The 85,563-nt window shown below is 64.4% G+C and carries 76 protein-coding genes, 1 tRNA gene and 1 pseudogene (1 of these 78 only partly in view); 36 read left to right on the forward strand and 42 right to left on the reverse strand.

From position 1 onward, the window contains the following. Positions 1-1,036, reverse strand: partial view of an amidase gene (locus tag CT676_RS21685; protein ID WP_085403630.1) — the 5' portion only. It extends 374 nt beyond the left edge of the window; the window shows 1,036 of its 1,410 coding nt (coding positions 1-1,036); its start codon is at positions 1,034-1,036; the stop codon falls past the left edge of the window. A 100-nt stretch (positions 1,037-1,136) separates the two neighbouring features. On the opposite strand from CT676_RS21685, the gene CT676_RS21690 reads away from it, so the two are divergent. After that, entirely contained in the window at positions 1,137-1,697 is a 561-nt protein-coding gene (locus tag CT676_RS21690; RefSeq protein WP_135215348.1) for a TetR/AcrR family transcriptional regulator, read from the forward strand. Here the strand turns inward: CT676_RS21690 and CT676_RS21695 are convergent. The 7 genes from CT676_RS21695 to CT676_RS21720 all read right to left on the reverse strand — a co-directional run bounded on the left by CT676_RS21695 (position 1,677) and on the right by CT676_RS21720 (position 7,042). After that, on the reverse strand, positions 1,677-2,120 hold the full coding sequence (locus tag CT676_RS21695) for a hypothetical protein (protein ID WP_244623226.1): 444 nt from the start codon (positions 2,118-2,120) through the stop codon (positions 1,677-1,679). The genes CT676_RS21690 and CT676_RS21695 overlap by 21 nt on opposite strands. Then, on the reverse strand, positions 2,053-3,786 hold the full coding sequence (locus CT676_RS21700) for a long-chain-fatty-acid--CoA ligase (RefSeq protein ID WP_135215349.1): 1,734 nt from the start codon (positions 3,784-3,786) through the stop codon (positions 2,053-2,055). Before CT676_RS21700 ends, CT676_RS21695 begins: the two co-directional genes overlap by 68 nt. A gap of 347 nt (positions 3,787-4,133) precedes the next feature. Continuing rightward, positions 4,134-4,295, reverse strand: coding sequence for a hypothetical protein (locus CT676_RS44145; protein ID WP_161495887.1), 162 nt, complete (start codon positions 4,293-4,295; stop codon positions 4,134-4,136). 126 nt (positions 4,296-4,421) lie between these two features. After that, entirely contained in the window at positions 4,422-4,742 is a 321-nt protein-coding gene (locus tag CT676_RS21705; RefSeq protein WP_085403633.1) for a hypothetical protein, read from the reverse strand. 184 nt (positions 4,743-4,926) lie between these two features. Next, the gene (locus CT676_RS21710; RefSeq protein WP_085403634.1) at positions 4,927-5,349 is read right to left on the reverse strand and encodes a tautomerase family protein; all 423 of its coding nucleotides are present in this window, start codon (positions 5,347-5,349) and stop codon (positions 4,927-4,929) included. Positions 5,350-5,490: 141 nt separating this feature from the next. Next, positions 5,491-6,351, reverse strand: coding sequence for an SDR family oxidoreductase (locus CT676_RS21715; RefSeq protein WP_085403635.1), 861 nt, complete (start codon positions 6,349-6,351; stop codon positions 5,491-5,493). 157 nt (positions 6,352-6,508) lie between these two features. Next, positions 6,509-7,042 carry a PaaI family thioesterase gene (locus CT676_RS21720; protein WP_085403636.1) on the reverse strand — a complete coding sequence of 178 codons (534 nt, stop codon included), beginning with the start codon at positions 7,040-7,042 and terminating at the stop codon, positions 6,509-6,511. A 300-nt stretch (positions 7,043-7,342) separates the two neighbouring features. Between CT676_RS21720 and CT676_RS21725 the strand changes: the two genes are divergently transcribed. Further along, positions 7,343-8,305, forward strand: coding sequence for a helix-turn-helix domain-containing protein (locus CT676_RS21725; RefSeq protein WP_161495888.1), 963 nt, complete (start codon positions 7,343-7,345; stop codon positions 8,303-8,305). 146 nt (positions 8,306-8,451) lie between these two features. Here the strand turns inward: CT676_RS21725 and CT676_RS21730 are convergent. Beyond that, positions 8,452-8,541: transfer RNA gene (locus CT676_RS21730), tRNA-Ser, on the reverse strand. Between the two features lie 196 nt (positions 8,542-8,737). Between CT676_RS21730 and CT676_RS21735 the strand changes: the two genes are divergently transcribed. Beyond that, positions 8,738-9,079 carry a hypothetical protein gene (locus CT676_RS21735; protein ID WP_063980509.1) on the forward strand — a complete coding sequence of 114 codons (342 nt, stop codon included), beginning with the start codon at positions 8,738-8,740 and terminating at the stop codon, positions 9,077-9,079. A gap of 37 nt (positions 9,080-9,116) precedes the next feature. Here the strand turns inward: CT676_RS21735 and CT676_RS21740 are convergent, their stop codons facing one another. The 5 genes from CT676_RS21740 to CT676_RS21760 form a co-directional block, all read right to left on the reverse strand. Next, the gene (locus CT676_RS21740) at positions 9,117-10,580 is read right to left on the reverse strand and encodes a trehalose-6-phosphate synthase (protein ID WP_085403638.1); all 1,464 of its coding nucleotides are present in this window, start codon (positions 10,578-10,580) and stop codon (positions 9,117-9,119) included. A 235-nt stretch (positions 10,581-10,815) separates the two neighbouring features. After that, the gene (gene otsB / locus CT676_RS21745; RefSeq protein ID WP_135215350.1) at positions 10,816-11,637 is read right to left on the reverse strand and encodes a trehalose-phosphatase; all 822 of its coding nucleotides are present in this window, start codon (positions 11,635-11,637) and stop codon (positions 10,816-10,818) included. Between the two features lie 3 nt (positions 11,638-11,640). Beyond that, positions 11,641-13,128, reverse strand: coding sequence for an MFS transporter (locus CT676_RS21750; RefSeq protein WP_085403639.1), 1,488 nt, complete (start codon positions 13,126-13,128; stop codon positions 11,641-11,643). Between the two features lie 502 nt (positions 13,129-13,630). Beyond that, a complete protein-coding gene (locus CT676_RS21755) occupies positions 13,631-15,664 on the reverse strand; it encodes a HAMP domain-containing methyl-accepting chemotaxis protein (RefSeq protein WP_085403640.1) in 2,034 nt (677 codons plus the stop codon). Positions 15,665-15,877: 213 nt separating this feature from the next. Then, positions 15,878-17,917: a HAMP domain-containing methyl-accepting chemotaxis protein gene (locus CT676_RS21760; protein ID WP_135215351.1), complete on the reverse strand. Its 2,040-nt coding sequence runs from the start codon at positions 17,915-17,917 to the stop codon at positions 15,878-15,880. Between the two features lie 341 nt (positions 17,918-18,258). On the opposite strand from CT676_RS21760, the gene CT676_RS21765 reads away from it, so the two are divergent. The 4 genes from CT676_RS21765 (at position 18,259) to CT676_RS21780 (ending at position 23,336) form a co-directional block, all read left to right on the forward strand. Then, positions 18,259-18,744: a (2Fe-2S)-binding protein gene (locus CT676_RS21765; RefSeq protein ID WP_085403642.1), complete on the forward strand. Its 486-nt coding sequence runs from the start codon at positions 18,259-18,261 to the stop codon at positions 18,742-18,744. 85 nt (positions 18,745-18,829) lie between these two features. After that, positions 18,830-21,172, forward strand: coding sequence for a xanthine dehydrogenase family protein molybdopterin-binding subunit (locus CT676_RS21770; protein ID WP_085403643.1), 2,343 nt, complete (start codon positions 18,830-18,832; stop codon positions 21,170-21,172). Positions 21,173-21,185: 13 nt separating this feature from the next. Beyond that, complete coding sequence (locus CT676_RS21775; protein ID WP_085403644.1) at positions 21,186-21,986, forward strand: xanthine dehydrogenase family protein subunit M; 801 nt, start codon at positions 21,186-21,188, stop codon at positions 21,984-21,986. Between the two features lie 231 nt (positions 21,987-22,217). After that, positions 22,218-23,336, forward strand: a complete 1,119-nt coding sequence (locus tag CT676_RS21780) for a CaiB/BaiF CoA-transferase family protein (RefSeq protein ID WP_085403705.1) — start codon at positions 22,218-22,220, stop codon at positions 23,334-23,336. 138 nt (positions 23,337-23,474) lie between these two features. Here the strand turns inward: CT676_RS21780 and hppD are convergent, their stop codons facing one another. Next, positions 23,475-24,593, reverse strand: a complete 1,119-nt coding sequence (gene hppD, locus CT676_RS21785) for a 4-hydroxyphenylpyruvate dioxygenase (protein WP_085403706.1) — start codon at positions 24,591-24,593, stop codon at positions 23,475-23,477. A 119-nt stretch (positions 24,594-24,712) separates the two neighbouring features. On the opposite strand from hppD, the gene CT676_RS21790 reads away from it, so the two are divergent. Beyond that, positions 24,713-25,192 (forward strand): Lrp/AsnC family transcriptional regulator, encoded by a 480-nt coding sequence (locus tag CT676_RS21790; protein ID WP_038959069.1) that lies wholly within the window; start codon positions 24,713-24,715, stop codon positions 25,190-25,192. A 73-nt stretch (positions 25,193-25,265) separates the two neighbouring features. Then, positions 25,266-25,577 carry a DUF1272 domain-containing protein gene (locus CT676_RS21795; RefSeq protein ID WP_085403645.1) on the forward strand — a complete coding sequence of 104 codons (312 nt, stop codon included), beginning with the start codon at positions 25,266-25,268 and terminating at the stop codon, positions 25,575-25,577. 114 nt (positions 25,578-25,691) lie between these two features. On the opposite strand, the gene fahA is transcribed toward CT676_RS21795, so the two are convergent. The 5 genes from fahA to CT676_RS21820 form a co-directional block, all read right to left on the reverse strand. Next, positions 25,692-26,966, reverse strand: coding sequence for a fumarylacetoacetase (gene fahA, locus CT676_RS21800; RefSeq protein WP_135215352.1), 1,275 nt, complete (start codon positions 26,964-26,966; stop codon positions 25,692-25,694). Positions 26,967-27,193: 227 nt separating this feature from the next. Then, complete coding sequence (gene hmgA, locus CT676_RS21805; RefSeq protein ID WP_085403647.1) at positions 27,194-28,540, reverse strand: homogentisate 1,2-dioxygenase; 1,347 nt, start codon at positions 28,538-28,540, stop codon at positions 27,194-27,196. 2 nt (positions 28,541-28,542) lie between these two features. Next, the gene (locus CT676_RS21810) at positions 28,543-29,499 is read right to left on the reverse strand and encodes an MBL fold metallo-hydrolase (RefSeq protein WP_085403648.1); all 957 of its coding nucleotides are present in this window, start codon (positions 29,497-29,499) and stop codon (positions 28,543-28,545) included. A gap of 23 nt (positions 29,500-29,522) precedes the next feature. Further along, positions 29,523-29,747, reverse strand: coding sequence for a DUF2783 domain-containing protein (locus tag CT676_RS21815; RefSeq protein WP_014490505.1), 225 nt, complete (start codon positions 29,745-29,747; stop codon positions 29,523-29,525). A gap of 8 nt (positions 29,748-29,755) precedes the next feature. Next, the gene (locus CT676_RS21820; protein ID WP_085403649.1) at positions 29,756-31,372 is read right to left on the reverse strand and encodes an FAD-dependent oxidoreductase; all 1,617 of its coding nucleotides are present in this window, start codon (positions 31,370-31,372) and stop codon (positions 29,756-29,758) included. Between the two features lie 110 nt (positions 31,373-31,482). Between CT676_RS21820 and CT676_RS21825 the strand changes: the two genes are divergently transcribed. Continuing rightward, positions 31,483-32,025 carry a MarR family transcriptional regulator gene (locus CT676_RS21825; protein ID WP_085403650.1) on the forward strand — a complete coding sequence of 181 codons (543 nt, stop codon included), beginning with the start codon at positions 31,483-31,485 and terminating at the stop codon, positions 32,023-32,025. Between the two features lie 45 nt (positions 32,026-32,070). Next, the gene (locus CT676_RS21830; protein ID WP_244623222.1) at positions 32,071-32,835 is read left to right on the forward strand and encodes a methyltransferase domain-containing protein; all 765 of its coding nucleotides are present in this window, start codon (positions 32,071-32,073) and stop codon (positions 32,833-32,835) included. A gap of 19 nt (positions 32,836-32,854) precedes the next feature. Here the strand turns inward: CT676_RS21830 and CT676_RS21835 are convergent, their stop codons facing one another. Continuing rightward, positions 32,855-33,661, reverse strand: coding sequence for an N-acyl homoserine lactonase family protein (locus tag CT676_RS21835; RefSeq protein WP_085403652.1), 807 nt, complete (start codon positions 33,659-33,661; stop codon positions 32,855-32,857). 367 nt (positions 33,662-34,028) lie between these two features. Between CT676_RS21835 and CT676_RS21840 the strand changes: the two genes are divergently transcribed. From CT676_RS21840 to CT676_RS21855, 4 genes are all read left to right on the forward strand, one after another. After that, a complete protein-coding gene (locus CT676_RS21840) occupies positions 34,029-35,537 on the forward strand; it encodes a caspase family protein (protein WP_085403653.1) in 1,509 nt (502 codons plus the stop codon). Positions 35,538-35,683: 146 nt separating this feature from the next. Further along, positions 35,684-36,355: an OmpA family protein gene (locus CT676_RS21845; protein ID WP_085403654.1), complete on the forward strand. Its 672-nt coding sequence runs from the start codon at positions 35,684-35,686 to the stop codon at positions 36,353-36,355. 177 nt (positions 36,356-36,532) lie between these two features. Then, positions 36,533-37,462: an efflux RND transporter periplasmic adaptor subunit gene (locus CT676_RS21850; protein WP_085403655.1), complete on the forward strand. Its 930-nt coding sequence runs from the start codon at positions 36,533-36,535 to the stop codon at positions 37,460-37,462. After that, on the forward strand, positions 37,462-40,596 hold the full coding sequence (locus tag CT676_RS21855; protein WP_063980494.1) for an efflux RND transporter permease subunit: 3,135 nt from the start codon (positions 37,462-37,464) through the stop codon (positions 40,594-40,596). Before CT676_RS21850 ends, CT676_RS21855 begins: the two co-directional genes overlap by 1 nt. A gap of 136 nt (positions 40,597-40,732) precedes the next feature. On the opposite strand, the gene CT676_RS21860 is transcribed toward CT676_RS21855, so the two are convergent. Then, entirely contained in the window at positions 40,733-41,407 is a 675-nt protein-coding gene (locus tag CT676_RS21860; RefSeq protein WP_135215353.1) for a Crp/Fnr family transcriptional regulator, read from the reverse strand. Between the two features lie 247 nt (positions 41,408-41,654). Here CT676_RS21860 and CT676_RS21865 point away from each other — a divergent pair, with 247 nt between their 5' ends. The 3 genes from CT676_RS21865 to CT676_RS21875 all read left to right on the forward strand — a co-directional run bounded on the left by CT676_RS21865 (position 41,655) and on the right by CT676_RS21875 (position 47,469). Beyond that, positions 41,655-43,697: an AsmA family protein gene (locus CT676_RS21865; protein WP_085403657.1), complete on the forward strand. Its 2,043-nt coding sequence runs from the start codon at positions 41,655-41,657 to the stop codon at positions 43,695-43,697. Positions 43,698-43,944: 247 nt separating this feature from the next. After that, the gene (locus tag CT676_RS21870) at positions 43,945-46,392 is read left to right on the forward strand and encodes an adenylate/guanylate cyclase domain-containing protein (protein WP_135215354.1); all 2,448 of its coding nucleotides are present in this window, start codon (positions 43,945-43,947) and stop codon (positions 46,390-46,392) included. A gap of 210 nt (positions 46,393-46,602) precedes the next feature. After that, positions 46,603-47,469, forward strand: a complete 867-nt coding sequence (locus CT676_RS21875; protein ID WP_085403707.1) for a hypothetical protein — start codon at positions 46,603-46,605, stop codon at positions 47,467-47,469. Here CT676_RS21875 and CT676_RS21880 read toward each other — a convergent pair whose 3' ends face one another. Then, positions 47,470-48,738: a Spy/CpxP family protein refolding chaperone gene (locus tag CT676_RS21880; RefSeq protein WP_085403659.1), complete on the reverse strand. Its 1,269-nt coding sequence runs from the start codon at positions 48,736-48,738 to the stop codon at positions 47,470-47,472. It abuts the gene before it with no gap. A 142-nt stretch (positions 48,739-48,880) separates the two neighbouring features. Further along, entirely contained in the window at positions 48,881-49,894 is a 1,014-nt protein-coding gene (locus tag CT676_RS21885) for a LysM peptidoglycan-binding domain-containing protein (RefSeq protein ID WP_085403660.1), read from the reverse strand. 187 nt (positions 49,895-50,081) lie between these two features. Here CT676_RS21885 and CT676_RS21890 point away from each other — a divergent pair, with 187 nt between their 5' ends. Together CT676_RS21890 and CT676_RS21895 are read left to right on the forward strand one after the other, a co-directional pair. Next, positions 50,082-50,777, forward strand: coding sequence for a hypothetical protein (locus CT676_RS21890; RefSeq protein ID WP_135215355.1), 696 nt, complete (start codon positions 50,082-50,084; stop codon positions 50,775-50,777). 158 nt (positions 50,778-50,935) lie between these two features. Continuing rightward, entirely contained in the window at positions 50,936-53,599 is a 2,664-nt protein-coding gene (locus CT676_RS21895) for an EAL domain-containing protein (RefSeq protein ID WP_085403662.1), read from the forward strand. 35 nt (positions 53,600-53,634) lie between these two features. Here the strand turns inward: CT676_RS21895 and CT676_RS44765 are convergent, their stop codons facing one another. Further along, complete coding sequence (locus CT676_RS44765) at positions 53,635-53,958, reverse strand: hypothetical protein (RefSeq protein ID WP_085403663.1); 324 nt, start codon at positions 53,956-53,958, stop codon at positions 53,635-53,637. Between the two features lie 370 nt (positions 53,959-54,328). On the opposite strand from CT676_RS44765, the gene CT676_RS21905 reads away from it, so the two are divergent. The 3 genes from CT676_RS21905 (at position 54,329) to CT676_RS21915 (ending at position 55,280) form a co-directional block, all read left to right on the forward strand. Continuing rightward, entirely contained in the window at positions 54,329-54,595 is a 267-nt protein-coding gene (locus CT676_RS21905; protein ID WP_085403708.1) for a hypothetical protein, read from the forward strand. Continuing rightward, a complete protein-coding gene (locus CT676_RS21910) occupies positions 54,588-54,884 on the forward strand; it encodes a hypothetical protein (protein WP_028149307.1) in 297 nt (98 codons plus the stop codon). The genes CT676_RS21905 and CT676_RS21910 overlap by 8 nt, the downstream gene beginning before the upstream one ends. 117 nt (positions 54,885-55,001) lie before the next feature. Then, the gene (locus CT676_RS21915; RefSeq protein WP_028149308.1) at positions 55,002-55,280 is read left to right on the forward strand and encodes a DUF1488 domain-containing protein; all 279 of its coding nucleotides are present in this window, start codon (positions 55,002-55,004) and stop codon (positions 55,278-55,280) included. Here the strand turns inward: CT676_RS21915 and rpsU are convergent. Continuing rightward, entirely contained in the window at positions 55,270-55,551 is a 282-nt protein-coding gene (rpsU, locus tag CT676_RS21920) for a 30S ribosomal protein S21 (protein WP_063980487.1), read from the reverse strand. The two genes, CT676_RS21915 and rpsU, sit on opposite strands and share 11 nt — an antisense overlap. A 472-nt stretch (positions 55,552-56,023) precedes the next feature. Between rpsU and CT676_RS45300 the strand changes: the two genes are divergently transcribed. Then, the gene (locus CT676_RS45300; RefSeq protein WP_085403665.1) at positions 56,024-56,320 is read left to right on the forward strand and encodes a transcriptional regulator; all 297 of its coding nucleotides are present in this window, start codon (positions 56,024-56,026) and stop codon (positions 56,318-56,320) included. 30 nt (positions 56,321-56,350) lie between these two features. On the opposite strand, the gene CT676_RS46090 is transcribed toward CT676_RS45300, so the two are convergent. Beyond that, on the reverse strand, positions 56,351-56,473 hold the full coding sequence (locus CT676_RS46090) for a hypothetical protein (protein ID WP_256376446.1): 123 nt from the start codon (positions 56,471-56,473) through the stop codon (positions 56,351-56,353). Between the two features lie 62 nt (positions 56,474-56,535). Between CT676_RS46090 and CT676_RS44860 the strand changes: the two genes are divergently transcribed. The 4 genes from CT676_RS44860 (at position 56,536) to CT676_RS21940 (ending at position 59,417) form a co-directional block, all read left to right on the forward strand. Then, entirely contained in the window at positions 56,536-56,796 is a 261-nt protein-coding gene (locus tag CT676_RS44860) for a hypothetical protein (protein ID WP_205124607.1), read from the forward strand. A gap of 83 nt (positions 56,797-56,879) precedes the next feature. After that, positions 56,880-57,017 carry a hypothetical protein gene (locus tag CT676_RS44770; protein WP_175627410.1) on the forward strand — a complete coding sequence of 46 codons (138 nt, stop codon included), beginning with the start codon at positions 56,880-56,882 and terminating at the stop codon, positions 57,015-57,017. 123 nt (positions 57,018-57,140) lie between these two features. Further along, positions 57,141-58,256, forward strand: a complete 1,116-nt coding sequence (locus CT676_RS21935; protein ID WP_085403667.1) for a beta-propeller fold lactonase family protein — start codon at positions 57,141-57,143, stop codon at positions 58,254-58,256. Positions 58,257-58,529: 273 nt separating this feature from the next. Next, complete coding sequence (locus CT676_RS21940) at positions 58,530-59,417, forward strand: HlyD family efflux transporter periplasmic adaptor subunit (RefSeq protein WP_085403668.1); 888 nt, start codon at positions 58,530-58,532, stop codon at positions 59,415-59,417. Positions 59,418-59,677: 260 nt separating this feature from the next. Here CT676_RS21940 and CT676_RS21945 read toward each other — a convergent pair whose 3' ends face one another. Then, on the reverse strand, positions 59,678-60,529 hold the full coding sequence (locus CT676_RS21945; RefSeq protein WP_063980483.1) for a caspase family protein: 852 nt from the start codon (positions 60,527-60,529) through the stop codon (positions 59,678-59,680). 421 nt (positions 60,530-60,950) lie between these two features. Here CT676_RS21945 and CT676_RS21950 point away from each other — a divergent pair, with 421 nt between their 5' ends. From CT676_RS21950 to CT676_RS21960, 3 genes are all read left to right on the forward strand, one after another. Continuing rightward, positions 60,951-62,678, forward strand: a complete 1,728-nt coding sequence (locus tag CT676_RS21950) for a hypothetical protein (RefSeq protein WP_085403670.1) — start codon at positions 60,951-60,953, stop codon at positions 62,676-62,678. Positions 62,679-62,929: 251 nt separating this feature from the next. Beyond that, on the forward strand, positions 62,930-63,655 hold the full coding sequence (locus CT676_RS21955) for a thermonuclease family protein (RefSeq protein WP_085403671.1): 726 nt from the start codon (positions 62,930-62,932) through the stop codon (positions 63,653-63,655). A gap of 164 nt (positions 63,656-63,819) precedes the next feature. Next, entirely contained in the window at positions 63,820-65,007 is a 1,188-nt protein-coding gene (locus CT676_RS21960) for an aminotransferase class V-fold PLP-dependent enzyme (RefSeq protein WP_063980480.1), read from the forward strand. A 258-nt stretch (positions 65,008-65,265) separates the two neighbouring features. Here CT676_RS21960 and CT676_RS21965 read toward each other — a convergent pair whose 3' ends face one another. Beyond that, entirely contained in the window at positions 65,266-66,366 is a 1,101-nt protein-coding gene (locus tag CT676_RS21965) for a hypothetical protein (RefSeq protein WP_085403690.1), read from the reverse strand. Further along, positions 66,366-67,802, reverse strand: a complete 1,437-nt coding sequence (locus tag CT676_RS21970; protein ID WP_085403691.1) for an MBOAT family protein — start codon at positions 67,800-67,802, stop codon at positions 66,366-66,368. The genes CT676_RS21965 and CT676_RS21970 overlap by 1 nt, the downstream gene beginning before the upstream one ends. A gap of 230 nt (positions 67,803-68,032) precedes the next feature. Here CT676_RS21970 and CT676_RS21975 point away from each other — a divergent pair, with 230 nt between their 5' ends. Then, positions 68,033-70,132 (forward strand): S9 family peptidase, encoded by a 2,100-nt coding sequence (locus tag CT676_RS21975; RefSeq protein WP_135215356.1) that lies wholly within the window; start codon positions 68,033-68,035, stop codon positions 70,130-70,132. A 285-nt stretch (positions 70,133-70,417) separates the two neighbouring features. Here the strand turns inward: CT676_RS21975 and CT676_RS21985 are convergent, their stop codons facing one another. The 6 genes from CT676_RS21985 to CT676_RS22010 form a co-directional block, all read right to left on the reverse strand. Beyond that, the gene (locus tag CT676_RS21985; RefSeq protein ID WP_085403693.1) at positions 70,418-71,509 is read right to left on the reverse strand and encodes an SMP-30/gluconolactonase/LRE family protein; all 1,092 of its coding nucleotides are present in this window, start codon (positions 71,507-71,509) and stop codon (positions 70,418-70,420) included. 74 nt (positions 71,510-71,583) lie between these two features. Next, positions 71,584-72,303, reverse strand: coding sequence for a ribonuclease activity regulator RraA (locus tag CT676_RS21990; protein ID WP_085403709.1), 720 nt, complete (start codon positions 72,301-72,303; stop codon positions 71,584-71,586). Between the two features lie 125 nt (positions 72,304-72,428). After that, complete coding sequence (gene araD, locus CT676_RS21995) at positions 72,429-74,168, reverse strand: L-arabinonate dehydratase (protein ID WP_085403694.1); 1,740 nt, start codon at positions 74,166-74,168, stop codon at positions 72,429-72,431. Then, a complete protein-coding gene (locus CT676_RS22000; RefSeq protein WP_063980472.1) occupies positions 74,165-75,028 on the reverse strand; it encodes an ABC transporter permease in 864 nt (287 codons plus the stop codon). Before CT676_RS22000 ends, araD begins: the two co-directional genes overlap by 4 nt. Positions 75,029-75,039: 11 nt before the next feature. Further along, complete coding sequence (locus CT676_RS22005) at positions 75,040-75,801, reverse strand: ABC transporter ATP-binding protein (protein WP_085403695.1); 762 nt, start codon at positions 75,799-75,801, stop codon at positions 75,040-75,042. After that, the gene (locus CT676_RS22010; RefSeq protein ID WP_135215358.1) at positions 75,801-76,820 is read right to left on the reverse strand and encodes an ABC transporter substrate-binding protein; all 1,020 of its coding nucleotides are present in this window, start codon (positions 76,818-76,820) and stop codon (positions 75,801-75,803) included. Before CT676_RS22010 ends, CT676_RS22005 begins: the two co-directional genes overlap by 1 nt. Positions 76,821-76,914: 94 nt before the next feature. On the opposite strand from CT676_RS22010, the gene CT676_RS22015 reads away from it, so the two are divergent. The 3 genes from CT676_RS22015 to CT676_RS22025 all read left to right on the forward strand — a co-directional run bounded on the left by CT676_RS22015 (position 76,915) and on the right by CT676_RS22025 (position 81,812). Continuing rightward, a complete protein-coding gene (locus CT676_RS22015; protein ID WP_085403697.1) occupies positions 76,915-77,625 on the forward strand; it encodes a GntR family transcriptional regulator in 711 nt (236 codons plus the stop codon). A 205-nt stretch (positions 77,626-77,830) separates the two neighbouring features. Then, positions 77,831-78,244, forward strand: coding sequence for a response regulator (locus tag CT676_RS22020; protein ID WP_085403698.1), 414 nt, complete (start codon positions 77,831-77,833; stop codon positions 78,242-78,244). A 67-nt stretch (positions 78,245-78,311) separates the two neighbouring features. Then, positions 78,312-81,812 (forward strand): PAS domain S-box protein, encoded by a 3,501-nt coding sequence (locus tag CT676_RS22025; RefSeq protein ID WP_135215359.1) that lies wholly within the window; start codon positions 78,312-78,314, stop codon positions 81,810-81,812. Between the two features lie 155 nt (positions 81,813-81,967). Here the strand turns inward: CT676_RS22025 and CT676_RS22030 are convergent, their stop codons facing one another. Then, positions 81,968-82,603, reverse strand: a complete 636-nt coding sequence (locus tag CT676_RS22030; RefSeq protein WP_071916993.1) for a response regulator — start codon at positions 82,601-82,603, stop codon at positions 81,968-81,970. 149 nt (positions 82,604-82,752) lie between these two features. Between CT676_RS22030 and CT676_RS22035 the strand changes: the two genes are divergently transcribed. After that, entirely contained in the window at positions 82,753-83,043 is a 291-nt protein-coding gene (locus CT676_RS22035; protein ID WP_085398200.1) for a hypothetical protein, read from the forward strand. 54 nt (positions 83,044-83,097) lie between these two features. Here the strand turns inward: CT676_RS22035 and CT676_RS22040 are convergent, their stop codons facing one another. The 5 genes and pseudogenes from CT676_RS22040 to CT676_RS45305 all read right to left on the reverse strand — a co-directional run. Beyond that, positions 83,098-83,601: a response regulator gene (locus CT676_RS22040; RefSeq protein ID WP_085398201.1), complete on the reverse strand. Its 504-nt coding sequence runs from the start codon at positions 83,599-83,601 to the stop codon at positions 83,098-83,100. A 155-nt stretch (positions 83,602-83,756) separates the two neighbouring features. Beyond that, the gene (locus tag CT676_RS22045) at positions 83,757-84,074 is read right to left on the reverse strand and encodes a hypothetical protein (protein WP_014490546.1); all 318 of its coding nucleotides are present in this window, start codon (positions 84,072-84,074) and stop codon (positions 83,757-83,759) included. 2 nt (positions 84,075-84,076) lie between these two features. After that, positions 84,077-84,958, reverse strand: a complete 882-nt coding sequence (locus CT676_RS22050) for a protein-glutamate O-methyltransferase CheR (RefSeq protein ID WP_085398203.1) — start codon at positions 84,956-84,958, stop codon at positions 84,077-84,079. Positions 84,959-85,017: 59 nt separating this feature from the next. Then, entirely contained in the window at positions 85,018-85,404 is a 387-nt protein-coding gene (locus CT676_RS22055) for a response regulator (RefSeq protein ID WP_018321619.1), read from the reverse strand. A gap of 32 nt (positions 85,405-85,436) precedes the next feature. After that, positions 85,437-85,563: pseudogene (locus tag CT676_RS45305) on the reverse strand (chemotaxis protein CheW); the annotation flags it as partial.

The raw sequence follows: 85,563 nt of genomic DNA on the forward strand, positions 1-85,563 counted from the left end.
CATCAAGGACCAGTTTGGCGTGCCTGAAGATCTCGGCCTCATGGCCGGCGGTGACCTTCTCGAACTCGCGCCGGGATTCCATCTGCTGGAGCTGCCAGAGGACGCTGTTGGCATCGGTCTGCTCCAGCACCGGCAACCGGACCTCCTCAACGTGGCAGCCTGCATTCCTCAGTGCATGCGCCGCTGCCTTCACGGTCGCGACCACCTCCGGATCGGTTGGTCCGAAGAAGCCCGGGGAGGCCAGCCAGCCCACACGAAGCTCACGGGTCGATTTCGTACCTACCCCTGTATCGAGGCTGGGCGAGCTGACCGAGAAGCCGTCGGCACCGTCAGGTCCTGCCATCAAGGAATAAGCGAGCGCCACATCGCGAACCGAACGCGCCATCGGACCGATGTGCCAGAAACGGCGCGGCACCCGGGGCCAGTGGCCCGTCATCGGCATTCGACCGTGAGTGGCCTTGAATCCGACGACACCGGTATGCGCTGCCGGGCCGCGCAAAGAGATCGAGAGATCGCTGCCCACACCGAGTGGCGACATGCCCGCTGCGATGGCAGCGGATTCACCGCCGCTCGATCCGCCCGGCGTGTAGTCGAGGTTCCAGGGGTTGTTGGTTTGGCCCGTCAGGAGATTGTCGGTTTCGATCGAATAGGAAAATTCGGGCGGGTTCGTCTTTGCGATAAGAATGGCGCCGGCGGCCTTCAGCCTGGCCACGACGGTGGCATCAGTGTCAGGCACGCGCCCCCTGAAAATCGGCGAGCCGCGCTGTGTCAGCACACCCGCCGTGTCGATCCCATCCTTGACCGTGAACGGAACGCCATGGAGAGGGCCGAGCTGGGCGCCCGATATCACCGCCGCTTCGGCCGTCCTGGCGCCTTCCATCGCGCCGTCGGCCAGCGTCACGATCGCATTCAGCTTGGGATTGACCGCCGCGATGCGGTCGAGATGCGCCTGCATGACCTTGACCGGCGAAAGCTCCCGTTGAGCGATCAGCTGGGCGATGCGCGTGGCGTCCATTCCAACGATGTTATCCATCATATCTGTCCTACCTGCCATTTGGTAGGCTGGACATGTCTCTCGCATTTATGGACTTCAATCCCTACCTGTCATTTGGTAGGGACACGTTGAGGTGATCACGATGAGCGAAAATGCGAGGGAAGCAATCCTGGCCGCGGCGCGCAGGACAGCGCAGGCCCACGGGTATGGCGGGTTGAACTTCCGCGACATCGGGGCTGAAGTCGGCGTCAAGGCTGCGAGCATCTATCATCATTTCCCCGGCAAGGCTGAGCTCGGGGCCGCGGTTGCGAGACGCTACTGGGAGGATACGGCGGCGAACCTCGAAGCTCTTTCAAAAGCGAACGGAGATCCAAGAAAAGCGCTCCGGGCCTATCCGGGACTTTTTCGTCGATCGCTCGAGCAGGACAATCGCATGTGCCTCTACAGCTTCATGGCGGCCGAATATGATGATCTGCCGGACGCCGTGAAAACCGAGGTGCAGGCGTTCGTCGATGTCAACGTGGCGTGGCTGACCAGGATGCTCGCCGCAGCTTCAGTTCCCGCCAGCAAGCGTGAAGCAAGGGCGCGCGCGATCTACGCGGCCGTTGCCGGCGCGCAGCTGATGGCGCGGAGCCGCGCCGACCTGAAACTGTTCGATGTGCTGATCGAAAGCTATCGCGGATCAGGCTTGATCCCGACTTGAAAGCCGATCCTGCCTGCGCCGTCCAAATAGCTGGCGGAGATGAATCGCGGACATCTTTGGCTCCTTCACGTCGGCGCTTGCGTGCCAATTGACAGTCAATTGGAGAACGTGCTCGCCCTGCGGACGAGCAGTTCGTCGCCCTTTTCGGCTGATTTCGAGCGCGGGTGCCTGGTATGGCGTTGAGACAACAACGCGCTGACCGGGCGCCAGTACTGTCACAAAGCGGATCGGCGTTCCCGCTGCACCCTGTGCAAGAGTCGTGACGACGCGGAATCCATCGGGCTCGACCGTGCAGTAGGCGACGCCGGATACATCGCCGAGATTGATGCTCAGGCCCTCGATCGGCCGCAGGCCGTTAGCGTGTGCGGCTCCGAGTGAGGCGAAGGTGACGGCGGCTGCGAGAAGCGAGCTGCGGACTGACATAGGAACCTCCGTTGGCTTCGGCGGCGGGCGGGTTGCCCGTCTGGCTGATCGCGGCGAAATCGCGGTTTCCGTAAAGCTCGCGCAATTTGGTCTTCAGGACTTTTCCGGTCGCCCCGTGCGGAAGCTCGTCGACGAACAGAACATCGTCCGGCATCCACCACTTCGCGATCTTGCCCTCGTAAAAGGTCAGGAGATCTTGCGCCTTGAGCCTCGATCCCTGGCGCCGGACCGCAAGCACGAGCGGGCGTTCGTCCCATTTTGGATGCGCAATACCAATCACCGCCGCTTCGACGATTTCGGGGTGGGTCATCGCCAGGTTTTCGAGTTCGATAGACGATATCCATTCGCCTCCGGACTTGATGACGTCCTTCGAGCGATCCGTAACCTGCATATAACCGTCGCTGTCGATCGTGACGACATCACCCGTGAAAAACCAGCCATCGGCACGCTCGCTTTCCGGCATCTTGTAATAAGCGCGGGCAATCCAGGGCCCCCGAACCACGAGGTCGCCAACGGCCTTGCCATCGTGGGGGAGTTTTCTGTTGTTGCCATCGCGAATGCCGATTTCGACCCCGAAAAGCGCACGTCCTTGTTTGACCTGGCGAGACCGCCGTTCAGCTCTCGACGAGGTCATGTGCTTGCGCAGTGGCTTCGAGATCGTCGCGAGCGGGCTGGTTTCCGTCATGCCCCAGCCATGCAGAACTTCTACTCCGTATTCGTCCTGCAGCGTTTCCATCAGGGCGGCCGGACATGCCGTGCCACCGATCAGCGCGCGATTGAGCGTCGTCGGCTTCACGCCGGCGCTTTGCAGGTATCGAACATAGCCCAGCCAGACCGTCGGCACGCCGCCGGCGAAAGTCACCCCGTGGTCCTCGAACAACCTGTGCAGGCTCTCACCGTCGACGTTTTGGCCGGCCATCACCAGCTTCGAACCCCTCGCCGTTGCACAATACGGCATTCCCCAAGACATTGCGTGGAACATCGGCGAGACAAGCGCGACCGTGTCATCCAGAGAAATGCGACAAGCGTCTGGGAGCGCTGCGGCGCAGGAATGCAGCACGGCGCTGCGATGGCTATACAGCACACCCTTTGGGTTTCCTGTCGTTCCCGACGTGTAGCACAGTCCGCATGCCGTGTTCTCGTCGAACTCCGGCCATGCATAGGCTTCCGAGCACCCGGAGAGAAATCCTTCATAGGATGGGAAGCCTTTGGCTCCCACGAGCTTTGCGTCGCCAGCCTCGCCCAGATATATCCACGCTTCAACAGTCGGACATTGCGGCATTAAAGAGTGTACGAGATCGATAAAAGCCAGATCGAAGAATACAATCGCATCTTCGGCGTGGTTGATGATGTATATGATCTGGTCCGCGAACAGCCTTGGATTGATCGTGTGGCAAACAGCTCCCATTCCGGAAATGCCGAAGTATAGCTCCAGATGCCGATAGCTAATCCAGGCTAAGGTCGCCACGCGATCGCCTGGCTTAATGCCGATCGAATCCAATGCATTTGCGAGCCGAGAGCTGCGCTCGAGAAGGCCGCTGTAGTTCGTGATGTGATCGGGCCTGTCGGGAGTTCGGGAGACGATCTCGACATCGGGAAAGGAGCGCGCCGCGTGCATGAGAATGGACGACAGGAGCAACGGAGTTTGCATCATTAAGCCAAGCATGGCGAATGTTCCCTCGGTTTCAACGCTTTCACTTCAGCCGCAAGCGACTGTTCGTGCGGGCAGGAGATGGTCCGCACGGGTATCCATTTGGCGGGAGGTTTTCATCAGCCAGGACGACGTCTCGCCCGCTCTCTCGCCCTTGGGCGCCCGGCCCCCGAAAACGCGCCTTCGCGCGAGACCTGAGAAGGATGGCGAGCTTGAAGTGAACGACTAGCAGCCTGATCGCAAAGGACGTGACGAGCCATATGACTGACAGGGGCATTTGTCTTCCAAACACGATTTAGATTCGATGCTGTGAATGAAGCTAAGACTCTGGAAGCTGGATGTCGTGAGCCGCCGGCGCCCTTTCACCGGTACTGGCACGCACCGCTCACTGCCACGTCGCGCCGCGAAGCGGTCAGGGCCGACGCGGAGACGGATAACGGCGGCGCGGATAGGGCTGGAAGCAACGCCAACGTCATGAGCAGGGTACGACGGTCGATGCCGGAGCGCAGAATGGCTTCCTTCATGTTCGGCTACTCCTAATTCAAATAGATCGGGTGGAGCAGGTTCGGCGAAAATGCGATGGACCGCTCTGCCGCTGATCACGCTCATCGCCCTTCCCGTTCGCTGGGAAGGCGCCATTTCGCCGGAAATTAGTTCGAGACCGATTTCACCTTGCGGACGAGCACGCTGTCGCCGTTCCGGCTGATTTCGAGCGCATTTACCTGGTGCGGTGTTGAGAACGCCACGCTCTGACCCGGGGCAAGAACACACACAACACGGATCGGCGTTCCCGTCATGCCCTGTGCAAGGGTCGTTACGACATGGAATCCGTCGCGCTCTACGGTGTAGTAGGCGACACCGGACAGTTCGCCAACGTCGACGCTCATGGCATCAATCGGACGCAGGCCATCGGCGTGGGCGGGCTGCAGAGAGGCGAATGCTGCGGCAACAAGCAGGCTACGGATCGACATAGCGATCTCCTTTGGGTTGCGACATAAAACCTGTAAAGCGTCGAGGCTGAAGAACACTGCGACGAGCCGGCCGGGCGGTATTACGTCCGCCCGGCGCCTTTCGGCATTTTGGCGTTCGCGCCGCCGAAGCTTGGCGGATTGATACCCATCGCCGCGATCAGCTCGCTGAAGGTTGCGCCCACACTCAGGTATATGCTGACGGGCGGTCCTCTTTGACCCAGTGCTTTTCAGCCTCAGAATCGGGGTCAGGCGGCTTCATTCCTTGGATGGTCCAGAAATCGATTGGCGTTTCGTCAATGTGGACCTCCCAGCCATAACCCCGCTCTCGTGTGAAGGGATTGAGCGTAGTGTTGACGCGCTCCAGCCACCACGCTCGCCGCTCGGGAGCAGTTGCGCGAGCAATCTGATCAATCCAAATCCTGACAAAATCGTTCGCTGCCTTTCCACCGATAAAGAACGAGTTCCTTGGCAATTCGTGAAAGACAACGCTTGCATAGAACCGGGGCAAGCCGACATCCGCGTAGAGGTCCGTGATACGCGTCGCAAGCGCGCACTTGTCCTCGGCTGAGTACGCATTTTCCGGACAGTAAATATGCCACAGAGGCATTTGAGCTCTCCTTGTTAAGCTTTGGCGATATTCGTCCTGGCTTCTTCATTCTTTCGAGGGCCTATTCCTGGCAGGGCGCGCCCGCCAGCGTGCTGCCGCGTGAGGACGGGTCGACGGCAGGCGCCGACCCGGAACGCTCCATCACGCGAGTTTTTCGAGATGCCCGAGGCCCAGACCGTCGACGACGGCCCTCTGGACGGGCGCGATGTCGGCATTGATCTTGTCAGCACCGAACGACGTGCCCACCACCGTCCGAGCGGCGCGACTGCCCTTCGCCTGGCCGACGAGCTTGGCGACGGCCTCGGCAATGTCATGAGGCTTCGGAGCGTCCTTTCCCTGCAACATTGACGTGAAGGTCTTGTAAATGGCGTCGGGAATCTGGCCGACCTCGCCGTAGGACTTCGTGATGTCGCCGTCGGCAGGCCTCTGGATGCTCGAGTACAGGCTTGTCGGGTAAGCGCCAGGCTGAACTTCCACCACGTCTACGCCGAGTTGGGAGACCTCCAGCCGAATGCTGTCGGTCAAAGCTTCGATCGCCATCTTGCTCGCGCCGTAGATGCCGACGAAGGGGAACGTCACCCGGCCGAGGACCGAGCCCATGTTGATAATGAGGCCTTCGCGCTCCCGACGCATCGAAGGCAGCACTGCCCGCGTAACGCGGAGGAACCCGATGACGTTGGTGTCGAAGATCGCCTTCGCCTGATCCGCCGTGAAGGCTTCGGTTACGCCGACCGACGCAATGCCGGCGTTGTTGACCAGCACGTTGATCTTGCCGGCCTCGGCGAGGATAGAAGCAATGGCGCGATCGACCGAGCCGTCATCGGTAACGTCGAGTTCCACGACGCCTATTTTCTGGCTCCGCAGCGCGTCGGCGTGGCTGCGATTGCGGCCGGCGATGTCGCGCATCGCGGCAAACACGCGATAGCCGTCGCGCGCCAGCTTTTCCGCGGTTTCGCGGCCGAAGCCGCTCGATGTGCCGGTAATGAGAATAGTCCTGGTCATGGTTTGACTCCGGTGATGAGGGTTGCGGGTCAATGCGAGATGATCAGCCGGTATGGCTGGTCAGGAACTGGCGGGGTACCGCGACCGGGATGTCCGAGAACGAGCTTGAACAGACGTCGGGAGCGGCGGGCTGGAGTGATGAAGCCTTGGATGCGAGTCAGAAGGCGAATTCCAGGCTGGCGTGCGCAACCAACTTTCCCGTCGACGCAAACGAAACGCGGGTTTCCGTGAAGGCCGACGCTTTGCCAAAGCGCAATACTTCTGCTCTTACATGATAGTCATCGTTGACGGCTGGACGCAGGAAGTGAGTGTGCTGATACACGGTGCCTTTAGTGATGAGCCCCGTCGTGCCCACAGACAGTGATGCAACCGAGTCAATGGCCGCCATAATTGCCTGGCCACATACCGCGCAGCTTGACAATTTGAGCGCATCATTTTGTGGAAGCATCGCGGACACGATGCCCGGGCAGACCTTGAACTCGCGAAGGCCGAGCATTTTCACCCAAGGCGCGAAAACATATTCGTACAACTCAAGAACGGTGGCATCCGTCACTGGCAAACAATGAAGCGGAACCGGAATTCCAGGCCGCCCAACTGCCGAGGCAGGATCGGACTCGTTTTGCGTTGCCTGCTCGGTCACAAGAGCCCGGTTTCCCGTTAGCGTCATTGTATTCTGAACTTCTGCAATCATTGTTGTCTCCGATTCTCGTCAAAGCGTGACTACGATGATCGGAATCTAGGCGGCTGGACCGCAGGTGTCGTGAGACGATCGCGCCCAATCGTCCGTACGAACGCGCACCGCCTGGCGCGCCTCGCGGCCATGCTGACACGATCTCGGGGGCGTGATTTGGCGTGACGCAGAGTTGAGTGGGACCCGTCCCGGGCCACGCTAGCTTGATCAAACGTCTACCCGTGGTTTCGGCGCGGGCCATTACAAACCGTGCGATTAGGCTTGCCAAGACTCGCTTTACCAAGACCCGCGGAGGCGATGATGCACCCGAGCGACGATTTTCTCAGCGCTCCAGAATTGGACTATGACGGTTTCCGAGCTGCAATGCGCGAGGATTGGGGATGGTTTACTCCTGCTCGCGAAACCAACATCTTCGCCAGCAAGGTGCGCACGCGGCGCCTCTTCGGATTCGCTGCAGTGGATCTCACCTGCAGCGCTACCCGCCTTGAGCGGACGGAACAGGACATTCGCCGTGATAATATGGAGTACTATTTCGTCACAGTTCAGGATACCGGCGAATCGATTATCATTCACAACGACCGAGTCGTAAATATCACTGCTGGCGATGTCGTCCTGCTCGATTCCACAAAGCCCGTGACATTCATCTCGCGGGCCCAAGACAGCGCGCGATGGCTTGGTGTGCAAGTGCCGCGCCAGAAGCTGGCGTCGCATCTCGGCTTCGAACCGCAAGGTGGCGTGTGCGGTCCTCGGCAGGCGCAAGCGTCACGTCTGCTTTGTCAACTCGCTCTTGACCCGATCAGCGATGCAGAACCGGCGTTCGCGTCGACTGATAACTTTATGCATCTGGTGGTCTACGATCTCCTCGGCGCACTGTTTGCACCTCCCGCCCCGCTTGGCTCGCGTCACAACGACAAGCTGTTCATGCGCGTCTGCGGCATCATAAAGGACCGCTTTGCCGATCCGGACATCTCTCCGCGGGAGGTGGCTGCCGAGGCGGGAATTTCACTGCGCTATTTGCAGAAACTGTTCACGGTCCGTGGGTCGACATGCGGTCACTACATATGTTCGGCCCGTCTGGATCATGCGGCGCGTCTGATCGAACGCCGCGCGTTGATGAAGACAGGTCAGCCGCTCAGCGATATTGCCTACGCCTGCGGCTTTCGCGACTACACGCATTTTGCGCGCGGCTTCCGCCGGCGTTTCGGCACCGCGCCGGGCGCCGTCGGAGCAGGCACCACCGATAACGACAGCGCACGGGTGTGAAGGCTGCAGAAACAGAGGCAAGCGCAGTTAAGCTCGGCTCTCGACCGAATTCAGAAAGGATCTCGCTTTCCAACCCCTGCCGCGCCCAGAAGCAAGCCGGGGGTCGACCGTCGAAAACAGAGATCTACCTAACATTCGATAGGAGCTGGCGGAGAGAGTGGGATTCGAACCCACGGTACGGTTTCCCGCACACACGCTTTCCAAGCGTGCGCCTTAAGCCACTCGGCCATCTCTCCGGAGCGCCCTCTCTTGAAGGGGAGCCGATGATTTTGCAAGAGATCGCGGGTAAATCGGGTGAATTTTCCGTAAGACATTGTATTTGAAAGACAATATCTGGCGCCAGCTGGCGCTTCGGAACCGCTCAAAGGCTGAACCGGAAGCGGGTTTGGCGCGACGATTCACTCAAGACCGCCAAACACGACCGGGGACGCCATGACCATCCAAAAGACCATCGTCGCGCTGGGCCTGATTTCGGCCCTTGGCTCCGCCTTTGCCGCGTCGGCCGCCGCGCAGGTCTGCACCCGGCAGGGCGTCGACGTGAGTTGCGACGACGGGCGGCGCGGGGTGCTTTCGGGCGATGCCATCATCTGGCCGGACGGGACGCGCTCGAACGCCTCGCCGCATCCGAGCGTGATCATCGGCAACAAGAGCTCGGTGCATGTCGGACCCGGCGTGTTCGTCGGCCAGGGCAAGGGCATGGTGCCGCTGGACGATCCCAACGCGCCGAACAAGCGGCAATGCGCGATTCTGGACGGGGTGTCGTATTGCTATTGAGCACCTCTCCCCGCGAGAACGGGGAGAGCAAGAGAGCTTAAATCAACCTTACACCTGATATCGCCGACTTCAGCCAGCGTAGCGCCTGCGGCGGCTGGGTCTCGAGCGGCGCGACGACGGCCTTCTCGGTCCGGCACTTCTCCAGCTCGGCAACGAAGTCGGCGGACCATTGCTGGATGGTGTGGCCGCGCAGCGTCTTCATCATCGCGTCCCAGCGCATCTTGCGCTCGGTGAGCGACATCGCGGCCGCGACCGCGATCGCGCGGGCCATGCCGTCGATATCGTGCGGATTGACCAGCAGCGCCGTTTCGAGCTCGTTGGCGGCGCCGGCGAACTTCGACAGCACCAGCACGCCGGGATCGGCCGGGTTCTGCGCGGCGACATATTCCTTGGCGACGAGGTTCATGCCGTCATGCAGCGGCGTCACCACGCCGATCTGCGCGGTGCGGTAGAGACCCGCAAGCACGGCCTGGCTGAAACCCTTGTTCAGGTAGCGGATCGGCGTCCAGTCGACCTCGCCGTGGCGGCCGTTGACGTCGCTGACGAGACGCGCGACCTCGTTCTGGAGATTGCCATAGGCCTCGATCGCACCGCGCGAGGGGTTGGCGATCTGGAGCAGCGAGATGCTGCGCGCAAACTGCGGATGCTCGGTCCAGAGCCGGTCGAACGCGCTGATGCGATTGACGAGACCCTTGGAATAGTCGAGCCGGTCGACGCCGATCGCGAGCCGCTCGCCGTTGAGACTGCGGCGCAGCCGCGACACGTCGGGATGCGAGGCCGATTTCGCCGCGTAAGCCGCGAACTTTTCCGCATCGATGCCGATCGGAAAGACCTCGCAACGCGTACGGCCATGCTGCGAGATCGCGACGCCGTCTTCGACGGCGAGACCGAGTTCACTCGCGACATAGCCAAGGAAATTCTGGCAATCCTCATTGGTCTGGAAGCCGAGCAGATCGTAGGCCAGCATCGCCGTGATCAGTTCGCGATGATTGGGCACGCCCTGCATCACCGCGACGACCGGCCACGGCGTGTGCAGGAAGAAGCCGATCGGATCATCGACGCCGAGATCGCGCAGCTCCGCGCCGAGCGCGAGGAAATGATAATCCTGCACCCAGAACGCCGTTTTCGCTTTCCGGAAGCGCATCAAGGCGCGCGCCATGAAGGCGTTGACCTCGCGATAGCTGACATAGTCGTCGCGCGAGACGCGGATCAGATCGCTGCGCGAATGCAGCGCCGGCCACAGCGCCGAATTGGCAAAACCTTCGTAATAGCCGCCGTAATGCGCCGCCGGCAGATCCAGCGTCGCTATCGCACCCGACCCAAGCGCTTCGATCTCGGCGAACGGTTCCTTCTGATGGCCGTCGCGCACACGGCCCGACGAACCCACCCAGATAGCACCCGAATGTTCCACCACGGGAAGCAATGCCGCAGCCAAGCCGCCCGTCATCGGCTCGTTGGGTTTACCGCGCGCAACTCGATTTGAAACGACGACTAAATTCACAGGTCGTCCCCTCCTTCATTCCAACCCGTTTAACTGCTGTTCATCAATATGGTTCCTGTCCATCATTTGTACGAAATGAAACCAAAATCAGGCACATGCGTTGGAACCAGTTTTTCTGCTGGGAACCCGGCGGTTTCGCTCAACAAAGTCAGTTTTCGTGACTGTGTTGCCCAGCATGAATTGCGCGCGCAAGCGAACGACGCGAGCGACAATGTGGCCCCGAGGTGTCGGTGCCTTATTCCAACCTTGTGTCGTCGAGCAGACGCGCGAGGAACGCGCGCACATCCTTCGGCTCATCGAAATGGCCGTTGACGCCGATGGCGCGGCGACCGACCGAGAAGGACAGCCCGTTCATGTCGGGCATGATCGCGAACACGGTCTCATCGGTAACGTCGTCGCCAATGAAGATCGGACGGCGCCCTTTGAAGGGCTCATGCTTCATCAATTCGCGCACGCCGGTGGCCTTGGTGAAGCCGGAATGCTTGATCTCGCAAACGAACTTGCCGGGCAGCACCTCGATCGGCGCATTGGGCAGATCGGCGCGGATCAGCGAGACGGCTTCGAAGATCGCCTTCTCCGCATGCGGCGCGAGACGATAATGCAGCGCCAGCGAATAGCCCTTGTCCTCGAGCAGAATGCCGGGGCTGAGCTTGGCGATCGCAGCCAGGCGCCGCTTCAGTTCCTTGTCCATCGGCGGCGCGTGCACGTCGTCGGCCTCATTGCCCACCGACAGGCGCATTTCCGCGCCGTGACCGGCGACCGCGCGAAACACGTCGGGTGCGAAGATCAGGTCGATGTCGTTGAGCGAACGGCCGCTGACCATCGCCAGCGCGCCGGACGTGCGCTCGGTCAACAGGTTCAGCGTTTCCGACAGGCCCGGCGGCACCCACACCTCGCGCGGCGTCGGCATCAGGTCGAGCAGCGTGCCGTCGATGTCGAGCAGGATCGCGGTCTCGCCGAGATGCGGCACGAGCGCATGCGGCACCGGCACCGCGTCGGGCGCTTCTTCGTCAACCATGTGGCGCTTCTGATCCAATTCCGCGAGTTCCGATTTCATAGTCTACTCCATAAAGGCAAGCGGCCGCGCGATTTGTTCGAGCGATTTGCGTTCCGCGGCGACGGCGTAGCGCCACGCCACGATCGCAGCCACGATCATCAGGAAGGCCCCCAGCAAATAGCCCGCGAACACGCTGGTGCGTGATCCCGTGTCGATCAGCGCGCCGAACAGCGCGGGCCCGATCACGCCGCCGATGCCGGTGCCGATTGCGTAGAACACCGCAATCGCCAGCGCGCGCACTTCCAGAGGGAACGTCTCGCTGACGGTCAGGTAAGCCGCGCTCGCGGCGGGCGAGGCAAAGAAGAAGATCACCATCCAGGCAATGGTCTGCCCCTGCGCGCTCAGCGCGCCGATCGAGAACAGATAGCCCGAGAGCGCCAGCAGCACGCCCGACACGCCGTAGGTAAACGTAATCATGACGCGGCGGCCGAGCGTGTCGAACAGGCGCCCGAGCAGCAGCGGACCGAGGAAGTTGCCCGCGGCGAACGGCAGGAGATACCAACCGACATGCTCGGCGCTGATGCCGTAGAAGTCGGTCAGCACCAGCGCGAAGGTGAAGAAGATCGCATTATAGAAGAATGCCTGCGCAACCATCAGCACGAGGCCGACCAGGGAGCGCTGGCGATAGACGGAGAACAACGTGTGCACGACCTCCCTGATCGGCGTGTGGTCGCGCATCTTCAGTCGGATTTTCGTGAAGCGGCCGTCGCTCGCATGCTGGTCGTGCCCGATCACCGAGCGCTCGATCTCGTCCACGATGGCGTGGGCCTGGTCGGGCCGGCCGTGGATCATCAGCCAGCGCGGGCTCTCCGGAATCCACATCCGCATCAACAGCACGACGAGGCCGAGGATCGCGCCGATGAGATAGGCGAGGCGCCAGCCGAGATCGGGACCGATCAATGCGGGATCGAGCAGCACAATGGCCGCCACCGCGCCCATCGCCGCGCCGATCCAGAAACTGCCGTTGATGACGAGATCGGTCCAGCCGCGATAACGCGCCGGCACCAGTTCCTGGATCGTCGAGTTGATCGCAGTGTACTCGCCGCCGATGCCGGCGCCGGTGAGAAAACGAAACAGCGCGTAGCTCGCGACATTCCACGACAAGGCGGTCGCGGCAGTCGCGGAGAGATAAAGCGCCAGTGTGATGAAGAACAGTTTCTTGCGGCCGATGCGATCGGTGAGCCAGCCGAAGCCGAGCGCGCCGAGCACCGCACCGGCGAGATACGCGGAATTGGCGATACCGAGATCGAGATTGGAGAATTGCAGCGACGGACTCTGCTTCAACGCGCCGGAGAGCGCGCCGGCCAGCGTCACCTCGAGCCCGTCGAGGATCCAGGTGATCCCGAGCGCCAGCACGACGCGGGTATGAAAGCCGCTCCACGGCAGCGCATCGAGCCGCGCGGGAATGCTGGTCTCGATGATGCGGTCAGCCGCGACCGCCGCAGAGACTGCAGGTCCATAATTCAGCGCTGGGCTTTGCTGCAATTCCATCGCGTTGCTGGGTCTAACCAATGGAAGCGGCCCCGGTTCACATGGTGTGGACGGGGGCGTTCCGATCATGGAGGTGCGGCATTCCGCCTGCCACCTGCGACAACGCCTGCGGCAAAGGCGGGTTCCCGCGGGAACAGCCGCTGGGATCGTCCGTTTCCGATGGAGCCGCAGGGAGTTGACGCATGGCTCACGTCAGAAAGACGACACATTCGCGCAAAACCTGGAGCGCGCGAAGGTGGAGTTGAAGCGGACGTTCGGGAGGGAGTGAGACTCGCTCTTTACCCCGCTGTCGTCCCGGACAAGCGAAGCGCAGATCCGGGACCCCTAACCACAGAAAGTGGTTTGGCGAAGACTTGGAGTTACCACCGTCCGTCTCAACTATCCGTTGGGAGTATGGATCCCGTATCGGCGCGCGCCTAAGGGCGCGCTTGTCCGGGACGACAGCGGAGTATGAGGCGATAGCGAGGTCTTCAGGCGCCAAGCGCCTGACGCGCGGCGAGCCTTACGCGGCCCTGATATTGCCCATAAAGCGATCGAGCTCGGCGCGCAGGCGCGTGCTTTCGGATGACAACGTCTTGGCCGAGTTCAGCACCTCTTCCGAGGCCGAACCGGTTTCGGCGGCGCCGCGGTTGACCTGGCCGATGTCGGTGGCGGCGGTCTGGGTGCCCTGCGCAACGGTCTGGACGCTGCGCGCGATTTCCTGCGTCGCGGCGCCCTGCTGCTCCACTGCGCTCGCAATCGACGTCGAGATCGACGAGATCTGGCCGATGGTCGCACCGATTTCCTTGATCGCGGCGACCGACTCGGCGGTCGCACCCTGCATCCCCGTAATGTGGGAGGAGATTTCGTCGGTTGCCTTCGCGGTCTGACTAGCCAGCGACTTCACTTCGCTGGCGACCACTGCGAAGCCGCGGCCGGCCTCGCCCGCGCGCGCCGCCTCGATGGTGGCGTTGAGCGCAAGAAGATTGGTCTGCTCGGCGATCGCCGTGATCAGCTTGACCACTTCGCCGATCTGCTGGGCGGCGTGCGAGAGCTTGCCGATGCGGCCGTCGGTTTCCTTCGCCTGCACCACGGCAGCTTCCGCAATACGGCTGGAGTCGCGCACCTGGCGGCCGATCTCCTCGACCGAGGCCGAGAGCTCTTCGGTGGCGGTTGCGACCGACTGCATGTTGCTGGAGGCCTGCTCGGACACGCCGGCGACCTGGCTCGACAGGCTCTGCGTGGTCTCGGCGGTGCGGGTCAGCGTGGAGGCCGCCGATTCGAGCTGCACGGCCGAGGCCGAGACGTTGGAGACGATGGCGCCGACGGCGCTCTCGAAATCGTCGGCAAAGCGAATCAGCTCGGAGCGGCGGCTTGCGGCCTGCTCGCGATTTTGGGCTTCGCTGGCGGCGGCGTCGCGCTCGGCTTTCGCGACAGCCTGAACCTTGAATTCCTCGACTGCACCGGCCATCTCGCCGATCTCGTCCTTGCGTCCCAGGCCCGGCAACACGACGTCGAAATTGCCGGACGCAAGCTCGCGCATCGCCTTGCACATCGCGATCATCGGACGCGAGATGCCGTTGCCGAGCATCAAGGCCAGCACGGCGCCAATGGCGAGGCCGCCGAGTGCCATCATCAGCATCAGCCGTTCGGTCTCGGTGATGGTGGAGTTGGCGCTCGCTTCGATGCGCTGCTGATCCGAGGTCAGATCGGACCGCAGCTCGGCCGAGAGCTTGAGAATGCCCGCCGCCGTCTTGGTCATCTCGCCGTTCAACTTGACGATGACCTTCACGTTCTCGGTCAGCTTCGAGAATGAGGTGCGGTACTGCTTCAGCAGATTGCCGATCTCGGTGACGCGGTCGGTGATCTTCTGGTCATTGGCATAGATCGAGACCAGCAGGGTCTCCAAAAACTTGATGCGGGCGATCACGCCGTCGGCGGTCTTCGGCTCCGGCTTGGCGACGAAGGCACTGACCGAGGTCGAGACCGCGAGATATTGCGAGGTGACGTCCTTGGCCGTGGTCTGAACCGAGTTCAGCCCTGCCAGCGCGGCCGTATCGGCGAGATCGTCGAACTTGAAGCGGATCTTGTTGCCGACGCTGTTGAGCTCGTCGGCGGCGATCTTGTTGTTCTCGCGCGTCAGCGTGATGATCTCACCGAACACCTTGGTGAAGCGCTGGAATTCGGCCCCGAGCTTGCCGACCTGCTCGCGGCGCGCCGCGCCGGTCGTGGCCGCCACCGACTTGGCGATCGCGCCCTTCAGATTCTCTTCGGCGGCCTTGGCCGCGGTCTCGTCATCGGTCGCGCCCGTCAGCGTATAGGCCCGCGCCAGTCCCTGATAGGCGATCAGCTCGCGGTCCACGGTCCGCGCGAGGTCCGCTTCCGACACGCTGGCCCGGTAGGAGGCCACGGCGGCCTGGATCCGCTCGAAGCCGAAATAGGCGAAAGCCATGCTGACGGCGAGGATGGCGAGCACCGCCACGAAGCCGAGGATGATTTTTGCACGAAAACGCAGGGTGAAGAGCTTCGATGTGTTCGGCGTCGACTTGACGGGCATTCCCCACCCCATTCCATTCGCGGAAAACCAGGCGCAGCCCGGAAGCAGCCCGCTTCCTGACTCGTGAGCACGGTAGAGTGCAAAGGATAAGCGGCGGTAAATTTATGGCGTCGCAACTTGCGGTTAGGTGACGCGGCCGAGCCTGTCGTCCCCGCGAACGCGGGGACGACAGCCGAGAGTGGAGCGACAACGAGGGCTTCAGGCGTCGCAAACCTACGCCGCCCGGATATTCCCCATGAAGCGATCGAGCTCGGCGCGCAGGCGGGTGCTTTCGCTGGACAGGGTTTTGGCCGAATTCAGGACCTCCTCCGAGGCCGAGCCGGTTTCGGCGGCGCCACGGTTGACCTGGCCGATGTCGGTGGCGGCGGTCTGGGTGCCCTGCGCGACGGTCTGGACGCTGCGGGCAATCTCCTGCGTCGCGGCGCCCTGCTCTTCCACCGCGCTAGCGATCGAGGTCGAGATCGACGAAATCTTGCCGATGGTGGCGCCGATCTCCTTGATCGCGGCGACCGACTCGGCGGTCGCACCCTGCATTCCCGCGATGTGCGAGGAAATCTCGTCGGTGGCCTTCGCGGTCTGGCTGGCCAGGGACTTCACTTCGCTGGCGACCACGGCAAAGCCGCGGCCGGCCTCGCCCGCGCGCGCCGCCTCGATGGTGGCGTTGAGCGCCAGAAGGTTGGTCTGCTCGGCGATCGCGGTGATCAGTTTGACCACCTCGCCGATCTGCTGGGCGGCGTGCGACAGCTTGCCGATCCGGCCGTCGGTTTCCTTGGCCTGGACCACCGCAGCTTCCGCGATGCGGCTGGAATCGCGGACTTGGCGGCCGATCTCCTCGACGGAGGCGGAAAGCTCTTCGGTCGCGGTTGCGACCGACTGCATGTTGCTCGAGGCCTGCTCGGAGACACCGGCGACCTGGCTCGACAGGGTCTGCGTGGTTTCGGCGGTTCGGGTCAGCGTGGAAGCCGCCGATTCGAGCTGCACGGCGGAAGCCGACACGTTCGACACGATGGCACCGACCGCGCTTTCAAAATCATCGGCGAAGCGAATCAGCTCCGAACGGCGTGCGGTGGCCAATTCCTTGTTCTGGGCTTCGCTGGCGGCGGCGTCGCGCTCGGCCTTGGCCACGGCCTGAACCTTGAATTCCTCGACCGCGCCGGCCATCTCGCCGATCTCGTCCTTGCGGCCGAGGCCCGGCAGCACGACGTCGAAATTGCCCGACGCAAGCTCGCCCATCGCCTTGCACATCGCGATCATCGGACGCGAGATGCCGGTGCCGAGCAGGAAGGCGAGGATCGCGCCGAGCAGCGTGCCGCCGACGGCCAGCATCAGCACCAGTTGCTCGGTCCGTCCGATGGTCGCTTCCGACTCCGAATCCAGCCGCTGCTGCTCGGCGACGAGGTCCGCTTTCATCGCGGTCGCGCCTTGCAGGATCGCACCGGCAGAACCGCTCATCTCGGTGACGAGCTCATCCACCATCTTGGCGTTGGCGATCAGCTTCTCCAGCGCTTCGCGATAGGCCACGAGGATGGTCTTGGCGTCCTTCAGGCCGGCGACGATCTTGTCGTCCATGGAATAGACCGCGCCGAGCGAATTCTCGACGAATTTCAGCCGCGCCAGCGCGCTGGTCGCGATCGCCTGGTCGGACGTCAGCACGAAATTGGTCGCCGCCGCGCTCGCGGTCTGGAACTGGGCGTTGACCTGCTTGGTGCCGAACTCGATCGACTGCGCCTCGGAATCGGAGGCATTGTTGCCGATATCGTCAAGCTTGTATTTCAGGAGATTGGCTTGGCGCGTCAGCTGGTTCTGCACCAGCAGCGCGCTGTCGCGCTTGGCCTTGAGGACCTTGGCGAAGGTCGCGGAGAAGTTGGAGAATTCCTTGGCGAGCTTGTTGAGGCCGTCCTGCCGCGCCGGCTTCTGGGCACTCTTGACGGCCTGGTCGATGGCGCTCTTCAGGCCGGTCTCGGCGTCCAGCGCTGCCTTGGCATCGTCCTCCTTGCCGGTGACGACGAAATAACGGACGGCCGAGCGGTAGGCGAGCAGCTCGCGGTCGATGTTGCGGGCGAGATCGGCCTCGGTGACGCTGCTGCGGTAGGACCCGACCCCGGCCGAGACCCGCTCGAAGCCGAAATAGGAGAAAGCCATGCTGCCGGCGGAGATCACCAGCACCGCGGCGAAGCCGAGGATGATCTTGGCGCGGAACCGGAGGGTCGGAAATATTGTACGCTTCGACGGCGACGCGATACGCCCGGACATTCCAACCCCCATTTTCTATTCAGCCGTGATCCGGAGGCGGCTCGCCTCCAGACCCGGATGCGCAAAACTAGGGCAGAATGGATAAAGGGCGGTAAATTCGCCGCACCTGCGCAATTTCCGGCTTTGTCGGCCAAAAGCCGACCGGATGGGATGACGGCTGGCATCCCACATGGGCCGGCCATTTTGCGGCGGTCGACCCGCTTCGCCCACCCAAGTCATTGCCCGATCGTCGGGATCGATGACTTTTCCATGACCGGCGTGACCAAAATCCTAGTTGCAATGTCCGTGGGCGGCGGTCTCTAATTAGAAACAATCAAAATCAATCCGGGGAGGTATGTTCCGTGTCTACAGTCAAACTGACGGTGAACGGCAAGGCCGTTGCCGTCGACGTCGAGGACCGCACGCTGCTGGTCCAGCTCCTGCGGGATCACCTCAACCTCACCGGGACCCATGTCGGCTGCGATACCAGCCAGTGCGGCGCCTGCGTCGTACACGTGGACGGCAAGGCGGTGAAATCCTGCACCATGCTGGCTGGTCAGGCCGACGGCGCCAGCGTCACCACCATCGAAGGCATCGCCAAGGGCGATGAGCTGCACCCGATGCAGGCCGCCTTCCGCGACAATCACGGCCTGCAATGCGGCTATTGCACGCCGGGCATGATCATGTCGGCGATCGACATCGTGCACCGCCATGGTGGTGAGCTCGACGAGCCCACGGTCCGCCACGAGCTCGAAGGCAATATCTGCCGCTGCACCGGCTACCACAACATCGTCAAGGCCGTGCTGGATGCAGCCGGGCGCATGAAGGTCTCGCAGGCGGCCGAGTAAAGCGGCGCGCCTCGAATAAAGAACCACCGCTGCTGCTTTCGAGGGAAAGCGCAGTCAAAGAAACTTCCGGTCGGGAGGACCAGACATGGGTGTTGAAGGCATCGGCGCGCGCGTCGTGCGCAAGGAAGACAAGCGTTTCATTACCGGCAAAGGCCGTTACGTCGACGACATCAAATTGCAGGGCATGACCCATGCCCATTTCATCAGAAGCCCGCATGCGCATGCCAAGGTGAAGAAGATCGATTCATCCGCCGCGCTCGACATGCCGGGCGTGGTCGCCGTGCTCACGGGACAGCAGATCGTCGACGACAAGGTCGGCAATCTCATCTGCGGCTGGGCCATCACCTCCAAGGACGGCAGCCCGATGAAGATGGGCGCATGGCCGGCGATGGCGCCGGAAACCGTGCGCTTCGTCGGTCAGGCCGTCGCGGTCGTGATCGCCGACAGCAAGAACCTCGCGCGCGACGCGGCCGAAGCCGTGGTCGTGGATTATGAAGAGCTGCCGGCAGTCGCCGATATCCATGCCGCGATCAAGGCCGGCGCAGCCCAGCTTCACCCCGAAGCCCCCGGCAACCAGGTCTATGACTGGGTGATCGGCGACGAGGGCGCGACGGATGCCGCCTTCGCCAAGGCCGCCAATGTGGTCAAGCTCGACGTCACCAACAACCGCCTCGCCCCGAACGCGATGGAGCCGCGCGCGGCGATCGCCGACTATGACGCGGCGGAAGAGCACTTCACGCTCTATACGACCTCGCAGAACCCGCACGTCGCCCGCCTCGTGCTGTCGGCGTTCTACAACATCGCCCCCGAGCACAAGCTGCGCGTGATCGCCCCCGACGTCGGCGGCGGCTTCGGCTCAAAAATCTTCATCTATCCCGAGGAGATGGTGGCGCTGTGGGCCTCGAAGAAGGTCGGCCGTCCGGTAAAATGGACCGGCGACCGCACCGAGGCCTTCCTCACCGATGCGCATGGCCGCGACCACGTCACCCATGCTGAGATGGCGTTCGATGCCAACAACAAGATCACCGGCTTGAAGGTGAAGACCTACGCCAATTTCGGCGCCTACATGTCGCTGTTCTCCTCGTCGGTCCCGACCTATCTCTACGCCACGCTGCTGTCGGGCCAGTACAACATCCCGGCGATCCATGCCGAGGTGGTCGGGGTCTACACCAACACCACGCCGGTCGACGCCTATCGCGGCGCAGGCCGCCCCGAGGCGAGCTATTTGATCGAACGGTTGATGGAGACGGCGGCGCGGCAGCTCAAGGTCGATCCGGCAGCACTGCGCCGGAGCAACTTCATCACCCAGTTCCCGCACCAGACGCCTGTCATCATGGCCTATGACACCGGCGACTTTAACGCCTCGCTCGACGCCGCGATGAAGGCGATCGACTATGCCGGCTTCGCAGCCCGCAAGGCCAAGGCGAAGGCGGACGGCAAGCTGCGCGGCATCGGCGTGTCCTGCTACATCGAGGCCTGCGGCATCGCGCCGTCGAAGGCCGTCGGCAGCCTCGGCGCCGGCGTCGGCTTATGGGAATCCGCCGAAGTGCGGGTCAACCCGGTCGGCACCATCGAGATCCTGACGGGCTCGCACAGCCACGGCCAGGGTCACGAGACCACGTTCTGCCAGCTCGTCGCGGAGCGCCTGGGCGTTCCCATCAGCCAGGTCTCGATCGTCCATGGCGACACCGACAAGGTGCAGTTCGGCATGGGCACCTACGGCTCGCGCTCCGCGGCCGTCGGTCTCACCGCGATCCTGAAGGCGATGGAGAAGATGGAGTCCAAGGCCAAGAAGATCGCAGCGCATGCGCTCGAAGCGTCCGAGGGTGACATCGTCATCGAGAACGGCGAGTTCAAGGTGGCCGGTACCGACAAGGCGATCGCCTTCCCGATGGTCGCGCTCGCGGCCTACACTGCGCACAATCTGCCTGACGGGATGGAGCCGGGCCTGAAGGAAAGCGCCTTCTACGATCCGACCAACTTCACCTTCCCGGCCGGCGCCTATATCTGCGAGCTTGAGGTCGATCCCGGCACCGGCAAGACCTCCTTCGTCAACTTCGTCGCGGCCGACGATTTCGGCCGGCTGATCAACCCGATGATCGTCGAGGGACAGGTCCATGGCGGCCTCGCCCAGGGCATCGGGCAGGCGCTGCTCGAGCACGCCATCTACGATGCCAACGGCCAGCCCGTCACGGCCTCGTTCATGGATTACTCCATGCCGCGCGCCGACGACCTGCCCTCGTTCAACCTCTCCCACACCACGACGCTGTGCCCGGGCAATCCCCTGGGCATCAAGGGCTGCGGTGAGGCCGGCGCGATCGGCGCCTCTGCGGCCGTGATCAACGCGATCACGGATGCGATCGGCAAGAACAATCTGGAAATGCCCGCAACCCCGGATCGGGTGTGGCGCACGATCCACGCGGCCTGAGAGGAGCAACAAGATGTACCAGACCACTTATCATCGCCCCTCCTCGGTCGACGAGGCCGTCGCCCTGTTCGGCAAGAGCAGTGAGGCGAAATTCCTCGCCGGCGGCCAGACCTTGCTGCCGGTCATGAAGCAGCGGCTCGCCAGCCCGTCCGACGTGATCGACCTCGGCAAGATCAAGGAGCTGCACGGCGTCGAACTCTCGGGCGACGTGCTGACCATCAAGGCCGGCACGACCTATTTCGACATCATGCAGAATGCCGATGTGAAGAAGGCGATCCCCGCGATCGCCTATCTCACCTCGGTGCTCGGCGATCCCGCCGTGCGTTATCGCGGCACGATCGGCGGCTCGATCGCCAACAACGATCCCGCCGCGGATTATCCGGCCGCGCTGCTGGCGCTCGGTGCCACCGTCAAGACCAACAAGCGGTCGATCTCGGCCGAGGACTTCTTCCAGGGCCTGTTCACGACGGCGCTGGAAGACGGCGAGATCATCACTGCGGTGTCGTTCCCGGTGCCGGCGAAGGCAGGCTACGAAAAGATGCGGCATCCGGCCTCACGCTTCGCGCTGACCGCCGTGTTCGTCGCGCAGACGAAGTCGGGCGAGATCCGTGTTGCCGCCACCGGCGCCTCGCAGAGCGGCGTGATGCGGGTGCCCGCGATCGAAGCCGCGCTGAAGGCGAACTGGTCGCCGTCGGCGCTCGACAATGTCAGCATTCCGGCGAGCGGATTGCTGGCCGATATCCACGGCACGGCGGAATACCGCGCCAACCTCGTCAAGGTGATGGCGCAGCGCGCGGTGGCTGCCGCGGGCTGACCGAGTCGATAAAGCGCGACAGCGCGTCGCGCCTTAGCGCCTCAACACAAATCTTCCGCGGCGCGCAGCAATGCGCGCCGCTTTTATTATGCGCCCATGCATGAAAACCGCTTGCCTCGCGGACATGAAGGCGAGAAAAGTTAATCAGCCAATTAACTCGCCCCAAAAGAGGAACGTCAAAGGCGATTGCCGGACCACCGGCATTCGCCGGCGACCCGAGGAAACAACAACGTGCTCGATAAACCAGCCCAGGAAAAATCAGAAGGCTCCTCCGTCCGCGCCTCCGGCCCGCTCTCGGGTTTCCGTGTCGTCGAATTCGCCGGCATCGGACCCGGCCCATTCGCCTGCATGATGCTGGCCGACATGGGCGCCGAGGTCGTCACGCTCGATCGCGTCGGCGCCAAGAAGAGCATGAAGTCGGTGGCGGGCCGCGGCCGCAAGGTGATCGAGCTCGACCTCAAGGACAAGGCGGCGATCGCAGAGGTGCTCGACCTGCTTGCGAGCGCCGATGCATTGGTCGAGGGCTTTCGTCCCGGCGTGATGGAGCGGCTCGGGCTCGGCCCCGATGTCGTGCTCGCGCGAAATCCCAAACTCGTCTACGGCCGCATGACCGGCTGGGGCCAGGAAGGCCCGCTGGCCAACGCCGCCGGCCATGACATCAACTACATCTCGATCACCGGCGCGCTCGCCGCGATCGGCACCAAGGAAGCCCCGGTGCCCCCGCTCAATTTGGTCGGCGATTTCGGCGGCGGCGCGCTCTATCTCGTCGTCGGCGTGCTCGCCGCCCTCCTCGAAGCGCAAAGGTCCGGCAAGGGCCAAGTCGTGGACGCCGCGATGTGCGACGGCGCGGCATCGCTGATGTCGTTCTTCTTCGACATGAAGACGATCGGCCGCTGGAGCGAGGGGCGCAACCAGAACTTCCTCGACGGCGGCGCACATTTCTACGGCGTCTATGAATGTGCCTGCGGGCACTTCGTCTCGATCGGCTCGATCGAACCGCAGTTCTACGCGCTGCTGCGCGAGCACGCGGGCCTGACCGATGCCGACTTCGACGCGCAGATGAACCCCAAGGCCTGGCCCGCGCTGAAGCAGAAATTGCAGGCCGTGTTCAAGAGCAAGACCCGCGAGGACTGGTGCAGGATCATGGAAGGCACCGACATCTGCTTCGCGCCGGTGCTGACCATGTCGGAAGCGACCGAGCATCCGCACATGGTCGCCCGCAATGTCTTCCTCGAACGCCACGGCGTGAAGCAGCCGGCGCCGGCACCAAGGTTCTCGCGCACGCCGTCGGCGGTGCGGGAGCCGGAGGGCGCGGAGATTGGTGCCGTGACGGCTGCGTGGAAGAGGTAGATCTAGCCCCGGCAAAGATCGCGTAGGGTGGGCAAAGGCGCGAAGCGCCGTGCCCACCATCTCTCCACAATCTTGATAGAAGTGGTGGGCACGCTTGCGCTTTGCCCACCCTACGGCAGTGTGCCCGAACGCAGCGACCTACGCCGCGTTATCCACCTTCAACACGCCGCGCCGGATCTGGTCCTCCTCGATCGATTCGAACAGGGCCTTGAAGTTGCCCTCGCCAAAGCCGTCGTCGCCTTTGCGCTGGATGAACTCGAAGAAGATCGGGCCGATCGCGTTCGCGGAGAAGATCTGCAGCAGCACCTTGGTCTGGCCGCCATCGACCACGCCTTCGCCGTCGATCAGGATGCCGTTGGTCTGGAGCCGCGCGACGTCCTCGCCGTGCTTCGGCAGGCGCGCGTCGATCTTCTCGAAATAGGTGTCGGGCGGTGACGGCATGAAGGGCAGGCCGGCTTCGCGCAGGCCTTCGATGGTGGCGTGGATATCGCGGCAGCCGCAGGCGATGTGCTGGATGCCCTCGCCGCGATAGATATTCAGATATTCCTCGATCTGGCCGGACTCGCCAGCGTCCTCGTTGATCGGAATCCGGATCTTGCCGTCGGGGCTGGTCAGCGCGCGCGAGAACAGGCCGGAGGCGCGACCCTCGATGTCGAAGAAGCGGATCTGGCGGAAGTTGAACAGCTTTTGGTAGAAGCCCGTCCACACATCCATGCGGCCGCGATGGACGTTGTGGGTGAGGTGATCGAGATAGAACAGGCCGGCGCCGACCGGCTTGGGATCGCGGGCGCCCAGCCACTCGAACTCGGCATCATAAGCCGAGCCCTTGGCGCCGTACCGATCGACGAAATAGAGCAGGCTGCCGCCGATGCCCTTGATCGCGGGCACATCGAGCGTCTTCTGCGCCGACGACACATCGGCAGGTTCGGCGCCTAGCGCGATCGCGCGGTCATAGGCCGCCTTCGCATCGACCACGCGAAACGCCATCGACGGTGCGCAGGGACCATGTGCGGCGACGAAGTCGAAGCCGTGGGTGCCGGGCTCCTCGTTGACGAGATAGTTGATGTCGCCCTGGCGATAGACCGTGATCTTCTTGCTCTTGTGACGCGCGACGGGCGCATAACCCATCAGCTTGAACAGCGCGTGCAGCTCTTCCGGATTGGGATGCGCATATTCGACGAACTCGAACCCGTCGGTGCCCATCGGATTGTCGGCGGTGATGGTGGCCGGCGGTGCATCGTGCGGAAACGGACCCATGGTGCTCTCCAATTGCTGCTGCCATGAACTATCCTTCACCGGGCGTGCAATGAGCGTGCAAACGGGACGCGTTTTGGCTATCATATGCACGATCCGTGCATGAAATGGATAAATGACGCATGATCTCCGTAGACGCCTTCGACCTCAAGATCCTGGGCGCGCTCCAGGACGACGGCCGCCTCACCAACCAGGAGCTCGCCGATCTCGCGGGTCTCTCGGCCTCGCAATGCTCGCGGCGGCGGATGCGGCTGGAGGAGGAGAAGGTGATCTCGGGCTATCACGCCGATCTCTCCAGCGAAGCGCTGGGCTTCGGTGTGATCGCCTTTATCCAGGTGGGGCTCGCGACCCACTCGCCGGACAATTCGAAACGCTTCCGCGCCTTGGTCAACCGCATCGACGAGATCCAGGAAGCTTATTCGCTGACGGGCGACGCCGATTACGTGCTCAAAGCCGTGCTGCGCGATCTCAAGGGTCTCTCCAATCTCGTCAACGACGTGCTGATGCCGCACCAGAGCGTGGCGCATGTGCGCTCCTCGATCGTGCTCGACAGGCTCAAGGAAAGCTCGCGGCTGCCGCTGAAGGATTTGAAGGCTGGCTGAAATCGAGGGAACTACGCCATTCGCGCTTCACGCGCCGTCTGCGATGATCAAGCCAATCTGCGGAGATTCAGCCATGGCCCTCCAGCTTCGACCGAACTGCGAATATTGCGACCGCGACCTGCCGCCTGATGCGACGGATGCGCGGATCTGCTCCTATGAATGCACGTTCTGTGCGGATTGCGTGGAGACGAAACTCTCCAACGTCTGCCCGAATTGCGGCGGCGGCTTTGCGCCGCGCCCGATCAGGCCGACGCGGGAATGGCGGCCGGGCGTGTGCGTCACCAAACACGTGCCGTCCGACAAGCGGGTGCATTTGAAATACAGCCCGGAGGATGTCGCCGCGCATTGCGCGCGGGTGCGCGACGTGCCGCCGGAGAGGCGATAGGTCTCGTAGGGTGGGCAAAGGCGCCTTAGCGCCGTGCCCACCATGTCTCCGCAACTATGATCGGAATGGTGGGCACGCTTCGCTTTGCCCACCCTACGACACCGGAACGCGCGGCTACTCCGCCGCCAAAATCGTCCCCTCGACCTCCCCGAACCCGACCCGGTAGCCGTTGCCCTGGCACCAGCCGCGCATGACGAGACTGTCGCCGTCCTCCAGGAACGAGCGCTTGGCGCCGCCGGGCAATTCCACCGGCTCGGTGCCGTTCCAGCTGATCTCCAGCAGGCTGCCGCGCTGGTTCTTCTCCGGGCCGGAGATCGTGCCGGACCCAAGGAGATCGCCAACATTCATCGCGCAACCGCTGGAGGCGTGGTGCATGAGCTGCTGCACCGATGACCAGTACATGTACTTGAAATTGGTGCGGCTGATGCCGGCGGGCGCGTTGGCGCCGGCGGCGCGCAGGGATACGTCGAGCTCCAGATCGTAATTCTGCGGCTTGGCCTGCTTGAGATAATCCAGCGGCACCGGCTCCTGCTCCGGTCCCTTCAGCCGGAATGGCTCCAGCGCCTCGCGCGTCACCACCCACGGGCTGATCGAGGTCGCGAACGCTTTTGCCAGGAACGGCCCGAGCGGCACATATTCCCATTGCTGGATGTCGCGCGCGCTCCAGTCGTTGAGCAGCACGAAACCGAAGATCATCTCCTCGGCCTGTTGCTCGGTCAGCATGCCACCCATGGCTGAGGGCTGGCCGACCACCACACCCATCTCCAGCTCGAAGTCGAGCCGCTTGCACGGTCCGAAGCTCGGCAGCTCGACATTCGGCGGCTTCAGCTGGCCGCGCGGCCGCTTCACCCTCGTTCCGGAGACCACGACGGTCGAGGCGCGGCCGTTATAGGCGATCGGCATGTGCAGCCAGTTCGGCTGCAGCGCGTTGTCCTTGCCGCGGAACATCACGCCGACATTGGTGGCGTGCTCCTTCGACGAATAGAAATCGGTATAGCCGGACACTGCGAACGGCAGATGCAATTTCGCATCGCGCATCGGCACCAGGGCCTGCTTGCGCAGCTCCTCGTTGTCGCGCAGCTCCGGATGATCGTGACGCAGCAGCTCGCTGATCCGCGCGCGTGTCTTCGTCCAGACTTTTGGGCCGAGCGCCATGAACGGATTGAGCGAGGGGCCGGAAAACACGCCGAGCGGCCCGACATCAAGCCGGCAATCCTGCTCGAGCGCCCAGAGATCGAACACGTAGTTGCCGATCGCGACACCGACGCGCGGCGTCGGATTGGCCGAGGTCGAGAACACGCCATATGGCAGGTTCTGGATCGGGAAGTCAGAGGCGGGATCGACGTCGATGAAGGAGCGGAGGCTGGGGTCGTTGGGGTGGGTTGTCACTTTCGGCCTGGTCCTTTCTTCCTTCTCCCCTTGTGGGAGAAGGTGGCGCGAAGCGCCGGATGAGGGGTTCTATCCGCGCGTCCGAATGAGAGAGGTTCAACCGTGGAGACAGACCCCTCACCCGTCTCGCCGCTACGCCGTAGCCGATGCAAAGCATCGGCGTTCTTAAGAGACGGCGGCCAGAGGCCGCCTATGCCACCCTCTCCCACAAGGGGAGAGGAAGACCGTCACGGCTTGTTCGGATCGAACCGCTTCTCAAGTCCCGTCCAGCAGTCCGCGTAATTGTCCTGCAGCGTCGACGACTTCGCGGCATGCGCTGTCACGCGCTGCGGGTAGCGGGTCTCGAACATGAAGGCCATGGTGCCGGTCAGCTTGACCGGTTTCAGCTCGCCGTTGCTGGCGTGCTCGAAGGCATCGCGGTCGGGGCCGTGCGGCAGCATGCAATTGTGCAGGCTGATTCCGCCCGGGACAAAACCCTGCGGCTTGGCGTCGTAGACGCCGTAGATCAGGCCCATGAACTCGCTCATGATGTTCATGTGATACCAGGGCGGGCGGAAGGTGTTGTCGGCCACCATCCAGCGCTCGGGGAAGATCACGAAGTCGATGTTCGCGGTGCCCGCGGTCTCCGACGGCGAGGTCAGCACCGTGAAGATCGAGGGATCGGGATGATCGAAGCCGATCGCACCGACCGGCGAGAAGGTGCGCAGATCGTATTTGTAGGGCGCGTAATTGCCGTGCCAGGCGACGACGTCGATCGGCGAATGTGGCAACGTGGTCTTGAACAGCGATCCGCCCCATTTCACGTAGAGCTCGGTCGGCGTGTCCTTGTCCTCGTAATGCGCGACCGGGGTGAGGAAGTCGCGCGCGTTGGCGAGGCAATTGGCGCCGATCGGCCCGCGCTCCGGCAGCGTGAAGGCGCCGCCGTAGTTTTCGCAGAGATAACCGCGCGCAGGACCGTTCGGAATCTCGACGCGGAATTTGACGCCGCGCGGGATCACCACGATCTCGCCGGGCTCGGCGTCGATACGGCCAAACTCAGTGACGACGCGCAGATTGCCCTGCTGGAGCACGAACATCAGCTCGCCGTCGGCGTTGTAGAAGTGCTGGTCCACCATCGATTTGGTGATGAGGTAGATGTGCGCGGCCATGCCGGCCTGCGTGTTGACGTCGCCGGCGGTCGTCATGGTCTGCACGCCCTGAAGGAAGGTCATGTCCTCCTTCGGGATCGGTGCCGGGTCCCAGCGCAGCTGCGCGATCGGCAAATCGTATTCATGGCAGGGCGCCGAGCGCCACAGGCCGGCATCGGCCTTCTCGAACCGGCCGGAATGCTTCACCGAGGGACGGATGCGATAGAGCCAGGAGCGCTCATTGGTGCCGCGCGGCGCGGTGAATGGCGAGCCGGAAAGCTGCTCGGCATAGAGCCCGTAGGCACAGCGTTGCGGCGAGTTGCGCCCGATCGGCAGCGCGCCCGGCAGCGCCTCGGTCTCGAAGCTGTTGCCGAAGCCGGACATGTAACCCGGCGTGACCTGCGCCGAACTGCGGATGATCTGATCAGGCGAGGTGTTGACGTTCATGACTATCCTCCTCCTTGCAGGGCGGCCCACATTTCCTGGTCGCGCTTGTCGGTCCAGATCACGGGGTCGTCGATCCCCGACGCCTCGTCATAGGCGCGCGACACGTTGAACGGCAGGCAGTGCTCGTAGATGGCGAAGCTGTGGAACTTCGGGTCCATCACTTCGCGCGTCGCCGCCATCGATTCTTTCAGCGTGCGCCCCTTGGCGACGGAGACCTCGGCCGCGCCATAGAGCGAGGTGACGAAGTCGCGCGTCATCGCGATGGCTTCGCGCACCGTGGCTGTGCCCTTCAGCGCATCACCGCGGCCCGGCGCGATCGCCTTGGGATTGAAGTTGCGGATCTCGTTCAGCGTCAGCGGCCATTCGCGCAAATGCGCGTCGCCGCAATAGCAGGCCGAGTGATATTCGATGAGGTCGCCGGAGAACATGACCTCGGCATCCGGCACCCAGGCGACGATGTCGCCGGAGGTGTGGCCCGCGCCAAGCTGCATCAGTCGCACTTCGCGCTTGCCGAGATAGATCGACATCTCGCCTTCGAAGGTCAGCGTCGGCCAGGTCAGGCCGGGAATGCTCGCGGCATCCTGGAACAGCCGCGGGAAGCGGCCGTATTCGGAATCCCAATCCTGCTGGCCGCGCTCCTCGATCAGACGATAGGTTTCCTGCGAGGCCACGATGCCCTGCGCCTTGTAGGCGGACGCACCGAGCACGCGCACGGCGTGGTAGTGCGACAGCACGACATATTTGATCGGCTTGTCGGTGACGGTGCGGACGCGCTCGATCACCTTGTTGGCCATCGCCGGCGTCGACTGCGCGTCGAACACCAGGCAGCCGTCGTCACCGACGATGATCGCGGTGTTCGGATCGCCCTCCGCGGTGAAGGCATAGAGATCGGTGCCGATCTCGGAGAAGGTGATCTTCTTTTCGGAGAGATCGCCGGTGGATGCGAAGTTCTTCGCCATCAGGTCATCCTAAGGTCTTTGGGTTATTGTTGTTGCTGTTGTTGCTGCTGGCCGTCGGTCATGCGCCGCTTCGCGAGCACGATCGCTTCCCGCAACACGTCGATGTCGCCGATATGGTTGGCGAGGATCAGGACCAGTGCCGCGTCGAAATCGGCGCTCTGCTCGTCGGTGAAGCCGCGGTGCGCCTCGACGATGGCACGAAAGGCATCGTCGGGCCGCGCGAAGTTGGAGCTGGTTGAAAGCGGCATGCGAATCCTCAATTCAAGCCTTGGGCCCGCGACAACGCGGCCGCGATCGCCGCACGCGTCGGATGGTGGAAGCGCGCCGCAACGTAGCCGTCGGGCCTGAGCAGATAGGCTGTACCTGGCTCGGCGCCATAGCGCTTTGCGACAAGGCCCGAGGGATCGGCAAGCCCGCCCTCGCCACCGATGCGGATATCCTTGACACCATCGGGCGCATCGACCGCCGCGCCATTGCTGAACGACAGCAAGGTGAAGTCCGCTCCACCCCGGCGGAATGCGTCGGTCAGATAGGCCTGCTCGCCAACGGGGGCGTCGAGCATGGAGCAGCCGGGCAACGGTCCGCCGCGCCACGCATCGGCATCGGGCGATGACAGCGGCGAGTCGTAGCTGCACGGTACCGAGAGCCGCCCACCATTGACCATGCGCTTGCCGAACTCCGTTTCCTTGGCCAGCGACAGCACCGCCTTGCGCAGCCGCGCCTCCTGATGCGAGTTCGGCGCCATGAAATCGGTCGAGCGGGTCGATTCGCGGATGTTCTCGTCGGCAGCCAGGCTGCGCTCGACATGGTAGCTCTCGAGCAGGCTCGCGGGCGAGGTTCCGCGCAGCACGCGGTCGAGTTTCCAGGAGAGGTTCTCCGCGTCCTCTAGCCCGGAATTGGCACCGCGCGCACCGAAGGGCGAGACCTGATGCGCGGAATCGCCCGCAAAAATCACCCGGCCGTGGAGGAAGCGATCCATCCTCCGGCACTGGAATTTGTAGAGCGAGATCCACTCGAACTCGAACTTGTCGTGACCGAGCATGCGCGCGATCCGCGGCCGCACGTTCTCCGGCTTCTTCTCGACGACGGGATCGGCAAAGCGATTGAGCTGGAGATCGATGCGCCAGACATCGTCGGGCTGCCGGTGCAGCAGCGCGGAGCGCCCGGCATGAAACGGCGGATCGAACCAGAACCAGCGCTCGGTCGGGAACTCCGCCGTCATCTTGACGTCGGCGATCAAAAATTGGTCCTCGAACACCTGGCCGGCGAAGTCGGCGCCGACCATCTGCCGCAGCGACGAGCGCGCACCGTCGCAGGCGACGACGTATTGCGCGTGCAGGCGATAGGCGCCCTCCGGCGTCTCGATCGTCAGCGCGACGGAATCGTTGCGCTGTTCAAGCGCCGTCACCTTGTTGCGCCAGCGCAGATCGATCTCAGGGAGATCACCGATGCGATCGACCAGATAGGCCTCGGCGTAATATTGCTGGAGATTGATGAAGGCCGGCCGCTTGTGACCGTCTTCCGGCAGCAGGTTGAACTGGTAGAGCTGGGACTCGCCATGGAAAATGCGACCGACGCTCCACACCACGCCCTTCTCGACCATGCGGTCGCCGACGCCGAGCCGGTCCCAATATTCGAGCGACCGCTTGGAGAAGCAGATCGCGCGCGAGCCTTCGCCGATCCGGTCGGCATCATCCAGCAGCACGACGCGCTGGCCGCGCTGGGCAAGGTCGATCGCGAGCGACAGGCCCACCGGGCCCGCGCCGACGACCACCACGGGATGCTCGGCCGCGCTGTGGCCGGGACGATCCTGGTCGGGGTGGCGGCGATAGCCGAACTGGGTTTTGGCCTGCTGCGTATTGGCCTGCGCCATGCGCTAACCTCGGCTCTGGTCAAGAGAGGACTGATCTGCTAGATAGTCTCACGTGCAACTATTTTGGACCGGAGCCGGCCGGCCGTCAACTGGAAATCGGAGCGCAAGTCTTGGCGAGGACATCCAGCGATGCGGCGCTGAAGAGACAAGAGATGGACGAGGCGTCGCCGCGGCCGAAAGCGCGGCTCGATTTGTTCAAGTTCGTGCCGTTCCGCCTCAACCGGCTTGCAGCGGAGGTGAGTTCCGCGCTTGCGGTCGAATATCAGGAGCGGCACGGCCTCGACATTCCGGCCTGGCGCGTGATCGCCACGCTCGGCTTCCGCAACGATGCCTGTAGCGCGCAGTACATCGCGCAATGCACGCGCACGCACAAATCCACCATCAGCCGCGCTGTGACCACGCTGCTACACCAGGGGCTGATCGAGCGGGTCGAGAACGAAGCCGACCGCCGCGAATTCCGCCTGCAACTGACGAAGAAGGGTCGCGCGCTGTACGAAGAGCTGTTCCCGCAATTGCTGCGACGGGAAGACGAGATCCTCGCCTGCCTCTCCGCGCAGGAGCGGAAGCAGCTCTCGGCCCTGCTCGGCAAGATCGAACAGAGCCTCGACCTAGTCCAGACCAGCGAAGAGGCCGACGCGAAAGAGGCGTATTAGGGCGCGTACTCATAGAGGTGCAGACGTCGGCTTTTGGGAGGCCGATTGAGAAAGCTTGGCAGGTCCGTGACGGCACTGGCTTATATAACGGCGCTACTTGCGGCGTTTGCCGCAACTCGCGCATACGCCGCTGACATAGGTTATCTGGCTTCCCCCGGAGTCGCTGCAAACGAGTTTCCCTCACCACAGCGCCCTGTTGCACGGATCGTCAGCCCGCGCCGCGCCGCCGAAGAGCGCCGAGACGCCCTCAATGAGGCCGGTCAAATCGCACGTGCTCTTGAACTGAAACCAGGTATGACAGTGGGCGACATTGGAGCAGGCAGCGGCTACCACACGGTCAGGCTCTCGCACCTCGTCGGCCCCGCCGGCTCTGTCGTTGCCCAGGACGTCACGCGGGATTACCTCATCGAGCTCGCCACGCGAACAGAACGTCTGAAGTTGACGAACGTGCAATTCGCCCTCGGCGAACCACACGACCCGCGTCTGCCCGCTTCCTCGCTGGATGCTGCAATCCTCGTGCACATGTATCACGAGATAGCCCAACCCTATGCCTTCCTCTACAATCTCGCGGCCGCTCTAAAGCAGGATGCGCGGGTCGGAATTGTCGATCTTGAGCTTCCGACGTCGAAGCATGGCACGCCAATTGAGCTCTTGCGCTGCGAATTGACCGCCGTCGGCTATCGCGAGGTTGCCACATATAAGCTCGCAGGGGACGGAGGATACCTGGCGGTATTCTCTCCGCCGGAGGTAGCGGCTCGAAAATCTCCCCGCGATATCGTTGCTTGTGCGGATCCTGCCGGCACTCGCTGACACCACGCCCCGGATTCCGTCACTTCGCAAACGACCGCGACGGCGGCAAATGCAGCGCCCAGGCATCGACCTTGTCGCTGGCACGCGGATAGATCTCCGTCACGATCGGATCGTGGCCGGGAATGAACCTGTCAGGATGACCGGCGAGGCGTTCGATCGTCTCCCAGCCCTGCGCCATGTCGCCGATATTGTAGACGATGGGGAACGGACTCCTGCGCTGCAGATTGGCGTAGTAGTGTGCGGCATCGGACGCCAGCACCACCGGCCCGCGCGCGGTCTCGACCTTGACCACCTGCAAGCCATCGGAATGGCCGCCGACACGATGCACGGTGACGCCGGGCGCCACCTCGCCGTCGCCGGAATAGAAATTGACGCGCTCGCCATAGACATGACGCACCATCTGCGTGACGTGCTCGACCGAGAACGGATGTCGCAGCAGTCCGTTACACATGCAGCGTCCCGTCGCGTAAGCCATCTCGCGCTCCTGGAGATGGAAGCGCGCGTTCGGGAAGCGATCGAGATTGCCGGCGTGGTCGTAATGCAGATGCGTCACGATAATGTCGCGAACGCTCGACGCCGCGACGCCAAAGCGCTCCAGCGCATCGACCGGATTGAGCGTCAGCTTGCGCGCCCGCGCGCTCGCCTCCTCGGCGTTGAAACCGGTGTCCACCAGGATGTCGCGGCCGCCGCCGCGGATCAGCCAGACGAAATAGTCGAGATCCTGTGCCGCGCTGTCATGCGGGTCGGGCTGAAGGAAGTTCATGTTGGGGGTGCGTGGCGACATCGTCGCATAACGCAGGGCGTAGATTTCGTAGGCGTTTCCCATGGTTTTCTTTTCTGAGTTGGACCTTCGGGGACGATCAAGCGCACCAAGCCATTGTCGGCCGCAAAGGTCAAACACCGGAGGGCTGCGACAGCGTCCAGCCTGCTATGTGAGACCCCTCACATCTTCTTTGTCGCGGCTGCTCCAGCATCCTGCCGCAGAGTCGAACCAGATGGCGCCGAGCACAACCGTGATAGTCCGTTTATTCCCCTCCCGGCGCGCCCATGCATCGCGGTCAATTGTCGCGATAATGCCGAATCTCCAAGCGGTTGACGCCCCCCTTCCGCGGTTTGATAATGCACATTGCGTAAGTTAAGGTCGCCGCGGCGCAAGCTGGGAACGGCGCCTTTTTGGCTGGACCGCGCTGATTATGAAAATTCGCTTCCTTTTTCTTCTGCCCTTGCTCGTTTCGCTCGTCCCGGTTGCGCCATCCCTGGCCGCCGGCGACCGTTATGCGTTGGTCATCGGCAACGCCAAATATCCGGACGCGGACGCCCCGCTGAAGGAACCGCTCAACGACGCGCGCGACGTCGCCGACGAGCTAAAGCGCGACGGCTTTTCCGTTGAAATCGGCGAGAACCTGACCGGCGACGGCATGCGCCGCGCCTTCGACAAGCTCTATGGCAAGATCAAGCCGGGCTCGGTGGCGCTGATCTTCTTCAGCGGTTTCGGCATCCAGTCAGCGCGCCAGAGCTACATGCTGCCGATCGACGCGCAGATCTGGACCGAATCCGACGTGCGCCGCGACGGTTTCAGCCTGGAGACCGTGCTCGGCGAGCTCAATACCCGCGGCGCGGGCGTCAAGATCGCGCTGGTCGACGCCTCCAGGCGCAATCCCTTCGAGCGCCGGTTCCGCAGCTTCTCGGCCGGCCTGACGCCGGTCATCGCGCCGAACGGCACGCTGGTGATGTACTCGGCGGCACTGGCCTCGGTGGTCTCGGACGCGGGCGGCGATCACAGCCTGTTCGTCCAGGAGCTCCTGAAGGAGATCCGCGTCCCCGACCTGATGGCCGAGGAGACGCTGAACCGCACCAAGATGGGCGTCACCCGCGCCTCGCGCGGCGAACAGGTGCCGTGGATCTCCTCTTCCCTCGCCGAGGATTTTTCCTTTATTCCGGGCGCCGGCGGATCGCGTCCGTCGATGACGGCACCACCGCCATCGCCGCCGGTCGTCGCCAACAACCCGCCGCCGGCTCCGCCCGCACCGCCTCCGCCGCCGAAGCCGGCGGACACGGCAGCGGCACCTGCTCCGGCACCAGCACCGGCGCCCTCACCGAAACCGCAGGTCGAGGCCGCCTTGCCGCCGGCGCCACCGCCGGTGAAACCAGCCGAGACCACCCCCGCACCGAGCATGGATAGCGGGCCGAGCGCGGCCGCGCTGGCGGAGGATCCGACCATCAAGGGCCTGACGGCCAAGATCGCCGCCAATCCTGATGACGTGAACGCGCTGTACCGGCGCGGTCAGGTCTATGCCAGCAAGGGCGCCTACAATTTGGCCATCAAGGATTTCGACGAGACGCTTCGGATCAACGCGAAGGACGTCGAGGCGTTGAACAACCGCTGCTGGACCCGCACCGTGGTCGGCGACCTCCAGGGCGCGCTGAAGGATTGCAACGAGGCGCTGCGGCTGAGGCCGAATTTCGTCGATGCGCTGGACAGCCGGGGGCTCGTCAATCTGAAATCGGGAGCGGTCAAGAACGCCATCGCCGATTTCGACGCAGCCCTGAAGATCAACCCGCGCCTGACCTCCTCGCTCTTTGGCCGCGGGATTGCCAAGCAGCGCAACGGCTCGGCGCAGGAAGGCGCGCTCGACATCGCCAATGCCAAGGCGATGGACCCGAACATTGTTCAAGAGTTCGCAAGCTACGGAGTACGCTAGTATTTTTTTGAATTGAGGCGGCAGACGCCTCGAACCCTCGGCGGCCCAGGGAAGACTAACGGACGGATGCCGCAGGCGGCCTTTCCCGGGGGGCCATTGCAGGAATTTTTGGAACCGCGCGGTCAGCTGCGCAGGAGGGACTGGCAATGAGATTGGCTGCAAAGGGATTTACCGCGATCCTGTCCATCATCACGGTCGGCGCCGCTCTGTCGCTGACGACTCCGCTCGCATTCGCGGGCGACGACGGCAACAGCAAGAACGTTACCGAGGACGAGATCGTCCGCGCACTGGCGCCGCCGCCGAAGAAGCCGTTGACCCGCGGCCTCTCGATCGCCCCGCAGGCCGATCCCGCACCCAGTGCGGCGGAAACCAAGCTGATCCAGTCCGTGCGCGGCCGCTCGACGCGCTCGCTTTCGTCGACCGAGCGCGAAGAGATCGCGTCGGTGGCCAAGGACAAGCCGAATATCGATCTTGAAATCACGTTCGACTACAACTCGGCCAATATCAGCGCCAAGTCGCTCGGCTCGGTACAGGCGCTCGGTCGCGCGCTGACCAGCCCCGACCTGAAGGGCTCGACCTTCGTGGTTGCCGGCCACACCGACGCCGCCGGCGGCGAGGGCTATAATCAGGACCTGTCGGAGCGCCGCGCGGATTCGATCAAGCGCTACCTCGTCGACAAGTACGGCATCTCTGCGACCGATCTCGTCACCGTCGGCTACGGCAAGAGCAAGCTGAAGGACCCGGCCCAGCCGATGGCGGAGGTCAATCGTCGCGTCCAGGTCGTCAACATGGAAAACAAGACCACCGCATCGAAGTGAGAGCACGACGTAATCCTTTGAAGTGCCAAATCCTTTGAAGTGCCAAGTCGTGATGTGGTGTAAAGTCTTGCTTCAAAAGCGCGTCCCGCAGCCTTGTGGGACGCCGCTTTATTTCAGGGAAACGCTCTCAGCAGGCCTCGTGCGGATGGCCGTGAGCCAGGCCAGGACAATCCGGCGATGAACGCCTCCGAATATCTCAAGCCTGCCGGAACCGTGGTGTTCGTCGTTGCGCTCGGCGTCGGCTATTATCTGTTCGAGCATCGGCATCGCCCCGAGGCGAAGGAAACGCCGAGCGAGGCGCTCGTCATCGTGACGAAGTCGACCAACGCCTGCTTCTCCGACCTCGTGCGGGTGACCGGCTTCTTCGTGCCGCGCCGCGAGGCCGTGGTCGTCGCCGACCAGGAAGGCTCCAGGGTCACCGACCTCTTTGTCACCGAAGGCGCCATGGTCACCGACAATCAGGAGCTGGCGCGCCTGACGGCGCCGCCGCAGATCCCCGGCCAGCCACAAAGACCCGGCACGCAAGGCCCGATCTCGCTGAAGGCGCCCGCGCCGGGCCTCGTTACCGAAGTACGCACCATCGTCGGCGCGCCCGCCTCGCCGCAGGCCGGCCCGATGTTCCGCATCGCCGTCAACAACGAGATCGAGCTCGACGCCCAGGTCCCGGCGGTGCACATGCCCAAGCTCAATCCCGGCGCGACCGTGCGCATCAGCCGCGATGACGCGCCCGATTTGATCGGCCGGGTCCGGCTGGTCGCGCCCGAAATCGACCGCACCACGCAGCTCGGCCGCGTCCGCATCAGCGTCACCAACAATCCTTCGCTCAAGGTCGGCGTGTTTGCCCGCGCCTCGATCGACGCCAAGCGAAGCTGCGGCGTCTCGATCCCCAAGACCGCGATCGACCATCTCACCATTCAGGTCGTCAAAAACAATATTGTCGAGACGCGCAAGGTACGGGTCGGGCTGTCGTCCGACAGCGCGACGGAAATTCTGGAAGGCCTCGAGGTCGGCGAAATCGTCGTGGCCGACGCCGGCTCTTCGCTCCATGACGGCGACCAGATCAAGACCATGTTCGCCGATGAACTCGATCGCACGCGGGTACGCTGATGGCTCTCAATATCTCGGCTTGGTCGATCCGCAATCCGCTGCCGTCGGTCGTCTTCTCGATCATCCTCCTGGTCCTCGGCTGGGTGTCCTTCACCAAGCTCGCGGTGACGCGGCTGCCTTCGGCCGACATTCCCGTGATCTCGGTCGTGGTGTCGCAGTTCGGCGCAGCACCCGCTGAGCTCGAATCCCAGGTCACCAAGACGGTTGAAGATGCCGTCTCCGGCGTCGAGGGGGTCAGGCACATCACCTCCTCGATCACCGACGGCGTGTCAGTGACCACCATCCAGTTCGCGCTGGAAACCAACACCGACCGCGCGCTCAACGACGTCAAGGACGCGGTGACGCGCGTGCGCTCCAACCTGCCGCAGAACGTCACCGAGCCGCTGATCCAGCGCGTCGACGTCATCGGCCTGCCGATCGTCACCTATGCCGCGATCTCGCCCGGCAAGACGCCCGAGCAGCTCTCCTATTTCGTCGACGACGTCGTCAAGCGCGCGCTGCAGGGCGTGCGCGGCGTTGCCCAGGTCGAGCGCATCGGCGGTGTCGAGCGCGAGATCCTGGTCTCGCTCGATCCGGACCGGATGCAGGCGATGGGGCTGACCGCGGTCAATGTCAGCCAAAGCCTGCGCGGCACCAATGTCGACGTCGCCGGCGGCCGCGCCGAGATCGGCAAGAACGACCAGGCGATCCGCACGCTTGCGGGCGCGAAGACACTGGGCGATCTCGCCGGCACCATGATCCCGCTGTTCGGCGGCGGTGAGGTCCGGCTCGACGATCTCGGCACCGTCACCGACACCATCGCCGACCGCCGCACCTTCGCCCGCTTCAACGGCGAGCCGGTGGTCGCGCTCGGCATCAAGCGATCCAAGGGCGCCAGCGATGTGAAGGTGGCCGAGGCCGTGCAGAAGCGCATCGACGCGCTGAAGGCCGCCTATCCCGACGTCGACCTGAAGGTGATCGACACCTCGGTCGAATATACCAACGGCAATTACCACGCGGCGATCTCGACCCTGTTCGAAGGCGCCATCCTTGCCGTCATCATCGTGCTCCTGTTCCTGCGGGACCTGCGCGCCACCATCATTGCCGCGATCTCGCTCCCGCTGTCGATCTTCCCGGCGTTCTGGGCGATGGACCTTCTCGGCTTCTCGCTGAACCTCGTCAGCTTCCTCGCCATCACGCTGTCGACAGGTATTCTCGTCGACGACGCCATCGTCGAGATCGAGAACATCGTCCGGCACATGAACATGGGCAAATCGCCCTATCGTGCCGCACTTGAAGCCGCAGACGAGATCGGCCTTGCGGTGATCGCGATCTCGCTGACCATCATTGCGATCTTCGCGCCAGCGAGCTTCATGTCGGGCATCGCCGGACAGTTCTTCAAGCAGTTCGGCATCACCGTCTCGGTGCAAGTGTTCTTCTCGCTGCTCGCGGCGCGCTTCGTCACGCCGGTGCTGGCCGCCTACTTCCTCAAGCACCATGCGCACGAAGAGCCGCCGCCCGGCCGCGTGCTGCGGGCCTATCACAGGATCGTGGCCTGGTCGGTGAAGCACCATTTCATCACCGTGCTGATCGGCTTCGGGGTGTTCGCCGCCTCAATCTGGAGCATCACGCTGCTGCCGCAGGGCTTCCTGCCGGCGCAGGACAGCGCGCGCTCGCTGCTGGCGCTCGAGCTGCCGCCGGGCACCCAGCTTGCCTACACCGAGAAGGTCACCGAGGACATCGTCGCACGCCTGCGCAAGCGGCCGGAGGTGAAGAGCATCTTCGTCGATGGCGGGCGCGTCCCGCCGGGCACCCAGGAAGTCCGGCGCGCCTCTCTGATCATCAACTACACGCCCAAGGACAGCCGCGACATCACCCAGCGCGAGCTCGAATTCTCGATCAGCCAGGAGCTGGAGAACGTTCCCGACATCCGCTTCTGGTTCCTCGACGAGAACGGCCTGCGCGCCATCTCGCTGGTCGTGACCGGCGTCGACGCCAACATCGTCAACAACGTCGCCAGCGAGCTCGCGACGCAGATGAAGCGGATTCCGACGATCTCCAACGTGATCTCGGAAACCACGCTCGAGCGGCCCGAGCTGCGCATCGAGCCGCGCGCAGATCTCGCCGCGCGCCTCGGCGTCTCCACGGAAAGCCTGTCGCAGACCATCCGCGTCGCCACCATCGGCGATGTCGGGCCCGCGCTCGCCAAGTTCGACGTCGGCGACCGCCTGGTGCCGATCCGCGTCCAGCTCGAGGACGCCGCGCGCGGTAATCTGAGGACGCTCGAACAGCTGCGCGTGCCGCTCGGCGAGCGCGGCGAGAAGGGCGGCGTGCCGCTCTCGGTCATCGCCGACGTCAAGCTCGACCAGGGTCCGACCAGCATCAACCGCTACGATCGTGAGCGGCAGGCAACCGTCGCCGCCGACCTCGTCGGCTCCGCCGCACTCGGCGACGCGACCAAGAAGATCTACGACCTGCCGGTGATGAAGAGCCGGCCGAAGGGCGTGAAGGTCTCGCCCTCCGGCGACGCCGAAAGCCTGAACGAGCTGTCCGACGGCTTCGCCACTGCGATCACCGCGGGCCTGATGATGGTCTACGCCGTGCTGGTGCTGCTGTTCGGCACCTTCCTGCAGCCGATCACCATCCTGTTCTCGCTGCCGCTCTCGATCGGCGGCGCCATCGCCGCCCTGCTCATCACCGGCAAGCAGCTCACCACGCCGGTCTGGATCGGCATTCTGATGCTGATGGGTATCGTCACCAAGAACGCGATCATGCTGGTGGAATTCGCCATCGAGGCAATCCGCGCCGGCAAGCCGCGCGAGGAAGCGATGATCGACGCCGGCATGAAGCGCGCGCGCCCGATCGTGATGACCACGATCGCGATGGCCGCGGGCATGACGCCGAGCGCGCTCGCGGTCGGCGCCGGCGGCGAGTTCCGCTCGCCGATGGCGCTCGCGGTGATCGGCGGCCTGATCTTCTCGACCATCCTGTCGCTGGTGTTCGTGCCCGCGATGTTCATGGTGATGGACGATCTCGGCGCCCTGATCTGGCGATTCGCAAAGCGCCTGATCGTGCACAGCGAGGATGCCGACACCGCCGATCATCACGGCACGGCGCCGGATAAAAAGGGCATGGTACACCCAGCGGCGGAGTAGCCGTGATACGTCGACAGCTCAAGCTGGTTCAGCGAGCGGTGTCAGCGAACCCGGCGTCGCAGGAGATCGTCTCCGCTACGAAGCGTTCAAGCGCACCGGTCGCGCCGTCCGAACGACGAAGGTTTAGCCGATCTCTCTACTCGTTCCGCGCGATCGCCGTCAGCTTGGTCATGTTCCGCAGCAGGATGCGGCCGCGCTGGAGGTCCAGGATCGCCTCCTTCCGCCAGGCCTGAAGCTGGCGGTTGACGCTCTCGCGGGCCGCGCCGACGAAGATGCCGAGCTGCTCCTGCGAGATGTGGACCTCCGAGCCGAAATCGGCGGCGAGCGCGCAGAGCCGCCGTGCCAGCCGCACCGGCAGGGGTTGCAGCATGGATTCTTCCATGCGCTCGCTCTGCCAGCGGATGCGCTGGCACAGCAGCGCGATGATCTTGATCGCGACCTTCGGCTCGCGTTCGAGGAAGCTGAGAAAATCTTCGCGCCGCAGCACGAACAGTTCACTGGCTTCGCCTGCGGTCGCATCCGCAGTCCGGCTCTGGCCGTCCAGCACCGCGACCTCGCCGAACAGGTCGCCCGGCCCCATGAAGTTCAGGGTCAGACGGCTGCCGTCGGAGACGCCGGTCTCGATACGGACCTGGCCCCGGCGCATGCCGAACAGCGCGTCCCCCGCATCGCCCTTCTGGAACAGCACCTCGCCATTCCCCAGATGCTGGGTGTGGCAGAGATTCGACAGCCGCTGGAGCTCGTCTGCGCCGAGATCGGCGAACATCGCGTTCATCTTCAGGATGACCGCAAATTCGGCCTGCTTGCTCATTTCAATGTCCTTGTGAATTTCCTTAGCCAGTTTCCCTGGCAAATCGCTTGGAACCATCAAATCAGGATCGCGTAATACCGCGCCGGCGAAGTGTGTCATAAGTCACATAACTTTGCAGCACCCCCTGACTATTTTTACGTGCTTGGAGCCGCTTCCCGTCCGGGGATAAACTCAGGTGCAAAGGACGGATGCATAGGACGGTCATCTGCGGGATTCGCCGCCGATTGTCCGTCGTTGGAAAGTTGACATGAGAGCAGTGAAATTCGCCGGCGCGGCGATCGCCGCCGTCATCATCGTGATCGGGCTTCTCCTCGTGGTCGGGATTCCCTCGGGATTCCTGACCACGACGATTGCCTCGCGGGTCGAGAGCGCGACCGGTTATCGCCTGTCCATCGACGGCACCACGAAGATCAGCCTGTGGCCGACGCTGAACGTCACGCTCAACGATCTCACGCTTCAGGACCCGAAGGACCGCAGCGGCATCACGCGCCTGACGGTCGACAGCGTGCAGGCCGACATGTCGCTCTCGAGCGTATGGTCGGGCAGCCCGAAGATCAGCGAACTCGTCGTCACCCATCCCGTGCTCCACCAGCCGCTGCTGCGTGAGCGACTGCCGAATGCCGGCACCGCGTCGAAGCCGCTGGCGCTCGACACCGGTGGTGCGACCATCGACCGCGTCAAGGTCATCGACGGTGAAGTCGCATTCGCGCGCGTGCGCGACCGTGTCGAGGGCCGCATCAGCGCCATCAACGCCGACGCAGTCGTTGGCCGCGACCGCAAGGTCGACATCGCCGGCACCGCGCGGGTCGGCGATCACCCGACCAAGTTCGACATCAAGGCGTCGACGCCGGCGCCGCCGGCCGACCGACCGACCATTCCGGTGGATTTCGCCATCGACATGCCCGATGTGCTGAAATCCCAGCTCACCGGTCATGCCGAGATGCGGCTGAGCGGCGATGTCGTGATGATCAACGGCGTGAACGGCAGGCTCGGCGACGGCGCCTTCAACGGCTGGGCCTCGGTCGATATTGCGAGCAAGCCTCTGGTCAAGGTCGATCTCGACTTCCAGCGGCTCGCGATTCCGGTCGCGAAATCGCCGGAGGGCACGTCGGGACAGCCCTGGAGCAATGCACCGATCGACGTGTCCGGGCTCAATTATGTCGACGCACAAATCAGGATCTCCGCGAACGAGGCCGTGATCGGCGATACGCGCATCGCGCCGCTGGCGCTCGATGCGAAGCTCGCCGGCGGCGTGCTGAAGGCCGGCACCGCCAATCTCGGCGCCTATGACGGCCAGGTCTCGGGCGAGGTGATCCTGGATGCCACAAGCGGCGCACCGAGCTTTGCCATGCATTCCGATCTCGTCGGCGTGCGCGCATTGCCGCTGCTCCAGGGCCTTGCCGAGTTCGACCGGATCGACGGCAAGCTGCAGGCCAAGCTCGCGTTGCGCAGCGCCGGCACCAGCCAGCGCGCGCTGATGGCGAACATGCAGGGCACGGCCTTCGTCAATTTCCAGGACGGCGCCATCCGCGGCATCAATATCGCGCAGATGATCCGCTCGCTGACATCGGGTACGCTGTCGGGCTGGCAGGACAGCGAGGCCCAGAGCACGGATCTGTCGCAGCTCTCGGCGTCCTTCCGCATCGACAAGGGTCAGGCAGTGACGACCGATCTCAACCTGATCGGACCGCTGGTGCGCGTGACCGGCGCCGGCACCATCGCGCTCGACACCAAGATGATGGGTTTTCGCGTCGAGCCGAAGCTCGTGATGACCACCGAAGGCCAGGGCCGCGCGTCGGAGCCGGTCGGCTTCGGCATTCCCGTGATGATCCAAGGCAGTTGGTCGCAGCCGCGGATCTACCCAGACATGGCCGGCATGCTGGACAATCCGGACGCCGCCTATGCCAAGCTGCGCGAGATGGGCAAGGGCCTGTTCGGCCCTGACGGCGCCGGGCTCGGCAATATTCTGGGCAGCCTCGGATTGGGCGGCGCCGCAGCGCCGGGCAGCGGCAACGCGGCCGGCAATGCCAATCCGCAAACCCAGCAACCGGGACAGAACAACCCGCTCGGCGGCCCGCTGGGCGAGGCGATCGGCAATTTGATCCAGCAAGGGCTTTCCGGCGGCGCGGGGACCAGCACTGGCACCGGCCGCAGCCGCGGCCTGCCGGCAACACCGTCCACCCCCGCTCCGCAAGCCTCTCCCGCGCCCCCGGCCCAGGACGACCCGGCGGTGGTGCAGCAGGACAGCCAGCCGATGAACGACGTGCTGCGACAGCTCTTTAATCGATGATTGGCCGACCAACGCACTGGACTCCACGCCAATCCCTACATCGGCCTCCCCGTCCGCCGCTTCATCCGAAGGGATGAGGCCGCGACAATTCACGACCCTTTCGGCCTAGCCCGGCGTCGACAGCGGGTAACCACGCTGGGCGGTCGACCGGTCGCAGGACCGTCTCCTGGCCCGAATTGTGGTAGAAGGGCGCCTGGACCGGTACGGCCCGTAGCGCCGGCGTCGATGACGGCGCGAGAGGATCTGGATGGCGGGAGCGAAAGACAAGACACGGTTTCTGCGCGAGGGCCTGTTCGCCAAATACGTCGTCTCCCTCGTCGGCCTCGTCGTGTTTGTCCTCGCCGTCAACGGCGCGATGGAGACCTGGATCTCCTATCGCGCCACCAAGACCCAGCTGACCGACGGGCTCGACGACAAGGCGCAAGGAGCCGCCCGGCGGATCGAGCAGTCGATCTCCGAGCTCGAGCGCCAGATCAGCTGGGTGACGCGGGCAAGCCAGGACACGCTCGAGAAGCGCCGCGCCGACTACGCATCGCTCCTGCACCAGGTCTCGGTCGTCAATCAGCTGTTCCAGCTCAACGGCGAGGGACGCGAGGTGCTGCGCGTCTCGCGCCAATCGACCACGACCGGTGGCAATGCCGACCTCTCCCGCGACATGCGCTTCACCGACACGGTTGCCCGCGGCGTCAGCTACGCGCCGGCCTGGTTCTCCGACCGGACGCCGATGATGTCGATCTCGGTGGCGCATTCCGGCTTCAATGCCGGCGTCACCGTGGCCGAGATCGATCTCAGCTTCCTCTCCGACTTCCTGTCCGACGCCCAGGTCGGCAAGGCCGCGTTCGCCTATGTGGTCGATCCGCGCGGCCGCGTGCTGGCGACGTCGTCGAAAGGGCCCGATGTCGGCAAGGATCTGTCGAAGCTGCCGCAGGTGGCGGCGGCGATTGCGCCCGGCCGCGAGCCCGACACGTCGGGTACCGACTTCAACGGCCATGCGGTGATGAGCGCCGCCAGCACCGTGCCGAAGCTCGGCTGGAACGTGATGTTCGAGCAGCCGACGACGCAGGCGTTGATGCCGATCCGCGACCAGCTCGTGCGCATCGCGCTGTTGATCGGCATGGGCCTGATGGTCGCGATCCTCGCCGGCACGCTGCTCGCCCGCCGCATGATCATCCCGATCACGGCGCTGCGCGACGGCGCGCACAAGCTCGGCGAAGGCGATTTCAGCCACCGCATCGACGTCCACACTTCCGACGAGCTGGAAGACCTCGCCGGCCAGTTCAACCGCATGGCGGGCCAGCTCCAGGAAACCTATTCGGACCTGGAGACCAAGGTCGAGGAGCGCACCCGCGATCTCGCGCAGTCGATCAACGAGCTCAAGGCGCTGGAAGAGGTCGGCCGCGCGGTCGCCTCCTCGCTCGATCTCAACGCCGTGCTACCGACCATCGCCGCGCGCGCGATCGAGATTACCCATGCCGATGCGGTGCTGATCTACGGCTTCGATGCCGAGACGCGCCGCTTCAACCTGATCGAATCCAACGGCATCGACAAATCGGCCGACGGCGCGCATGTCACGATCCAGCAAGGCGCGAACATCCTGAGCGATGCCGCCGAGAGCGGCGAGCCGATCGCGATTGCCGATCTCGACCGGGCCTCCGAGCAACCGCTGCGCGACGTCGCGATCGATGCCGGCTTCCACTCCGTGCTGGTGGTGCCGCTGGTGGACCAGCAGGGCACGCTCGGCTCGCTCGTGGTGCTGCGCCGGGCCGGCGGCGAGTTCGGCGGAAGCCTCACCGGCCTGATGCGCACCTTTGCCAACCAGGCCGTGCTGGCGATGCGCAACGCGCGGCTGTTCACCGAGGTCGATCACAAGGGCCGCGAGCTCGCCGCGGCACATAACACCGTGCAGCAGCAGGCGGCAAAGCTCCAGGAGCAGACCGAGCAGCTTCGCAACTGGAACCGCTCCCTGGAAGAGCGCGTCGAGAAGCAGCTCGGCGAGATTAGCCGCATCAAGCGGCTCGAACGTTTTCTCGCGCCGCAGGTCGCCCAGCTCATCGCTTCGTCGGATGGTCATGACTCGCTGCTCGACAGCCATCGCCGCGAGGTCACCGTGCTGTTCTGCGATTTGCGCGGCTTCACCGCCTTCACCGAGGCGACCGAGCCGGAAGAGGCGATGAACGTGCTGCGCGAATATCACGCAGCGCTCGGCAAGCTGATCTTCAAATACGAGGGCACGCTCGACAAATATGCCGGCGACGGCGTGATGATCCTGTTCAACGCGCCGATCCAATTCGAGGACCACACGCGGCGCGCGGTGCAGATGGCGGTGGAGATGCGCGACACGATCGGCCCGCTGACCGAGAAGTGGCGCAACCGCGGGCACACGCTCGGCTTCGGCATCGGCATCGCGCTCGGCTATGCCACGCTCGGCCAGGTCGGCTTCGAGCAGCGGCTGGAATATGCCGCGATCGGCAGCGTCACCAACCTCGCCTCGCGGCTCTGCGACGAAGCCAAGGCCAACCAGATCGTGGTCAGCCGCCGCGTCTACGGCATCGTCGAGCCCTGGGTCGAAGCCCGCGCGCTCGACGACCTCGTGCTCAAGGGGTTCAATCACCCGGTGCTGGCGATGGAGATTTTGTCCTGGCGCGAGGAAGTGGAGAACGTAGTGGATGCCGCGGCGGCGCGCCGGCGAGGGTAGCCAACAACAAAAACGCGAAAACAACCCCATGCACAGTAGACGGGGGCTGTCGGATCAATGACTTACGCGGGTGCCGGAGCGGTTTGACACGTCGGGCAAAACACCGGCAGGATGGTATCATCTCCCACACCGCGCCCACGAACCACATCCCTCCTCCCCGCGACTAACCATCGCCTCGATGGCGAGGCGAGAATCCGGATGGAGACGATCGTGGCGTTTGCCTTGCCTTCGCGCGCGTATGATTTGCAGATGCTGGACCGTCCCGCGGATCGTGCGCGCGATCACGGTTGGGTCTTTGGCCTGCCGCCGGGCATCAGCAGCGAGCAATGGCCGCTCGATCCCGTCACCGGCTTTCCGCTGATGCACGGCTTCACCTTGAAGCTGCCGGACGATTATCGCGTGCATGGCGAGGACATCGTCGCGGTCTCGTTCTTCGCCACCGCGCCCGATCACAATGACGGCGGGGCGCCCGATGATCCCGAGATTCGCGAGGCCGTGGCGGCGCGACCCGCGCATCCGCGGCTTTCGCGCATGACCGACATTCTCGACTACGAATATGCCGCGTTGCTGCTGACCAAAGCCGAATATGAGGGCGCATTCGCGGCGCCGCCGGCGCCGCTTCCGCTTGCGACAGCAGATCGGCCGCGCTGGCTCGACGTCGGCGGCGCCAGTGCCTTCTTCGAGGCCGCCGCGCCTTACGCAAAGAAGATGTTTGCCGCGCAGCCGCGCGCCGATCTCAGCGAGACCCGCGCGATCGCGCTTGTGCCGCGCGCGACCGATCCCAATGCCGGCAAGGGCCCGCAGGACGAGCACACAAGACAAAACCCGCCGACCGGTTATCAGCCCTACTATTACTATGTCGGCGGCGTGCCGAGCCGCGACAATTTCCGCCTGCACGACTGGGGCAAGGATCACGCGCACAACCATCTCGGCGGCACCATGCGGCCGTGCCAGGCGGTGCCGGAGATGAGCCCGTTCTACATCGAGTTCGAGGAATATTTCGGCGGCTACAATTTCGGCGGCGGCAACGCGCAGCTCGACTTCAAGGACATGAAGTTCGACTGGGCGTGCGGCTGATCACGCCCCTCGCTTCGGCCCGATCGCCTCGAAGCCGGCCTTCTGCTCGTTGCTCAAGTCTGCCTCGAAATCGTCGAGCGCGTCGCCGACGCCCTTCACCGCCTGCAGCATCGTCTCCAGCCGCGCCTTCACGGCCGTGAGGCGGGCCTGCGGCGTAGGCTCGGCCTTGGACGGGCAGGCGCTGAGTGTCTCCATGGTGCGGAGCGTGGTGTCCTGGAGCACCTCAAGCCGGGCGCGAGCGGTGTCGTCAAGCCTCAGCGTGGACGCGATCTCGCCGGCGGGCCATTGCTGCTGCACGAGCTGCTCGTATTGCCGCTGCGCCTGCACATCATAGCGGGGATCGTAGCCGGCCTCGCAGGCGGCTGGCGCCTGCGCGTCCTTGCGCTGGCCGGCCGCAAGCGCGGCACGGCGCTCATTGGCCAGCGCGTCGAGCTTTGCCTTCTGGCCGGCATCGAGGAGATCGACGAACTTTGCGAGCGGCGGTGCGATAGCGTCCGTCGCCTTGATCATGGCCGCGAGGCGCGTCTGCATCAGGCCGAGGCGCTCCGCGGCGGTCGCGGGGGCCTGCGTCGGGCAGGCCGTGCGGATGGTGTCGCGCGCAACGACCCAGGCGGTCGCGAGCTCATCGAGCGCGGCGCGCTGCAATTCGTTCGGCTGCACCAGGGCGGCGATACGGTCGACCGGCAGGCCGCCGGTGTCGCTGGCATCGCAAACGGCCTCGACCGAAGGGACCTTTCGCGCGCGCCTGCCTTGCGGCGCTGTGTAGGCGGCGAACTCCGTGGCCGCATAGGGCGCGAAGATCGCGGCATAGATGTCGCCATAGCCATAGAGCGAGAGACTGGTCGTATCGCCCAGGATGATTGCGGTGGTGAGGTCGTCATGCGCGAACGGCCAGAACACGGGGCCGGCCCAGCCATAGCTGCCATCGGGGTGGCGCCACCAGCCCTGCGGGCGGCGGCCACCGTGCCAGCCCGACAGCGCAGCTTGCGCCGTGAGCGCCGCACGCAGGATGTAGGGGTTGGCCGGCTGACCGCGTTCGGCGCCGCGAGGATCCTGCGACCTCAGCGCGGCGGAGCGGTATCGGCCGCCCCGTACCGCCATGCGCGCATGGCGCAGGCGTGTCATGCCGATCACGTGGCCGACGGCAAAGCGCGCGACACCGAGCGGGCCGCCGCGCAATCCGAACTGTGCCTCGGCTTTATTCGGCAGCAGCACTGCCGCAATCATGAGAGCAGCGCCCGCCAGCGCCAGTCCCATGCGTCCGGACATGAAAGCGGACCTGACCACCTCGGCCTCCTCCCAGCGCCAAGCGCGCAGTGGGTCGCATCACAATGACGCGCTGGGGAACCGAATGTTCCGGAGAGACGGAGGGCAAAGCGTCGCAACGCGCACCGGCGTTGCCGATGCGACCTCAATCCGCCTTCCGCGGCACCACAAAAGTCTGGCCGGGATAGATCAGGTTGGGGTTGTGGATCTTGCCCCGGTTGGCGTTGTAGATCACCGCGTAGCGGGCGCCGTCACCGTAAGCGAGCCTGCTGAGCGCCCACAGGCTGTCGCCGCGGGAGATCACCCGGTTGCCGCCCGCTTCGGCCGGTGCGCCGCTGATGGCGTCCGCCGGCGACGCCGATGCAACGGTCGTGGCCGCGGGCGCTCGCGCCATCACCCTGGGTTTCGGTGCACCGATAAATCTCGGCTGAACCGTGGGCCTGTCATGCGCCGATGCCTGGCGCGCCGATGCCGACGGCAGGGATGCCACGACATCAGACTTGTCGTCGGACTTCTCGGCCTGCTTCAGCTCCTGCTTCGCGGCCGGTGCCGGGCGCGCGGGCGGCGGCGCGGCTTCGGCGATGGTCACCGGCATGCTGCGGCCCGACTGCGTCACGGTACCGTCAGGCGCTTTCGCCCGCAGGGTCAGCTCATAGGAGCCGGCGGGAAGCTGCGGCGGGGTCATCACGAACTGGCCCGAGGCATCGGCGACAACCGTATCGAGCGGCTTGCCGTCGCGCAGCAGCTCGACCTGTGCACCCGGCGCGGCCCGACCCGCGATCACCGCCGCCTCGCCGTGATCGTCGACGCGCGCGACGTCGAACCGCGGGCCAGCATCGGTCGTGGCCGCCGGCGGCTTGGCCGGCACGAGATCGGCCAGCGCCGTGGCCTGCTTCTGCGTCTCGGCCAGCGCATCGACCTTCGGCGCGGAGGCCGGGGGCGCCGATGGCGCGGCGGCGAGCTTTGGCTCGTCCAGCTTCGGCTCTGGCTTGGTCTCCGCTTTGGCTTCGGGCTTTGCCTCCGGCTTGGCGGCGACGGCGATCTCGGTCTGCGCGCCGCCCGGCAGCAGGCGGCGCAGCTCGGTGGGACCGATCACCAGCAGGGTGCCGCCCACCGCGAGCAGGCAGAATGCAATGAAGGCCTTGGAAGCGGTGATCATCAGACAATGAACCCTTGGGTCGCAAATCAACCGAGGCCGGCAAATTGCGCCGATTTGGCTGCGTCAGCAAGTCGATCATTGGGATGATGCACCTTTCGTTCCGGCACGCCCGGCATGAACCGGCGGGGCACCGACGGCGTCAAATCACCGAGGCCGCATCGCGGTCATTTCTCGAGGATTTTTTTCCGTGACCGCATTTTGCCGTCCCGCACCATGGCTGGCGCTTGTCCTGACACTGGCCGCCTCTCCGGCGCTCGCCGCATCCGGCCCGCCGCCGGACTACATCCTCACCAACAATGCCGGCCTCGCCTTCACCTCGCCCGATGGCGCCACCAGGATCGAGCAGTACATGAAGGACGACGGGGATTGGGAGGTCAAATGGCAGGTCTGGGCTCGCCGCGGCGAGCAGATGACGGAGCTGAAGCCCGAGCAGGGCTACGGGGCCGGCTTCCGCTTCACCGGCGACTCGCAATGGCTGGTGCGGATGCAGAAGACCGGCTCGGGCGAGCAGGACCTCTATCTCTACCATGTCGAGAAGGGCGCCTTCGCGAGCGCGACGAAGAAGCCGCTCAGCGATCTCGCCTGGGCCTATTTCTACGGCCGGCCGGAGACGAAGAGGTTCGCCAAGCTCGACTTCCATATCTCGGCCAATCTCATGGAGGGTACGGAAGAGGCCTATCGCTCGCTCGGCATGGACTGGCCCAACAACCGCTACCTCGTGATCTCGCTGTCGGGCGAATATGACAACCATCCCAAGAACGTCGCCATGAAGGGACTGGGCGGCTGGCGTTGCCGCTATGATCTCGAGACCGGAAAGTTTGACGTGCCCGAGACGTTCGCCAAGAAGAATGCGGAAGCCTTGAAGTGGGAAATCCGCCGGTGATCCCCGGAATCGCGTCAGCGTAAATCCAGCCTGCGGAACTCCCGCCGACCGAGGGAAAACCAACCCTCTGATTCCGTTCCGATTCATGTTTTCCTAACCCTTACTGGTAACGGGCTCTTGTCGGTTTTGCTGCATCTTGCATCCCACGGGAGGGCTGGATGGGCACATCAATCCGATGGACCACGCGCATGCGCGCGTTGCTCCGCCGTTGGCAGGGCGCGCCGCTGACGTGGCTGATCGCCGGCGGCTTCGTGCTGATGGTCGCGATGGCCATCGGCACCGCGCTCACCGTCGATCGTTTCCGGCAAAATGCAATCGAGAGTGGCCGCGACAGCCTGGAAAACTCCGTGCGCATGCTCGCCCGGCATTTCGACCGCGAATTCGCCGACTTTGCGGTGCTCCAGAAGAGCGTCATCGCCGAGCTCGAGAGCCACGGCATCACATCCGCCGATATCTTCCGCAGCGAGATGGCCACGCTGGCCATGCACGAGGTGCTGCGCGCCAAAGCCAGCGGCTGGTCCGACGTTGCCGGCGCCAACGTGTTCGATTCCAACGGCGTGCTGATCAACTCGTCGCGGCGCTGGCCGGTCGCCGATATTTCGGTCGCCGACCGCGGCTATTTCAATCGCCTCAGGAACGATCCGGCCTCGCAGGAAGAGATCGAGGTCGTGCCCGGCCGGTTCGGCAACGGAGCTGCGATCGTGTTCGCGCGGCGCGTCTCCGGTCCCCACGGCGAATTCCTCGGCATGGTGTCGCGGGCCATTTCGCCGGAGCAGCTCGAATCCTTCTTCGCCTCGGCGGGGCTCGGCGAGGAATCCTCGATCGCGATGCACCACCAGAATGGCCAGCTGCTCGCGCGCGTTCCGCATGTCGACGCGATGATCGGACAGAATTTTCGCAACGGCACGCGCGAGCAGATGGCGGTGTTCGAGCGCACCTTCGTCACGACGCAGCTCGCCAGCCCGATCGACGGCAAGGACCGCATCGTCGCCGCGCGCCTCCTGACCGGCGAGCCGCTGGTCGTGGTCGCGACCAAATCGCTGGACGCGACGCTGGCGACCTGGCGGACGCAGACAAAATTCTTCGTCGCCGTCGCCGTGCTGTCGATCGGCCTGCTCGTGCTCACGCTGTTCCTGATCTTCCGCCAGATGACGCGCAGGCTCGCCGCGGAGAAGCAGCAGCTCGACACCGCGATGAACACCATGACGCAAGGCCTGTTGATGTTCGACCAGGACGAGCGGCTGATCGTCTGCAACCGGCGCTACATCGAGATGTACGGGCTGTCGGCCGACGTGGTGAAGCCCGGCGCCTATTTCCGCGACGTGATCCAGCATCGCCATGACACCGGCTCGTTCCACGGTGACGTCGCGTCCTATTGCGACGACATTCTGAGCAATACCGGGCGAACCCAGAGCGCCGTCGTCGAGACCGCGGACGGCCGCCTGATCGAGATCAAGAACCAGCCCGGTGCTGCCGGCGGCTGGCTCGCGACCCACGACGACGTCACCGAACGCATCCGCGCCGACGAGCGCATCGCGCATATGGCGCATTACGACGCGCTGACCGACCTGCCCAACCGCGTGCTGATGCGCGGCCATCTGGAGCGCCGCATCGCGGAGCTTGCCCAGGGCCAGCCGTTCGCGATCCTTTACATCGACGTCGACGAGTTCAAGGGCGTCAACGATTCGCTCGGCCACGAGGTCGGCGACGAGCTGCTCCGCCAGGTCGCCAACCGCCTGCGCGCCTGCGTCAGCGGCAACGACCTCGTTGCGCGGCTCGGCGGCGACGAATTCGCCATCGTCAAGGCCGGCACCAGCGACCGGGCCGAGCTGACGGCGCTGGCGGAAAACATCCTCAAAGCGCTGCGTACGCCCGTGGACTGCAAGGGCCAGGAGATCCCGACCGATGCCAGCATCGGCATCGCGATCGCGCCGGATCACGGCGACAATCTCGACGACCTGCTCAAGCGCGCCGATCTCGCGATGTATGCAGCGAAGTCCGAGGGCCGCCGCACCTTCCGCCTCTTCGTGCCCGAATACGACGCCAAGGCGCGGCTGCGCCGCCAGCTCGAGCTCGACCTGCGCCAGGCCCTCGCCCGCGGCGAGTTCGAGGTGCATTACCAGCCGCTGGTCGATCTCGCGGCCAATGTGGTCAACGGCTGCGAGGCGCTTCTGCGCTGGCGCCATCCCGAGCGCGGCATGATCTCGCCCGCCGACTTCATTCCGGTCGCGGAAGAGACCGGGCTGATCGGCGAGATCGGCGAATGGGTGCTGAAGCAGGCCTGCACCGAGGCGGCGAGCTGGCCCGGCGATATCCATGTCGCGGTCAACGTCTCGCCGGTGCAGTTCCGCGCCAGGACGCTGGCGCTCAAGGTTGCAGCCGCGCTCGCGGAGTCAGGACTTGCGCCCGGACGGCTCGAGCTCGAGGTCACCGAGACCGTGCTCATCCGCGACGACGAGGAGGCGCTGACGATCCTCCAGCAGCTGCGCGAGCTCGGCGTGCGCATCGCGCTCGACGATTTCGGCACCGGCTATTCGTCGCTGAGCTATCTGCACCGCTTCCCGTTCGACAAGATCAAGATCGACCGCAGCTTCATCAGCGACATCGGCCAGTCCGAGGATTCCTCTCCGATCGTGCAGGCGGTGGTGCACATGGCGGCCGCCCGCCACATGGCGACGACGGCCGAAGGCGTCGAGACCGAGGCCCAGCGCGAGGTGCTGCGGCAGCTCGGATGCAGCCAGATGCAGGGCTGGCTGTTCAGCCCCGCCGTGCCGGCGGCGAAGCTGAGGCAGCTGTTGTCGGCGCAGGCGGTGGCCGCTTAGCGCGGCCAGTCACCCCATCCCTCGCCGACGCCTCGCTACTTCTTCTTCGCCGGTCCGAAATCCGGTTGCCAGGCGGCTTCCTTGCGGCTCGGCGCCGCCGCGATCACCTTGGATTTTTCCTTCTTCGGCTTCTTGGTTTCGCGATTACCGCGTTGCTGGCCCTTTGCCATGTCGCTCTCCGTTGGTTCGAGCTCGTCGAGCTCATCCGATTGCAGCAGCCGTCCACGAGGGGTGCAGACCCTGATGTCCATGTAGCCTTCGCGCAGCAGTTTTCGAGCGAGGCGCAGCGCGAACGTCGCCTTGCCGCGACCGAGATTGGAGCTGCCGTATTCGTTGGTCCCGCTGACCAGATACGGCACAATTGTTGCCCTAGCCATTGAAGATGGCGGCCGCGCCGACGAGAAGCAGAAGAAACCGCGGAACCATCACCGGCGGCACGATCCGATCCGCGATGCGAACGCACGCCATCGAACGCTCCTGCGAAGCCTTCGGCGGGAGCACACGTGCCCCTCAGTCACCGGTCGAAGCCGTTGAGACGTGCGGTGATGGCAGCGACCCTACGCCCGCACCGAGCCAATAGCGAGGGTTAAAATGCTGCGGAAACAATGGCTGCTGTGACATCGTCGCTTGCCGGCCCGGCGACGATAGTACTGGCTATTGCTGCGGCGAGCGCGCATGGTCGTGACGGCCGGCACCGGTTGGGGCTTCACTTGCGAAAGGCAGGCGTGCATGACCATCCGCTCGCGGCGTGAAACCGTCACCTTCAGGCATCCGTTCCGCATCCGCGGCGTCGAGCGCATGTTGCCAGCCGGCGCCTATGAGGTCGTCACTGACGAGGAGGCGATCGAGGGCCTGACCTTCGCGGCCTATCGCCGCGTTGCCACGATGATCACCGTGCCCGCCGAAGGCCCCCGCGGAACCATGGAGATGCTGTCGATCGGCTCGGTCGATCTTGCGAACGCGCAGGCCGCAGACGCGAGCGTGGCGAATGACTGACCGCACCGTCGATCTCGACAAGCACCGCGGCATGGCTGCGCAGAAGGCGACCGACCTGCGCCGCGCGCTGGCGGAGGTCGAGGCCAATGTCAGGGAGCTGCGCGAGCGCGAGGCCGATCTCGAGAACCGCATGATGACGGTGCCCGCCACGTCCTGGCCGGAAGCGGCGGTGAAGGCGCGCCATCTGCTCAACCTCTATGCTGCGAGCCTGCCCGCCGAGGACACACGCCACCGCGCGCTGGTGGCGGCGCTGTTGGACGATTTCGTCCGGCTGTCGGGGGATGACTGAGGCAAACGACGACCGCCTGCAGTCTCGACGCGCGCCTTGCTCCGGCCAACCGGGAATCGGGCGGCGATGATTTGAGGGACAATCATGCCAAGAAGCAATCAGGTGACGGAGTAAGCCATGACATTGACCAGCGGCCGCTTTATCGGCCACGAATACGATCGGATGATCGTTCGGTTCTCGATGCATGACGGCGCCAGGGAGATTCCTTGCGCAATCTCGACCTCGGCGATGGACTACCTCGAGCCCAGCCCGCAGGTCAGGCCCGAGCAACGTGAAGCCCAGTTCACGCGCCTGCGGGATCGCATCGAAGCACGCGCGGCAAGCAAATATCGCGCGACGGAGTTCGAAGGCACGCCGCCCGGCATCGTGCTGCGAGGCATCGACTTCAGGCTATAGGGACCCGGGCCTTGACATCCGGCAGGGGCGGCTTGCGCTCAAACGGCTTCTTCTTCGGCGGCGCGGGCAGCAATCCTTCGCGGATTGCCTGCTTTCGCGCGAGCTTGCGGGCGCGTCGAACGGCCTCGGATTTCTCGCGAGTCTTTCTCTCCGAGGGCTTTTCGTAGGAACGCCGCTGTTTCATTTCGCGGAAGACGCCCTCGCGTTGCATCTTCTTCTTGAGAACACGGAGTGCCTGCTCGATATTGTTGTCTCTGACGAGTACCTGCAATCGATCTTCCTCCTCGCTTGGGGCTGCAAATGCGACACGCCCTGCATGGCAGCCAATTGCGCAGGAGCTTCATTGCGAATTTTGAGGATAGCGCTGCGACATTCGTCGCCAGCTTCGGACAAGTCGATGCGCTTGTCACAGCGATGCAACTTCGCGCTGGCACGTGACCACTCCAGTGCAGCCCTGTCAATCGATAAAGCCTTGGCTGCACCTCGACCGGATCGTGTGAAGCCTCTCGATCGAGGCGCCGGAGCTGCCTGGCCGAGCCAAATCGGCCTTGCCGTCCTTGCAGAAAATCGAACGAGACATATATCGAGGGCGTTCGATCAACCGCTGTGCCTTGTTGAATGCGCCCGCGGGCACCTTTTCCAAAGACATCGACCGAGTTGAAGGCGTTCGCGCGATTGTCGCGCGCCAGCCCGTTCGATCCCCGGATCGAGCGGGTTTTGCCGGTTGCACAACGGAGTGAAGCATGAGTGCCAGGAAACCCGCCGAGCTGTCACCCGAAAGCATCGCGCGCTCCAATCGCAGGCGCCTCGCCGCCGAAGAGGGAGCACTTGCACTGGCAGACGTCGAAAGGCAGTCGATCGAGATTCGCAAGAACATGGCGCGGCTTCGAGAGGCGCGCGAAGCCAAACAAGCGGCTGACGCAGCCCTTCAGGCGACCTTGCCGGCGCCCACGGTTAGGAAGCGCGCGAGCAGAGCGGCGCGAAAGCCGTCTTCGACGCCGCCGGCGGACCAGCCATCGCTGCCCGCGAACGGTTCATAGCCCCGGAGGTCGGGCCTCAGGCGCGCGGGCTCACTTCGCCTGCTTTGCCGCCCGGATCTCGGCGAACTCGGCGTCGGGATGGGTGACGATGGTGGTGAACATGATGCCGCTGATGATGAGCGACCAAGCGGTGTTCCAATAGATCCAAAACACGTGCCAGCCTCCGGTTCGACCTCGTCCGCTTGCGGGATCAGCATAACGGCAAGGCGAGGCTGATGTTCCCGGCGCGAAATACAGCGCTATTTTTGTTTGGTCGGCGGCGGCGTGCGATCGGTTTGGCCGGTGTGGCGCTTTGCCACGACGTCCTCATCGCGCGGACCCTCGCGCGGGCGCGGCGGCGGCTTGGGCTGGCCTTTCTGGCCGCCATGCTTGCCGCCCATGTCGGGCTTGCCTTCGAGGTCGTTTTCACGCGGCATATGGGTCAATGCACTCCCGCGGCATTGGTTCGCAATGCCGATGCGATGTTGTGCCTGTGAACGAGTTCATAGGATCGTCGCCGTTTGCAGTGCACGATCATGTGCGGGCCCCGGGGTTTCAAACAACGGATGGACTTGGCTTGATGCGGAAACGATTGGTCGCCTGGACCATTTTGACCTGCGCGCTGCTGGCGGTGGCCGTGTGGGGCCTGCTCGGGGCACCCAACACTGCGTCCGGCCCGCATCTGCCCTCCCGCAGCCAGACGGCCGCAGTGCGGTAGCCACCGCGCGACCGATACAATTTCGGCATCGATCGATCTTCAACCGGAACTTGGTACGGCGGCACGGCTCCCGCTATCCTCCGGACAAAACGACAAGGCCGTAACGCTGTAAGGAGGAGCCCCATGCCGAGACCGACACGCCGCATCGCGCCACGCGCTGCGATCGCCACCACCCTCGCCTTCCTCACCCTCGTTTCAGGAGTCCGCCCCGGCATGGCCGAGACCTTCGCCTATGTCGGCAACGCCGACAGCAACGACATCAGCGTGTTCAAGCTGGCCGAGAGCGGCGAGATGACACCGGTGCAGACCGCCGCCTTCACCGGCGTCGACAAGCCCGGCTCCTCGACACCGCTCGCGATCACGCCCGACCACCGCGTGCTGATTGCCGGCGTGCGCTCGCAGCCATTCCTCGCGGTGAGCTTTGCGATCGATCCCAAAACGGGCCAGCTCAGCCCTATCGGCAACGGGCCGCTCGCCGACAGCATGGCGAACATCGCCGTCGACGGCACTGGCAAATTCCTGTTCAGCGCCTCCTATGGCGGCAACAAGGTCGCGCTGAATCCGCTCAGCCCGAACGGCGTCGCCGGCGAGCCGAAGCAGGTGATTCCGACCGGGCTGAATGCGCACGCCTTCCTGCCCTCGCCCGACAACCGCTTCGTGTTCGCGACCAATCTCGGTTCGGATCAGGTGCTGACCTTCGCGTTCGATGCAGTCGCGGGCACGCTGGCGCCGAGCGATCCGCCGGTGACCAAGGTGCCGGAGAAATCGGGACCGCGGCACTTCGTGTTCCATCCCAACGGCAAGTTCGTCTATCTCATCCATGAACTGAACGGCGACGTCGCGGCGTTCAGCTATGAGGCCAAGAGCGGCGCATGGGACGAGATCCAGCGCACCACCGCGCTGCCAGAAGGCTTTACTGGCAAGCCCTGGGCCGCCGACATCCACATCACCCCGGACGGCCGCTTCCTCTACGCCTCCGAGCGCACCACCCATACGCTCGCCGGCTACAAGGTCGACGCAACAAGCGGCAAGCTGACCTCGATCGGCAGCGTGCCGACGGAGAAGCAGCCGCGCGGCTTCCACATTGATCCGTCGGGGCGTTACCTCGTCGCGGTCGGCGAGCTCTCCGACAGCATGACGGTCTATGCGATCGACCAGAGCAGCGGCGCGCTCGCCAAGCTGAAATCCTATCCCACCGGCAAGAAGCCGAACTGGGTGGAGTTCTTGACGCTGCCGTGAGGGATCCAGTGCCTCCACAGCGTCATGGCCGGGCTTGACCCGGCCATCCACGCCTTGCCCGCGGCGCGAAGAACGTGGATGCCCGGGACAAGCCCGGGCATGACGAGTTTGTCGGGCGGCAACCACCGGCGAACCTCTTCGCTTATGCCACGACTAATCTACCAAGGGGCATCGCGCCGCCTGCGCTGTGGCATTCTCATCCGGCCGGCCCATGGTCCGCCGCGGCTGCTTCTGCTAACGATGAGGCCGTCAAGGCCCCAACCGGAATGACCGATGCGTCCATTGCCTGCGCGTTCCTTTTCCCAAAAACTCGTCGCTCTCGCCGGACTGGTTCTGCTGTCCGCTCAGCCCGCCCGCGCCGCCGATGACGACGCGCCCAAGGGGCCCGCGGTCACGGTGCTGAAGGTCGCAAAATCCTGCTTCTCCGACATCGTCGAGGCCACCGGCACGATCATCGCGCGCGAGGAGACCTCCGTACGGCCGGAACGTCCCGGCCTGAAGGTCACGGACGTGCTGGCGGAAGCCGGCGACACCACCACGGCCGGCCAGGTGCTGGCGCGGCTGGCGCTGCCCGAGGGCGGCACGCTTCAGGTCACCGCCCCCGTGGCGGGCGTGATCGCGACGTCGACCGCGCAGATCGGCAACCTCGCCTCGGCCAAGGGCGAGGCGCTGTTCACGATCGTGGCGCGCAGCGAATATGATCTCGTCGGCCTGGTCGCGACCACCGATATTCGGAAGCTCGCGGTCGGCCAGCAGGCGACCGTTCGCATTGCCGGCGCGGGCGACCTCGACGGCAAGGTGCGCCGCATCGGACCGACCGTCGAGCCGAACATCCAGCAGGGCATGGTCTATATCGGCATCTCCTCGCAGAAGCGGCTGCTGCTGAACGCGAGCGGGCGCGCGCTGATCAAGACCGGGCAGAGCTGCAACGTCGCGGTGCCCCTGACCTCGGTGCAGTATTCCACCGCCGGCACCGTGGTGCAGGTGATCCGCCGCAACCGCGTCGAGACCAAGCGGGTCGAGATCGGGCTGATGTCGGGCGGAAATATCGAGGTTCGCGATGGCCTCAACGAAGGCGATATCGTCGTCGCCCGCGCCGGCGCGATCCTGCGCGAAGGCGATCCGGTGCGCCCGGTGATGGCCACGGAAGCCGCGAAGTAAGTCTCGCCTCAACCGTCATTGCGAGCGAAGCGAAGCAATCCAGAATCTTTCCGCGGAGAGACCCTGGATTGCTTCGCTGCGCTCGCAATGACGATGTGGGGGCAGAGGTGCGTTACACACGCATACCGTAGGGCGGGCAAAGCGACTTGTCCGCCGTAGCTCGGCGAGCGAAGGCGGAAGCGTGCCCACGTCTTCTGTCGAAATCTCGGAAAGATGATGGGCACGGCGCTTTGCGCCTTTGCCCACCCTACGATTTGCGGCTAGCCGCCGGCTGCTTCGCCGAAATGGACGTCCTCGAGCAGCGAGGAGGAGATGGTCGGGACCTGGTCGCCTTCCGAGGCGCGGGAGATGGCGACGCGGGTCTTGTTGAAGACGCTTTCGGCGCTGCCCTGGGCATTGAGGTTGGTGAGGAACTCGCCGACCAGCACGCTGTACTCGCCCTTGCCGTCGTCGACGACCTTGCCGGGCGAAGCCGAGGAAAGGATCAACGCGTTGTCCGTCGCGCTGATCGGCGCGAGGCCGTGGCTATAGGAGCGGAAGCGGCGCTCGTAGGGGTTCCGGCGGGAGGCGTCGACGACGACGAGCTTGGCCTTGGCGCCCTGCTCCTTCATCATGTCGAGCACGCCGTCGATGGACACGCCCTGGCGGCGGACGTCGCTTTCCTTCCAGATCACCGCATCGACCGGCAGCATGTAGCTCTCGCGGCCGGCCTGCACGCCGTAGCCGCCGAAGAACAGCATGACGACGGTGTCGCGCTTGATCCGGGACTTCAGGCGGTTGACGGCGCGGACCATGTCGTCCTTGGTCGCGTCTTCCACCATATCGACGTCAAAGCCGTTCTTGCGGAGCGACGAGGACAGCGCGCGGGCGTCGTTGATCGACTGCGTCAGCGGCGCGCTGGCGTCGGGATAATGTCCATTGCCGATGACGAGGGCGAGGCGGGACGACTGGCCGATCGAGCCGGTGACCTCGTCGGTCGCCACGGCCTTGGCGGCATCGATCGCGCGCATGTTGAGGGCAGCATGGGCGCCGATCACGAGCGACACCGTGCCGATGAGGGCTGCGGCCACCGCAATCGTGCGTCTGGAAAGCTCGAGCTGCCTTACATTCATCTCGGTTCGTTCCTGTGCCAAAGACCAGCCAAGCGCGCGCACAATGTTTGAGTAGCGCGATGGTGGCTTCAGGTTTGAGGGATTGGCCGGGGATGTCCCCCCGAACTGCGCGCAATTTGCGGCGCCGCACCAAACAAAGCCTTAACCGGATATCTCCTCCCCGGCAATAGATCGCCCAAAATTTGAGCTAAGTGACTGAAGATATTAGTTAATCCTCCGAGCAGAATTTGCACGTTTTTTCGTCGCGAGCCCCTTGTAACGGCCTTAATCAAGCAGCTCCCGTGCCGGGTTTTTCCGTGACCGCCATCACATTTGAATTTCCCGCGAATCCGGGTAGCTTTTTCAAAGACTTGGAGGGGGTGGCGCGCAGATGGGAGCGCGCCGGCCGGCCCCCGGCCAAAGCCCCGCGACCAGGTATTTCATGAGCTTTCATTATTTTGCCGGCGCCGCCTGCCGGGCGCTGACGGCGCGAAAAGACGGCCCCTCGCTTTACGACGTCTGCGATCCCGTATTGTCGGGCCCAGCCAGCGGCGATCCGCATCTGGCCAAGTTCTACAAGACCGCGCTCGGCAATCCCGCATTGCGGATCCTGCTCCGCCGCGCCGGGCTGCCCGAGTTGCGCGACGAGGCGAAGCTGACCCGGCTTCGCACGGCACTGGTGCGGGCACGCGACGACGCCGAGCCCGACTGGGCGGCGGTCGGCCAGCCTGTCGCCGATCTCGTCGACAGCATCGCGCTCGACCATCCAAAGCCGCCGCCGGCGATATTCACCGGCCTGGCGCCGCAACAAGCGCAGATCGACGGCGTGATCCGCGACTGCGCGCAGCATCTGCTCGGCTCGTACCGCAAGAACGGCTTCCTGCCGACCTATGCCGCCTTCAACCTGATCGGCGACCCCGATGTCCGTGGGCGCGAGCTGACCATGGCGCTGACGGGGCTGAACGCGCGCGGCTACAAGAACTCCTCGCTGCTGTTCAACCTCGCCCGCGTCTTCATCGCGCGCTCACAGGCAGCGGCCGTCGTCAATCCGCCCTGGAGCGGCATTGCCGAGCCGATGTGGGAGCCGGTGCAGATCCGACACCGCTCGGCCTATTACGACGCGTTCTTCATCGAGGCGCTGCTGAGCTATGTCGAGACCGGGCTCGCCTCGCCGGCCGACAAGATTGCAACCGAGCGTGCGATCGCCGACATGGTCGATTTCTGCGTCAACATCAGCCGCGAAGAGGTCGAGGGTATCGACGGCACACGCTTCAACGTCATCACCGCGCTCGCGCCGGCGCCGCATCCGCGCTTCTCCCGCTTCTTCGCCCAGATCAAGCAGGACCTCGGCTTCGGCGTCTACGTGCCGGATTGCGACACCACGGCGTGCTCGATCTCGGCAGCGACGCAAGCCGGCTGCACCGATCCGATCATCGACCAGCCGCTGCTGGACTTCTATTCGGGCTATCAGGTGCTCGCCGGCGTCAACGAACCGCGCGTGACCGTGCCGCTCAACGACAACATCGACTACGAGGGCGGCGTCGCGACCTGGATCGACAATCTCAAAGGCGAGCGGCCCTACGGCAACGATCTCGATCCGACGCTCAATCTCGACATTCTCGAGGTCAGCTTCCGCAACCTCGCGCGCTGGAAGATTTTGGAGACGCCGGCGCGGCTGGCCACCGTGCATCGGATCATCGGCTTTCAGAAGCGGCTCGCCGCCAGCGGCGCCTTCGCCAATCCGCGCTCGCACATCTATTATCTGCCTGAGCTCTACAGCGCCTATTTCGGCCGGTGCTATGCGGCCTTCCTGGCGCTGCCGCTGGCGGCGCAGGCCGTGATCGACCCCGACGGCGATTTCGATTTCATCCGCCATCGCGTGCTCTCCTACGTCAAGGGCGAGCTGATGGCCGCGGAGATGAACGTGTTCGACGCGGCGCTGGCGCTGATCGCGCTCGGCCATCTCGGCGCCGACCCGCGCGCCTTCGCGCCGGCGCTGAACGTGATCGTCGCGAGCCTCGGCGAAGGCGGCCGCCGCGGCCCGTTCCGCGCCTATGAATGGAACAAGATGAAGACGCCGACGCGGATTCTGGTCGGTGGTCCCGAGGTGACGTCGGCCTTCGTGCTGATGGGGCTGGCCGTGGCGAAGCGCGCGATGGCGCGGGGGTAGGTCTCGTAGGGTGGGCAAAGGCGCGCTCTTCGCGCGCCGTGCCCACCATTCCTCGCGACGCTAGCCATGGTGGGCACGCTTCCGCCTTCGCTCGCCGAGCTACGGCGGACAAGTCGCTTTGCCCACCCTACGGGGCCGTCGCAAAATGACGGGAAGTTGAAAGCTCAATCGTTGGGCAGGCGCTGGCCGGGCGGCCAAAAGCCGACCACAATTGCGACGTCTATCGAGATTTTCCTCACACGCGGACCGGCATGTTGCGAAAATTCCTGATTGCGCTGTCTTTGCTCGCCATCCCCTCGCTGGCCGAGGCCGCCGACATCACCGGCACCGCAAAGGTCCGCTCCGGCGATTCCGTCCTGATCGGGAACACGCGGGTCCGGCTCGGCGGCATCGACGCGCCCGCGGTCGACCAGCTCTGCCTCAATACAAAAACCGAACGCTGGACCTGCGGCATCGCGGCGCGCGATGAGCTCGCCAAATACACCGAAGGCAAGAGCTGGGTCTGCCACGCCCGCGCGATCGACCGGCGCGGCCGCACCGTGGCGCGCTGCGAGGTCGGCGGCGAGGACATCCAGAAATGGCTGGTGCGCAGCGGCTGGGCACTCGCCTACACCCGCGTCTCTCACGACTACGAACCCGACGAGGCCGCCGCGCGCGAGGCAAAGGCCGGCATGTGGCAGGGCGCCTTCATCGCGCCGTGGGACTGGCGCGTCCGCAACAAGAAGACCACCATCCTGGGCGCCACCAAGCCGCCCGAGGGCGCGCATGCGGTGCTGCTCGCCTCGGCCTCCGGGCCGGTCGCGCCCTCGCCGGACTGCACCATCAAGGGCAACGTCAACACCGCCGGCGAGTGCATCTATCACCAGCCGACCAGCCGCTGGTACACCCAGATCAAGATGAAGATCAGCAAGGGCACCCGCTGGTTCTGCTCGGTGGAAGAAGCCGAAGCCGCCGGTTGCCGCGAGACCAAGAGATAAGTGCATGGTCCGGAAAAGTGTGAGGCGGTTTTCCGACAAGACCATGCTCGAAGCAAAAACCACCCCAGACCTGCGTTTTGCGTGCTTTTCTTGGGCTTCCACCGCGCGTAGAACGTGAGTCAGCGACCCACCAGCCTGTTCTCAAGCAACAAGGACCAACAGCAATGACCGTTCGCGCGGGCCGGGAATTTCTGGCCATCCCCGGGCCCACCACGATGCCCGACGAGGTGCTGCAGGCGATGCATCGTCCGGCGATCGACATCTACTCCAAAGAGATGCACGAGCTGACCGATACACTTCTCGCAGACATCTCGAAGCTGTTCGCGACCAAGGGCAAGTCCTACATCTACATCGCCAACGGCCATGGCGCCTGGGAAGCCGCGCTGAGCAACGTGCTGTCGCGCGGCGACAAGGTGCTGGTGCTGGAGAGCGGGCGCTTCGCGATCGGCTGGGGCAACGCCGCCGCCCTGATGGGCGCCGAGGTCGAGGTGCTCAAGGGCGACTGGCGCCGCGCGGTGCGGCCGCACGAGGTCGAAGAGCGCCTGCGCCGCGACAAGGAGCACACCATCAAGGCCGTCGTCGTCGTCCAGGTCGACACGGCCTCGGGCGTGCAGAACGACATCGAGGCGATCGGCAAGGCGATCAAGGCGAGCGGCCATCCCGCGCTGTATATGGTGGACACTGTCGCCTCGCTCGGCTGCATGCCGTTCGAGATGGACAAATGGGGCATCGACGTCGCGATGTCCGGCTCGCAGAAGGGCCTGATGACGCCGCCCGGCCTCGGCTTCGTCGCGGCGAACGCGCGCGCACTCGAGGTGCAGAAGAAGGCCAACATGTCGACGCCCTATTGGAGCTGGAGCGAGCGCGAGGGCAGCGAGAATTATCGCAAATATGCCGGCACCGCGCCGGTGCATCTGTTGTTCGCGCTGCGCAAGGCGATCGACCTGCTGCACGAGGAAGGGCTCGAAAACGCATTCCGCCGCCACAGCCTGCTCGGCGAAGCCGCGCGCCGCGCCGTCTCCGCCTGGTCGGAAGGCCAGGTGCTCGGCTTCAACGTCGCGGAGGCGAGCGAGCGCTCCAACACCGTGACCACGGTGACCATGAGCAATGGCCACGATCCGGCGCTGCTGCAACGCTATTGCAAGGACAAGTGCGGCGTCGTGCTCGGCACCGGCATCGGCGATCTCTCGGGACAAGCCTTCCGCATCGCCCATATGGGCCACGTCAATGCGCCGATGCTGCTCGGCACGTTGGGGGTGGTCGAGATCGGGCTGAATGCGCTGAAGATCCCGCACGGCAAGGGCGGGCTGGAAGCCGCGGTCGCGTATCTCGGCGAGCAGGTGGCGGTGTAGCGGTAAGCCACAAGCACCTCCGTCGTTCCTGCGAACGCACGGCTTCTTTCTTCCTTCTCCCCTTGTGGGAGAAGGTGGCGTAGGCGGCCTTCGGCCGCCGTTCTTAGGAACGCCGAAGCGAAGCTTCGGCTATGGCGCCGGATGAGGGGTTTCTCTCCGCAAACTTCACTGCGAGAGTTGTACGCGCGGATAGATACCCCTCACCCGTCTCGCCGCTGCGCGGCGAGCCACCCTCTCCCGCAAGGGGAGAGGGTAAGGTCAGCGCTCCACGCGATACGCCTCGATCTGCGCCTTCAGCGCATCCAGCGACGCGAGCGGCGCCTCAGGATCGACGCGATACTCTCCGCTCGCCAGCCATTTCAGCACCATCGCGTCCACCGCCGGCGAATGGTGGATGACGTCGCTGTAGTTATCGAGATCGTGCGTCACCGCCCTGATCGCGCGGAAATCGTACAGACGCACATTCGGAAGCTGCGTCAGCCGCTCGGCGATGCGCGCGGTGAGGTCGGTGACGATCTTCAGCGTCGCAGGCGAGGCATCACGCATCGCCACGAACTGCAGGATCGAATAGGGCGGCAAGTAGATGTCGAAGGTCACGTCCGGATGACGCGTGATCAAGCCGACGGCGTCGCGTTCGAAATGCCGGAGCATGGCGTCGTAGCCATAGCCTTCGCCGAGGAAGCGGCTGCGTATGGGGCTCGTGATGTAGGCGAACGAGGCAAGCGTCTTCCTCGCATTGTAGTCACGCGCGACGTCGAAATCGCGCGGCAGCGCGTAGATGTCGTCGACGTCGGACAGCGCGAACTTGACAGGCAGAAACGGTGCCGCACGGGTCAGCGGCTGTCGCAGCGGCGGGATCGACCGCAGCAGCGCGAACAGGGATTCCTTCGCCATCGCGGCGCTGAACAGATAGGACGCGATGCCCTTCGTTGTCTGGCGATAGAGATCGACGGACAGAAAGGGATCGGCCTCGATATCGGCCGCATCGACAAAGATGAAATCGTCCATCGCCCAGATCACGCGCCGGGCACCGCGCTCGATCGCCCGCTCCAGCACAAAGCCCTGCTGGCGCGAATTGGACCCGGTCATCGCCAGTTTGAGCGAGTGGATGCCGAGCGCGCGATCGATGTCGCTCTGGCGGAAATGGATCGCGAGCGAGGTGCCCATGAAGGCGGTGTCGAACGACTGGCTGCGGATCAGCCCGGCATTCTGCACGCGCGTATCGTCGGAATAGAAGGCCAGTCGCGACGGGCGAAACAATTGCAGGGGATCGACGAGATAGGTGAGCACCGCCGCGCCCAGCACGCAGGCGATGCTGGCGAGCAGAAGACGTCTCAGATGTGTGAAATTGCCCTGCATCAGAACCGGAAATAGATGAATTCGCTGTGGCTCTGGATGCCAAGAATCCCGAGAGCGAGCACCAGCGACGCGCCGTAGAGAAACAGCGGCCGCATCCGCCCTGCTGGCAGGGCCTCGCCGACCCTGCGGTTGTCGTGATCGTATCCCATGATTCCTTGCGTGTTCGGCACCAGCCACACCAGCGCGCCGTAGATCGACACCAGAACCAAGGCGGCGACCTCCTCGCGGCCGAGGACGATATTCGACGGATCGGCCATCGCGTGGAGCACGCGCAGTGCCCAAGTAACGCTCTCGGCGCGGAAGAAAACCCAGGCCACGACGACGGCGAGGAACGTCAGCACGGCTCCGACGATGCGGACCGGGCGCACGAGCAACGTCGGGACGTTGGGCACCAGCGCGTTGAAGGCATGATTGACGCAGAGATAAGCGCCATGCAGCGCGCCCCAGGCGACAAAAGTCCAGGCCGCGCCGTGCCAGAGCCCGCCGAGCAGCATCGTGATCATCAGATTGACGTAGCGCAGCACGCGGCCGCGGCGATTGCCGCCGAGCGAGATGTAGAGATAGTCGCGCAGGAACTGCGACAAGGTCATGTGCCAGCGGCGCCAGAACTCGACGATGCTGGTGGCCTTGTAGGGCGAATTGAAATTCACCGGCAGGAAGATGCCGAACATCAGCGATATCCCGATCGCCATGTCGGAGTAGCCGGAGAAGTCGAAATAGAGCTGGAACGTGTAGGCGAGCGCACCGCACCAGGCCTGATCAAAGCTCGGCGAGCGCGCCTCGAAGGCGAGCGCCACCAGGGGCTGGATGCCGTCGGCAAGGCAGGTCTTCTTGAACAGGCCGATCGCGAAGATGACGATTCCGCACAGGATCAGGTGCGCGTCCGGATACTTGGTCTCCTTCCGCTCGAATTGCGGGATCATGTCCTTGTGGTGGAGGATCGGCCCCGCGATCAGGTGCGGAAAATACGTCACAAACAGCGCATAGTGCGGCAAGGCGTAACGCGCGACCTGGCCACGATACGCATCCACCAGGAACGCGATCTGCGTGAAGGTGTAGAAGGAGATGCCGACCGGCAGCAGGATGTGGACCGCGACATGCATGCCGGCGAGCGCATTGATGTTCTCGGCGACGAAGCCGGCATATTTGAAGATGCCGAGCACGAGGAGGTCGCCGACGACGCCGAGCGCGAGCGCCGCCTTTCGTTGCACTGGGGCGAGCTCCGCCGCGATCAGGAGATAGCCGACGCCGTAGTTGAAGGCGATCGAGATCAGCAGCAGGGCCACGAACTGCCAGCTGCCGATGGCGTAGAAGGCGAGCGAGGCCAGCGCCAGCCAGATCACCGGCGCCAGATTGCTGCGCCGCCCGAGCCAGAAATAGCCGGCCAGCACGGCCGGCAGGAACAGCAGGATGAACGGGTAGGAATTGAACAGCATCAGGCTGGACCGGCGGCGGGGATATCGCCCCTAAAGCATACAAGGGGGCGATCAACAACCCGGCGACTTGGCGCAGTCCTTGGCGCAGCGGCGCTGGCAATTCGCGGAATCGGGACGATATAAGGTGGAACACGGCGAGCGATGCGGCGCGCCTTTCTTCTCCCTCTCCCCGTTCTTACGGGGAGAGGTAAAGAGGGAGCGCAGCGCGAGTACGAGATGATGAGGACCGAGTGACACAAGCCAAGAGACCTTCCCAGCCCCCCGTCGCCCCGCGCCGGCCGCATTCCTTCACGCGGCACGGCATCACCGTGACCGACGATTATGCCTGGCTGAAGGACGAGAAATGGCAGGAGGTGCTGCGCGATCCCGCCGTGCTCGATCCCGACATCCGCAAATATCTCGATGAAGAGAACGGCTACACCGAGAGCCTGCTCGGCCACACCTCGTCCCTACAGAAGACGCTGGTGCGCGAGATGCGCGGACGGATCAAGGAGGACGATTCCAGCGTGCCCTCGCCCGACGGGCCGTTCGCCTATTTCCGCAGGTTTCGCGAGGGCGGGCAGCACGAATTGTTCGGCCGCATGCCGCGCGACGGCGGCGAGGGCCATATCGTGCTCGACGGCGATGCGCTCGCGAAAGACCACAAATATTTCAAGTTCGGCGGCAGCCGCCACTCGAACGATCACAAGCTGCAAGCCTGGAGCGCGGACACCAAGGGCTCGGAATATTTTTCCATCCGCGTCCGCGACTGGGCCACGGGCAAGGATCTTGACGATTTGGTCGAGGAAACCGACGGCGGCATCGTCTGGAGCAAGGACTGCAAGAGCTTCTTCTATGTGAAGCTCGACGACAACCATCGCCCGATGCAGGTGTGGCAGCACAAGCTCGGCACCAGGCAGGCCGACGACACGCTCGTCTACGAGGAGCAGGATTCCGGCTGGTTCACCCATCTGCATGAGAGCACCAGCGGCCGCTTCTGCGTGATCGCGGGCGGCGATCACGAGACCTCGGAGCAGCGGCTGATCGATCTCGCTCACCCCGAAGCGCCGCCGCGGCTGGTCGCGGCGCGCGAGGACGGCGTGCAATATTCGCTGGCCGACCGTGGCGAAGAGCTCTTCATCCTCACCAATGCCGACGACGCCATCGATTTCAAGATCGTCACCGCGCCGCTTGGCGCACCCGAGCGCAAGAACTGGCGCGACCTGATCCCGTATCGTCCCGGCGTCTACATCATCGACCTCGATCTCTATGCCGGCCATCTGGTGCGGCTGGAGCGCGCCAATGCGCTGCCGTCGGTCGTGATCCGCGATCTCGCGACCAGGAACGAGCACGCCATCGCCTTCGACGAGGCGGCCTATTCGCTCGATACGATGGGCTCCTACGAATTCGAGACGACGAATTTGCGCTTCGCCTATTCGTCGATGACGACGCCGTCGGAAGTCTACGATTACGACATGGTCAAGCGTACGCGCACCTTGCGCAAGCGCCAGGAAATCCCGTCCGGCCACGATGCGGCCGACTATGTCACCACGCGCATCATGGCCAAGGCGCATGACGGCGCCGAGGTGCCGGTGTCGATCCTCTATCGCCGCGGGCTGAAGCTCGACGGCTCGGCGCCGCTGCTGCTCTACGGCTACGGCTCCTACGGCATGGCGATGCCGGCCTCGTTCAACGCCAACCGCCTCTCGCTGGTCGACCGCGGTTTTGTCTACGCCATCGCCCATATCCGCGGCGGCGCCGACAAGGGCTGGGGCTGGTATCTCGACGGCAAGCGCGAGAAGAAGACCAACTCGTTCGACGATTTCGCCGCCAGCGCCCGCGCACTGATCGATGCGAAATACACCAGCGCAAAACGCATCGTCGGCCATGGCGGCTCGGCCGGCGGCATGCTGATGGGCGCGGTGGCAAACCGCGCCGGCGAGCTGTTCGCGGGCATCGTCGCCGAAGTGCCGTTCGTCGACGTGCTCAACACCGTGCTCGACGACACACTGCCGCTGACGCCGCCGGAATGGCCGGAATGGGGCAACCCGATCGAGAGCGAAAAGGATTTTCGCACCATACTGTCGTATTCGCCCTACGACAATGTCGCGGCGAAGGAGTATCCGGCGATTTTGGCGATGGGCGGCCTGACCGATCCGCGCGTGACCTATTGGGAGCCCGCGAAATGGATCGCGCGCCTGCGCGCGACGATGAGCGGCGGCGGCCCGGTTCTCCTGCGGACCAACATGGGCGCGGGCCACGGCGGCGCATCGGGGCGGTTCGATCGGCTGGATGAAGTCGCGATTGTGTATGCGTTCGCGCTGTGGGCGGCTGGAATGGCGGAGGCGTGATCTTGTAGCCCGGATGGAGCGCAGCGAAATCCGGGATTCGTGCAGACGGCAAGACCGCCCCGGATTGCGCTGTGCTCCATCCGGGCTACGGGCCTCTCCCCGCACGCGGGGAGAGGCGAAGGAATTCGGCAGCTCTGTAGGGTGGGCAAAGGCGCATCGCGCCGTGCCCACCATCTTTCAGCAATTGCGACGAGAGCGGTGGGCACGCTTCCGCCTTCGCTCTTCGAGCTACGGCGGACAAGTCGCTTTGCCCGCCCTACGGCAGCTTAGCTGGTCAACTCTGCCTCACACCGCCCCATGCGCCTCGACATACAGCGCATACACCGAGTGGCTGCTCGCCATATAAAGCCGGTTGTTCTTCGGGCCGCCGAAGCAGAGGTTGGCGCAACGTTCGGGCAGCTTGATGAAGGCGAGCGGCTTGCCGTCCGCGTTGAACACCATCACGCCGTCGAGATCTTCCGACTTGCCCCTGAGCTGAAACACCCTGCGGCCGCCGATGTCGGTGGGCTCGGATTGTAGCGCGCCGTTGGAGCCCCAGCCGCACCAGAGATTGCCGTCGCGGTCGACGCGAAAACCGTCGAGCGAGGCCTGGTCGGCGGCATCGATCAGCTTGGTCTTGCCGCTCAAGCTGCCGTCGTCGCCGACATTGTAGCTCCAGATGCTGCGGTTGGGCGTGCCCTTCCATTCGACGATGTAGAGCTTCTTCTCGTCCGGCGAGAAGGCGAGGCCGTTGGGATTGACGAGGTCGGTGAGGACGGCACTGATCTTGCCGTCCTTGGCGATGCGATAGACGTTGGTGGTGGCCTGCTCGGACTTCTCCTTGTTGCCTTCCCACTCGCCGTTGATGCCGAACAGCGGATCGGTGAACCAGATGCTGTCGTCGGATTTCACCACGATGTCGTTCGGTGCGTTCAGTCGCTTGCCCTCGAACTTGTCGGCGAGCACGGTGATCTTGCCGTCCTTCTCGGTGCGGGTGATGCGGCGGGTGACGGAGTGCTCGCAGGTGACGAGGCGGCCCTGGCGGTCGCGCGCATTGCCGTTGGCGTAGTTGGCGTTGGCGCGGAACACGCTGGTCTGCCCGGTCTTCTCGTCGAACTTCATGATCCGGTTGTTGGGAATGTCGGAGAACAGGAGATAACCGCCCTCGGGGAAATAGGCGGGGCCTTCGGCCCACCGCATGCCAGTCGCGACCTGCTCGACCGTCGAGGAATAGAGCCGGTATTTTCCAAAGCTGGGATCGAGGATCTGGACGGCGGGGTCGGGGTAGCGCTGGTAGGGCGTGAACGGAAACGACTGGGCACCGGCGGCGCGGGCCAGAAGTGCGGAAGCCGCCGTCGCACCGGCGCCGGCCATGAGACTACGTCGCGTGAAATTCATAACAATCCTCCCTGCTCGATAAAAGGCCGGCGCTTGATGCGCCGGCTCGTTTCTTGACGTGACTTAGCTTCGGCCTAGCGGCCGTTCTTCTTCCGCCATTCCGCGAAGTCGGTGAGCGTCTGCGGATCGGTGGCGGGATAGAGCCCAAAAATGCCGCGGCCGTTGCCGACTTCCTCGGTGACGAAATCCTCGAACGCCGTCATCTCAAAGGTTTCGTTCGCGATCTCGTCGGCGAGATGCGCGGGGATCACGATGACGCCGTCGCTGTCGCCGAGAATGACGTCGCCCGGAAATACCGGCGCATCGCCACAACCGATCGGTACGTTGATCTCGATCGCCTGGTGCAGCGTGAGGTTCGTCGGCGCCGAGGGGCGATGGTGATAGGCGGGGATGCCGAGCTTTGCGATCTCGGCGGAATCGCGAAAGCCGCCATCGGTGACGACGCCGGCGACGCCGCGCTTCATCAATCTCGTCACCAGGATCGCGCCGGCAGAGGCCGCGCGCGCGTCCTTGCGGCTGTCCATCACCAGCACGCTGCCGGGCGGACAATCCTCGATCGCCTTGCGCTGCGGGTGGGAACGGTCCTTGAAGACGTCGATGGTGTTGAGGTCCTCGCGCGCCGGCATGTAGCGCAGCGTGAAGGCCTCGCCGACCATGGTCGGCTGGTCGGCACCTAAGGGGTGCACATCCTGGATCATCTGGATGCGCAGGCCGCGCTTGAACAACGCGGTGGCGACGGTGGCGGTGGAGACGGATTTGAGTTTTGTGCGGGTGGCTTCGGTGAGTTTGGACATCTCGTACTCTCTCATCTTCGTCATTCCGGGATGCGCCGGAACGGCGCAGGCCCGGAATCCATACTCACGATCGTGGTTATGGATTCCGGGCTCGCCGCTTCGCGGCGCCCCGGAATGACAGGTTGCTAGTAGATTGACGGCTCGCCGATCGGCGCGCCGAAATCGGTTTCCAGGAAGTCGAAGTCGCAGCCGTCGTTGGCCTGCTTGATGTGTTTGGTGAACATCCAGCCGTAGCCGCGCTCGAAGCGGCGCTCGGGCTGCTTCCAGGCGGCGCGGCGCTTGTCGAGCTCGGCTTCGGACACATCGAGGTTGATAGTGCGCGCTGCGACGTCGAGCGTGATGCGGTCGCCATTCCGCACCAGCGCCAGCGGGCCGCCGACATAGGATTCGGGCGCAACGTGCAAAATGCAGGCGCCATAGCTGGTGCCGCTCATGCGCGCGTCCGAGATCCGCACCATGTCGCGCACGCCCTTCTTCACGAGTTTTGTCGGGATCGGCAGCATGCCCCATTCCGGCATGCCCGGCCCGCCCTGCGGCCCTGCATTGCGGAGGATGAGGATGTGATCCTCGGTGACATCCAGGTTGGGGTCGTCGACCGCCTTCTTCATCGCGGGATAGTCGTCGAACACCAGCGCCGGCCCGGTGTGCTTGAGGAAGCGCGGCGCGCAGGCGCTCGGCTTTATGACGCAGCCGTCGGGCGCGAGATTGCCCTTGAGCACGGCGAGCGCGCCCTCCTTGTAGATGGGATTGTCGACCGAACGGATCACGTCGTCATTGTGGACCTCGGCGCCCTCGATGTTCTCGCCAACAGTCTTGCCGGTGACCGTGACGCAGTCGAGATGCAGGTGCTGCTTGATCTCGCCCATCAGCGCCGGCAGGCCACCGGCATAGAAGAAATCCTCCATCAGATAGGCATCGCCGCTCGGGCGGACGTTGGCGATGACAGGCACCTTGCGGCTCGCGATCTCGAAATCATCGAGGCCGATGTCGAGGCCGGCGCGGCGGGCCTGCGCGATCAGATGGATGATCGCGTTGGTCGAGCAGCCCATCGCCATGGCGACCGCAATCGCATTCTCGAACGCCTTGCGGGTCTGGATCGTCTTCGGCGTCAAATCCTCCCACACCATCTCGACGATGCGGCGGCCGCATTCGCTGGCCATGCGGATGTGGTTGGCATCCGCGGCGGGAATCGAGGAGGCGCCGGGCAGCGTCATGCCGATGGCTTCCGCAATCGCAGTCATGGTCGAGGCCGTACCCATGGTCATGCAGGTGCCGTAGCTGCGGGCAATGCCGGCTTCGATGTCGAGCCAGTCCTTGTCGGAGATTTTTCCGGCGCGCCGCTCGTCCCAGTATTTCCAGCCGTCGGAGCCGGAGCCGAGCGTCTTGCCCTTCCAATTGCCGCGCAGCATCGGACCCGCGGGCAGATAGATCGCCGGGATGTTCATCGAGGTCGCGCCCAAGAGCAGCGCCGGTGTGGTCTTGTCGCAGCCGCCCATCAGCACCACGCCGTCGACGGGATGGCTGCGCAACAGCTCCTCCGCGTCCATCGCCAGAAGATTGCGGTAGAGCATCGTGGTCGGCTTCAGCAGCGATTCCGACAGCGACAGCGCCGGCAGCTCGATCGGCAAGCCGCCCGCCATCAGGATGCCGCGCTTGACGTCGTCGACGCGCGACTTGAAGTGCATGTGGCAGGGCTGCGCGTCCGACCAGGTGTTGAGGATCGCGATGATCGGGCGGTCCTTCCACTCCTCCGGGGCGTAGCCCATCTGCATGGTGCGGGAGCGGTGGCCGAAAGAGCGGAGGTCGTCGGGCGCGAACCAGCGCGCGCTGCGGAGCTGGTCGGGCGTGATTTTCTTCTTGGTCATGATTGGGTGCCCCATTTCTGCACGGTGTTCCGCTCGATGGCGCGGAAGATCAGGTTCTCGACAAAAAGCCCGATGATAATCACCGTCAAGAGGCCCGCGAACACTGCGGGTATGTCGAGGAGGTTGCGGTTCTCGAAGATGAACCAGCCGAGCCCGCCTTGCCCCGAGGAGACGCCGAACACCAGCTCGGCCGCGATCAGCGTGCGCCAGGCAAAGGCCCAGCCGATCTTGAGGCCGGTGAGGATCGAGCCGAACGCCGCCGGGATCAGGATTTTCGCGACATAAGGCAGCCCGCGCAGGCCGTAATTGCGCCCGACCATGCGCAGCGTGTTGGACACGCTCTTGAAGCCGGAATGGGTGTTGAGCGCGACCGGCCACAGCACCGAATGGATTAGCACGAAGACGAGGCTGCCATTGCCGAGCCCGAACCAGATCAAGGCGAGCGGCAACAGCGCGATCGCCGGCAACGGGTTGAACATCGCCGTGACCGTTTCGAGGAAATCGGTGCCGATCCGCGTCGAGATGGCGAGCACGGTGAAGATCGCGGCGAGCACGATGCCGGCCGAATAGCCCATGAAAAGGACTTTCAGCGAAGCCCAGGCGCGCATCGGAATGGTGCCGTCTTTCACGCGGTCCCAAAGCGTCACGATGGTGTCGTGCAGCGTTGGAAACAGCAGCGGATTGTCGAGGGCGACGCCGTAGGCCTCCCAGACCGCCGCCAGGAACAGGATGATGACGGTCTTGCGGACAAAACCGTCGTTCCACAACAGCTCCGGCACGCTCAGCTTGCGCTCGACCTCGCCCGCACCGCCGGTCGCGGCGACCGACGCGTCACGCAACAATATTCTCGCTTCGCCCATGACAGGCTCCCTCAATGCGCCGTGGCTTCGGCGGCGAACAGGAGATCGTGGATCTCCTTCTCCAGCCGGCCGGCGCTGCCGTCTCCATTCGAGACCTTGTCGACGTCGACCACCTCGGCCTTGACGCGGCCGGGATGCGGCGACAGCAGCAGGATGCGGTTGCCGATGCGGATCGCTTCCGCGATGGAGTGCGTCACGAACAGCACCGTGAATTTGGTCTCGCTCCAGAGCTGAAGCAGCTCGTCCTGGCAGGTGCGCCGCGTCAGCGCGTCGAGCGCGGCGAACGGCTCGTCCATCAGCAGGATATCGGGCTCCATCGCCATGCCGCGCGCGATCGCAACGCGCTGCTTCATGCCGCCGGACAGCGTGTGCGGATAGGCATCGACGACGCGGGTGAGGCCGACCTTCTCGATATAGGCCCGCGCGCGGGCCTCGGCGTCCTTGCGCGACAATTTTCGCGCGGTCAGCAACGGGAACATCACGTTTGCGAGCACGCTCTTCCAGGGCAGCAGCTGGTCGAACTCCTGGAAGATCATCATGCGGTCGGCGCCGGGACCATGGATCTCGCGATCGTTGATGCTCATCCGGCCTTCGCTCGGCATCATGTAGCCGCCGACGGCCTTGAGCAGGGTCGACTTGCCGCAGCCGGACGGCCCGAGCAGCACGAAGCGGTCGGACCTGTCGACAGTGAAGCTGACCCTTTCGGTGGCGGTGACGACCGCGCTGGAGGTCTTGTAGCGCAGCGTCACCCCGTTGACGTCGAGCAGCGCCATCAGTTGCCCTTCAGGTCGTGCGCGACGGGGAGATAATAGTCCGTCCAGGCCTTGGGCTGCATCTTCAGCGTGCCGGTCTTGTACAGATGAGCTGCGAATTTCATCGTGCCCTGCGGCTCGAGATTCCATTCCATCATGCCGGGCTCCTTCAGGAGATCGAGCAGCTCTTCCACCGAGGTTTTGTCGCCGGTGATCTCCTTGTAGATCTCGACCGCCTGCTTGGTGTCGCTGCGGATCAGATCCTGCGCTTCCTTGGTGGCATCGCGCACCGCCTGGATGATCTTCGGATTGGCGTCGGCGAATTTCGTCGTGGTGAAGAACTGCGCCTGGCTCAGCGGACCGCCCATCACGTCAGGCGAATTCAGCACGACATGCGCGCCCGGCACGTTCTTCAGCTCGAGGAAGGTGAAAGGCGGGATCGAGAAGTGGGTGTGGACCTCGTGCTTCGAATTGGACAGCGCCGCATAGGCGTCGGGATGGCCAAGCTGCACGGTGTTGGCGTCCAGCTTCGACCATTGGTCGGCACCAAAGGCCTCGGCGGCCGCGATCTGAAGCACGATCGCCTGGGTCGAGACTTTTACGGTCGGCACCGCGATCTTGTCGCTCGGACCAAAATCCTTGATCGACTTGATGTTGGCGTCGCGGCTGATCAGCGTCATCGGCTGCGCCGAGGTCGCGACGATGCCCTTCACGCCGCCGCGGGTGCGGTCCCACAGCAAAAGAAGATTGCCGGTGCCGGTGTTGAGGATGTCGACGCCGCCGGCGAGCAGCGCATCGGTCTGCGCGCCGCCGCCGGAAAAGGTTGCCCATTTGGTGGTGACGCCGGGTACGCCGAGCGAAGCTGCGTGCTTCTCGATCAGCTTCTGCTTTTCCATGATGTGGCTCGGCATGTAGAAAATGCCGGGCTGGCGCGACAGCGAGATCTCGGATTTCTGCTGCGCATGCGCCGCGGATACCGGCAGGACCGTTGCGGCGATCAGGGCGGCAGCCGCAAGCTTGCTACGAAGATGCTTGATCATTGTTGTGTGTTTCCTCCGGCCAGCGTCGAGCTGCGTTGACCCTACTGATGCACTAATATATTAGTGCATCAAAGGCAAGCCCGCGGGACCCGCCATGGAAGCAACCGATACCGCGCCGCGCGCGGCACGACCCGCCCGGCTCGATCGCGCCCGCCAGGCCGCGCCGCAGGTGTTCGAGCGGCTGCGCAATGCGATCATCGCCCTGGAGCTGCCGCCGGGCGCGCCCCTGTCACGCGCCGAGCTTGCCGGCCAGTTCGGCGTCAGCTCGACACCGGTGCGCGATGCGCTGATGCGGCTGGAGGAGGAAGGGCTCGTCGACGTGTTTCCGCAGCACGCGACCGTGGTCAGCCGGGTCGACGTCGGCCGCGCCGAGCAGGCACATTTCCTGCGCCAGGCGCTGGAGCTCGAAATCGTCCGGATGCTCGCGGAACAGCATGACCAGGCCCTGGTCATCCGCCTTGACCACGCGGTCGCGCTCCAGCAGCAATTCGCCAAGGCCGGGGACTTCGAGAGCTTCATCGCCGGCGACAACGATTTTCACGCGCAGCTCTACGCCGCCGCCGGAAAGCAAGACCTGTGGACGCTGGTGCGCAGCCGCAGCGGGCATATCGACCGGCTGCGCCGGCTGCATCTGCCCTCGCCCGGCAAGGCCCAGAACATCGTCCGCCACCACAAGCTGATCACGCGCGCGATCGAGGCCGGAGACGCCGACGCCGCGCAGCAGCATCTGCGCAAGCACCTGTCGGGCACGCTCAGCGAGCTCGACAAGATCCGGAGCCACCATCCCGAATACCTGACCGATTAGGCCCGCGACACGATCCGGGCGTGCGTCAGGGACCGCATGTGCACGTAAGCATGCATATGGCCGACCTCGCCGAAATCGCGCGAGGCGGACAAGGTGTCGGCCGCGAAGTGCTTGCAGGCCGGACGGAAACCGCGCAACAATTTCGCATTTGATGCTTTGATTTGGGGTCGCTGGAACGTCCCATCCGGCCCGGAGGGTTTCAGACGTGGCCAACATCCTGATTGTGGATGACGACCCGGCCGTGCAGATCACGATCCGGCTGATCCTGGAGAGGGCCGGCCATCACGTCACCGCCGCCGGCGACGGCCACACGGGGCTTGCGCTGTTCGAGGCGAGCCGGTTCGACCTCCTGTTCCTCGACATATTCATGCCTGGCATGGACGGACTGGAGACGATGCGCCACATCCGGGTGCTGCAGCCGGCCCTTCCGATCATCGTCATTTCCGGCCGCGCCGTCGCCCCGGACGCGTATGCCGAGCCGGACTTTCTGAAGATGGCGACCAAGCTCGGCGCGGTCGCAAGTCTGCAGAAGCCGTTCCGGCCGGACGCCCTGCTCGCCGCTGTCGACGGCTGCCTCCCATCCGCGCCACAAGCCAATGCCGCCTCCGGCAGCCGATGACGGGGCGATCCATGTTGCAGCGTAGCAGGACATTCGGGACCGCTCGCGACGCGGCGCGAAGGCCGATATGACCCTCGCGACCCGGCTGGCCATCGCAATGATCCTGCTGGTCGCGGCTGCGGTCGCCGCTGTCGGATGGCTGAGCCATTACAGCCTGGAACAAGCGTTCCTGCCGCGCGTGCTCGACCGTATCGAGGGCCACTCGCGGCTCCTGGCCTCGCAACTCGAAGCGCATGTGAACGGCGCTCGCGCCGACGTTGCGACGTTCCGCTCCCGTGCCGCCGCGCGCGGCATGATCGATGCCCATTTCAACGACGGGGTCGATCCGGTCGATCACCTCTCGGAGAAGACCTGGCGCGACCGCTTGCTGACGCGCCTCGTGGCCGACGTCGGCGCCAACCCGGCCTACGCAAAATTCCGCATCATCGGTGCCGACGGCGTCGAGTATCTGCGCGTCGACCGCTCCGGCCCGAACGGAGCGGTGCGTGCGGTTCCCGACGATGCCTTGCAGAACAAGGGCGAGCGCTCCTTCTTCCAGGCGGCGATCAAGCTGGCAGAAGACCAGGTCAGCGTCTCCCCGGTCGAACTGGACGTCGACGACGGCGTGGTTCAGATGCCCTATGTTCCGACCTTGCGCGTCGCGGCGCCCCTGTTTGGGTCCGATCACCGGCTGTTCGGCATCGTCGTCGTCAATGTCGACATGCGCCAGGTGTTCGACCGTATCAGGATATCGATCCGGAACGGTGAAGCGGTCTATGTGGTCGGCCGTAACGGCGATTATCTCGTGCATCCGGATCGCACCCGCGAGTTCGGTTCGCAACTGGGGACACCAACACGCTGGCAGGACGACTTCCCCCATTTCGCAGCCATCACCGGATCGACGCTGGGTGCGACCCAGGTCGTGCCGGGCAGTGACGGCAAGCCGAGCGGCACCGCGATCGCGCCCGCAATCCTGGCCGAGGACCAGTGGGTCGGTGTCATCCGCGTCGTGCCCAACGCCGTCTTCATGGCGCCGGCCGTCACCATCGAGAAATCGACCATCACGATCGGCCTCATCGCGGTGCTGGTCGCCGCCATACTGGCCGTGCTGCTGGCGCGGTCGTTGACCCGGCCGATCGGGCAGCTCACTGCGGCGGTCGAGTGGCTCGGTCGGGACAATTCCATCAGAATTCCAACCGACGCCCCCGGCGAGACTGGTGTGCTGGCGCGGGCATTTGCCCGTTTGATCGATGAAATGCGGGCGAAGACGGCAGCGCTGGAGCATGAGGTCGAGGAGCGGCGGCGCACCGAGGCCGCGCGCGACCAGCTCGCCGTCCGCGAACGCCTGTTCAGCGCGGCGGTCGAATCCTCCGACGATTCGATCGTCATGCAGACGCTCGACGGCATCATCATCGGCTGGAATGCGGCGGCCGAGCGCCTCTACGGCTATACGGCCGAGGAAGCGGTCGGACAGCCGACCTTGATCCTCCTGCCACCCGATCGCCGCGAAGAGGGCAAGGACTATCTGCGGCGGATTGCGACGGGCGAGCGGATCGAGCACTTCGAAACGGTGCGCCTGCGCAAGGACGGCAGTCCGGTCGAAATCTCGGTGAGCCTGTCACCGATCAGGGACGATTCAGGCGAGATCATCGGCGCGTCCGGCACGGCGCGCCGCCTGACCGATGCGCGACGGACCGAGCGCGCGCTGCAACAGCAGATCGAGGAACGGCGGCAGCTGTTCGACGCCTCGGAAGATCTGATCATGATCATGGATTCGCGGGGCCATATCGTGCAGGTCAGCCCGAGCAGCCAGGCCGTGCTCGGCTACCCGCCGGACGAGATGATCGGCCGCAGCGGCGTCGATTTCATCCATCCCGCGCATCTCGAGCAATCCCGCGAGGAGATGCGCGCGCTCCGGCGCGGCGGGCACCCCAGGCTCGCCGACACCCGCTGCATCCACAAGGACGGACGCGAGGTCTGGCTGTCCTGGCTCGGCAACTGGTCAGATCAGGCCAAACGCTTCTTCTTCGTCGGACGCGACATGACCGAGGCGAGGCGCGCGGAAGAGTCCTTGCGCGAAAGCGAGCTGCTCGCGCGCAATATCGTCGAGACCGCGCTCGACGCCTTCGTCCAGACCGACGAGCGCAGCACCATCCTGAACTGGAGCTCGCGGGCCGAGGAGCTGTTCGGCTGGCGGCGCGACGAAGCGCTGGGCAGGAATGGGGTCGACCTCATCGTCGCCGAGAGCGAGCGGGAGCGGGTCAAGGCCGGCCTCGCGCGCTTCCTCGAGTCCCAGGACGGCCAGACGCTCAACCGCCGCCGCGAGCTCGCGGTTCGCCGTCGCGACGGCAAGGAATTCAGGGCCGAGCTGAGCGTCACGGCGCTGAAACGCCGCGAAGGCATTCTGTTCAACGTGTTCTACCGCGACCTCACCGACAAGATCGCGTCCGAGGAGCGCATCCGCCACGCCGACAAGATGGAGGCGGTCGGCCAGCTCACCGGCGGCGTGGCGCATGACTTCAACAACATCCTCACCGTCATCACCGGGACGATCGAGATCCTGGCCGACGCGGTGGCGAAGGAGCCGGAGCTTGCGGCGATCACGAAGATGATCGACGAGGCCGCCGGGCGCGGCGCCGAGCTGACCCAGCACCTGCTCGCCTTCGCGCGCAAGCAGCCGCTGCAGCCGCGCGAGGTCGACATCAACGCGCTGATCATCGACACCGCAAAGCTGTTACGCCCGACGCTGGGCGAGCAGATCCAGATCGAATCGGTGTTCGAGGACGAGAGCTGCGTCGCGATCGTCGACCCCAACCAGCTCACCACCGCGATCCTCAACCTCGCGCTCAATGCCCGCGACGCCATGCCCGGCGGCGGCAAGCTGATCGTGGAGACGGGCGCCGCCTATCTCGACGAGGTCTATGCCAGCGTCAACGACGTCAGGCCCGGACACTATGTGCTGATCGCCGTGAGCGACACCGGCACGGGCATTCCTGCGCACATGCTGGCCCGGGTGTTCGATCCGTTCTTCACCTCGAAGGGACCGGGCAAGGGCACCGGGCTCGGGCTTTCGATGGTCTACGGCTTCATCAAGCAGTCCACGGGCCACATCAAGATCTACAGCGAGGAAGGCCACGGTACCACGATCAAGATGTATCTGCCGCCCGGCAAGACGGCCGCGGCCGTGGGCGAAGGCGTGACGCCGTCGACGATCGAGGGCGGACACGAGACGATCCTCGTGGTCGAGGACGACCGGCTGGTGCGCGACTACGTGCTGGCGCAGCTGCATTCGCTCGGCTACGTCACCTTGCAGGCCGCGAACGCAGCTGAGGCGCTCGCGATCGTCGCCACCGGCAAGCCGTTCGACCTGCTGTTCAGCGACGTCATCATGCCCGGCAAGTTGAACGGACGGCAGCTTGCCGACGAGGTGTCGAAGACGCGTCCGGACCTCAGGGTGGTCTACACCTCAGGCTATACGGAGAACGCGATCATCCATCACGGCCGGCTGGATTTAGGCGTGCTGCTGCTGGCAAAGCCGTATCGCAAATCCGATCTGGCGCGGATCATCCGCAAGGCGCTGAGCAGTTGAGGAACCGTGTCCCGGACAAGGCGCAGCGTGCAACGCTACGGCGCAGAGCCGGGACCCAGAACTGTCAGCCGTGACATTGGAGAGATGGGCCCCGGCTCAGCAGCGCATCATTGCATGACGCGCTGCGTCCGGGGCACGAGAGATGGCCAGTCGCGTTACGACGCGCGCTGGGCCGCGGTCATCACGATGCGGATCAGATCGGCGGCGTTGCGCGCCCCGAGCTTCTTCATGATGTTGGCGCGATGGTCCTCGATGGTGCGTGGGCTGATGCCGAGCGTGCGGCCGGCTTCCTTGTTGGACGCACCGGAAGCGAACTGCTCGAGCACCTCGCGTTCACGCCGCGTCAACGGCTCGCGTCCGGGGAAGTGCAGCGAAGAGAATTTCGGCGATACGCTCTCTGCCTGCCTGCGTGCATAGGCTCCGATCGCCTCGTCCAGCCGGCCGACGATCTCGCTGCCGCGGAACGGCTTTTCGATGAAATCGAGCGCGCCGCTCTTGATGGCGCCCACCGCCATCGAGATGTCGCCCTGCCCGGAGATCATGAAGATCGGCGCCGGATAATCTTCGCCCTGCAGTTCCTTCAGAATGTCGAGGCCCGACTTTCCGGGAATGTGCACGTCGAGCAGGATCGCAGCCGGCGTACGGTTCCGCGCGACGGAGAGCAGCGCTGCGCCGTCCGCAAAACAGATCACCTCATAACCCGCCGCCTTCAACACCATCGACAAGGTGTCGCGAACCGCAGGGTCGTCGTCGACCACGAAGATTTCACCACGAGAGGTTTGCTCGGCCATGTGCCACATCCAGTTGGCATTACGGACTCGCGTCCGCGCCAACCGTTATGGCGTTCGGCGCGGATTCGGCCCACCCGTATTTGTACGGGACATAGACTTAACGCACAAGTAGCGGCATTGCGCCTAATTGCAGGAGACGGAGAATATCCATGCTAAATTTGGCCGATACGCTGCCGCTGGTCGCAACATCCGAGGCCGACAGCCAACGATTGATCGCCGCCGACCTTCGCTTGCTGATCGCGCAGATCGAGACCAGTATGCGCCGGATCGCCGCAGCCATGGATCAAGAACACAGCAACGATCCGGAAGGTTCCGCCGACGTCTTCATACTCGACGACGTCACGCCGCGTTATGCCACCGCGAACGCCGCTCTGAACGCCTGCCGGGCAGGCCTCGGCCACGCCCTGCAATACCTGTCTGAATCCGGCAATCCGGCTTGAATTGCGACCGGCGCGGCGCAGTGCCCGCGTCCGATCGCATGGCAGCTCCGCGCCTCAGGCGCGGTGCCGTTCCACGATCGCGTCGGTAGCGACGCCACCCCAGGTGTGGATCGCCGGCAGCCCCATTGCGGTCTTGCCGAGATTGGCGAGACTGATCCGCAGGGCGGCGAGATCGAGCGGCTTCGGCAGGCCCTGGAGCTGGATCCCGACGGAACGAGCGAAGCTGCGGGCGGCGCTGCGGCGCTTGCCGTCCATACCGCTGATGACGATCACGTGGCCTGCGAATTTCGCGGCCACCATCTCGCGCAGCACGTCGATGCCGTCGCCATCCTCCAGCACGAGATCGAGCGTCACGCAGTCGAAGCGGGCGGCGCGGAGCTTCTCGATCGCCTCGGCGACGGACGGCGCCACCGTGACTTCATGGCCGGCCTGCTTGGCGGCGACCGTGATCAGGCTGCGCTGCGTGGCGTCGTCGTCGACCACCAGGAGCTGAAGCGCACGCCGCTCGGCGACGTCGGGCAGATTTGACGGGATGGGGGAGAGGGAACTTCGGGGCATTGCCGTATCCTGAGATTGAGACGGGCAATGTCTACACGGCTCGCGCTTAGGCCACGTAAAGCCGGTGCGGCGAATTCGTCCGGATGTTTTAGCAAATATGAACCAACGTCTCGGAAAGCGGCGACGGGGCGAGCGGGACGAGGCCTATTTGGCGATCACGCTGCCTCGTCACGGCCGCCGGCGGCGCCGCGCTTCTTGCGGTTCTTGCCGCGCAGGAACTGGATGTCCATTTCGGCGCCGTTGACGCGCACCAGCTCGCAACGGCGATAGGCGAGCCCGGTCGACGACAGCAGCAGGAAGAATTCCTTCAGGTTCAATCCCTGGATCGAGCCATCCACGGTGAGGATGGCATCGGTGTCGGAAATCGCATTGAGCTTGCAGTCGCGCCGCCACGTGCCGTCGATCGCCATGATGCAGACATCATAGCCACGACTGAACGTGACGCGCTCCGCGCCCTTGCCATCCTCTGCCATGCCTATCGTCCTGCCAACACCGCCATGCGCGGCGGCGCGGCGCCGGCGAGAGCCGGTTTGGCTGCCGCTGCACGCGGGTCGTTCGGCTTGTAGAGGCCGCGACGATCCGGGATCGGCCTGAACGTGTCGGTCAGTCCGACCACGGTTTCGGCTGCACCCAGCACAAGGAAGCCGTCTCCCTCGATCTGGCGGGCGAGGCGGTTGAAGATGTTGATCTTGGTGTCCTGGTCGAAATAGATCAGCACGTTGCGGCAGAAGATGACGTCAAAGGTGCCGAGCTGGGCAAAATCATGCAGCAGGTTGAGCTGCCGGTGCTGGATCATCGCGCGCAGCTCGGGATTGATCTGCCACGTCTCGCCGGTCTGCTTGAAATATTTCATCAGCATCTGGATCGGCAGGCCGCGCTGCACCTCGAACTGGCTGTAGATGCCGGCCTTGGCCTTCTCGAGCACCTCCTGCGACAGGTCGGTGGCGATGATCTCGACGCGCCAGCCGGTCAGGGCCGCGCCCATCTCCTTCAGGCACATCGCGAGCGAATAAGGCTCCTGCCCGGTCGAGCCGGCGGCGCACCAGATGCGCACGCTCCGTCGGCCGGCGCGCGCCTTGATGACCTCAGGCATGATGGTGTCGCGGAAATGATCGAACGGGACCTTGTCGCGGAAGAAGAAGGTCTCGTTGGTGGTCATGGCTTCGACCACGCTGGTGACGAGCGCGCTCGAGCCGCCCTGCAGCTTCTGCACGAGCTCGCCGATCCCGGACAGCCCGGCCTTGCGGGCGAGCGGCAACAGCCGGCTTTCAATCAGATATTGCTTGTCTGCGGACAGGTCGAGCCCGGAATGATCCCTCAGGAACTTACGCAGATACTCATACTCGGTCGGGGTCACGGATAGCCTCTCGGAAGCTGTACTGGGGACACTCTGGCTGAAGCGCTCGGGCCAGATACTCAGACCATGGCTTGTCCGACCGGGATCAAGCCGACTTCAGCGAACTTGTCGGCGATGATGTCTTTATCGAAGGGCTTCATAATGTACTCGTTGGCGCCGCCGCTGAGCGCCTGGGCGATATGAGCCACGTTGTTCTCGGTGGTGCAGAACACCACCTTCGGTTGGTCGCCGCCGGGCAGCCGGCGCATGTGGCCCATGAACTCGAAGCCGTCCATCACGGGCATGTTCCAGTCGAGCAGCACCGCATCGGGCAACTGCCGCTGGCAGATCTCCAGCGCCTTCGAGCCGTCCTCGGCCTCGGTGACTTCGAATTCCAGGCCTTCCAGGATCCGGCGTGCGATCTTTCGCACGACGCTGGAATCATCGACCACCAAACATGTCTTCATTTTGGTTCTCCGGCTTCGATGTTTCGGTTAGCTCAGGCAGCCATTTGCACTTCGGTTTTAAGCTCGAGGACGCGATCGACGTCGAGGACGACCATGAGCTGGCCGTCGAGGCGGTGGACGCCGCCGGCGAGCTTGGCCATGCGGGGATCGAGGTTGACG

It is taken from the genome of Bradyrhizobium sp. MOS001, from assembly GCF_004634465.1.
GTDB lineage: Bacteria > Pseudomonadota > Alphaproteobacteria > Rhizobiales > Xanthobacteraceae > Bradyrhizobium > Bradyrhizobium barranii.

What these genes read in the sequence shown, in the direction of transcription:
- CT676_RS21690 (WP_135215348.1), top strand. Translation starts at nt 1,137, where the DNA reads ATGAGCGAAAATGCGAGGGAAGCAATCCTGGCCGCGGCGCGCAGGACA.
- CT676_RS21695 (WP_244623226.1), bottom strand. Translation starts at nt 2,120, where the DNA reads ATGTCAGTCCGCAGCTCGCTTCTCGCAGCCGCCGTCACCTTCGCCTCA.
- CT676_RS21700 (WP_135215349.1), bottom strand. Translation starts at nt 3,786, where the DNA reads ATGCTTGGCTTAATGATGCAAACTCCGTTGCTCCTGTCGTCCATTCTC.
- CT676_RS44145 (WP_161495887.1), bottom strand. Translation starts at nt 4,295, where the DNA reads ATGAAGGAAGCCATTCTGCGCTCCGGCATCGACCGTCGTACCCTGCTC.
- CT676_RS21705 (WP_085403633.1), bottom strand. Translation starts at nt 4,742, where the DNA reads ATGTCGATCCGTAGCCTGCTTGTTGCCGCAGCATTCGCCTCTCTGCAG.
- CT676_RS21710 (WP_085403634.1), bottom strand. Translation starts at nt 5,349, where the DNA reads ATGCCTCTGTGGCATATTTACTGTCCGGAAAATGCGTACTCAGCCGAG.
- CT676_RS21715 (WP_085403635.1), bottom strand. Translation starts at nt 6,351, where the DNA reads ATGACCAGGACTATTCTCATTACCGGCACATCGAGCGGCTTCGGCCGC.
- CT676_RS21720 (WP_085403636.1), bottom strand. Translation starts at nt 7,042, where the DNA reads ATGATTGCAGAAGTTCAGAATACAATGACGCTAACGGGAAACCGGGCT.
- CT676_RS21725 (WP_161495888.1), top strand. Translation starts at nt 7,343, where the DNA reads ATGCACCCGAGCGACGATTTTCTCAGCGCTCCAGAATTGGACTATGAC.
- CT676_RS21735 (WP_063980509.1), top strand. Translation starts at nt 8,738, where the DNA reads ATGACCATCCAAAAGACCATCGTCGCGCTGGGCCTGATTTCGGCCCTT.
- otsB (WP_135215350.1), bottom strand. Translation starts at nt 11,637, where the DNA reads ATGAAATCGGAACTCGCGGAATTGGATCAGAAGCGCCACATGGTTGAC.
- CT676_RS21750 (WP_085403639.1), bottom strand. Translation starts at nt 13,128, where the DNA reads ATGGAATTGCAGCAAAGCCCAGCGCTGAATTATGGACCTGCAGTCTCT.
- CT676_RS21755 (WP_085403640.1), bottom strand. Translation starts at nt 15,664, where the DNA reads ATGCCCGTCAAGTCGACGCCGAACACATCGAAGCTCTTCACCCTGCGT.
- CT676_RS21760 (WP_135215351.1), bottom strand. Translation starts at nt 17,917, where the DNA reads ATGTCCGGGCGTATCGCGTCGCCGTCGAAGCGTACAATATTTCCGACC.
- CT676_RS21770 (WP_085403643.1), top strand. Translation starts at nt 18,830, where the DNA reads ATGGGTGTTGAAGGCATCGGCGCGCGCGTCGTGCGCAAGGAAGACAAG.
- CT676_RS21775 (WP_085403644.1), top strand. Translation starts at nt 21,186, where the DNA reads ATGTACCAGACCACTTATCATCGCCCCTCCTCGGTCGACGAGGCCGTC.
- hppD (WP_085403706.1), bottom strand. Translation starts at nt 24,593, where the DNA reads ATGGGTCCGTTTCCGCACGATGCACCGCCGGCCACCATCACCGCCGAC.
- CT676_RS21790 (WP_038959069.1), top strand. Translation starts at nt 24,713, where the DNA reads ATGATCTCCGTAGACGCCTTCGACCTCAAGATCCTGGGCGCGCTCCAG.
- CT676_RS21795 (WP_085403645.1), top strand. Translation starts at nt 25,266, where the DNA reads ATGGCCCTCCAGCTTCGACCGAACTGCGAATATTGCGACCGCGACCTG.
- hmgA (WP_085403647.1), bottom strand. Translation starts at nt 28,540, where the DNA reads ATGAACGTCAACACCTCGCCTGATCAGATCATCCGCAGTTCGGCGCAG.
- CT676_RS21810 (WP_085403648.1), bottom strand. Translation starts at nt 29,499, where the DNA reads ATGGCGAAGAACTTCGCATCCACCGGCGATCTCTCCGAAAAGAAGATC.
- CT676_RS21815 (WP_014490505.1), bottom strand. Translation starts at nt 29,747, where the DNA reads ATGCCGCTTTCAACCAGCTCCAACTTCGCGCGGCCCGACGATGCCTTT.
- CT676_RS21820 (WP_085403649.1), bottom strand. Translation starts at nt 31,372, where the DNA reads ATGGCGCAGGCCAATACGCAGCAGGCCAAAACCCAGTTCGGCTATCGC.
- CT676_RS21835 (WP_085403652.1), bottom strand. Translation starts at nt 33,661, where the DNA reads ATGGGAAACGCCTACGAAATCTACGCCCTGCGTTATGCGACGATGTCG.
- CT676_RS21840 (WP_085403653.1), top strand. Translation starts at nt 34,029, where the DNA reads ATGAAAATTCGCTTCCTTTTTCTTCTGCCCTTGCTCGTTTCGCTCGTC.
- CT676_RS21845 (WP_085403654.1), top strand. Translation starts at nt 35,684, where the DNA reads ATGAGATTGGCTGCAAAGGGATTTACCGCGATCCTGTCCATCATCACG.
- CT676_RS21850 (WP_085403655.1), top strand. Translation starts at nt 36,533, where the DNA reads ATGAACGCCTCCGAATATCTCAAGCCTGCCGGAACCGTGGTGTTCGTC.
- CT676_RS21855 (WP_063980494.1), top strand. Translation starts at nt 37,462, where the DNA reads ATGGCTCTCAATATCTCGGCTTGGTCGATCCGCAATCCGCTGCCGTCG.
- CT676_RS21860 (WP_135215353.1), bottom strand. Translation starts at nt 41,407, where the DNA reads ATGAGCAAGCAGGCCGAATTTGCGGTCATCCTGAAGATGAACGCGATG.
- CT676_RS21865 (WP_085403657.1), top strand. Translation starts at nt 41,655, where the DNA reads ATGAGAGCAGTGAAATTCGCCGGCGCGGCGATCGCCGCCGTCATCATC.
- CT676_RS21870 (WP_135215354.1), top strand. Translation starts at nt 43,945, where the DNA reads ATGGCGGGAGCGAAAGACAAGACACGGTTTCTGCGCGAGGGCCTGTTC.
- CT676_RS21880 (WP_085403659.1), bottom strand. Translation starts at nt 48,738, where the DNA reads ATGTCCGGACGCATGGGACTGGCGCTGGCGGGCGCTGCTCTCATGATT.
- CT676_RS21885 (WP_085403660.1), bottom strand. Translation starts at nt 49,894, where the DNA reads ATGATCACCGCTTCCAAGGCCTTCATTGCATTCTGCCTGCTCGCGGTG.
- CT676_RS21895 (WP_085403662.1), top strand. Translation starts at nt 50,936, where the DNA reads ATGGGCACATCAATCCGATGGACCACGCGCATGCGCGCGTTGCTCCGC.
- CT676_RS21905 (WP_085403708.1), top strand. Translation starts at nt 54,329, where the DNA reads ATGACCATCCGCTCGCGGCGTGAAACCGTCACCTTCAGGCATCCGTTC.
- CT676_RS21910 (WP_028149307.1), top strand. Translation starts at nt 54,588, where the DNA reads ATGACTGACCGCACCGTCGATCTCGACAAGCACCGCGGCATGGCTGCG.
- CT676_RS21915 (WP_028149308.1), top strand. Translation starts at nt 55,002, where the DNA reads ATGACATTGACCAGCGGCCGCTTTATCGGCCACGAATACGATCGGATG.
- CT676_RS45300 (WP_085403665.1), top strand. Translation starts at nt 56,024, where the DNA reads ATGAGTGCCAGGAAACCCGCCGAGCTGTCACCCGAAAGCATCGCGCGC.
- CT676_RS44860 (WP_205124607.1), top strand. Translation starts at nt 56,536, where the DNA reads ATGTTCCCGGCGCGAAATACAGCGCTATTTTTGTTTGGTCGGCGGCGG.
- CT676_RS44770 (WP_175627410.1), top strand. Translation starts at nt 56,880, where the DNA reads ATGCGGAAACGATTGGTCGCCTGGACCATTTTGACCTGCGCGCTGCTG.
- CT676_RS21935 (WP_085403667.1), top strand. Translation starts at nt 57,141, where the DNA reads ATGCCGAGACCGACACGCCGCATCGCGCCACGCGCTGCGATCGCCACC.
- CT676_RS21940 (WP_085403668.1), top strand. Translation starts at nt 58,530, where the DNA reads ATGCGTCCATTGCCTGCGCGTTCCTTTTCCCAAAAACTCGTCGCTCTC.
- CT676_RS21945 (WP_063980483.1), bottom strand. Translation starts at nt 60,529, where the DNA reads ATGAATGTAAGGCAGCTCGAGCTTTCCAGACGCACGATTGCGGTGGCC.
- CT676_RS21950 (WP_085403670.1), top strand. Translation starts at nt 60,951, where the DNA reads ATGAGCTTTCATTATTTTGCCGGCGCCGCCTGCCGGGCGCTGACGGCG.
- CT676_RS21955 (WP_085403671.1), top strand. Translation starts at nt 62,930, where the DNA reads ATGTTGCGAAAATTCCTGATTGCGCTGTCTTTGCTCGCCATCCCCTCG.
- CT676_RS21960 (WP_063980480.1), top strand. Translation starts at nt 63,820, where the DNA reads ATGACCGTTCGCGCGGGCCGGGAATTTCTGGCCATCCCCGGGCCCACC.
- CT676_RS21965 (WP_085403690.1), bottom strand. Translation starts at nt 66,366, where the DNA reads ATGCAGGGCAATTTCACACATCTGAGACGTCTTCTGCTCGCCAGCATC.
- CT676_RS21970 (WP_085403691.1), bottom strand. Translation starts at nt 67,802, where the DNA reads ATGCTGTTCAATTCCTACCCGTTCATCCTGCTGTTCCTGCCGGCCGTG.
- CT676_RS21985 (WP_085403693.1), bottom strand. Translation starts at nt 71,509, where the DNA reads ATGAATTTCACGCGACGTAGTCTCATGGCCGGCGCCGGTGCGACGGCG.
- CT676_RS21990 (WP_085403709.1), bottom strand. Translation starts at nt 72,303, where the DNA reads ATGTCCAAACTCACCGAAGCCACCCGCACAAAACTCAAATCCGTCTCC.
- araD (WP_085403694.1), bottom strand. Translation starts at nt 74,168, where the DNA reads ATGACCAAGAAGAAAATCACGCCCGACCAGCTCCGCAGCGCGCGCTGG.
- CT676_RS22000 (WP_063980472.1), bottom strand. Translation starts at nt 75,028, where the DNA reads ATGGGCGAAGCGAGAATATTGTTGCGTGACGCGTCGGTCGCCGCGACC.
- CT676_RS22005 (WP_085403695.1), bottom strand. Translation starts at nt 75,801, where the DNA reads ATGGCGCTGCTCGACGTCAACGGGGTGACGCTGCGCTACAAGACCTCC.
- CT676_RS22010 (WP_135215358.1), bottom strand. Translation starts at nt 76,820, where the DNA reads ATGATCAAGCATCTTCGTAGCAAGCTTGCGGCTGCCGCCCTGATCGCC.
- CT676_RS22015 (WP_085403697.1), top strand. Translation starts at nt 76,915, where the DNA reads ATGGAAGCAACCGATACCGCGCCGCGCGCGGCACGACCCGCCCGGCTC.
- CT676_RS22025 (WP_135215359.1), top strand. Translation starts at nt 78,312, where the DNA reads ATGACCCTCGCGACCCGGCTGGCCATCGCAATGATCCTGCTGGTCGCG.
- CT676_RS22030 (WP_071916993.1), bottom strand. Translation starts at nt 82,603, where the DNA reads ATGGCCGAGCAAACCTCTCGTGGTGAAATCTTCGTGGTCGACGACGAC.
- CT676_RS22035 (WP_085398200.1), top strand. Translation starts at nt 82,753, where the DNA reads ATGCTAAATTTGGCCGATACGCTGCCGCTGGTCGCAACATCCGAGGCC.
- CT676_RS22040 (WP_085398201.1), bottom strand. Translation starts at nt 83,601, where the DNA reads ATGCCCCGAAGTTCCCTCTCCCCCATCCCGTCAAATCTGCCCGACGTC.
- CT676_RS22045 (WP_014490546.1), bottom strand. Translation starts at nt 84,074, where the DNA reads ATGGCAGAGGATGGCAAGGGCGCGGAGCGCGTCACGTTCAGTCGTGGC.
- CT676_RS22055 (WP_018321619.1), bottom strand. Translation starts at nt 85,404, where the DNA reads ATGAAGACATGTTTGGTGGTCGATGATTCCAGCGTCGTGCGAAAGATC.